114 protein-coding genes, 5 pseudogenes and 1 riboswitch (2 of these 120 only partly in view) are annotated in these 110111 nt (G+C 64.8%); of the genes and pseudogenes, 65 read left to right on the top strand and 54 right to left on the bottom strand.

What is annotated here, in order from left to right; all coding sequences use genetic code 11:
- A protein-coding gene (locus tag AYJ54_RS26100) for a helix-turn-helix domain-containing protein (protein WP_063703340.1) crosses the window boundary here: on the top strand, positions 1-48 show its 3' end. The gene continues 774 nt to the left of window position 1, outside the view; 48 of the gene's 822 nt are visible here — the last part of the coding sequence; its start codon lies off the left edge, out of view; the stop codon is at positions 46-48.
- Positions 49-118: 70 nt separating this feature from the next.
- Positions 119-784: a DsbA family oxidoreductase gene (locus AYJ54_RS26095; protein ID WP_063703338.1), complete on the top strand. Its 666-nt coding sequence runs from the start codon at positions 119-121 to the stop codon at positions 782-784.
- A 7-nt stretch (positions 785-791) separates the two neighbouring features.
- Here the strand turns inward: AYJ54_RS26095 and AYJ54_RS26090 are convergent, their stop codons facing one another.
- Positions 792-1958 (bottom strand): GNAT family N-acetyltransferase, encoded by a 1167-nt coding sequence (locus tag AYJ54_RS26090; RefSeq protein WP_063703336.1) that lies wholly within the window; start codon positions 1956-1958, stop codon positions 792-794.
- 190 nt (positions 1959-2148) lie between these two features.
- On the opposite strand from AYJ54_RS26090, the gene AYJ54_RS26085 reads away from it, so the two are divergent.
- Together AYJ54_RS26085 and AYJ54_RS26080 are read left to right on the top strand one after the other, a co-directional pair.
- The gene (locus AYJ54_RS26085) at positions 2149-2577 is read left to right on the top strand and encodes a YeeE/YedE family protein (RefSeq protein WP_063703407.1); all 429 of its coding nucleotides are present in this window, start codon (positions 2149-2151) and stop codon (positions 2575-2577) included.
- Positions 2578-2582: 5 nt separating this feature from the next.
- Complete coding sequence (locus tag AYJ54_RS26080; RefSeq protein ID WP_063703335.1) at positions 2583-3050, top strand: DUF6691 family protein; 468 nt, start codon at positions 2583-2585, stop codon at positions 3048-3050.
- Positions 3051-3142: 92 nt separating this feature from the next.
- Here the strand turns inward: AYJ54_RS26080 and AYJ54_RS26075 are convergent, their stop codons facing one another.
- From AYJ54_RS26075 to AYJ54_RS26065, 3 genes are all read right to left on the bottom strand, one after another.
- Positions 3143-3466 carry a hypothetical protein gene (locus tag AYJ54_RS26075; protein ID WP_063703333.1) on the bottom strand — a complete coding sequence of 108 codons (324 nt, stop codon included), beginning with the start codon at positions 3464-3466 and terminating at the stop codon, positions 3143-3145.
- Between the two features lie 195 nt (positions 3467-3661).
- Positions 3662-4159, bottom strand: a complete 498-nt coding sequence (locus tag AYJ54_RS26070; RefSeq protein WP_245329126.1) for a PaaI family thioesterase — start codon at positions 4157-4159, stop codon at positions 3662-3664.
- 216 nt (positions 4160-4375) lie between these two features.
- The gene (locus AYJ54_RS26065) at positions 4376-4780 is read right to left on the bottom strand and encodes a hypothetical protein (RefSeq protein ID WP_063703331.1); all 405 of its coding nucleotides are present in this window, start codon (positions 4778-4780) and stop codon (positions 4376-4378) included.
- Between the two features lie 152 nt (positions 4781-4932).
- Here AYJ54_RS26065 and AYJ54_RS26060 point away from each other — a divergent pair, with 152 nt between their 5' ends.
- Positions 4933-5163 carry a hypothetical protein gene (locus AYJ54_RS26060; protein WP_063703329.1) on the top strand — a complete coding sequence of 77 codons (231 nt, stop codon included), beginning with the start codon at positions 4933-4935 and terminating at the stop codon, positions 5161-5163.
- A gap of 55 nt (positions 5164-5218) precedes the next feature.
- A pseudogene (locus AYJ54_RS26055) lies at positions 5219-7212 on the top strand (pyrroloquinoline quinone-dependent dehydrogenase).
- Between the two features lie 47 nt (positions 7213-7259).
- Here AYJ54_RS26055 and AYJ54_RS26050 read toward each other — a convergent pair.
- Both AYJ54_RS26050 and AYJ54_RS26045 read right to left on the bottom strand, forming a co-directional pair.
- Complete coding sequence (locus tag AYJ54_RS26050; protein ID WP_063703327.1) at positions 7260-7502, bottom strand: PilZ domain-containing protein; 243 nt, start codon at positions 7500-7502, stop codon at positions 7260-7262.
- Between the two features lie 221 nt (positions 7503-7723).
- Positions 7724-8188 (bottom strand): PaaI family thioesterase, encoded by a 465-nt coding sequence (locus AYJ54_RS26045; RefSeq protein ID WP_063703324.1) that lies wholly within the window; start codon positions 8186-8188, stop codon positions 7724-7726.
- A 393-nt stretch (positions 8189-8581) separates the two neighbouring features.
- Here AYJ54_RS26045 and AYJ54_RS26040 point away from each other — a divergent pair, with 393 nt between their 5' ends.
- Both AYJ54_RS26040 and AYJ54_RS26035 read left to right on the top strand, forming a co-directional pair.
- A complete protein-coding gene (locus tag AYJ54_RS26040; RefSeq protein WP_063703321.1) occupies positions 8582-8875 on the top strand; it encodes a hypothetical protein in 294 nt (97 codons plus the stop codon).
- Positions 8876-8978: 103 nt separating this feature from the next.
- Positions 8979-9233 (top strand): hypothetical protein, encoded by a 255-nt coding sequence (locus AYJ54_RS26035; protein WP_063703319.1) that lies wholly within the window; start codon positions 8979-8981, stop codon positions 9231-9233.
- 38 nt (positions 9234-9271) lie between these two features.
- On the opposite strand, the gene AYJ54_RS26030 is transcribed toward AYJ54_RS26035, so the two are convergent.
- Positions 9272-9505, bottom strand: a complete 234-nt coding sequence (locus tag AYJ54_RS26030; RefSeq protein ID WP_063703317.1) for a DUF6894 family protein — start codon at positions 9503-9505, stop codon at positions 9272-9274.
- A 198-nt stretch (positions 9506-9703) separates the two neighbouring features.
- Entirely contained in the window at positions 9704-9892 is a 189-nt protein-coding gene (locus AYJ54_RS26025; protein ID WP_063703316.1) for a hypothetical protein, read from the bottom strand.
- A 275-nt stretch (positions 9893-10167) separates the two neighbouring features.
- Between AYJ54_RS26025 and AYJ54_RS54090 the strand changes: the two genes are divergently transcribed.
- The 3 genes from AYJ54_RS54090 to AYJ54_RS26015 all read left to right on the top strand — a co-directional run bounded on the left by AYJ54_RS54090 (position 10168) and on the right by AYJ54_RS26015 (position 11170).
- Entirely contained in the window at positions 10168-10449 is a 282-nt protein-coding gene (locus AYJ54_RS54090) for a Flp family type IVb pilin (RefSeq protein WP_430641445.1), read from the top strand.
- 113 nt (positions 10450-10562) lie between these two features.
- A complete protein-coding gene (locus AYJ54_RS51405) occupies positions 10563-10814 on the top strand; it encodes a hypothetical protein (protein ID WP_201724256.1) in 252 nt (83 codons plus the stop codon).
- 116 nt (positions 10815-10930) lie between these two features.
- Entirely contained in the window at positions 10931-11170 is a 240-nt protein-coding gene (locus tag AYJ54_RS26015) for a DUF2798 domain-containing protein (protein ID WP_063703312.1), read from the top strand.
- A gap of 684 nt (positions 11171-11854) precedes the next feature.
- Here the strand turns inward: AYJ54_RS26015 and AYJ54_RS47800 are convergent.
- The 3 genes from AYJ54_RS47800 to AYJ54_RS52760 all read right to left on the bottom strand — a co-directional run bounded on the left by AYJ54_RS47800 (position 11855) and on the right by AYJ54_RS52760 (position 14036).
- Positions 11855-12034: a hypothetical protein gene (locus tag AYJ54_RS47800; protein ID WP_082905858.1), complete on the bottom strand. Its 180-nt coding sequence runs from the start codon at positions 12032-12034 to the stop codon at positions 11855-11857.
- Positions 12035-12946: 912 nt separating this feature from the next.
- Entirely contained in the window at positions 12947-13132 is a 186-nt protein-coding gene (locus tag AYJ54_RS51715; RefSeq protein ID WP_063703310.1) for a hypothetical protein, read from the bottom strand.
- Between the two features lie 700 nt (positions 13133-13832).
- Positions 13833-14036 carry a GDCCVxC domain-containing (seleno)protein gene (locus tag AYJ54_RS52760; protein WP_082905857.1) on the bottom strand — a complete coding sequence of 68 codons (204 nt, stop codon included), beginning with the start codon at positions 14034-14036 and terminating at the stop codon, positions 13833-13835.
- A gap of 211 nt (positions 14037-14247) precedes the next feature.
- Between AYJ54_RS52760 and recA the strand changes: the two genes are divergently transcribed.
- Complete coding sequence (gene recA / locus AYJ54_RS26005) at positions 14248-15336, top strand: recombinase RecA (protein ID WP_063703308.1); 1089 nt, start codon at positions 14248-14250, stop codon at positions 15334-15336.
- A gap of 407 nt (positions 15337-15743) precedes the next feature.
- Here the strand turns inward: recA and gcvP are convergent, their stop codons facing one another.
- The 3 genes from gcvP to gcvT form a co-directional block, all read right to left on the bottom strand.
- Positions 15744-18623 carry an aminomethyl-transferring glycine dehydrogenase gene (gene gcvP / locus AYJ54_RS26000; RefSeq protein ID WP_063703403.1) on the bottom strand — a complete coding sequence of 960 codons (2880 nt, stop codon included), beginning with the start codon at positions 18621-18623 and terminating at the stop codon, positions 15744-15746.
- A 190-nt stretch (positions 18624-18813) separates the two neighbouring features.
- A complete protein-coding gene (gene gcvH / locus AYJ54_RS25995; RefSeq protein ID WP_063703306.1) occupies positions 18814-19182 on the bottom strand; it encodes a glycine cleavage system protein GcvH in 369 nt (122 codons plus the stop codon).
- 9 nt (positions 19183-19191) lie between these two features.
- Positions 19192-20340, bottom strand: a complete 1149-nt coding sequence (gcvT, locus tag AYJ54_RS25990) for a glycine cleavage system aminomethyltransferase GcvT (protein ID WP_063703304.1) — start codon at positions 20338-20340, stop codon at positions 19192-19194.
- Positions 20341-20484: 144 nt separating this feature from the next.
- Positions 20485-20573, bottom strand: a riboswitch (glycine riboswitch).
- Positions 20574-20796: 223 nt separating this feature from the next.
- Between gcvT and alaS the strand changes: the two genes are divergently transcribed.
- On the top strand, positions 20797-23475 hold the full coding sequence (gene alaS / locus AYJ54_RS25985; protein ID WP_063703401.1) for an alanine--tRNA ligase: 2679 nt from the start codon (positions 20797-20799) through the stop codon (positions 23473-23475).
- 6 nt (positions 23476-23481) lie between these two features.
- Positions 23482-24708, top strand: a complete 1227-nt coding sequence (locus AYJ54_RS25980) for a cyclic nucleotide-gated ion channel (RefSeq protein ID WP_063703302.1) — start codon at positions 23482-23484, stop codon at positions 24706-24708.
- Positions 24709-24712: 4 nt separating this feature from the next.
- Here the strand turns inward: AYJ54_RS25980 and AYJ54_RS25975 are convergent, their stop codons facing one another.
- Entirely contained in the window at positions 24713-25216 is a 504-nt protein-coding gene (locus AYJ54_RS25975; RefSeq protein WP_063703300.1) for a DUF3455 domain-containing protein, read from the bottom strand.
- A gap of 100 nt (positions 25217-25316) precedes the next feature.
- Positions 25317-26531: an NADP-dependent isocitrate dehydrogenase gene (locus tag AYJ54_RS25970; RefSeq protein ID WP_063703298.1), complete on the bottom strand. Its 1215-nt coding sequence runs from the start codon at positions 26529-26531 to the stop codon at positions 25317-25319.
- A gap of 341 nt (positions 26532-26872) precedes the next feature.
- On the opposite strand from AYJ54_RS25970, the gene AYJ54_RS25965 reads away from it, so the two are divergent.
- From AYJ54_RS25965 to cynS, 3 genes are all read left to right on the top strand, one after another.
- Complete coding sequence (locus AYJ54_RS25965; RefSeq protein ID WP_063703296.1) at positions 26873-28072, top strand: TrmJ/YjtD family RNA methyltransferase; 1200 nt, start codon at positions 26873-26875, stop codon at positions 28070-28072.
- A gap of 89 nt (positions 28073-28161) precedes the next feature.
- Entirely contained in the window at positions 28162-29421 is a 1260-nt protein-coding gene (locus AYJ54_RS25960) for a tetratricopeptide repeat protein (protein ID WP_063703294.1), read from the top strand.
- A gap of 118 nt (positions 29422-29539) precedes the next feature.
- The gene (gene cynS, locus AYJ54_RS25955) at positions 29540-30028 is read left to right on the top strand and encodes a cyanase (protein WP_063703292.1); all 489 of its coding nucleotides are present in this window, start codon (positions 29540-29542) and stop codon (positions 30026-30028) included.
- Positions 30029-30134: 106 nt separating this feature from the next.
- Here the strand turns inward: cynS and purB (AYJ54_RS25950) are convergent, their stop codons facing one another.
- Together purB (AYJ54_RS25950) and AYJ54_RS25945 are read right to left on the bottom strand one after the other, a co-directional pair.
- On the bottom strand, positions 30135-31565 hold the full coding sequence (gene purB, locus AYJ54_RS25950) for an adenylosuccinate lyase (RefSeq protein WP_082905854.1): 1431 nt from the start codon (positions 31563-31565) through the stop codon (positions 30135-30137).
- A 166-nt stretch (positions 31566-31731) separates the two neighbouring features.
- Entirely contained in the window at positions 31732-32055 is a 324-nt protein-coding gene (locus tag AYJ54_RS25945; RefSeq protein WP_063703290.1) for a DUF1476 domain-containing protein, read from the bottom strand.
- A 311-nt stretch (positions 32056-32366) separates the two neighbouring features.
- On the opposite strand from AYJ54_RS25945, the gene purC reads away from it, so the two are divergent.
- Both purC and purS read left to right on the top strand, forming a co-directional pair.
- Positions 32367-33134, top strand: a complete 768-nt coding sequence (gene purC, locus AYJ54_RS25940) for a phosphoribosylaminoimidazolesuccinocarboxamide synthase (protein ID WP_008974302.1) — start codon at positions 32367-32369, stop codon at positions 33132-33134.
- A 14-nt stretch (positions 33135-33148) separates the two neighbouring features.
- Positions 33149-33388, top strand: coding sequence for a phosphoribosylformylglycinamidine synthase subunit PurS (gene purS / locus AYJ54_RS25935; RefSeq protein WP_063703289.1), 240 nt, complete (start codon positions 33149-33151; stop codon positions 33386-33388).
- 22 nt (positions 33389-33410) lie between these two features.
- On the opposite strand, the pseudogene AYJ54_RS52755 reads toward purS, so the two are convergent.
- Both AYJ54_RS52755 and AYJ54_RS52750 read right to left on the bottom strand, forming a co-directional pair.
- Positions 33411-33728: pseudogene (locus tag AYJ54_RS52755) on the bottom strand (CorA family divalent cation transporter); the annotation flags it as partial.
- A gap of 22 nt (positions 33729-33750) precedes the next feature.
- Entirely contained in the window at positions 33751-33921 is a 171-nt protein-coding gene (locus AYJ54_RS52750) for a hypothetical protein (RefSeq protein WP_245329125.1), read from the bottom strand.
- Positions 33922-34086: 165 nt separating this feature from the next.
- Between AYJ54_RS52750 and purQ the strand changes: the two genes are divergently transcribed.
- Together purQ and AYJ54_RS25920 are read left to right on the top strand one after the other, a co-directional pair.
- Positions 34087-34788: a phosphoribosylformylglycinamidine synthase subunit PurQ gene (purQ, locus tag AYJ54_RS25925; protein ID WP_063703287.1), complete on the top strand. Its 702-nt coding sequence runs from the start codon at positions 34087-34089 to the stop codon at positions 34786-34788.
- The gene (locus tag AYJ54_RS25920; protein ID WP_063703285.1) at positions 34785-35759 is read left to right on the top strand and encodes a tripartite tricarboxylate transporter substrate binding protein BugD; all 975 of its coding nucleotides are present in this window, start codon (positions 34785-34787) and stop codon (positions 35757-35759) included. The genes purQ and AYJ54_RS25920 overlap by 4 nt, the downstream gene beginning before the upstream one ends.
- A 9-nt stretch (positions 35760-35768) precedes the next feature.
- Here the strand turns inward: AYJ54_RS25920 and AYJ54_RS25915 are convergent, their stop codons facing one another.
- Both AYJ54_RS25915 and AYJ54_RS25910 read right to left on the bottom strand, forming a co-directional pair.
- Positions 35769-36734: a DMT family transporter gene (locus AYJ54_RS25915; RefSeq protein ID WP_063703284.1), complete on the bottom strand. Its 966-nt coding sequence runs from the start codon at positions 36732-36734 to the stop codon at positions 35769-35771.
- A 75-nt stretch (positions 36735-36809) separates the two neighbouring features.
- Positions 36810-37289, bottom strand: a complete 480-nt coding sequence (locus AYJ54_RS25910) for a PaaI family thioesterase (RefSeq protein ID WP_063703282.1) — start codon at positions 37287-37289, stop codon at positions 36810-36812.
- A 182-nt stretch (positions 37290-37471) separates the two neighbouring features.
- Between AYJ54_RS25910 and purL the strand changes: the two genes are divergently transcribed.
- Positions 37472-39685, top strand: a complete 2214-nt coding sequence (purL, locus tag AYJ54_RS25905) for a phosphoribosylformylglycinamidine synthase subunit PurL (RefSeq protein WP_063703398.1) — start codon at positions 37472-37474, stop codon at positions 39683-39685.
- Positions 39686-39807: 122 nt separating this feature from the next.
- On the opposite strand, the gene AYJ54_RS25900 is transcribed toward purL, so the two are convergent.
- The gene (locus tag AYJ54_RS25900) at positions 39808-40998 is read right to left on the bottom strand and encodes an acyltransferase family protein (RefSeq protein WP_063703279.1); all 1191 of its coding nucleotides are present in this window, start codon (positions 40996-40998) and stop codon (positions 39808-39810) included.
- 183 nt (positions 40999-41181) lie between these two features.
- On the opposite strand from AYJ54_RS25900, the gene AYJ54_RS25895 reads away from it, so the two are divergent.
- The gene (locus AYJ54_RS25895) at positions 41182-41355 is read left to right on the top strand and encodes a DUF1328 domain-containing protein (protein ID WP_082905856.1); all 174 of its coding nucleotides are present in this window, start codon (positions 41182-41184) and stop codon (positions 41353-41355) included.
- A gap of 100 nt (positions 41356-41455) precedes the next feature.
- On the opposite strand, the gene AYJ54_RS25890 is transcribed toward AYJ54_RS25895, so the two are convergent.
- A complete protein-coding gene (locus AYJ54_RS25890; RefSeq protein WP_063703276.1) occupies positions 41456-41815 on the bottom strand; it encodes a DUF427 domain-containing protein in 360 nt (119 codons plus the stop codon).
- A 187-nt stretch (positions 41816-42002) separates the two neighbouring features.
- Between AYJ54_RS25890 and AYJ54_RS25885 the strand changes: the two genes are divergently transcribed.
- Genes AYJ54_RS25885 through AYJ54_RS25875 form a run of 3 tightly spaced genes read left to right on the top strand, consistent with a single transcriptional unit; the run spans position 42003 to position 43717 of the window.
- Entirely contained in the window at positions 42003-42239 is a 237-nt protein-coding gene (locus AYJ54_RS25885; protein ID WP_063703274.1) for a BolA family protein, read from the top strand.
- 34 nt (positions 42240-42273) lie between these two features.
- Positions 42274-43467, top strand: coding sequence for a low temperature requirement protein A (locus tag AYJ54_RS25880; protein WP_063703396.1), 1194 nt, complete (start codon positions 42274-42276; stop codon positions 43465-43467).
- A gap of 58 nt (positions 43468-43525) precedes the next feature.
- Positions 43526-43717, top strand: coding sequence for a hypothetical protein (locus AYJ54_RS25875; protein ID WP_063703272.1), 192 nt, complete (start codon positions 43526-43528; stop codon positions 43715-43717).
- Positions 43718-43740: 23 nt separating this feature from the next.
- Here AYJ54_RS25875 and egtD read toward each other — a convergent pair whose 3' ends face one another.
- Positions 43741-44712, bottom strand: a complete 972-nt coding sequence (gene egtD, locus AYJ54_RS25870; RefSeq protein WP_063703234.1) for an L-histidine N(alpha)-methyltransferase — start codon at positions 44710-44712, stop codon at positions 43741-43743.
- Between the two features lie 51 nt (positions 44713-44763).
- A complete protein-coding gene (gene egtB / locus AYJ54_RS25865; RefSeq protein ID WP_063703232.1) occupies positions 44764-46062 on the bottom strand; it encodes an ergothioneine biosynthesis protein EgtB in 1299 nt (432 codons plus the stop codon).
- 238 nt (positions 46063-46300) lie between these two features.
- Between egtB and grxD the strand changes: the two genes are divergently transcribed.
- The 4 genes from grxD to AYJ54_RS25845 are packed head-to-tail and all read left to right on the top strand — an operon-like array spanning position 46301 to position 49785.
- A complete protein-coding gene (gene grxD, locus AYJ54_RS25860) occupies positions 46301-46633 on the top strand; it encodes a Grx4 family monothiol glutaredoxin (protein ID WP_063703230.1) in 333 nt (110 codons plus the stop codon).
- A 3-nt stretch (positions 46634-46636) separates the two neighbouring features.
- On the top strand, positions 46637-47191 hold the full coding sequence (locus AYJ54_RS25855; RefSeq protein ID WP_063703228.1) for an O-acetyl-ADP-ribose deacetylase: 555 nt from the start codon (positions 46637-46639) through the stop codon (positions 47189-47191).
- 43 nt (positions 47192-47234) lie between these two features.
- On the top strand, positions 47235-48521 hold the full coding sequence (locus AYJ54_RS25850; RefSeq protein WP_063703226.1) for a serine hydrolase domain-containing protein: 1287 nt from the start codon (positions 47235-47237) through the stop codon (positions 48519-48521).
- Between the two features lies 1 nt (position 48522).
- A complete protein-coding gene (locus AYJ54_RS25845; RefSeq protein ID WP_063703224.1) occupies positions 48523-49785 on the top strand; it encodes a serine hydrolase domain-containing protein in 1263 nt (420 codons plus the stop codon).
- Here AYJ54_RS25845 and AYJ54_RS25840 read toward each other — a convergent pair whose 3' ends face one another.
- The 7 genes from AYJ54_RS25840 to murI form a co-directional block, all read right to left on the bottom strand.
- Entirely contained in the window at positions 49786-50853 is a 1068-nt protein-coding gene (locus AYJ54_RS25840) for a threonine aldolase family protein (RefSeq protein ID WP_063703394.1), read from the bottom strand. It lies immediately after the preceding gene.
- A 319-nt stretch (positions 50854-51172) separates the two neighbouring features.
- Positions 51173-51400, bottom strand: a complete 228-nt coding sequence (locus tag AYJ54_RS25835; RefSeq protein ID WP_063703222.1) for a hypothetical protein — start codon at positions 51398-51400, stop codon at positions 51173-51175.
- A 116-nt stretch (positions 51401-51516) separates the two neighbouring features.
- Positions 51517-52134 carry a 30S ribosomal protein S4 gene (gene rpsD, locus AYJ54_RS25830; protein WP_063703220.1) on the bottom strand — a complete coding sequence of 206 codons (618 nt, stop codon included), beginning with the start codon at positions 52132-52134 and terminating at the stop codon, positions 51517-51519.
- A gap of 274 nt (positions 52135-52408) precedes the next feature.
- On the bottom strand, positions 52409-53188 hold the full coding sequence (locus AYJ54_RS25825) for a hypothetical protein (protein WP_063703218.1): 780 nt from the start codon (positions 53186-53188) through the stop codon (positions 52409-52411).
- Positions 53189-53292: 104 nt separating this feature from the next.
- Positions 53293-53676: a cupin domain-containing protein gene (locus AYJ54_RS25820; RefSeq protein ID WP_063703216.1), complete on the bottom strand. Its 384-nt coding sequence runs from the start codon at positions 53674-53676 to the stop codon at positions 53293-53295.
- Positions 53677-53746: 70 nt separating this feature from the next.
- Positions 53747-54520, bottom strand: coding sequence for an HpcH/HpaI aldolase family protein (locus tag AYJ54_RS25815; RefSeq protein WP_063703214.1), 774 nt, complete (start codon positions 54518-54520; stop codon positions 53747-53749).
- A gap of 61 nt (positions 54521-54581) precedes the next feature.
- On the bottom strand, positions 54582-55379 hold the full coding sequence (murI, locus tag AYJ54_RS25810; RefSeq protein WP_063703213.1) for a glutamate racemase: 798 nt from the start codon (positions 55377-55379) through the stop codon (positions 54582-54584).
- 174 nt (positions 55380-55553) lie between these two features.
- Between murI and AYJ54_RS25805 the strand changes: the two genes are divergently transcribed.
- Positions 55554-56111, top strand: coding sequence for a cytochrome b (locus AYJ54_RS25805; protein ID WP_063703211.1), 558 nt, complete (start codon positions 55554-55556; stop codon positions 56109-56111).
- Between the two features lie 298 nt (positions 56112-56409).
- Positions 56410-57051, top strand: a complete 642-nt coding sequence (locus tag AYJ54_RS25800) for a glutathione S-transferase family protein (RefSeq protein WP_063703209.1) — start codon at positions 56410-56412, stop codon at positions 57049-57051.
- A 28-nt stretch (positions 57052-57079) separates the two neighbouring features.
- On the opposite strand, the gene AYJ54_RS25795 is transcribed toward AYJ54_RS25800, so the two are convergent.
- The gene (locus AYJ54_RS25795; protein WP_063703207.1) at positions 57080-57907 is read right to left on the bottom strand and encodes a Crp/Fnr family transcriptional regulator; all 828 of its coding nucleotides are present in this window, start codon (positions 57905-57907) and stop codon (positions 57080-57082) included.
- Between the two features lie 636 nt (positions 57908-58543).
- Here AYJ54_RS25795 and AYJ54_RS25790 point away from each other — a divergent pair.
- Positions 58544-60451, top strand: a complete 1908-nt coding sequence (locus AYJ54_RS25790; protein WP_063703205.1) for an acyl-CoA synthetase — start codon at positions 58544-58546, stop codon at positions 60449-60451.
- 80 nt (positions 60452-60531) lie between these two features.
- Here the strand turns inward: AYJ54_RS25790 and AYJ54_RS25785 are convergent, their stop codons facing one another.
- On the bottom strand, positions 60532-61905 hold the full coding sequence (locus tag AYJ54_RS25785; RefSeq protein ID WP_082905853.1) for an ABC transporter substrate-binding protein: 1374 nt from the start codon (positions 61903-61905) through the stop codon (positions 60532-60534).
- Positions 61906-62004: 99 nt separating this feature from the next.
- Between AYJ54_RS25785 and AYJ54_RS52740 the strand changes: the two are divergent.
- Positions 62005-62574: pseudogene (locus AYJ54_RS52740) on the top strand (CHASE3 domain-containing protein); the annotation flags it as partial.
- Between the two features lie 186 nt (positions 62575-62760).
- A pseudogene (locus tag AYJ54_RS25780) lies at positions 62761-63963 on the top strand (sensor histidine kinase); the annotation flags it as partial.
- Positions 63964-64103: 140 nt separating this feature from the next.
- On the opposite strand, the gene AYJ54_RS25775 reads toward AYJ54_RS25780, so the two are convergent.
- Positions 64104-65276, bottom strand: coding sequence for a M20 aminoacylase family protein (locus AYJ54_RS25775; RefSeq protein ID WP_063703202.1), 1173 nt, complete (start codon positions 65274-65276; stop codon positions 64104-64106).
- A 171-nt stretch (positions 65277-65447) separates the two neighbouring features.
- A complete protein-coding gene (purB, locus tag AYJ54_RS25770; RefSeq protein ID WP_063703200.1) occupies positions 65448-66755 on the bottom strand; it encodes an adenylosuccinate lyase in 1308 nt (435 codons plus the stop codon).
- A 540-nt stretch (positions 66756-67295) separates the two neighbouring features.
- Between purB (AYJ54_RS25770) and AYJ54_RS25765 the strand changes: the two genes are divergently transcribed.
- Complete coding sequence (locus tag AYJ54_RS25765) at positions 67296-67886, top strand: TetR/AcrR family transcriptional regulator (RefSeq protein WP_063703196.1); 591 nt, start codon at positions 67296-67298, stop codon at positions 67884-67886.
- Positions 67887-68372: 486 nt separating this feature from the next.
- On the opposite strand, the gene AYJ54_RS25755 is transcribed toward AYJ54_RS25765, so the two are convergent.
- Positions 68373-69026, bottom strand: a complete 654-nt coding sequence (locus AYJ54_RS25755; protein ID WP_063703193.1) for a response regulator — start codon at positions 69024-69026, stop codon at positions 68373-68375.
- Positions 69027-69033: 7 nt separating this feature from the next.
- Entirely contained in the window at positions 69034-70404 is a 1371-nt protein-coding gene (locus tag AYJ54_RS25750) for a sensor histidine kinase (RefSeq protein ID WP_063703191.1), read from the bottom strand.
- Positions 70405-70591: 187 nt separating this feature from the next.
- Between AYJ54_RS25750 and AYJ54_RS25745 the strand changes: the two genes are divergently transcribed.
- The 5 genes from AYJ54_RS25745 (at position 70592) to AYJ54_RS25725 (ending at position 74916) form a co-directional block, all read left to right on the top strand.
- Positions 70592-71353: a MotA/TolQ/ExbB proton channel family protein gene (locus tag AYJ54_RS25745; protein WP_063703189.1), complete on the top strand. Its 762-nt coding sequence runs from the start codon at positions 70592-70594 to the stop codon at positions 71351-71353.
- Positions 71343-72014 (top strand): DUF2135 domain-containing protein, encoded by a 672-nt coding sequence (locus AYJ54_RS25740; RefSeq protein WP_063703390.1) that lies wholly within the window; start codon positions 71343-71345, stop codon positions 72012-72014. Before AYJ54_RS25745 ends, AYJ54_RS25740 begins: the two co-directional genes overlap by 11 nt.
- On the top strand, positions 72007-72612 hold the full coding sequence (locus AYJ54_RS25735) for a hypothetical protein (RefSeq protein WP_063703188.1): 606 nt from the start codon (positions 72007-72009) through the stop codon (positions 72610-72612). Before AYJ54_RS25740 ends, AYJ54_RS25735 begins: the two co-directional genes overlap by 8 nt.
- Before the next feature lie 118 nt (positions 72613-72730).
- Positions 72731-73471: a metallophosphoesterase family protein gene (locus AYJ54_RS25730; RefSeq protein WP_063703187.1), complete on the top strand. Its 741-nt coding sequence runs from the start codon at positions 72731-72733 to the stop codon at positions 73469-73471.
- A gap of 5 nt (positions 73472-73476) precedes the next feature.
- On the top strand, positions 73477-74916 hold the full coding sequence (locus tag AYJ54_RS25725) for a serine/threonine protein kinase (protein WP_063703185.1): 1440 nt from the start codon (positions 73477-73479) through the stop codon (positions 74914-74916).
- A 21-nt stretch (positions 74917-74937) separates the two neighbouring features.
- On the opposite strand, the gene AYJ54_RS25720 is transcribed toward AYJ54_RS25725, so the two are convergent.
- Entirely contained in the window at positions 74938-75129 is a 192-nt protein-coding gene (locus AYJ54_RS25720) for a hypothetical protein (RefSeq protein WP_063703183.1), read from the bottom strand.
- 499 nt (positions 75130-75628) lie between these two features.
- Complete coding sequence (rpe, locus tag AYJ54_RS25710; RefSeq protein WP_063703178.1) at positions 75629-76330, bottom strand: ribulose-phosphate 3-epimerase; 702 nt, start codon at positions 76328-76330, stop codon at positions 75629-75631.
- A gap of 253 nt (positions 76331-76583) precedes the next feature.
- On the opposite strand from rpe, the gene AYJ54_RS25705 reads away from it, so the two are divergent.
- Positions 76584-77384, top strand: coding sequence for an EF-hand domain-containing protein (locus tag AYJ54_RS25705; protein ID WP_063703176.1), 801 nt, complete (start codon positions 76584-76586; stop codon positions 77382-77384).
- A 147-nt stretch (positions 77385-77531) separates the two neighbouring features.
- Here the strand turns inward: AYJ54_RS25705 and AYJ54_RS25700 are convergent, their stop codons facing one another.
- Together AYJ54_RS25700 and AYJ54_RS25695 are read right to left on the bottom strand one after the other, a co-directional pair.
- On the bottom strand, positions 77532-78530 hold the full coding sequence (locus AYJ54_RS25700) for a P1 family peptidase (RefSeq protein ID WP_063703388.1): 999 nt from the start codon (positions 78528-78530) through the stop codon (positions 77532-77534).
- 63 nt (positions 78531-78593) lie between these two features.
- Entirely contained in the window at positions 78594-81404 is a 2811-nt protein-coding gene (locus AYJ54_RS25695) for a PAS domain S-box protein (protein ID WP_063703174.1), read from the bottom strand.
- A gap of 237 nt (positions 81405-81641) precedes the next feature.
- Here AYJ54_RS25695 and AYJ54_RS25690 point away from each other — a divergent pair, with 237 nt between their 5' ends.
- A complete protein-coding gene (locus AYJ54_RS25690; protein ID WP_063703173.1) occupies positions 81642-82028 on the top strand; it encodes a response regulator in 387 nt (128 codons plus the stop codon).
- A gap of 103 nt (positions 82029-82131) precedes the next feature.
- On the opposite strand, the gene AYJ54_RS25685 is transcribed toward AYJ54_RS25690, so the two are convergent.
- The 5 genes from AYJ54_RS25685 to AYJ54_RS25665 form a co-directional block, all read right to left on the bottom strand.
- Entirely contained in the window at positions 82132-83250 is a 1119-nt protein-coding gene (locus tag AYJ54_RS25685) for a branched-chain amino acid ABC transporter substrate-binding protein (protein ID WP_063703171.1), read from the bottom strand.
- Positions 83251-83400: 150 nt separating this feature from the next.
- On the bottom strand, positions 83401-84135 hold the full coding sequence (locus AYJ54_RS25680) for an ABC transporter ATP-binding protein (RefSeq protein ID WP_063703170.1): 735 nt from the start codon (positions 84133-84135) through the stop codon (positions 83401-83403).
- Positions 84132-84965, bottom strand: coding sequence for an ABC transporter ATP-binding protein (locus AYJ54_RS25675; protein WP_063703168.1), 834 nt, complete (start codon positions 84963-84965; stop codon positions 84132-84134). The genes AYJ54_RS25680 and AYJ54_RS25675 overlap by 4 nt, the downstream gene beginning before the upstream one ends.
- The gene (gene livM / locus AYJ54_RS25670) at positions 84962-86263 is read right to left on the bottom strand and encodes a high-affinity branched-chain amino acid ABC transporter permease LivM (RefSeq protein ID WP_063703167.1); all 1302 of its coding nucleotides are present in this window, start codon (positions 86261-86263) and stop codon (positions 84962-84964) included. Before livM ends, AYJ54_RS25675 begins: the two co-directional genes overlap by 4 nt.
- 6 nt (positions 86264-86269) lie before the next feature.
- Entirely contained in the window at positions 86270-87187 is a 918-nt protein-coding gene (locus AYJ54_RS25665) for an ABC transporter permease subunit (protein WP_063703166.1), read from the bottom strand.
- Between the two features lie 273 nt (positions 87188-87460).
- Between AYJ54_RS25665 and AYJ54_RS51400 the strand changes: the two genes are divergently transcribed.
- Complete coding sequence (locus tag AYJ54_RS51400) at positions 87461-87628, top strand: hypothetical protein (RefSeq protein ID WP_201724255.1); 168 nt, start codon at positions 87461-87463, stop codon at positions 87626-87628.
- Between the two features lie 325 nt (positions 87629-87953).
- Positions 87954-88475, top strand: a complete 522-nt coding sequence (locus tag AYJ54_RS25660) for a hypothetical protein (RefSeq protein ID WP_063703165.1) — start codon at positions 87954-87956, stop codon at positions 88473-88475.
- On the opposite strand, the gene AYJ54_RS25655 is transcribed toward AYJ54_RS25660, so the two are convergent.
- The 3 genes from AYJ54_RS25655 to AYJ54_RS25645 form a co-directional block, all read right to left on the bottom strand.
- Positions 88437-88829 (bottom strand): carboxymuconolactone decarboxylase family protein, encoded by a 393-nt coding sequence (locus AYJ54_RS25655; protein WP_063703163.1) that lies wholly within the window; start codon positions 88827-88829, stop codon positions 88437-88439. The two genes, AYJ54_RS25660 and AYJ54_RS25655, sit on opposite strands and share 39 nt — an antisense overlap.
- 110 nt (positions 88830-88939) lie before the next feature.
- Positions 88940-89722, bottom strand: coding sequence for a 3-oxoadipate enol-lactonase (gene pcaD, locus AYJ54_RS25650; RefSeq protein ID WP_063703161.1), 783 nt, complete (start codon positions 89720-89722; stop codon positions 88940-88942).
- Between the two features lie 15 nt (positions 89723-89737).
- A complete protein-coding gene (locus tag AYJ54_RS25645) occupies positions 89738-91093 on the bottom strand; it encodes a 3-carboxy-cis,cis-muconate cycloisomerase (RefSeq protein WP_063703159.1) in 1356 nt (451 codons plus the stop codon).
- A 170-nt stretch (positions 91094-91263) separates the two neighbouring features.
- Here AYJ54_RS25645 and AYJ54_RS25640 point away from each other — a divergent pair, with 170 nt between their 5' ends.
- The 11 genes from AYJ54_RS25640 to adhP all read left to right on the top strand — a co-directional run bounded on the left by AYJ54_RS25640 (position 91264) and on the right by adhP (position 100484).
- A complete protein-coding gene (locus AYJ54_RS25640; protein ID WP_063703157.1) occupies positions 91264-91710 on the top strand; it encodes an SRPBCC family protein in 447 nt (148 codons plus the stop codon).
- Positions 91711-91845: 135 nt separating this feature from the next.
- The gene (locus tag AYJ54_RS25635) at positions 91846-92331 is read left to right on the top strand and encodes a (2Fe-2S)-binding protein (protein ID WP_063703155.1); all 486 of its coding nucleotides are present in this window, start codon (positions 91846-91848) and stop codon (positions 92329-92331) included.
- A 39-nt stretch (positions 92332-92370) separates the two neighbouring features.
- On the top strand, positions 92371-93177 hold the full coding sequence (locus tag AYJ54_RS25630; protein ID WP_063703153.1) for an FAD binding domain-containing protein: 807 nt from the start codon (positions 92371-92373) through the stop codon (positions 93175-93177).
- Between the two features lie 62 nt (positions 93178-93239).
- Positions 93240-94148 (top strand): AAA family ATPase, encoded by a 909-nt coding sequence (locus AYJ54_RS25625; RefSeq protein ID WP_063703151.1) that lies wholly within the window; start codon positions 93240-93242, stop codon positions 94146-94148.
- 210 nt (positions 94149-94358) lie between these two features.
- Positions 94359-95561, top strand: coding sequence for a vWA domain-containing protein (locus AYJ54_RS25620; protein WP_063703148.1), 1203 nt, complete (start codon positions 94359-94361; stop codon positions 95559-95561).
- Between the two features lie 10 nt (positions 95562-95571).
- Positions 95572-95895, top strand: coding sequence for an XdhC family protein (locus tag AYJ54_RS25615; RefSeq protein WP_008564652.1), 324 nt, complete (start codon positions 95572-95574; stop codon positions 95893-95895).
- Positions 95896-95897: 2 nt separating this feature from the next.
- Positions 95898-96599 (top strand): XdhC family protein, encoded by a 702-nt coding sequence (locus AYJ54_RS25610; RefSeq protein ID WP_063703146.1) that lies wholly within the window; start codon positions 95898-95900, stop codon positions 96597-96599.
- Positions 96596-98200 (top strand): NTP transferase domain-containing protein, encoded by a 1605-nt coding sequence (locus tag AYJ54_RS25605; RefSeq protein WP_063703144.1) that lies wholly within the window; start codon positions 96596-96598, stop codon positions 98198-98200. Before AYJ54_RS25610 ends, AYJ54_RS25605 begins: the two co-directional genes overlap by 4 nt.
- A gap of 201 nt (positions 98201-98401) precedes the next feature.
- Positions 98402-98791: a DUF4189 domain-containing protein gene (locus AYJ54_RS25600; RefSeq protein ID WP_063703142.1), complete on the top strand. Its 390-nt coding sequence runs from the start codon at positions 98402-98404 to the stop codon at positions 98789-98791.
- Between the two features lie 117 nt (positions 98792-98908).
- Complete coding sequence (locus AYJ54_RS25595; protein ID WP_063703141.1) at positions 98909-99319, top strand: DUF2000 family protein; 411 nt, start codon at positions 98909-98911, stop codon at positions 99317-99319.
- Between the two features lie 139 nt (positions 99320-99458).
- Entirely contained in the window at positions 99459-100484 is a 1026-nt protein-coding gene (gene adhP / locus AYJ54_RS25590) for an alcohol dehydrogenase AdhP (protein WP_063703139.1), read from the top strand.
- A 220-nt stretch (positions 100485-100704) separates the two neighbouring features.
- Here the strand turns inward: adhP and AYJ54_RS25585 are convergent, their stop codons facing one another.
- From AYJ54_RS25585 to AYJ54_RS25575, 3 genes are read right to left on the bottom strand one after another with little or no spacing between them, the layout of a single operon-like run.
- Positions 100705-101118, bottom strand: a complete 414-nt coding sequence (locus tag AYJ54_RS25585) for a GFA family protein (RefSeq protein WP_063703138.1) — start codon at positions 101116-101118, stop codon at positions 100705-100707.
- A gap of 15 nt (positions 101119-101133) precedes the next feature.
- Positions 101134-101595: an SRPBCC family protein gene (locus AYJ54_RS25580; RefSeq protein WP_063703136.1), complete on the bottom strand. Its 462-nt coding sequence runs from the start codon at positions 101593-101595 to the stop codon at positions 101134-101136.
- Entirely contained in the window at positions 101592-101927 is a 336-nt protein-coding gene (locus AYJ54_RS25575; RefSeq protein WP_063703135.1) for an ArsR/SmtB family transcription factor, read from the bottom strand. Before AYJ54_RS25575 ends, AYJ54_RS25580 begins: the two co-directional genes overlap by 4 nt.
- 110 nt (positions 101928-102037) lie before the next feature.
- Here AYJ54_RS25575 and AYJ54_RS25570 point away from each other — a divergent pair, with 110 nt between their 5' ends.
- The 9 genes and pseudogenes from AYJ54_RS25570 to AYJ54_RS25530 form a co-directional block, all read left to right on the top strand.
- Complete coding sequence (locus AYJ54_RS25570) at positions 102038-102736, top strand: TetR/AcrR family transcriptional regulator (protein ID WP_136623926.1); 699 nt, start codon at positions 102038-102040, stop codon at positions 102734-102736.
- Positions 102733-103521, top strand: coding sequence for an HlyD family secretion protein (locus AYJ54_RS25565; protein ID WP_063703133.1), 789 nt, complete (start codon positions 102733-102735; stop codon positions 103519-103521). The genes AYJ54_RS25570 and AYJ54_RS25565 overlap by 4 nt, the downstream gene beginning before the upstream one ends.
- Positions 103518-104456 carry an ABC transporter ATP-binding protein gene (locus tag AYJ54_RS25560; RefSeq protein WP_063703132.1) on the top strand — a complete coding sequence of 313 codons (939 nt, stop codon included), beginning with the start codon at positions 103518-103520 and terminating at the stop codon, positions 104454-104456. The genes AYJ54_RS25565 and AYJ54_RS25560 overlap by 4 nt, the downstream gene beginning before the upstream one ends.
- Positions 104453-105616 (top strand): ABC transporter permease, encoded by a 1164-nt coding sequence (locus AYJ54_RS25555; protein ID WP_063703131.1) that lies wholly within the window; start codon positions 104453-104455, stop codon positions 105614-105616. The genes AYJ54_RS25560 and AYJ54_RS25555 overlap by 4 nt, the downstream gene beginning before the upstream one ends.
- Positions 105617-105722: 106 nt before the next feature.
- Positions 105723-107029, top strand: a pseudogene (locus AYJ54_RS25550) (adenylate/guanylate cyclase domain-containing protein).
- Positions 107030-107161: 132 nt separating this feature from the next.
- Complete coding sequence (locus tag AYJ54_RS25545; protein ID WP_063703130.1) at positions 107162-107362, top strand: hypothetical protein; 201 nt, start codon at positions 107162-107164, stop codon at positions 107360-107362.
- Positions 107363-107474: 112 nt separating this feature from the next.
- Positions 107475-108206, top strand: a complete 732-nt coding sequence (locus AYJ54_RS25540) for a GntR family transcriptional regulator (RefSeq protein ID WP_063703128.1) — start codon at positions 107475-107477, stop codon at positions 108204-108206.
- A 49-nt stretch (positions 108207-108255) separates the two neighbouring features.
- A complete protein-coding gene (locus tag AYJ54_RS25535; RefSeq protein ID WP_063703127.1) occupies positions 108256-109497 on the top strand; it encodes an MFS transporter in 1242 nt (413 codons plus the stop codon).
- A gap of 22 nt (positions 109498-109519) precedes the next feature.
- On the top strand, positions 109520-110111 hold the 5' portion of the coding sequence (locus AYJ54_RS25530; protein WP_063703126.1) for an amidohydrolase family protein. Its footprint extends 308 nt past the window's final position; only the first 592 of its 900 coding nucleotides appear in the window; the start codon lies at positions 109520-109522; its stop codon lies off the right edge, out of view.

Genomic DNA, 110111 nt, shown 5'->3' with positions numbered 1-110111 from the left:
GAGCGCACCGCCGAGAGGCTCAAGCAGATGGCAGCAGGTATGACCTAGCGCCCTTGCCTCGGGGCGGGTTCGGCTTATCTTCGGGCAAACCCGTAAACGCCCGAAGGAGGCGCCTGATATGAGCACGCTGAAACCGCTCCAGATCGACGTCGTCTCCGACGTGGTGTGCCCGTGGTGCTACATCGGCAAGCATCGGATCGAGAGCGCGCTCGCGCTCGTTCCGGACGTGCCCGTCAAGCTCACGTTCCGTCCGTTCTTCCTCAATCCCTGGGTGCCGCGCGAGGGCATCAGCCGCGAGGATTATCTCACCACCAAGTTCGGCTCGGTGGAGGCCTACAAAGGCATTGCCGGCCGCGTCGTCGCGGCGGCAAGCGAAGAGGGTCTCATTTACCGGCCAGAACTGGTGCAGCGCCAGCCCAACACGATCGACTGCCATCGCCTGATCCTGTGGGCGGAGGCGGTCGGCAAGGCGCCGGAGATGAAGCAGCGCCTGATGGAGCTTTATTTCCGCGACGGCGGCGATCTCACTGATGTGAACGTGCTGGTGCAGGCCGCGGCCGATGTCGGGCTTGATGCCGATGACGTGCGCCGGCGCCTTGCCGCCGACGAGGACGTCGCGCGCGTCTCAGCGGACGCGCAGGAAGCCGCCGGCAAGGGCATCTCCGGGGTGCCGACCTACGTTTTCGCGCAGAAATACGCCGTCTCCGGCGCGCAGGATCCGAACCTGCTTGCGCGCGCCATCCGCCAGGTGTCGGCGGAGATCAACGCGCAGGCGGCGGAATAACTCTCGTTTATTTGCGCAGCAGGTGGATGGCGCGTCGGGCTGTCTCGCGCGCGAGACCAAGCGCGACCAGCGCAGCGTGAATGAGCGCAACGACCGGGTCGTTTCGCTTCAGTGGGATCAGAACATCACCGATGGCAAAACGGCCGCGCCAGATCGGGTTGATCATGGGATGGTCGGCGTTTGCGGTGGAATCGGCGCTCGCAATGGCGGGATCGGCGCAGAGGTGACGCGTGAGCTCGATCGTGAGCTGCACGCCCGGCGAATATTTCGCAAAGCGCTCGTCGACGCCCAGCTTGAAGAAGAAGGCGCGGTCCTGATGGCGCAGCACGATGCCGGCGGCGACCGGCGTTGTGCCGGCGCGCAGGCTGATGACCTCGCACTGCGCCGTCTCCGCGAGCGCCGGCACGGCGCGGCGAATGAAGGTCGCATCGCCCGCATCCTGGATCAGCGCGGTGCCGCGCTTGCCTTTCCAGCCGCTGGCTTCGAGTTGCAGGAAGGTTTCGAGCGCCGGCCCGATCTCGTCCGGTCCGCGTGCAACCTCGAAGGCGACGGGGCCGTGCTCTTCGAGGCGATGGCGCTGGCGGCGCAGCTCCTTGAGCTTTTTCGTGCCGAGCGCGTCGCGCAGCAGCGTCTCGCCGTCCTGAGTCGCATCGAGGGCGGCGCGGATGTAGGAGTTCAGCACGTGCGGCTTCAGACCGCTCCGGCCGAGAATTTCCCTCAGAGATGTCATCGCCGCCCCGTCGAGCGCGACGTCGCGCAGGACCAGCGCATGCGCTCCGGCCTCGCGCGCCTGCTCAATCAGACGCGCGGCAGCCTCGATCGAGGTGTCGCGGTCAATCAACGGGCTGCACAGCGTGCCATAGGGATGGGCGCTCACGAGCGCGGGCAGGGGAATCTTCCAAGCGCGCCCGAATGAGATGACCGGCATCAGCCCGATAAGCCGCTTCGACGAACCGTCGAATGCGCGCAAGGCCAGCGCATCGGTATCGCCCCGCGCCGTCGCGCTGACGGCGAGCTCCCAGCCCGGCAGATAGTAGCCATTCGGCTCGATCGCCTGCTGGGCGAGCGCGCGCCATTGGCCGAGGTCAATCGAGGTAAGCGGAACAAGCGCGCGCGCCACGGCCCCCTCTGCGGATGCCTGATTGATCGCAGCCTGATGCGCGATATCGACCACGTCCCGTCGTCCCCGTTCACGCGGGCAGTTCCGCGTCACGTGGTCGTGCTTAGCGCAAAGATTGGAAAATACCGTTGGGACGCCGGTTCAATTCGAGTGGTATTGTTAACGGCTCATTGAGCATCCGGGCGGCAGGCCGCCGAATGCTTCGATGGATGCGCAAAGGTTGCTCTCGATCCGGAGGATCAAAATGATCGCCACGCCCTTCACACCGATCGCTTCGCTCCTGGGTGGGGCGTTGATCGGGCTGTCCGCCGTGCTCTTGATGTGGGCGACGGGACGGATCGCCGGCGTCAGTGGCATCGCGTCGCGGCTGTTTCCCCCTTACGAGGACCGCGAATTCGCCGGCCGGCTCGCCTTCGTCGCAGGCCTCGTCACCGCACCTGTGCTGGTGCGGCTCGCCACCGGAAGCCTGCCGGCGCAGACGATCGAGGCGGGAACTTCGGTCCTGATCGTCGGCGGTTTGCTCACGGGCTTCGGCTCGGTGTGGGGCAGCGGCTGCACATCCGGCCATGGCGTCTGCGGTCTGTCGCGGCTCTCGATGCGTTCGCTGGTCGCGACCATCACCTTCATGGCGGCGGGCATGGCCACCGTCTTCGTGATGCGACACTGGAGCTGACGGCGATGACAATCCTCGTTCAATTCGCGATCGGCCTGATTTTTGGCCTCGGCCTCATCGTGTCCGGCATGTCGAACCCTGCAAAGGTGCTGAACTTCCTGGATGTCGGCGGCATTCCCGCAGGAACCTGGGACGCCAGCCTTGCCTTCGTGATGGCCGGTGCGGTGGCCGTGACCTTCATCGGCTTCAACCGTGTCTTGAAGCTCGCGCGGCCTTTCTTCGCCGATCGATTTTACGTTCCGACGCGAAACGACATCGATCTAAGAATTGTCGTCGGTCCCGCCATCTTCGGCGTCGGCTGGGGGTTGGTAGGCTTTTGTCCAGGACCGGCGCTGACCGCGCTTGGATTTGGCTCGGCCTCCGCCTTCATTTTCGTCGCCGCGATGTGTGCCGGCATGGTGCTGGCCCGCTACATCGCTCACCTCCCGTCGTCGACGCGCTTCGTCACGCCGGCCGATCCGCTCGAAACCTGAATAACCGCGGAAAGTTCAGTCATCCGACACCATGACATTGACGGGACCGGGCGAGCCATCTCGTCCGGTCCCGTCCGTCATGGTTCGATCGATTACCAGCGATCGACGCCCACGCCAACGCTCACGCCCGGGGCGCGGATGCCGACGCCACCCCGCGGGCCGTCATCCCAGTCGCGGTAGGTGCGGCGCTCGTAATAGCGATCGCGCGGCATTCTGGCGTAGGAGTCACGCACAATCACGCGTGCCCCGCCACGGGTGCGATAGCAATTGCCTGCATCGTCGCAGACCAGCCTGACCTCCTGAATGAGGTCAGGAGTGGTGTATTCGCTGGTCGTGTAGAAATCTGCAGCCTTTGCGCCGCCTGCTGCGGCCAGGGCTCCGACGCCCGCCAGCAGCGCGATTGTGAAGGTCCTCATCTTCTCCTCCTCCGATACTGCCCTCGGCGGTAACAAGAAAAGGAGGAGGCGTTCGTTCCGGCCGCAGTGCATGATTTTCCGGAACCCGATATGGAGGCGATTTGTTCCCCGGGATTATGCTGTCTGCTGAACACCGAGAGACCCGGCCGGTGCAGGGTGTCGTTCGATGCGGCTCGTCGGCAGGCTTCTTCGATCTCAGGCAGGGAAGATGAGGCAGGTTGTCGTGCCGTGGGCGAGCAACCGCCCCTTGGCGTCCGTGACTCGCCCATCGGCCGTTCCGATGCGACGGCCGCAATTCAAGACTTTGCCCTCGGCCCGGATCAGGCCGGTCTCCGGCGTGATGGGCCGCACGAGAGAAATCTTGAATTCAAGCGTCGTCTGGCTGATTCCCCTGTCGAGCGTCGATTGGATCGCCAGTCCCATGCTGCTGTCGAGCAGGGTGGCCGTGAGGCCGCCGTGGACTGTGCCAGCCGGATTGAGGTGAGCGGCCGTCGGCATGAGCGAGACAACGACGCGACCGCTCTCGGCCTCCACGACGTCGTAGCCGAGGGTTTGTGCGATCGTGTTGAGAGGCAGGGTCCTCATCGCAAGGCCCTGGACGAACTCAAGGCCGCTCATTTGCCGCTGTCGTTCGGGACTGACTGTCCCGTAGATCCTGGTGGTCATCGTGGTCTCCCTGTCGTGCTCGACCATTTTCGCACCTTGATGTTCTGTCACTTCTGCGGAATGCCGAAGGCGGACGACTGTAGGGCTTCGTATTCGAAGTCGAGCATGGAGCCGCTATAGCGGCCGCATTTTCGCGATGCGAGTCCGATGCGATGACCACGTCCGAAAATGACTGATGAGGTCACCGTCGCTGGTTCTCACTGCAACGTTGGCGCAACCGCAAGGCGACTCCTCAACAATCCGCTAGATCGGCTCGTAGGTCTCCGAGGTACAGATGTCGTCGGCCTCGGCGCGCCGCCGGTCGACGACGTTTCCGCCGGTGATCGTCACGATGTAGGTCTGCATGCCGAGCGCCGTACCGGTCGCGGAAGTGAGCTGCGCGCGGACACAGGCGGTCCAGCCCAGTCCACGCACTTCGTGATGGGGCGGGGCGACATGAACCTCGCGGGGATAGGACGTGGTGAGGAAGACCACGTCGAGCTGCTCGCGCACCACGCGTTTGACGTCCGGGGGTGGTTCGGGCGGCGCCTGCTCGGCTTCCTTCATGCGCATGAATTCGGGCACCGGCGCGCGGCTGTCGGCAAAGCCGCAGGCGCCGAGCGCAAGCGCGCCGGCGAGCAGCGCCACATGAGCAACATTCCGCAACATTCGTGAGGGTCCCCTGCCGGCCAACAGATAGGCACGAATGCGACCCGGCGAAGTCCTCGCCGATCAACATTTGCTGAAGCCGGGACGTCAGCGGGATTTGCTATTAGGGGATTGCGGGCTAGTTTGTACCCCAGATGAGGGGGATTGCATCAATGAGGATCTTGGTCATTGCGACCGCAGTGGTGGCGCTGACGGCCGCCTCGGCGCAGGCGCAGATGGGCGGCCGGCGTCAGCCCGGGAATGAAGCCCCCAAGGCGGACAACAAACCCAAGGTCGACGAAAAGGCCTACAAGGCCGCGCTTGAGCGTATTCCCGATCCCAAGGAGAAGTACGATCCGTGGAGCGGGGCCCGCCCGAGCGAACCCGCCAAGAAGCCGAAATAAAGCGGGGCGGGCGTTGCGGACCCGCCTGCGATATCCGGCCGGTTTCGTCGCGCTCCTGTTGCTCGCGGCGGGGCCGTGCTCCGGCTGGGAGAGCTGGGGTGGCGATCCCGGCGGCTCGCGCTTCTCGCCATTGCAACAAATCACGCCCGACAATGTCGGCAATCTCGTCCGGGCTTTCGAATTTCACACCGGCGATCTCGCCGCGCGGCCGCCCGAGGTGATGCGGCGAACCAAGTTCCAGGCGACGCCGCTGGTCGTCGAGGACAGCCTGATCTTCTGCTCGCCCTTCAACGAGGTGATCGCGCTCGATCCCGGCACGGGCGTGCAGAAGTGGCGCTACGATCCGAAGATCGCCACCAATCAACGTCCAGCCAATCGCTACGTCTGCCGCGGCGTCACCTACTGGATCGACGACAAGGCGCCTGGGGACGCCGCCTGTCGATCGCGCATCTTCATGGGCACGAACGATGTCCGCCTGATCGCGCTCGATGCGAAGACTGGAGTCCCCTGTGCCGATTTCGGCAATGGCGGCGAGGTCAGGCTCGATATCGGCATGGCGCTGGAATGGCCCGGCGAATTCCAGGTCACGTCGCCGCCGGCTGTTGGCCGCGGTGTGATCGTGGTCGGCTCCGCGATCGGCGATAACCGCCGCGTCGACGCGCCGAGCGGTGTGGTGCGCGCGTTCGATGCGCGCAGTGGTCGGATGCGCTGGACGTTCGAGCCGCTCAAGCGCGACGGCATTGCGGCCGGTCACGCCAATGTCTGGGCCCGATGTCGATCGACGAGGGGCACGGACTTGTCTTCCTGCCGACGTCCTCGCCGTCGCCGGACTTCTGGGGCGGCAGGCGCCCCGGCGACAACGAGCATGCCAATTCCGTCGTCGCACTGCGCATCGAAACCGGGGAGCTCGTATGGGCGTTCCAGACCGTGCATCACGACATCTGGGACTACGATCTCCCGGCGCAGCCGACCCTGACGCGGATCGACACCGGTGACGGTCAGCGCGACGTCGTGATCCAGCCGACCAAGCAGGGTTTCGTCTTCGTGCTCGACCGCGACACCGGCAAGCCGGTGTGGCCGGTCGAGGAGCGCGCGGTGCCGCAAGGCGGTGCCGAGGGCGAAAGGCTGTCGCCGACTCAGCCGTTCCCGACGCATGTGCCGGCGCTGACGTCGCAGACAATCTCGACCGAGGATGCGCTCTCGCTACTGCCCGGCCTGCGCCGCTCGCCTTGCGAGCGGCAGTTCGCGGAGGCGCGCAACGAGGGGCTGTACACGCCGCCTTCGGTGCAGGGCACGCTGGAGTTTCCGTTCACCGGCGGCGGCGTGAACTGGGGCAGCGCGGCCTTCGATCCGGTCCGCCAGATCCTCTACGCCAACACCGGCCGCGCCGTACATCTCATCAAGCTGATCCCGCGCGCGAAAGCCGCCGGGTTCAATCCGCCGCCCGGACATGACTTCGGCCAGCAGCGGGGCGCGCCGTTCGCGATGTCACGTGCGATGGTGACGTCGCCGCTCGGGCTGCTCTGCAACAAGCCGCCCTGGGGCGAGATGGTCGCTGTCGATCTGAAGGCCGGCAAAATCCTCTGGCGTTCGACGGTCGGCACCACCGAGGATCTGGCTCCGCTCGGCGTGCCGCTTCCGTGGGGCGCGCCGCTCGTCAACGGGCTTGCGGTCACCGCAGGTGGTCTCGTCTTCACCGGCGCGATGGACGCTTACTTGCGCGCCTTCGATGCGCGAAGCGGCAAGGAGTTGTGGCAGGGCCGGCTGCCGGTGCCTGGTGTCGCCAATCCCATGACCTATCTCTGGAAGGGCGAGCAGTATGTCGCGATCGGCGCCGGCGGCCACTCCGAAGCCGGTACCTCGATCGGCGACAGTGTCGTTGCCTTCCGCCTGGCGCGGCCCGGCGAGGCGCCGTCACTGTGGTCGCGCACGATCGATCGTCCCGGTGGACGATTCCTGGCGGCATCGTCGGCGATCGTGCTTGCGATCATCGCCCTCGTGATCGCGGGCCTACGCTGGCGTCGCACGCGTCGTATCAAGCGAGCTTGACGCTGCCTTGTGTATGAGATGCGAACAGTCGTTCACATCGCGCTGCGCTATTGCACGAAAGCGAGGCCGACGCGTCTGTCGTTGCGCCATACCGGGCGGCAATTCCGTACGAAATTGTCGCGTGAAATCGACAGTGTGAACGATTGCGGCAATGTAACAGGGTTTTCGAGATCGATCGCCGCGCCGCTCGCCGACACGTTTCGCACCGTGCATGCGATGCCGCTGCCTTCAAAGGTGATCGTGCCGCCCTTGAAAACACGATAGCGCTGCGCTGCCCGCTTCTCGATCACCGCGTCAATCCATAATGACGATTGTGAAGTAGTGTATAGAAATTACGTTGAACTAAACTCAATACTGGCGCTACTTGCACATCGCTTCAGACTTCGTTTACGAAACTGAAGCGGGGGCTCCTTCGCGCGGTTGCAATCGCGCTCCATTTCCTTCGACATGATCCACACCGAGAGCCGCGGCGCGCCTTGCGCTCACGCGGCTCTCCACCTCCGGATCATGCTTATCCCGGCAGCATCGCGAATGCGCTCGACACCATCGCCACCGGCTTGTTGTCGGCGGCGGAGAGCAGCGTGACGCGGCCGAAGCTCATGGTGCGCCCGAGCCGCACGACGCGCGCGTCCGCCAGCACGTCGGAGGATGCGACAGCGCGCATGAAATGCGTGGTCTGGTCGACCGTGGTCATCTGCCGGTAGCCGCGATTGGCGGCGAGGATGGCGATCACCATCGCGGTGTCGGCAAGCGCCATCAGCGCCTGGCCGCACACCACGCCGCCATGCCGGCACAGGCGCTCCGAAAAGGCCATGCGCAGAGTTGCGCCCGGTTGCCAGTCCGGCACATCTTGCGGCGCGACGTGGTCGATGCGCTCGACGGAGAGGCCGAGATCCTGAACCCATGGCGCAAAGACCTCGCCGAGCACCCGTCTGGCCTCAGTGATGCCGAACTCCGCTTCTGGCTGCGATTGCATTGCTGGCGTTTCCTCGTTTGTTGCCGTATGTTTCTGTCATTCTTCCCGCATTGGCGTGGCAAAGTCACCCGGTCCTGCGGCCGCGCGTCGGCTTGAAAATGTCCGGCTTCGCCCTCTAGAATGCCGCGCTTGGCAGTGGGTGAATGATGTTGCGTCGATTTGTCTTGGTCTTTTGCCTGGCCGCGTTTGGCCTCGCCCTGAACGGGTGCAACAAATGCGGTCCGGTCTGGGACGACTGGCTGCAATCGCCGAAATCGTGCAGATCGGATCGGCTCTGACGGATCGTGCGTCCTGCGCGGCGCGCAAGACCGTGATAAGGACCGTGACAAGACTGCGACACAGGAATGACGAGGCGCGGTGATCCGCCCTCAATCGATGATCGAGGAGTGAGTGATGAAGCTTTTCCGTATGGCGGCGGTACTGGCCGTGTTGGCGGGGCCGGCCTATGCGCAGGAAGCGCCCCATATCAATTTGCTGCAGGACGGTCCCGGCAAGAGCGAAGATGAGAAGGCCGCGGATGCCGAGCGCGACAAGGCCTACAAGGAAACCTTGAAGAAGATTCCCGACGCCAAGACGTCCAACGACCCCTGGGGCGGCATGCGCTCCGACCCACCGAAGCAGCCCGCACCGAAGGCGTCTGCTGCGAGCACGACCAAGAAGACCAAGACCGGCGCGGCCGCCAACTGACCGGACCCGGCCGGGCCGCACCTCGCTGAGGGTTCCCGGCAGGACTCCTCTTTGCCAGCTCCCTCCCTACATTTGTGCAAAGTGTCGCGTTGAGGAGGTGGACATGGCCGATCGTCCGCGGGATCTCGCCGAGCGGATGGCGCGCCGCCGCAGGGCGGCGGTCGGGTCGGCCGAAAAGCCGGGTGACGGCTATCTGCGCGAGACCTTCACCCTGCCGCGCGAGGCGGCACGTGCGAGGGCGCAGGCCTTCTTCGCCCGCTACCCCAAGGCCGGCTACATGAGCGAAGTCGAGAGCTGGCGCGAGCTGCCCGGCGGCGACATCGAATTCACCATGCGGCGGCTGCCCAGCGCCGATTAAGCGATTCGCCACGATCTGATCGCCGTTCAGCGCACAGGCTAGTCCAAGGATTCCGCGACAATCCGGATGCGGAATACCGGCTCCCTGGACTCGTCGAGGAGCTCCATGTGCCACTCGGAATTTTCCTGGAGCTTGCGGGCGATGCCGGATGCCATGTCAGCGCAGACGCTGGTCATCTCCTTCCAGGCCGCATCGCGATTGGCAAATTCCGCCGCCTGGTCCGCACAGCCTGAATAACGGCCATTCCGGATTCGAAAGAAATAGAGCGGCATGGCTGACACCGATCGCGAAAGGCCGCGCCCCCAATGCATCCAGCCGCCAGTGCAATCCCAAACCGCGGGCAGATCAATTCCGGACCGCTACGGAATACGTCCTGGCAGGACGGCTACGGACCGGCGGTCCCGGCATGAGCAATCATATTGCGGCGCGGCACGCGCCTGAAAACGCTGATCCCGGTCCGTCTGTCCGGCTCAGGCCGTCTTGCGCTCGATTGCCTTCAGCTCCCGATCGATGCGCAGCTGCACCCGCCTGATGGCCAGAAGATCAATCTTCGTCTCGGTCTTACCCGTCTTGATCTGGTCGCCGATCCGGAATTGCCACTGCCAGACACCCGGAATTGCCGTCTTGGCGACAGTGAACTCGACGCCCCTGTGATTCATGGCCGACCTCCACGATTCACCCTCCATGACGCCTAAACATGTCGGGCGTCGTAATATTCCGGCGACAAGTCAAATTTGCCGGCAAGTCATGGAGCGTAGTTCGGAGCCAGAAGGGCATGCCGTCTTCAGGTACGGGACAGGGAGGCTGACGCAGGAACTCTGTTCATGACCGGAGAACCACGGGCCATTCGATTGAGATTTGCAGAGAATTAGACGCTTCGGCAGAGGTTGCCGGACCGCGAACCGCCTCGGGAATCGCGTTCGCGGCACAATTGATGTGCCGATTTGATTTGATGATTCGGAGGCTGAACTTGAAACGATTGATTTATGCATTTCGCGGTGATGCCGCAGCTTCGACGGCGATCGAATATGCCCTGATAGCGGCCGGGCTCAGCATCGCCATCGTGACCGCCGTGAACGGGCTCGGTACTGGTCTGAAGACATCCTATGGTTCGGTGAGCACGTCGCGGCTCCAATCGGGGAGACGGCGAGGGCCCGGCGCAACACCCGGCCTTCGGTATTTCGGGAACCGTAACCGTACCGGTTCCACTGCGTGACCATTCGAAGCGAGTGGGCGTCTTCGACGCTTTTCCACTTTTGCGTGCGGCGCTTCTATGCTTCTCTTGCCACGGAAAGGTGGTGTGAGCCCGACGTCGCGGAAAGGAAAGGCGTGAATTGGCTTAGAGATATTGTGTTGCGCTGGGGTGCGCGGAAGCTCTCCCTGACGTGTCCGCATTGCCGTCATCCCGCCTCGCTCCTCGCGTTCAAGCGCGGACGCTTCATGCTCGGCGACGAGAAGCTCTGCTGCGAACGCTGCGGCGAGACCAGCGCCGTCACCCTCTGGCGCTTCGAAGGACTGTCGTGCCAATCCGACCGCGCGGAGATGAGGACGCACAAGCCGCTGGTGAATTCGCGATGCTGAGCTTGCGGGGGCGCGCGGCCGGGTCGGTACAATCGAATATCGAATCAAGTTGCGGGTCCGATCGGCGGCACGTGCCTTGCTTTGCCTGACAGCGGCACACAGCAAGGGCGCGCATCATGCTCGGCATTCCCCGCCGCTACAGTCATTTCGTCTTCGGCGTCATCCAGTCCGGCCTGACCTCTCTCATTGCGGCGGGCATTGCGAGCTTTCCGGCGGCGGGGGCATTGCCGTTCGTGCAGCACTGGCTGGCCTCGTGGCTGATCGCCTGGGCCGCGATGTTGCCCGTCGTGCTCCTGGCAGCCCCCGCGATCCGGTCGTTCTCGTTGCGGCTGACGCGGGAGGAGGGGCGCGTGTGATCTTGCCTGGTGGATGAAAAAACCCCGCCAGGGGAGAGCCGGGCGGGGCAGAAGTTATTGGAGGCTGAGGTGCTGGGCTGCAACACCATAGCGAGATAACCCTAGCCGGCTCAGCTTACGGCAGCCTGACAGGCCGGCGGCTCGAATGAGGATCGGCGGCCCGGCCGCGCCGTCGCTTGTACCCGCGAACAGAAAACCCCGCTCGGGGTGGAGCGGGGTTGACTAGGTATGGAGGCCCGGTGTTGGTCCACCGGGCAGCGCTACGCTAGAAGAGTCGGCTTACACGCGCCTTACAGAGAGGCAGCCCCGATGGTGCTCAATCATCATCGGCTCACTTCGAGTTGCACAGGCGAACCCGTGATTCGCGGCTTGCAAAGCAAAGGCTCTCAGCAGCCTGGTGTCGTCCCAATTAGGACACCCCATCGCACAACTAAGGCCACACCCGTCGACGATACTCTAGGCTCACGGCAAAGCCATGGGGGAAACGTGGCTCGCCGATAACGGGGTGGCATCATGGATAACGTAGAGCGGTCATTCGCCGCGGCGACGGCGGCTGGCTTTGTGGTGCTGATTGTCGGCATCATCCTATTGGCGCTGATGTAGGGCGCACGGGTGTGGGCTTGGTTGGGGAATCGTCGATGGGCAAGGCGACTTCGAACGAGTGGGCCGCCTGCTGAGGCGGCCTTATTTTCCCTTTGCTTCGTCTCGCGTGAGTGCGGCAAGTCTATCCAATTGCGTAGCAAGGCCCGTGAAGCTCCGCGCGATGTTCTTCAACAGGAAAGCCCGCTCCACGGAATTGCTGGATGCTTGAGAAAGGGCTTTGTACTGATTTGCGAGTTCTTGGCATCCGGCGGCAGTAATCATGCTGTGCTCCAATGAGTGCAAGTAATCGAGGCGCAAAGAAGGTCGACAGACCAGCCCCAATACGGTTCCGGGAACGACCTAAGGACAGAGCCTCAGCCGGTGCAGGGCATCGCGCAAGGTCGAGACGGTTCGGGGCCCTCTCGAAAATTTCGCAAAACAACCCCATGCAAAGTAGGGAAGCGGTCGGGCTCGCTCCCTTTTGGCGATGACCATCGGCGCTGGCCCAAATCCACCAGCACACTGTCCCCCCGCATCTGGCTGCTGTTCCAATTGGGACCCGCAAATCCGCAAATTTAGACACTGTTGATTCACATATGTGTTCGCCGGAACTGGTCTAGCCGGGAAAAATAGGAAATCCGGGGAGGCTGAGCGATTTCAATTTCGAATATGTTGAAACCCGGAGAGCCGCTGGTTTTAAGCCAGCGGCTATTGATTTTTGTGGTTGGAACGTTCGATCGATTGCCAAGTTTTCCCGTCGCCCTTCCCCAAGGGCACTACACGGTTGGCCCCAGCTCGTCCCCATTGCCCCCCAAGGAGCTGGGGCCTTTTTTTCGTTCCGCACAGTGATCGCGGTGACTTCCTGCGCCGCTTTCAGTTTGATCGAGTTGCTTTGGCTGATCGCGGCGCGATGAGGGGCAGCATGCCTCAAGCAGACCGAGCGGCATACGTTGCTGTGGTCGCGTCTCTACTTAAGCTTTGACGAGAGAGCCATCAGGAGGCAGCGAGGCATCGCGCGCTTACCTTTTGAGACGCCTGCGCTCCAGCGCTGCCCGGGTCTCGAACAGGGCAACGATTGATCCCACCAGGGCGACGCCGACCGCCGACATTATGAGAATCATTTCACTCATGGTTTGATTCTAACACCACCACCGGACAATGCATCCGCAATCTGGCGGCTGGGGCACACCTACGTTACGTTCCCGGGGCCTTCTGTCTCTCGATCATCGCAAGTTCAACTTGGTCCGCAAGCACGGTCAGATGATTGGCGAGACGGTCAAACTGCTCGCGCTTGGCTTTGTCGGTCGCCAGATCGCGGATCAGAGCGCACTCGGCCGCATCCTTCCGCAGCTTCTCTATCTGGGCTTGGTAGTCCTTCATCGCGCCATCCCGGTGCTGTTTTTTCCCGGATCATTCGACGGCCAAATTGCAGAGTCAATCCAGCTTGAAGAGGAGGCGTCGCGGCGGTGCGGGACCGACTAGGTCCGCTTCAGGATTCACATGCGCTAATGCGCGGCGCCCCGGGCTGTGCTGGTTTAGACACTTGGTGCTCTTGCCAGCCCCGGAGTGCCTGAAGCTGGGAATAAAAACGCCGCCTGCTTAAATGATCGCAGGCGGCGGTGTTCCAGCCCCGGGTGGGGACGATGCAAAATCCCGGTGAGCATTAGTCTGCACAACCGATATCAAGGTTCATCGGCTCATGACGCCCGGAGCGGCAGACTTGGACCCCTTAAGTTTTCGGATTTGGGCCGGCGCCGATCGTCATCGGTCGAGGCAATCGAACCCGGCCGCTACCTGTTTTGCACGGGGTTGTTTTTCGGGGATGTTCGAGGGGCCCGGTACCCCACTTCTGGGGCAGGTGGCCTGATCCGCCTCTGCGGGACGAAAAGAGGCCCCAGCTCCTTGCAGGTGGGGGTAGGGGCGAGCTGGGGCCAACACTACGCCCTTGGGGAAGGGCGTCGGGAAAACTTGGCAATGTCGTTTTGGTTCCCGCGATCACCTATGCGTCCCAAATTCATTTTTCGGGCGCCCTATCAGGACAGTACCCACGGAATGAAAGAGGCCGCCAACTGCGGCGGCCTTACTTAGAGCAGCTCGTGCCCGTCTGGATGGGAGGGCACGGTACCGTCCCATACGAGCAAAAGACACAGCAGTCCCCGGCCTTGGGCTTGAGCCGCGTTCCGCAGCCCTTCCAGTCATAGAAGAACTGGCAGGCGTCAGTCGGCATGATCACGGTGGCCTGATGGTGGCAGGCGGGGCAGGTAAGGGTCGATTGAAGCTGCATTGACCCCATATAGGCCAAGACCAGCCGGAACGGAATCAGGACACTCCCAAAAGCAACATAGGACACCGACGGTCAAATACGGATAGTACCCCAGTCCGCAAAAGAACATATTGCGAACCGGGAACAAATAGGGTACATTGCTTCTATCGCCGGCCCGCTTCGCCAACCGTTTGTCCATCTCGCGAATCCCCGCCATAAGGAGCACGACCCAATGTCCGCCACTGCCCTGCGTATCGTTGAAGGATCTTCCATGGACAAGAGTAAAGCCCTGGCCGCCGCGCTGTCCCAGATCGAGCGCCAGTTCGGCAAGGGCTCGGTGATGAAGCTCGGCAAGAGCGACCGTTCGATGGACATCGAGGCGGTGTCCTCCGGCTCGCTCGGGCTCGATATCGCGCTCGGCATCGGCGGCCTGCCCAAGGGACGCATCGTCGAGATCTACGGGCCGGAATCCTCGGGCAAGACCACCCTGGCGCTGCATACGGTGGCGGAAGCGCAGAAGAAGGGCGGGATTTGTGCCTTCATCGACGCCGAGCACGCGCTCGATCCGGTCTATGCCCGCAAGCTCGGCGTCAATATCGACGAGCTCCTGATCTCCCAGCCCGACACCGGCGAGCAGGCGCTGGAAATCTGCGACACGCTGGTGCGTTCGGGTGCGGTGGACGTGCTGGTGGTCGATTCGGTCGCGGCGCTCGTGCCGAAGGCCGAGCTCGAGGGCGAGATGGGGGATGCGCTGCCTGGTCTCCAGGCGCGTCTGATGAGCCAGGCGCTGCGCAAGCTGACGGCCTCCATCAACAAGTCCAACACCATGGTGATCTTCATCAACCAGATCCGCATGAAGATCGGCGTGATGTACGGTTCGCCGGAGACCACGACCGGCGGCAACGCGCTGAAGTTCTACGCCTCCGTCCGCCTCGACATCCGCCGCATCGGCGCGATCAAGGAGCGCGACGAAGTCGTCGGCAACACCACGCGCGTGAAGGTGGTGAAGAACAAGCTGGCGCCGCCCTTCAAGCAGGTCGAGTTCGACATCATGTACGGCGAAGGCGTCTCCAAGATGGGCGAGATCCTCGACCTCGGCGTCAAGGCCGGCATTGTGGAAAAGTCCGGCGCCTGGTTCTCCTATGACAGCCAGCGCCTCGGCCAGGGCCGCGAGAACGCGAAAGCGTTCCTGAAGGCCAATCCCGACATCACCGCCAAGATCGAGACCTCGATCCGCCAGAACTCGGGTCTGATCGCCGAGCAGATTTTGGCTGGCGCCCCAGAGCGCGACGCTGACGGCGAGGAGCCGGCGGAGGAGTAAGCCCTAACGCGTAGAGTTTTCGCGAGGAGCGGGCGCTGAGGACGTTGAGTTGCCGACGTCTTCGGCGCCCGTTTCGTTTTGGCATGGTTGTGATCGGGGGGCGCGATGAAGCGTCTGATCTTGACCAGTTCGTCCGCCACAACACGATCCAGCGCTGGTGGGGCGGTACTGAACTGACCAGCGAACGGCTCTGGCGGTGGGACCGCGAGACCCGTTCGCTGGTCAAACCTTGATACGAGTTGAGATGTAGGATGGGTAGAGCGCAGCGAAACCCATCGCTTTCTTCACCGCCGAAATGAGGGGTGGTGGGTTCGCTTGACCTTGCGCCGGGATGCTCTCCCCAAAAAGAAGTAAAATATCGAACCAGGGACGAAGCTGTGCTTCGCTCCCGGCCTTCGATACGCGCCTTACTCCGCCGCCTCCGCGTAATCGCTCACCGGCGGGCAGGAGCACACCAAATTGCGGTCGCCATAGACATTGTCGACGCGTCCCACCGGACACCAGTATTTGTCGGTGCGCGAGGTGCCGGCGGGGAAGCAGCCCTCGGCGCGGGTATAGGCGCGAGTCCAGTTGTCGTCGGCGATGTCGTGCACGGTGTGTGGGGCATGGCGCAGCGGTGAGGCCTCGATCTTGAAGCGTCCGCTCTCGACCTCGGCGATCTCCTTGCGGATCGCGATCATCGCATCACAAAAACGATCCAGCTCCGCCTTCGATTCCGACTCGGTCGGCTCGATCATCAGCGTGCCCGGCACCGGGAAGCTCATGGTCGGAGCGTGGAAGCCGTAGTCGATCAGGCGCTTTGCGATGTCGTCGACAGTGACGCCGCTCGTCGTCTTGAGCTGCCGCGGGTCGACGATGCATTCATGCGCCACGCGCCCTTTGGCGTTCTTGTAGAGCACCGGGAAATGCGGCTCCAGGCGCGCGGCGACATAATTGGCGTTGAGGATTGCGATCTCGGTCGCACGCTTCAAGCCTTCGCCGCCCATCATCAGGATGTAGATGTAGGAGATGGTGAGGATCGAAGCCGAGCCGAACGGTGCGGCCGAGACCGGTCCGACCGGCGCATCCGCGTTCGTCGCGGGATGGCGATTTTCAGGATGACTTGGCAGGAACGGAGCGAGATGCGCTTTGACGCCGATCGGGCCCATGCCCGGGCCGCCGCCGCCATGCGGGATGCAGAAGGTCTTGTGCAGGTTGAGATGACTGACGTCGGCGCCGTAGTCGCCGGGCCGCGACAGGCCGACCTGCGCGTTCAGATTGGCGCCGTCGAGATAGACCTGGCCGCCATGGTCGTGGACGATGTCGCAGATCTCGCGGATGTGCTCCTCGAACACGCCATGCGTCGAGGGATAGGTGATCATGACCGCGGCGAGATCGTTCGAATGCTTCTCGGCTTTGGCGCGGAGATCATTGACGTCGACGTCGCCATTCTTCTCGCAGGCGACCACCACCACGTCCATGCCGACCATCGCGGCGGACGCCGGGTTGGTACCGTGGGCGGAAGAAGGGATCAGGCAGATCTTGCGGTGGCTTTCACCGCGCGAGGAATGGTAGCCGCGGATCGCGAGCAGGCCGGCATATTCGCCCTGCGCGCCCGAATTCGGCTGCAGCGAGATCGCGTCATAGCCGGTGATGTCGCACAGCCACTTTTCAAGTCGGGCGAATAACGCGTGGTAACCAGCCGCCTGCTCGCGCGGGGCAAACGGGTGCAGCGTCGCGAACTCCGGCCAGGTCAGCGGCATCATCTCGGTGGTCGCGTTCAGCTTCATGGTGCAGGATCCCAGCGGGATCATCGCGCGGTCGAGCGCGAGGTCGCGATCGCTGAGCTTGCGCATGTAGCGCAGCATCTCGGTTTCCGAGCGATGCGCGTGGAATACCGGATGGGTGAGGAAGCCGGTCGTGCGCTTCAATGCGTCCGGTAGCGTCTCCCGCGTCGCGGCGTCGATCTCGGCATAGGACAAGGTGCCGCCGAAGGCGCGCCAGACCGCCTCAATGGTTGCCGGCGTGGTGGTCTCGTCCAGCGCGATGCGCAGACCCGCGCCGCCGAGGCCGAGATTGATCCGCTCAGACGTCGCGCGCGCGACGATCGCGTTGCGGTGTGCGCCGGCATCCACCGTCACCGTATCGAAGAAGCTTTCGGATTGCGGTGCGAAGCCGAGCTTGCGCAGGCCGGCAGCCAGCACGGCGGTGCGCCGATGCACGGTGCGCGCGATCTGCGCGAGCCCTTCGGGCCCGTGATAGACCGCGTACATCGAAGCGATCACGGCGAGGAGCACCTGTGCGGTGCAGATGTTGGAAGTCGCCTTCTCGCGGCGGATATGCTGCTCACGGGTCTGGAGCGCGAGGCGATAGGCCGGTGCGCCGCGCGAGTCGACGGAGAGCCCGACGATACGGCCCGGCAGCGAGCGCTTGAGCGCATCGCGCACCGCCATATAGGCCGCGTGCGGCCCGCCATAGCCCATCGGCACGCCGAACCGCTGCGCCGAGCCGATCGCGATGTCTGCGCCGAGCTCGCCGGGCGAGGCGAGCAGTGTCAGCGCCAGCAGATCGGCGGCAACGATCGCGAGTGCGCCCTTGGCGCGCAGCGTCGCAATTGCCTGCCGCAGGTCACGCACCGCACCCGAAGTGCCCGGATATTGCAGCAGCGCACCAAGCACGTCTGCCTTATCGAGATCAGCGAGGGGATCGCCGACGATCAGGTTCCAGCCCAACGGTTCTGCGCGGGTGCGCATCACCGCGAGTGTCTGCGGATGCACGTCCTTGTCGACCAAGAAGGCTTTCGCTTTCACCTGCGAGTGCCGTTCTGCGAGCGCCATCGCCTCGGCCGCCGCGGTCGCCTCATCGAGCAGCGAGGCGTTGGCGACGTCGAGCCCGGTAAGGTCGCAGATCATCGTCTGGAAATTGAACAGCGCCTCCAGCCGGCCCTGGCTGATCTCGGGCTGATAGGGCGTGTAGGCGGTGTACCAGGCAGGATTTTCGAGAATGTTGCGCTGGATAACGGCGGGCAGGATCGTGCCGGAATAGCCCTGGCCGATCAGCGAGGTGAAGACCTGGTTCTGGGCTGCGAGCTCGCCCATATGCGCGATCGCCTCGGTTTCGCTCAGCGGCTTGCCGAGATCGAGCGGGGCGACCTGCCGGATCGAGGCGGGCAGCGTCTCCCCCATCAGCGCATCGACGCTCTTTGCGCCGACGGTCTCCAGCATCGCGGCGACATCGGGCGCCGACGGGCCGATATGACGGCGAACGAAGGTGGCGGTGTCGCCGTTGGATTTGCGGTGCGCGGTCATCATGGGTCCTTGCCTTAGATTTCGTCGTCATGCCCCGCCACCGGGTCGGCGCAAAGCGCCGCCCGATGACAGTCCGGCGGGGCATCCAGTAAACGCAACCCTTCGAGCTCGAGCTGAGAGGCCGCGGCGTACTGGATCGTCCGCCTTCGCGGACGATGACATTGAGTATGGGGTGACTGCTCGCTTCATCTCACGCCGTGTGCGCCTTGTAGGCGGCTTCATCCATGAGGCCGCCGAGCTCGCTCTTGTCGGCAATCTTGATCTTGAAGAACCAGGCCTGACCTTGCGCATCCGAGTTGATCAGCGCCGGTTCGCCCGCGAGAGCCTCGTTCACCTCGAGCACCTCGCCGGAGACCGGCGCGTAGACGTCGGAGGCGGCCTTCACGGATTCGACCACCGCCGCAGCTTCCGCCTTCTTGAGGGTGCGGCCAATCTTGGGCAGTTCGACAAACACGACGTCGCCGAGCTGCTGCTGCGCGTAGTCGGTGATGCCGACGGTGGCGACATCGCCGTCGATGGCCAGCCATTCATGGTCGGAGGTGTACAGCGTCATGGTCATTCTCGATCCTCAGCGTTTGTAGGTGTTTTTCACGAAAGGCATGGCGGCGACTTGCAGGGCCAGGCGCTGGCCGCGCACCTCCGCGAAGAGTTGTGTGCCGAGCGCGCTCTGCGCGGTGGGCACGTAGCCCATCGCCACCGGCGCATTCAGGCTCGGGCCAAAACCGCCCGACGTGACCTTTCCGATCGGCTCGCCCGACGTCGCATCCGCAAACAGCGGCGCGCCCTCGCGCACCGGCGCGCGGCCCTCGGCGCGCAGGCCGACGCGGCGGCGGCTCGCGCCCTGGTCGAACTGCGAAAGAATCTTCTCGGCGCCGGGAAAACCTCCGGCGCGGGCGCCGCCGGTGCGGCGGCTCTTCTGCACCGACCATTCCAGCGCGGCTTCGACCGGCGTGGTCGTGGTGTCGATGTCGTGGCCGTAGAGGCAAAGGCCGGCCTCGAGCCGCAGGCTGTCGCGGGCCCCGAGGCCGATCGGCAGCACGTCGGAGTTCTCCAGCAGCGCCTTGGCGAGCCGCTCGGCATCGCCTGCGGGAACCGAGATCTCGAACCCGTCCTCGCCGGTGTAGCCTGAGCGCGACACGAAGCACTCGATTCCGTCGACCTTGTGCGGGCCGGCATCCATGAACTTCATGGACGGCGCCTCTGCACAGAATTTCGCCAGCACGAATTCCGCCTTCGGCCCCTGCAGCGCGATTAAGGCGCGATCCGCGAGCGAATCGATGGTGCAGTCATCCGACAGATGCGCGCGCAGGTGCGCCTCGTCCTCGGCCTTGCAGGCGGCGTTGACGACCAGGAACAGGTGATCGCCGAAATTGGCGACCATCAGGTCGTCCAGAATGCCGCCGTCCTCATTGGTAAACTGGGCATAGCGCTGCCGGCCAGGAGCAAGCGCCATAATGTCCTGCGGCACCAGCCGCTCCAGCGCCTTTGCCGCATCCTCGACCCTGCCGGATTTCGGCCGCAGCGCGATCTGGCCCATATGGGACACGTCAAACAGGCCGGCTGCAGTGCGGGTGTGAAGATGCTCCTTCAGGACGCCCGCAGGGTACTGGACCGGCATCTCATAGCCCGCGAACGGCACCATTTTGCCGCCAAGGGACACGTGCAGCCCGTAGAGAGGGGTACGTCTGAGGGAGTTTTGGTCGTTGCGTGCAAGCATCACAGGGGCCCTCGCGGTTCCCGGGGAGGATTCCCCGATGGAAACCAGTCGAAGCCCCATCTGTCGCTTTGCCTGAGAGTATTATCCCGTCGGCGGGTGCCACCCGGGCATCAAGCCCGTCGGCGCCTCTTTCCAGATGCTGTCAAAGCCACGCGGTCCTTTTGCCTGAGAGTTTCCGGGGCGGTTGCTCCTTCGGCGCCGGCACCAAAGCCGGTCTCTCCCGACGTGGCCGTACGATACAGGTAGGTACAGAACACGGCCGGGCCAAGCCTGTCAACGCGGCTCCAGCGTCTATCAACGGTCGATTGCGCGCCTGCGGCAACCCTCTGATCTGTCTGCACAGTTTCTGGACAGCGAAGCTGGCCTTGTCTAAAAGCGCTTTGGCCCGCAGATATCAGCCCAAATCCCAGGTTTGGATGGCGTGAGGCGGGTCCAAGCACACCCGATTGGATGAACATGAGCGGCGTCAACGAGATCAGGTCGACCTTTCTGAACTTCTTTGCCAAGAACGGCCACGAGATCGTGCCGTCCTCGCCATTGGTGCCGCGCAACGACCCGACGTTGATGTTCACCAATGCCGGCATGGTGCAGTTCAAGAACGTCTTCACGGGGATGGAGAAGCGGCCCTACCAGCGCGCCACCACCTCGCAGAAATGCGTGCGCGCCGGCGGCAAGCACAACGACCTCGACAATGTCGGCTACACCGCGCGCCATCTCACCTTCTTCGAGATGCTCGGCAACTTTTCCTTCGGCGACTATTTCAAGGAGCGCGCGATCGAGCTCGCATGGAATCTGATCACCAAGGATTTCGGGCTGAAGAAGGACAAGCTGCTCGTCACCGTCTATCACACCGATGACGATGCCGCCGCGCTCTGGAAGAAGATCGCGGGCTTCTCGGACGACCGCATCATCCGCATCCCGACCTCGGACAACTTCTGGGCGATGGGCGATACCGGCCCGTGCGGTCCGTGCTCGGAGATCTTCATCGATCGCGGCGAGCACATCTGGGGCGGCCCTCCGGGCAGCCCGGAAGAGGACGGCGATCGCTTCCTCGAATTCTGGAACCTCGTCTTCATGCAGTTCGAGCAGGTGACGAAGGAGGAGCGCTTGCCGCTGCCGCGCCCCTCGATCGACACCGGCATGGGGCTCGAGCGCATGGCCTGCATCCTGCAGGGCGTCGACAGCGTCTTCGAGACCGATCTTTTCCGTCAGCTGATCGATGCGACCGCGTCCGCGCTTGGCAGCGGACCGAATGAGCAGTCCGTCGCCTCGTTCAGGGTCATCGCCGATCACCTGCGCTCCTCGGCCTTCCTCGTCTCCGACGGCGTGCTGCCCTCGAACGAAGGCCGCGGCTATGTGCTGCGCCGGATCATGCGCCGCGCGATGCGCCATGCGCAGCTCCTGGGCGCGAAAGAGCCGCTGATGCATCGCCTCGTCTGGGCGCTGGTGCGTGAGATGGGCCAGGCCTATCCAGAGCTGGTACGCGCGGAAAAGCTGATCGAGGAAACGCTGCGGCTGGAGGAGACCCGCTTCCGCAAGACGCTGGTGCGCGGCCTTGCCATCCTCGACGAGAAGAGCTCCGGCTTGCAGAAGGGCGACATGTTCGACGGCGACGTCGCCTTCACGCTCTACGACACCTATGGCTTCCCGCTCGATTTGACGCAGGACGCGCTGAAGTCGCGCGGCATCGGCGTCGATCAGGCCGCCTTCAGCGACGCGATGGAGCGTCAGCGCGAGAAGGCGCGCGCGTCCTGGGCCGGCTCGGGAGAGGCGGCGAGCGAAGCGATCTGGTTCCCGCTGCGCGAACGGCTAGGGGCCACCGAATTCCTCGGCTATGAGACCGAGAGCGCCGAAGGCGTCGTCGCGGCGCTGGTCAAGGACGGCAAGGAAACCGACGGCCTCAAGGCCGGCGAGACCGGCTCGATCGTGCTGAACCAGACGCCGTTCTATGCGGAGTCCGGCGGCCAGGTCGGCGATACCGGCGTCATGGTCGGCGAGGGCGGCATCAAGTTCCGCGTCACCGAGACGCAGAAGAAGGTGGGCGATCTCTTCGTTCATACCGGCACGGTGGAGCAGGGCACGCTGAAGGCCGGCACCGCGCTGCAGCTCGAGGTCGATCACGCGCGGCGCTCCTCGATCCGCGCCAATCACTCGGCGACGCATCTTCTCCACGAGGCGCTGCGCCAGGTGCTCGGCGACCACATCGCCCAGCGCGGCTCGCTGGTCGCGCCCGACCGCCTGCGCTTCGACTTCGTGCATCCGAAGCCGATCACGCCGGAGGAGCTCGCCCGCGTCGAGGACATCGCCAACGACGTGGTGCTGGAGAATGACGAGGTCACGACCCGCATCATGGGCGTCGACGAGGCCCGCGAGGCCGGCGCCCGCGCGCTGTTCGGCGAGAAATATGGCGACGAGGTCCGTGTCGTCTCGATGGGCAGGACCGCGCGCGAGCACGGCGCCAACGCGCTCGGCTGGTCGGTCGAGCTCTGCGGCGGCACCCATGTCAAGCGCACTGGCGACATCGGCCTGATCACGCTCACGGGCGAGAGCGCGGTTGCTTCCGGCGTTCGCCGCATCGAGGCGCTCACCGGACGCTACGCGCGCAAGCACGCCAACGACACCATCACGCTGGCGAAGACCGCGGCGGCCGAGCTGCGCACCTCGATCGAGGACGTCCCGGCGCGCATCACCGCGCTGATGGACGAGCGCAAGAAGCTCGAGCGCGAGCTGTCGGACGCGCGCAAGAAGCTTGCGATGGGTGGCGGCGCGTCGGCCGGCAATGGCGCGGCCGCGGGCGTGCGCGAGGTCGGCGACGTCAAGCTGATGGCGCGTGCGGTCGAGGGCATCGAGATGAAGGATCTCAAGAGCCTCGCCGATGACGGCAAGAAGCAGATCGGCTCCGGTGTGGTCGCGATCGTCGGCGTCACCGAGGACGGCAAGGCCGGCGTCGTGGTCGGCGTCACGCCCGACCTCACCTCGCGCTTCAACGCCGTCAATCTCGTTCGCATCGCCTCCGAAGCGCTCGGCGGCAAGGGCGGCGGCGGCCGGCCCGACATGGCGCAGGCCGGCGGTCCCGACGGCGCCAATGCGGCGGCGGCGCTCTCGGCGATCGAAAAAGCGATGGCGGACGCTTAAAGTCCCATGCGCCTCGTTCCGCGAGGACGTGGCTTGCGCGATCCCAACCTGAGGGATCGCCTTTACGAATTGTTGGAGCACGATCCATTGGCCTATTCGGCCGGATCGCGCTTCATCCAGATCATCATCGGCGTCATCGTGCTCGATGTGGTCGCGATGACGCTGGCCTCGGTGCCGGATCTGGACGCGCAATTCGGCGTGCTGTTCTCGGCGATCACCATCCTGTGCGTGATCGTGTTCGCGCTGGAATATGCTGCGCGGCTGTGGACGGTTGCAGGCCACACGCCGCGCGGGGGCCCGGCGCTCGCCGACCGGCTCGGCTATGCCTTCTCCGCGCTCGGCATCATCGACCTCATGGCGTTCCTCCCCGCAGCGATCGTGCTGGCCACCGGCCGGCACGCGACGCTCGCCGCACTCGGCGTGCTGCCGTTCTTCAAGCTGATCCGCTATTCGCCGGCGATGCGCTCGCTGCTCGCGGCCGTGCATGCCGAGCGGCGGGCGCTGATCGGATGCATCGTCATCCTGTTCGGCGTGGTGCTCACCTTCGCCTCGCTGCTCTACGCCATCGAGCGCGACGTGCAGCCGGACAAGCTAGGCACCATCCCGCAGGCGATGTGGTGGGCGATCGTGACGCTCGGCACCGTCGGCTATGGCGACGTCGTGCCGGTGACGGCGCTCGGCAAATTCGTCTCCGTCTTCGCCATCGTCAGCGGCTTCGCCATGATCGCGCTGCCGGTCGCGATCATCTCCACCGCCTTTGCCGAGGAGGTGAAGCGGCGCGACTTCGTCGTCACTTGGGGCATGCTGGCGCGGGTGCCGCTGTTCGCGCATCTTTCAGCATCCGAGATCGCCGACATCATGCGGCTGCTCCGGGCGCGCACCATCGAGCAGGGCGAGATCCTGGTGCGCCGTGGCGACGCCGCCTCGTCGATGTACTTCATCACCGCCGGCGAGGTCGAGATTGCGCTGCCGAGCCAGCACGTGCTCCTTTCCGACGGCACCTTCTTCGGCGAGATCGCGCTCCTGCACAGGACCAAGCGCAGCGGCACGGTGACCGCCACGCGCAAGACCCGTCTCCTGGTACTCGATGCGCAGGACTTTCACGCCTTGATCGAGCGCATGCCGACGCTCGCCGCCCACGTCCGTAAGACCGCGGAGGCGCGGCTGGAAGAGATCGGTGATCTCGCGGGAGCGGAGCTAGCCCAGGCGGAGCGCGGAAGCACCGATACCTGAGCGATCAGCCCTTGCGCAGGAAGACGTACTCGGCCGAGTAGGGCGCGCTTCTGAACTCGCCGGCCTTGTCGCAAGGACCCTCGAGCTTGCCGCCATGAGTGTTGATGCGCTGGACGGTGGTGACGGGCGTCAGGACGCCGCTGCCGCGGCGGGAGGTGACCTCCAGCTTCAGCCAGGGAATATCGGCAGCCGTTGCACCGGGTACGTTGCCGACGGTCTTGCCGACCACGGCGCTGCCGTCGGCGTGCTCCCAGTTCGGACCGGCATAGTGCCGCCCCACCGTCTTGCCCTCGGCGAGCAGGGTGGCGATCGGCTCGCGGAAGGACCAGGCGAGCTTGCCGTCGGTGCCCGCCTTGCACTCATAGACCTGCGCGCCCTCGGCGTGGACGCTCAAGACGACAGTCTCGCCGGGCGCGGCGATGGCTTCGGGAAGCGCCTCCGCGGCAGCGGCCGGCCCAACCATGGCCGGGAGCAGCAACAGGCAGGAGACGGCGAGCTTGATGGACATGGTCAGACTCCGCGCAAAGGTCTCAATAAACGAACGGGCCGCGTTTTGGCGCGGCCCGTGATGATGTCCGACCCAGTCGGGCGGAAATGCGGATGGCAGCTTATGCCGCCAGCGCCTTCGTCAGGTTCTCGGCGACCTTGTCGAGGAAGCCGGTGGTCGAGAGCCAGCGCTGGTCGGCACCGACGAGGAGCGCGAGGTCCTTGGTCATGTAGCCGTCTTCGACAGTGTCGACGCAGACCTTCTCCAGGGTGGAGGCGAACTTCGCGAGCTCCGGATTGTTGTCGAGCTTGGCGCGGTGGGCGAGACCACGGGTCCAGGCGAAGATCGACGCGATCGAGTTGGTCGAGGTCTCCTTGCCCTTCTGGTGCTCGCGGTAGTGGCGGGTCACCGTGCCGTGGGCGGCTTCGGCTTCCACTGTCTTGCCGTCGGGCGTGAGCAGCACCGAGGTCATCAGGCCGAGCGAGCCGTAGCCCTGCGCGACCGTGTCGGACTGCACGTCGCCGTCGTAGTTCTTACAGGCCCAGACGTAGCCGCCGGACCACTTCAGCGCCGAGGCCACCATGTCGTCGATCAGGCGGTGCTCGTAGGTCAGGCCCTTGGCGTCGAATTCCTTCTTGAACTCGCGGTCGAAGATGTCCTGGAAGATGTCCTTGAAGCGGCCGTCATAGACCTTGAGGATGGTGTTCTTGGTCGAGAGATAGACCGGGTAGTTGCGCATCAGGCCGTAGTTGAACGATGCGCGGGCGAAGTCGATGATGGAGTCGTCGAGATTGTACATCTCCATGGCGACGCCGGCGCCGGGGGCCTTGAACACTTCCTTCTCGATCACGGTGCCGTCCTCGCCGACGAACTTCAGCGAGAGGGTGCCCTTGCCCGGGAACTTGATGTCGGTGGCGCGGTACTGGTCGCCATAGGCGTGGCGGCCGATGATGATCGGCTTGGTCCAGCCGGGAACGAGGCGCGGTACGTTCTTGCAGATGATCGGCTCGCGGAAGATCACGCCGCCGAGGATGTTGCGGATGGTGCCGTTCGGCGACTTCCACATCTGCTTGAGGTTGAACTCCTTCACCCGGGCCTCGTCCGGGGTAATGGTGGCGCACTTGACGCCAACACCGACCTTCTTGACGGCTTCGGCGGCGTCGATGGTCACCTGATCATTGGTCTTGTCGCGGTACTCCATCCCCAGGTCGAAATAGAGCAGTTGGACATCGAGGAACGGGTTGATCAGCTTGTCCTTGATGTACTGCCAGATGATCCGGGTCATCTCGTCGCCATCGAGTTCGACGACGGGGTTGGTCACCTTGATTTTTGCCATGATCGGGGAAGCCTCTTGGGAACGGCGCTTTCGGCGCGCCAGCTGGAATGTCCGGGGCCTCATAGCATCGGGACGCGGCGGGCGAAAGCCAAGTGATTATGCACTTTTAGCTCATCCAGCTTCCGCAGATGGGGAGCCGCGGCCCGCCGTCCGGCCGGGCCGGCGGTAAAGTTTCAGGCGAGATTCAAAAGCCGATTCTAACCCCGTTATTTCCCTTGAGAATTTTGTCAGGACAGGCAAACGACGGACGGACGGGACGGAGCCGGCCGCGGAGGCCTGCTTGATCAATTCCTTGGAGTGCCTGCGCAAGGCCTTGAGAACCAGCGTGAAAGCAAAACGAGATGTCGGGGACTGACAAGAGCAAGCCGGGACTCGCCCTCGAGGGTCCCATCGTGATCCTGGTCGAGCCGCAGCTCGGCGAGAATATCGGCATGGCGGCCCGCGCCATGGGCAACTTCGCCCTGAGCCGCTTGCGCATCGTCAACCCGCGCGACGGCTGGCCCAACATCGCAGCCCAGCGTGCCGCGGCCGGCGCTGACCACATCCTGGAGCGGGTCGAGCTGTTCGACACGGTCGAGCAGGCGGTGGCCGATCTCGACCTGCTGTTCGCCACCTCCGCCCGGGCCCATGACCAGGCGAAGCCCGTCGTCGGCCCGGAAGCGGCGACGACCGAGATCGCCGGCCATCTCGCCATCGGCGGAAAGGCCGGCATCCTCTTTGGCCGCGAGCGCTGGGGACTGACCAACGAGGAGGTCGCGCTCGCCAACCGGATCATCACCTTCCCGGTCAATCCGGGCTTTGCCTCGCTGAATCTCGCGCAGGCGGTGCTGCTCGTCGGCTACGAATGGTTCAAGCTGATGACAGCGGGCACGCTGCCGCACGGCATGCCCGAGCGCTCGGAGCGCGCCTCGCAGCATCAGATGCAGGCCTTCTTCGAGAACCTCGTGCGCGAGCTCGACCGGGTCGAGTTCTTACGTCCCGCCGAGAAGCGCGACACCATGCTGGTCAACCTGCGCAACATCTTCACCCGTATGGAGCCGACCAAGCAGGACATGCACACCCTGCACGGCGTGGTGATGGCGATCGCCGAGGGACGCAAGGGCCCGGCCAAGGGCGGCGTGCTCGACGGCGACCAGGCAACGCGGCTGCGCGCGCTTCTGGCCGAGCACGGGCAGGGCGGCGGGGTGCCCGACAGCGGCTCTACCGTGCGCGGGCTCGCGCGCCTGCTCCGCCGCAACCCGACCGATGCCGAGCGCCTGCTCTGGCAGGCGCTCACGCGCGACCGCCGCTTCGCCGGCCAGTTCAAGCGCCAGACCCCGGTCGGCCGCCACATCCCGGACTTCGTCTCCTTTCCGCACCGGATCGCGATCGAGCTGGTGAATCCGGGCGAGAGCGAGACCGTCGTCGCCGACCGCGCGGCGCGGCGGGCGTGGCTGGAGGCGCGGGATTATCGCGTGCTGGAGATTCGCGCCGCGGACGTGGAGCGCGGTCTGGAAGCCGAGCTGGTGCGGCTGCAGGGGATGATGTCGCAGGCGACCTGACCCCGATCTGTCCGGTAGCCGACAACCAAGGGCTGTGCAAGGGCGCTTCCGGTTGCTATGACGAGGCGTTTGAAATCACCGGGGGCTCCATGATCGGAAGGGTAGGCCGCACGCTTTCGAGCGCGGCAGCGACGCTGGCGATGATCACGCTTATTTCGCCTGCTGCCGCAAACTCTGCTGACGAACGGAAGTGCAGTGCCCTGACCCAAGTCTCACCCGACGAGCGAATTGCGGCCTGCACTTCGCTACTCCAGCCGGGCAAGTACGGCCGGCAGAGTACTGCTCGAGTGTACTTCAACCGCGGCAGTGCGAACCACGCCAAAGGCGAGTACGGGCTTGCCATCGCAGACTACAGCGCGGCGATCGAAATCGATCCGACGAACAAACTCGCCTACTACTGCCGAGCGGTCGCGTATTATCATCTCGGCAATCTTGACCGCGCCCATGCTGACTTTGATCGCGCTATTCAGTTGAACCCAAGGAATCGGATTGCCTACTACGCTCGGGGTCTCATCTATTCAAGAAAGGGAGACTACGACAGGGCGATTGGCGACTACACGCGGGCGGTGCAACTCGGATCTCAGGCTGAGGCGATTCAGAAGAATCACAATAAGCCAAATCGCAAGGGCGGCGATCTTGTCGCTCGTGCCGCCGGAGACGACGTAGCGAGCGAGTTGGACGCAATCGACGGGCGTATATTTCTGGCGCGCGGCGCCACGTACAATGAAAAGGGGGATATAGACCACGCAATTGATGACTACGATGAGGCGATTCGGATCAACGCGAAAGATAAGGACGCGTTCGACTACCGGGCCAGCGCATACAACGCGAAAGGCGATTTCGCCCGCGCAATTGTCGACTCCGATCGGGCGATCCAATTGGACCCGGAAGATGCGCGCGCCTATCGGTCGCGGGCGATTGCCCACTTTCAGAGCGGTTCACTTGCCAAAGCTCTTGCGGATATTGATCGATCAACTTCGCTCGACCCCAAGGATGCTTACGCTGCGTTGTGGCGCGAGATCGTCAGCAAGCGCAGCGGAACGCCGGGCGAACTCGATGAGGCCGCGAAACTGCTCGACACGTCGCGTTGGCCCGCGCCCATCGTTCGGTTCTTCCTAGGAGAGATGACTTTCGAGGCTTTGCGCAAATCAGCGCAAGACGACTCCGCGCGGAAAACGAAAGGTCAGGTCTGCGAGGCGAATTTCTATTCTGCTGAGCTCGCCTTGCAGCGCGGCTCCAAGGAAGACGCGCTGCGGTTGCTTGAGCTGGCAGCGGCCGATTGTCCGAAGACCTTCGTTGAAAGCCGGGCCGCGGACGTCGAACTGAAAGCGCTGAGGGCGAATCCCTGACCGCTGGCTGGCACGTTTCGTGCAATCCAACGCGACACGAAACGACGTTGCTTCTATCCTGCTTCCCGGAGGGGAACGGACTGACGCGACACAATGGTTAGCCAAGGGAGACCCTGACATGAAACGCGAAGACCTCACCGAAAAGCTGCTCGACATCAAGCGCGAGAAGGGCTGGAGCTGGAAATACATCTGCGAGAAGATCGGTGGCTATTCCGAGGTGCTGATCGTCGGTGCCATCCTCGGCCAGATGAAGCTGACCAAGCCGCAGGCTGCCAACGCCGGCGAGCTGTTCGGCCTGTCGAAGGCCGAGACCGCCATGCTCAACGAGGTGCCGATGCGCGGCACCGGCACGCCGATGCCGCCGACGGATCCGCTGATCTACCGCTTCTATGAAATGGTGATGGTCAACGGTCCGGCCTGGAAGGCGCTGATCGAGGAGGAGTTCGGCGACGGCATCATGTCGGCGATCGACTTCGACATGGGGATCGAGCGTGTTGCCAATCCGAAGGGCGACCGCGTCAAGATCACCATGAGCGGCAAGTTCCTGCCGTACAAATATTACGGCGCCAGCGGCAACGTGCCGGACTACGGCTTCAAGGAGGAGTGAGGGGAGGTCGAATGGCGCGTAGCGAATGGAATCATCCTCATTCGCTGCTCACTGTTCGCTCCAGTGAATGCTTCACGCCGTGGGCCCCTTCGGGCTCGCCTCGACATCACAGGATCGCGCCTGGCGTGTAGCTGGCCGCTTCAGGCTTGGCCTGGACCAGAGCGTCGACTTGCTCGGCGAAGTGATCGACCTGAGCGCCGGCGTCGCCGGAATTGGCGCGACCGTGATCGAGCACGCGCTGCAGGTCGGCTTCGCTCAAGCCAAGACGCTGGTCGGCGGCGAGACGCTGCAGCAGATCGTTCTGCACGATCTTGCCGGTGCGCAGGTCGCGAATGGCAGTGACGGCATGTTCCTTGATCGCCTCGTGTGCGCCTTCACGGCCGGCACCCTTCTTCACCGCTTCCATCATGACCGTGGTGGTCAGCAGGAAGGGCAGGTAACGGTTGAGTTCGGTCGCAACGACGGCTTCGAACACTTCCATCTGATCGAGCACGGAGAGCAAGGTTTCGAGCAGGCCATCCATCGCGAGAAAGGCGTCCGGCAGCATCACGCGGCGGACAACGGAGCAGGAGACGTCACCTTCGTTCCACTGATCACCGGCGAGTCCGGAGGCCATCGCGAGATAGCCCTTCAACACCACATGCAGGCCGTTGATGCGCTCGCAGGAGCGGCTGTTCATCTTGTGCGGCATGGCGGAGGAGCCAACCTGGCCTTTGGCGAAGCCTTCGCTGGCGAGTTCATGGCCCGCCATCAGACGCATGGTCTTGGCGAAGCTGCCGGGACCGCTGGCGAGCTCGGTGAGCAAGCTGACCGCACGGAAGTCGAGGCTGCGCGGATACACCTGGCCAACGGCATCAAGGGCCTTCGGCAGGCCGAGGTGAACGAGAATGCGTTGTTCAAGCGCGCGTGCCTTGCCGGCATCGCCATTGAACAGGGTGATCTGATCGAGACGCGTGCCCACTGCGCCCTTCAAGCCGCGAGCGGGATAGGTTTGCAGCACGTTGACCAGGCTCTGATGCGCCAACAGCATCTCTTCACCAAACATGGCGATGCGCTTGCCAAGCGTCGTGACCTGCGCGGCCACGTTGTGCGTGCGCGCAGTGAACGGGATGTCGCGCAATTGCCGAGCGTGCTTCGCAAAACGGATGAGCGCGGCAATGCTCTTGGTCTCGATGAGCTGCAGCCCGCGGTAGACCTGTAGTTGCTCCACGTTCTCGGTGAGGTCGCGGCTGGTCATGCCCTTGTGCAGGTGCTCATGACCGGCAAGATCGCAAAACTCCTCGATGCGCGCCTTCACGTCGTGGCGGGTGACGCGCTCGCGCCGCATGATGGACTCCAGGTTGATCTGGTCCTTCACGCGCTCGTAGCTTTCGATCACGCCATCGGGCACCGGGATACCGAGATCGCGCTGGCCCTTCAGTACGGCGATCCAGTAGTCGCGTTCGAGGCGAACCTTGCCTTCGCCGCTCCAGATGGCGCGCATGGCGGGTGAAGCGTAGCGTTCGGCGAGAACGTTGGAGATGTGATCCTGGGGCATGGTCCCGCTCTCTTGGCATTGCCTGAGGCTGGCTGCAAGTCCGGGAGCTGTTATGGATCGGCGAGAGTGATTACCCCCCGTCCGTGGGACTTCAAGGGCGCGAATAGCGAGATAGCGCGGAGCGAATGGAGCAAACCTCCATCCGCCACTCGCTATTCGCCAGGCCTCAAGTGCCGGCCTTCACCTGGGCCACCGCCTGCGCCAGCAGTTCGTCCATCTTGGTGCGGACGTCGCGCTCGGTGACGGCATTGCCCTTGGCGGTGAGGTCCCGCAAGACTTTGTGCAGCACGTCGTTGTCCCCGGCTTCCTCGAAGTCGGCGGCGACCACCTCCTTGGCATAGGCGGTGGCCGCATCCCCGGTGATACCGAGCTTTTCGGCCGCCCACAGGCCGAGCAGCCGGTTGCGGCGGGCTTCGGCCTTGAATTTCTGCTCCTCATCAAGGGCGAATTTCTTCTCGAAACCTTCCTCGCGCTTGTCGAACGTGTTCATGCCTCTCTTCCAATTCCCTGCTGAATCGACGTCCGGGCCCTCGTTGCGGCGGCCCCGGCGGATGCCTAGATAGAGGGCACGAATCGGCAAAACAACGAGCCGTTAAGCCGCAGGCAAGACGGTATAAGTTGGCGCCGGACGGTCGGATCGATTGTGCTGGGACAGCCAATCGGATAGGTTGCCTAAAGGCTTGGTTCCCGTTCTGTTTCCACGGGTTCCATGCCGTTCACGGCAGCTCCGCTGTGGGTCGTAATCCTAATCAACCGGAGCACACCAAATTCATGGATTTCAACAAAACACGGTACATCCCCATGAGCCGTCGGCGTCGCATTTATGAAGGCAAGGCAAAGGTCCTCTACGAAGGTCCGGAGCCGGGCACCCTGATCCAGCACTTCAAGGATGACGCCACCGCGTTCAATGCAAAGAAGCATCAGGTGATCGAGGGCAAGGGCGTCCTCAATAACCGGATCTCGGAGTACCTGTTTCAGCACCTCAACGACATCGGGGTGCCGACCCATTTCATCCGCCGCCTCAACATGCGCGAGCAGCTGATTCGCGAGGTCGAGATCGTGCCGCTGGAAGTGGTGGTGCGGAACGTCGCCGCCGGCTCGCTGTCGCAGCGCCTCGGCATCGAGGAGGGCACGCAGCTGCCGCGCTCGATCATCGAATTCTACTACAAGAACGACCAGCTCAACGACCCCATGGTGTCGGAAGAGCACATCACCGCCTTCGGCTGGGCGACGCCGCAGGAGATCGACGACATCATGGCGCTCGCCATCCGCGTCAACGACTTCCTCACCGGCCTCTTCCTCGGCATCGGCATCCGCCTCGTCGACTTCAAGATGGAGTGCGGGCGGCTGTTCGAGAACGAAATGATGCGGATCATCGTCGCCGACGAGATATCGCCGGACTCCTGCCGTCTCTGGGACATCAAGTCGAACGAGAAGCTCGACAAGGATCGCTTCCGCCGCGACCTCGGCGGCCTGCTCGAGGCCTATACCGAAGTCGCAAAACGCCTCGGCATCCTGATGGAAAACGAGCGTCCGGCGGGCTCCGGCCCGGTGCTGGTGAAGAGCTGAGAGAGGATTTCGACGTGAAGGCACGAGTTACCGTTACCTTGAAGACGGGCATCCTCGATCCGCAGGGCAAGGCCATCGAAGGCGCGCTGAAATCGCTTGGCGTCGACGCCGTCGCCAGCGTCCGCCAGGGCAAGGTGTTCGACATCGAGCTCGCCGGCGCGGACAAGGCCAAGGCGGAGGCCGTGTTGAAAGAGGCTGCTGACAAGCTGCTCGCCAACACCGTGATCGAGAACTATCGCGTCGAGATCGTGTAGCTTTCGCGCCGCCGCCCGGGTGTCACAGCCACCCGGCGCGGCGGAAGCGCAAATAGAGCGCGATGCATGAGATCGCCATTACGCTCAGCAGCAGGTAATAGCCGTACTCCCACTGCAGCTCCGGCATGTTCTTGAAGTTCATGCCGTAGATGCCGGCCAGCGCGGTCGGGATGGCGAGGATCGCAAGCCACGAGGCGAGCTTCTTCGAGACTGCGGTCTCCTGCGCCTGGCCGACCAGCAGGCTCGCCTCGAACGCGAAGGCGAGCACTTCGCGCATGGAATCGATGCGCTCCTGGATATTGCGGACGTGATCGGTGACGTCGCGGAACAGCGGCTGCATGGTCGGGCGCACCATCGAGAGCTCATCGTGCCAGGCCGATCCAGACGACGTGCCCGGGCTTTGCCCGCCAGCTCGAGGCCTCGCTGATGGCGATATTGGCGACGCGACGGCCGTCGACATAGGCGCCAGCCGCGACGACGCCCTCAGTGGAGACCGGTTCAGCTGGGGAAGTTGGCGAGGACGGGACATTCATGGCTGCAATCCCGGGCAGATCGTTCGGCCAAGTGGCCGGTTATGGCCTGTGCACAAAGCCGTCTGCTGAGGCTAGCACTGGTAAAATCCCCGTCAAATGGTTATGTCTGCTGGCGATTTGGCCGTCGCGCCAGCCCGATTCCAATTCTCGCCCGGAACTTAAGCCATGAAAGCCGCCATCCTCGTCTTTCCCGGAATCAATCGCGACCGCGATATGGCGCGTGCGCTGAAGCTGATCTCGGGACACGAGCCCGCGATGGTGTGGCATGCCGAGACTTCGCTGCCGGCTGGAACTGATCTCGTGGTGGTGCCCGGCGGCTTCTCTTATGGCGACTATTTGCGTTGTGGTGCCATCGCAGCGCGCGCGCCGGTGATGGATGCGGTGCGCGATTACGCGGCCAAGGGTGGCCTCGTGCTCGGCGTGTGCAACGGCTTCCAGATCCTTTGCGAGTCCGGCCTGTTGCCGGGCGTCTTGATGCGCAATGCGCGGCTGAAATTCATCTGCCATGACGTGCATCTGCGCGTCGAACGCTCCGACACGCCGTTCACCCGCGGCTACAATGCGGGGCAGGTGATCCGCGTGCCGGTCGCCCATGGCGAAGGCAACTACGAGGCGGATGAGGAGACCATCAAGCGCCTCGAAGGCGAGGGCCGGGTGCTCTATCGCTACTGCTCGGCCGACGGCGTGGTGGATGAAGCCCACAATATCAACGGCGCCGCGCAATCGATTGCCGGCATCGTCAACGACAAGGGCAACGTGCTCGGCATGATGCCTCACCCCGAAAATCACGTCGAGGACATCATGGGCTGCACCGATGGTCGCGGCCTGTTCGCCGGCCTGGTCCAGCACCTGGAAAAGGCCGCGTGATTTCATTCATGTTGAAGCGGCTGTCGGCTGCGATCGCGGTCGCTCTCCTCGCGAGCGCGGCGCACGCGCAGGATTTCCCCAAGCGTCCGATCACGATGATCGTGCCGTTCGCGGCCGGCGGCACGTCGGACGTGATCGCGCGCACCGTTGCCGAGCAGATGGGAATCGCGCTCGGCCAGACCATCGTGATCGAGAACGTCGCGGGCGCCGGCGGATCGACCGCGCTGGCGCGCGCCTCCCGCGCCGAGCCGGACGGCTATACGATCGCGATCGGCAACGCCGGCACGAACGCCGCCACCTACACGATCTATCCAAAACTCCCGTTCACGCCGGACTCCTTCGTGCCGATCGCCATGGTGGCGAAGACCTTCGGCATCATCGCCCTGCGCAAGGATTTTCCGGCGAAGGACCTGAAGGAGTTCATCGCTTACGCCAAGGCCAATCCCGGCAAGATCAACCTCGGCCATGCCGGCGTCGGGTCTTCGAACTACCTGATCTGCAAGAGCTTCGTGACCGCGGCCGGGATCGACGCGACGCTGGTCGGCTATCGTGGCGCCGCGCCCGCGCTCACCGACGCGATCGGCGGCCAGATCGACGGCGTCTGCGATGCCGCCGCGTCCGTCTCGCAGTCGATCAACGAGAAGCTGGTGAAGGGACTGGTGGTCGGTTCGACCGTGCGGCTGGCCACGCTGCCCGATCTGCCGACATCGGCGGAGGCGGGCCGGCCCGAATTCGAGGCGCAGGGCTGGAACGGCCTGTTCGCGCCGAAAGGCACGCCGCCGGCGGTGACCGCCAAGCTCAATGCGGCTGCGCGCACCGCGGTGGAGACCGACGCGGTGAAGAAGCGCTTTGTCGATCTGTCGACCGTTGCGCCTGACGCCGACGAGCACACACCGGAGGTGCTCCAGCAGCTCGTGACGCGCGACGTCGAGAAGTACCGGAAATTGCTCGTGGACGACGCCAAGCAGTAGCGCTTCGCGCTACCGCAGCTTCAGCCGCTCGGCCGGCACCGTCATGGCGGCAACGCCGGCCATGACCAGCAGCAGTCCCAGCGCCAGGTTCGACGGCACGCTCTCGCCGAGCAGCACCACCGACAACCCGACGCCGATCGGAATGCGCAGATAGCCCTGTGCATTCGTGGTCAGCGTGCCGAGCCGGCTTAGGCACATGTAGAACAGCATCAGCCCCAGGGCACTGGAGACGATCCCCATCACGATGGTGGCGACGATCGCCTGCGGCGTCGGATGCAGCGTCCAGGGCTGGTCGATGATGAGCGAGGGCGGCAGCAGCACGAGCCCGCCGAACAGGAGCGACCCGGCCGCCACCACCATCGGATCGTAGTCGGACAGCCGCAGCCCGAAGATCGTCGCGCAGGCGAAGGAGATGGTGGCGAGCAGGATCGCGATCTCTGCCACGATCTCGCTGCCGAAGCCGCGCAGCGCGTCGAGGCCGACGATCGCGACGGTGCCGGCGAGGCCCAGGATCGCCCCCGCGAGCTTCAGCAGCGTTGCCGGCTCATGCCGCGTGATCAGCGACGTGATCAGGAAGGCGAAGATCGGCGTCGTCGAGGCCAGCACCACCGTGTTGGACGCCGGCACATATTGCTGCGACCAGGTGATGATCAGGAACGGGAAGGTCGAGTTGATCAATTGCTGGGTCGCGAACAGCTTCCGGGCTTTTGCGTCCGTCGGGATCCTGACGCCGCGCATCCGCAAGATGGCGAACAGGAAGGCGGCGGCGATCAGCGAGCGCGCCGAGATGAAGGTGATCGGCGGGATCGTGTCGAGCGCGAGCTTGGCCAGGGGATAGGTGGAGCTCCAGCAGCAGGCGAGCGCGAGCAGCAGCGCATAGTCGCGCCAGTCGCGCGCGGCACCCGCTGCGATGGTCGGTAAAGGCGTTGGCGCAGGTGCCGCGGTGCGACCCGTCCCCGATGTGCTCTGCGGCACCTTTTGCTTGCTCCCCGGCGCGAAAGCGCCCCGCCCAAGTCTGGGCGAGGGCGCGCCAAAAGGGAAGGCGCGGAGCTATGCGTTTGGCTGTGGTGGCGGCTTCCGCTTCACCCGCTTGATCGTGCCGGAGAAGGTGAACAGCGGTCGCTCGCCGGACGTCATCTTGCCACGCAGGAAGATCAGCGAGCCGCCGGCGCGGGAGACTTCCCCCGTGCATTCGATCAGCTCGCCCTCGCGTGCCGCGTCGAGGAATTCGCAGGCGAAATTGGTCGTCACCGCCGGCCCGTCCAGCTCATGGGTGGCGATCGCGAACAGGCAGTAGTCGGCAAACGCCATGAAGCATCCGCCATGGACGTTCCTGGCGCCATTGAGGTGCTTTTTCTCGACCCGGAAGGCACAGCGGACGCTGCCGTCCTCCTCGATCTTGTGCCAGAACGGGCCGATATGGCTCTCAAAACTGTCGCGAATCCAGGTCCGCCAGCCCTTGAATTCCCCCTCCGTCGCGATGTGCAGGTCGGGCCGACGGGGCGGGGTCGCTTTGGTCAGTTCGTGCAAGGAAATGGGCCTTCAATTACGAGTGTTTTGCCCTTAAATCCGATCCGTCAGCGCCTTGCAATTGCCGTTCCCGCGGACCCCGGCTGCAAAACTTGGGACAGCGGTAAAATGCGCCATAAAGGGCTTTTCGCAGGCTCCTGATGTTCCTAAGAACGGCCAACCTCGCCGAAAGCCCCGAATCCATGTCGAAGAACGAACCCAAGATCACCCCCGAACTGGTTGCCGCCCACGGGCTCAAGCCCGACGAGTATGAGCACATCCTGAAGCTGATCGGGCGGGAGCCGACCTTCACCGAGCTCGGCATCTTCTCGGCGATGTGGAACGAGCACTGCTCGTACAAGTCCTCGCGCATCCACCTGCGCGGACTGCCGACCAACGCGCCCTGGGTGATCCAGGGGCCCGGCGAGAACGCCGGCGTGATCGACATCGGCGACGGCCAGGCCGTGGTCTTCAAGATGGAGAGCCACAACCACCCGAGCTACATCGAGCCCTACCAGGGCGCGACCACCGGCGTCGGCGGCATCCTGCGTGACGTCTTCACCATGGGCGCCCGGCCGATCGCCTGCCTCAACGCGCTCAGCTTCGGCGCGCCCGAACATGCCAGGACCCGGCATCTCGTCTCCGGCGTCGTCGCCGGCATTGGCGGCTACGGCAATTCCTTCGGCGTGCCGACGGTCGGCGGCCAGGTGCGCTTCCACACCCGCTATGACGGCAACATCCTCGTCAATGCGATGGCCGTGGGCCTCGCCGACGCCGACAAGATTTTCTATGCGGCCGCCTCCGGCGTGAACATGCCGATCGTCTATCTCGGCTCCAAGACCGGCCGCGACGGCATCCATGGCGCCTCGATGGCCTCGGCCGAGTTCGACGACAATTCCGAAGAGAAGCGCCCGACCGTGCAGGTCGGCGATCCCTTCGCCGAGAAGCTGCTGCTCGAGGCCTGCCTCGAGATCATGGAGAAGGGCTGCGTCATCGCGATCCAGGACATGGGCGCGGCGGGCCTGACCTGCTCGGCGGTCGAGATGGGCGCCAAGGGCGATCTCGGCGTCGATCTCGATCTCGACGCGGTGCCAACTCGCGAGACCGGCATGAGCGCCTACGAGATGATGCTCTCGGAGAGCCAGGAGCGCATGCTCATGGTGCTCAAGCCCGAGAAGGAGAAGGAAGCCGAGGCGATCTTCAAGAAATGGGGGCTCGATTTCGCCGTGGTCGGCTACACCACGCCGAGCAAGCGCTTCGTGGTCAAGCATGGCGGCGACGTGATGGCCGATCTGCCGATCAAGGAGCTCGGCGACGAGGCGCCGGTCTATGACCGGCCGCATGTCGCGTCCGCGGCCCTGCCGGTCGTGCACGCCCGCGACGTGCCGGCGCCGATGGGCCTCGGTGCCGCGCTGGAGAAGCTGATCGGTACGCCCGACCTGTGCAGCAAGCGCTGGGTCTGGGAGCAGTACGACCACGTCATCCTCGGCAACACCGTTCAGCGTCCCGGCGGCGATGCCGCCGTCGTGCGCGTGCAGGACGGGCCGAAGGGGCTCGCGCTGACCGTCGACGTCACACCGCGCTACTGCGAGGCCGATCCGTTCGAGGGCGGCAAGCAGGCGGTGGCGGAAGCCTGGCGCAACATCACCGCCGTCGGCGGCAAGCCGCTCGCGATCACCGACAATCTCAACTTCGGCAATCCGGAGCGGCCCGAGATCATGGGCCAGTTCGTCGGCTGCCTGAAGGGCATCTCGGAGGCTTGCCGCACGCTCGACTTCCCGGTCGTGTCCGGCAACGTCTCGCTCTACAACGAGACCAACGGCCGCGCGATCCTGCCGACGCCCTCGATCGGCGGCGTCGGCCTGCTCGACGACTTCACCAAGTCGGCTTCGCTCGCCTTCAAGGCCGAGGGCGAGGCGATCCTCCTGATCGGGGAAACACACGGCTGGCTCGGCCAGTCCGTGTACCTGCGCGACATCTGCGGTCGCGAGGAGGGCGCGCCGCCGCCGGTCGATCTCGCCGCCGAGAAGCGCAACGGTGACGTCGTGCGCGGCATGATCCATGCGGGCACCGCGACCGCGGCGCACGACCTCTCCGACGGCGGCCTGCTGGTCGCGCTTGCGGAGATGGCGATGGCGAGCGGCATCGGCGCGCGGCTCTTGGCGGCACCGGCCGCGCTCATCTCGCAGGCGTACTGGTTTGGCGAGGATCAGGCGCGCTATCTCGTCACCGTGCCGGAGGCGGAAGCCGGTCGCGTGCTCGCCAAGATGCGCGGCTGCGAGGTGCCTTGCGCCCGGATCGGCACCACCGGCGGCGATGCGATTGCGATCGCAGGCGAAGCACCGGTTTCAATCGACGCGCTGCGCAAGTCGTTCGAGCGCTGGCTGCCGGAGTACATGAGCGGCAAGGCGGCGTAAGCAGCTTCCACATTCTCAGACCCGTAGCCCGGATGGAGCGCAGCGTAATCCGGGACTGTACTAACGGCGAGAGACCCCGGATTTCGCTGCGCTCCATCCGGGCTACGGATCAACTTGTCGCGTCACAGCACCTTCGTTGCCCCGGGGATCTGGCGCAAGGCGCGCGTTAGCGCCCAACTGAACGCGACTGTCAGCACGAACCCGATCGTCGCCTTGACGATCGCTGGCAGGTCATAGTCGAACAGCCAGTATTGCAGCCAAAGCGCGATCGGGTAGTGCACCAAAAACATGCCGTAGGCGTCCGCCTGCATCGGATCGAGTAGCTTGGCTGAGCCTGATTGTCTGAACCTCTGGAAAAAGGCCAGGATCAGAAACATGATGGCCACGCTGAAGACAGCGAAGCAGAGGGCATAGAGCCCCTCATACCAGTTCGGCAGCGGCGACGGATTTCCCAGTATTTCGCGCTTGATGAAGATCAGCACCCAGAGCAGGCAATACGGAACGATCGCCAAGACCATCCAGTCCCAGCTGACCTTCGCCATCCGGCCGTCTGCCGCGAGCAGGCCGCGATCCAGATTCGCGACGCCGATGCCGGCACCGAAAAAGAAGTAGCTCGCATAGAGCATCACGCGCCCGTGCTGCACCGAGAACGGCCCGAATTCGAACCAGCTGCTTGGTCCATAACGCATCAGCCCGGGGACATAGAACGCTGCGGTGACGGCAAGCATGACCGCGAAGAACACGGCGGGCCGGCGGCGACCGTGCAGCGAGAGGCGGTTGATCGGATCGAGTAGGTTGGGTGACAGCCGATGCAATATGCAAGCCACCACGTCGAAGCCGAGCAGGACCCAAAGGAACCAGATCGGCCCGCTCGGCCACGGGCCCTTCGTGACCATATTCCACCAGTATTCCGAAAAGCCGATCTCGGGATGCTGCCGGAGCGAGATGGCGTAGTAGGCGAGCGGAATGATCGTGAATGCGCAGATCACGAACGGCAGGCCAAGCCGAAGCAGGCGATCTGTCAAATAGTTCAGCGGTCCCTTGCGGGCGATGCCCGACCACGCAAACAAGCCCGACAGGAAGAAGAACATCGCCATGAAGAAGCTGTCGGTGGCCAGGACGATCATGTCGAAGCCGAAGAAGAATTTCGGGTCGGTATGACCGAAGTAAGTATAGGGGATGACGGCATGGTGCAGCAGCACCACCAGCGTCAGGAAGGTGCGGGCGCGGTCGAGCGACAGGTTGCGCGCCCTGCTCTTTGGTGCAGCGTGAACGTCCGCGCCGACCGTTGCTGAATGTGAGATCGTGATCATGGTCGCCCCGGTTGCGTCCCTGTCCCAGCCAAACTGTGCCGCCGGGAACCGGATTCAGCAAGGGCAGTTTACGCCACCGCATCGCTCTCAGGGAGGCTCAGGAACCAGTCCCGTGTCGCGAAGTTAGGGTTCACGGAATGGTTGAGGGCCGTCAAGGGCGGCACTGAGGTGTCGGAGCTGGCGATGACAATCCTGAAATGGGCGCTGATCTTCCTGCTGATCTCGATCGTGGCCGGCGTGCTCGGCTTTACCGGCATCTCGGCCACCTCCGCCGACATCGCCCGCTTCCTGTTCTACATCTTCGTCGCGATCTTCCTGGTGCTTCTGGTGCTGGGACTCACGATATTCAGGGCGTAGCTCCATGTGTCATTCCGGGATGGTGCGTCAGCACCAGACCCGGAATCTCGAGATTCCGGGTTCGGTCCTGCGGACCGCCCCGGAATGACGTACTCTCCAGCTACCCCACTTCCTCGATCTTCACCTTGTCCGGATAGAAGGCGAGATGGCCGGAGATCTCCGCCATCGCGGGGAAGGGCGTTTCGTAGGTCCAGATCGCATTGTCGAGCGTCTTGCCGTCGGCCTTGACGCTGTAATAGCTCGCGTCGCCCTTGTAGGGGCAATGGGTGACGCGGTCGGTGCGCTCGAGCAGCGCCATGTTGGTGTCCTCCCGCGGTACGTATTGCACCGCCGGATATTTCGCCTCCTTCAGCGTCAGCGCCTTGGTGGTATCCGCGATCACGATGTCGCCGGCCGTCACGCGGACGCGCCGGGGGTTTTGGGTGATGGTGATGGGATGGTCGGGGCCCGGAAGCTTCATGATTTCACGCCTTTTCGATCAATCTGCCGCGCGCGGCACTATGTCGTGCCTTTATCCTGGTCGGATCAGGGATATAGTGCCTCAAAGCGTGACCTAGAAGACCGTTCACGCTAAGTTTCGCCCAGCCGGTACCGGGGACCCCGGCAGTGATTCGAAGCCGAACGAGACCAGAAGGAGCGAGACTCGAATGCCAATGGACGCCCGCGATATCGAGGCGATGATCAAGGCAGCGATCCCCGACGCCGAGGTAACCATCCGTGACCTCGCCGGCGACGGCGACCACTATGCCGCGACCGTGATCTCGGAATCCTTCCGCGGCAAGTCCCGCGTCCAGCAGCACCAGATCGTCTATCAGTCGCTGCGCGGCCAGATGGGCGGCGTGCTGCATGCCCTGGCGCTGCAGACCGGGGTGCCAGGAAGCTGACGACGGGCTGAGCTTTCTCGCGCAGGGGATGAAGATGGCTGCGGACAATCCTCGCGGCGCGATGTTTCGTGTCATCGTGCCGAACCAGCACAGCCGCGTCACCTATGCCGAGCTGTTCTTCGACCTCGTCTTCGTCTTCGCGGTCACGCAAATCTCGCACACGCTCCTGCACCACTTCACACCGCCCGGGGCGGTGCACGTCACGCTGCTGTTTCTCGCGGTGTGGTGGGTGTGGGTCTACACCACCTGGGTCACCAACTGGCTCAATCCCGAGCTGACGCCGGTCCGGATCCTGCTCTTTGTGATGATGTTGGGCGGACTCGTGCTGTCGACGACGATCCCGACGGCATTCGAAGGGCGCGGCCTGTGGTTTGCGATCGCCTATGCGACCATGCAGGTCGGACGCACGGCGTTCTGGCTGCTCGCAACTCCGCCACACCGTGTCGCGGTGCGGCACAACGCCATCCGGATTCTGGTCTGGCTGTCCGGCTCCGCGATCTTCTGGATCCTCGGAGGCTTCGCGGAAGGGGAGACCAGGCTGTGGCTCTGGATCGTCGCGCTGACGATCGAATACCTGTCGCCCGCGGTTCGCTTCTGGGTCCCGAAGCTGGGTTTCTCGTCGGTCGAGGCCTGGGCCGTCGAAGGCGGTCACATGGCCGAACGTTGCGCCGGCTTCATCATCATCGCGCTCGGGGAGGCCGTCGTCGTCAACGGCGCGACCTTCGCCGAGCTGGACTGGACCGCGGACAACATTCTCGCCTTCGTCTCGGCGCTCGTCGGCAGTATCGCGATGTGGTGGGTCTATTTCCACAAGGGCGCGGAGGCCGGCTCCGAGCTGATCTCGAAGGCTGCCGAATCCGGCCGCCTGGCGCGGCTCGCCTACACCTATCTTCACATGCCGATCGTCGCCGGCATCATCCTGACCGCGGTCTCGGACGAATTGGTGCTGAAGCACCCGACCGGCCACTCCGACATCCGGACCATCGTGAGCACGATCGGCGGGCCGCTGGTGTTCCTGGTCGGCACGATCCTGTTCAAGCATTCGATCCGCGGCTTCCTCCAGCTCTCGCACGGCATCGGCATCATCCTGCTGCTCGTGCTGAGCTGGTTTGCAGCGGATCTCTCCCCGTTATGGCTGTCGATCGCGACGAGCGCGATCATGATCGTGGTCGCGGTGTGGGAGTCAGTGTCGCTGGGGTCGACGCCGAAAGAGGCCGAGGAACATTGAACCGCCGGCTGCGGTAGGGCGTCTAACGACGGAGCTCCAGGACTTTGCGATCAAGACTGTGAGCCAGAAGCCGGATGCCGCCGTCCTCGCCGTGAAGCTCAGCTATCGCAAGCTCTACCACCGGCCGGGACCGCCGGCCGTCGTGACCTACGACTTCGTTCGCGAGGAGGAGGGCTGGCGGATCGACAATATCCGCACCAAGGAATGGTCGGTGCGGGACATGCTGACGCAATGGCTGAAGGACACCTGATGGCCCGTTCGGCCGCAGGGAGCTTACGCCGCGGCTTCCAATGCGTGAACCGAGAACATCCTCGCTTCATCCGTCCAGGTCTCGCGCACCCGCCAGCCGGCACCCTGCGCCAGCGCCGCGAAGCGTTCGAGGCTGTATTTGTAGCTGTTCTCGGTGTGGATGCTTTCGCCGGGGCGGAACGAGAAGCTCGTCCCCAGCATGCGCACGGTCTGGCTCTTCTTACTGATCAGGTGCATCTCGATGCGGTGCCGCTCGCGATCGTAAATTGCGCGATGAGTGAAGGCGGAGAGGTCGAAATTGCCGCCGAGTTCGCGGTTGATGCGCACCAGCACATTGAGGTTGAAGCGTGCGGTGACGCCAGCGGCATCGTTATAGGCGTCGTGGAGCACCCGCTCGTCCTTCTCGAGATCGGCGCCGATGATCATCAGCGCGCCGTCGCCCAGAATCTCGCGCGCGCTCTTAAGGAAGGCCCGAGCTTCGTGCGGCTCGAAATTGCCGATGGTCGAGCCGGGGAAGAAGCCGACCTTGGGCATTGATGCGACGGCCTTGGGCAGCTCGAACGGCGTGGTGAAATCGGCTGCTACCGGATAGATGCCGAGCGAAGGGAAGTCTCGCTTCAGACCATTCGCCTGCGCCTTGAGGAAGTCGCCGGAGATGTCGACCGGCACATAGGCTGCGAACTTGCAGTGGTTGAGCAGCAGGCGGACTTTCGTCGTCGCGCCCGCACCGAACTCGACCAGCGCCGCAAGCTCGGGAATGATCGCCGCGATCTCGCGGCCGCGCTCCCTCAGGATCGCAAGCTCGGTCCGCGTCGGATAGTATTCCGGCAGGCGTGTGATGGCTTCGAACAGTTCAGATCCGGTCGCGTCGTAGAAATATTTCGGCGATAGCCGTTTGGGCTGCTGCGACAGATCCTCGATGGCCTCGCGGGCAAAGGCGGTGGTCTGATCGTCGGGCAGATGGGCTTCGGCCAAGGCGCTGCCGTGCACATTCATGATACTCTCCTGAACGCGCTGTCCGGCGCGCGGTTGTCGTCGGATGAGAACTCAGTCGTAGTCGGCGAGCCGCAATCCCGTGAATTGCCAGCGATGGTGGGGATAGAAGAAGTTGCGATAGGTGATACGGCTGTGCCCGCTTGGGGTTGCAAGCGAGGAGCCGCGCAGCACGAGCTGGTTGACCATGAACTTGCCGTTGTACTCGCCGAGCGCGCCTTCGATCGCGCGATAGCCTGGGTAGGGCGAATATGAGCTGCGGGTCCATTGCCAGACGATGCCGAAGGCGTCGTTGAGCTGGCCGGCGCGGGCGGCGACCTCCCACTCCATCTCGGTCGGCAGATGTTTTCCCGCCCAGCGCGCGAACGCATCCGCCTCGTAGTAGCTGACGTGGCAGACGGGTGCGTCGGGATCGACCGGCTTGAGGCCGGCCAGGGTCATGACATGCCATTGACCACCGACCTCGCGCCAATGACCCGGCGCGTCCCAGCCCTCATTATTGACGGTAGCAAACCCGTCCATCAGCCACAGCGTTGCGGTCCGATAGCTGCCGTCGCGCATGAAGGCGAGCCATTCGCCATTGGTGACGAGGTTGCGCGCGATCCTGACCGGGCCGACGAGCGCGCGATGCGCGGGCTTCTCGTTGTCGAAGTGGAAGCTGTCGCTGGCGTGCCCGATGCTGTGGATGCCCTCGTTGAGCGTCAGCCAATCCTCGCCCGTCCGCGTCGAGGCCGGGAAGCGCCAGTCCGGATCGTAGGCCGGAAGGACCGGATTTTGCGCAAACGCGTGCAGGATGTCCGTGAACATCAATTCCTGATGCTGCTGCTCATGATTGAGCCCGACCTCGACCAGCGGCGCGATTGCGCGCAGCTTATCCGCATCGGCTTCGCGGAAGAATTTCACGACGGCCGCATCGACGTATTTGCGATAGGCGCCGACCTGATCGGCGCTCGGCCGCGTGATGTCGCCACGGCGGTGCCGGGCGTGACGAGGCCCGGCGCTGACGTAATAAGAATTGAACAGAAACGCGAAGTCGGGATGGAAGGGCCGGTAGTCCGGACAGTGCTCGCTGAGCAGAAACTGCTCGAAGAACCAGGTAGTATGCGCCCGGTGCCATTTCGCGGGGCTGGCGTCCGGCATGGACTGGATCTGCTGGTCCTCCGGCGAGAGGGGCGCGGCTCGGCGCTCCGTCTCGTTGCGCACGGTGAGAAAAGCATCTTCCAGCGCCCGGGCGAGGCCGCCCGAGCCGGACACCAGTGACGAAAGCGGGTCGGTGGCCGTGGCGGAGGCTTGTTTCGTCACGTTTTTCTCCAGACAGGACAAGAGAACGTTGTTGGCGTAGCCCGGTTCCAAAATTCAGGTTCGTCCTAGATAGGGCCTCCGTTACGGGATAAAAGTCCTCCCCGGCGATGATATTAGCGTCATCAGCCCATCGCCCGGACGGGCTCCGGAGGGGGGCCTGGAGCCTCGTCGCCGCCATTTTACTTTGGATGCACAATAGTTTGGGCTACATATATAGGCAGGTATCGGGTTAAATCGGCTGAGCCGCCCGAAGCGATTATTGAGGGCTCCGCCCCAGAAGGACACGGATATGAGCATCGAGGAATTCATCGACAACGAAGTGAAGTCGAACGACGTGGTTCTGTTCATGAAGGGCACGCCGCAGTTTCCGCAGTGCGGTTTTTCCGGCCAGGTCGTCCAGATCCTCGACCATCTCGGGGTTGGCTATAAGGGCCTCAACGTCCTCGAATCCGCCGAGCTGCGCAACGGCATCAAGGTCTACTCGAACTGGCCGACCATCCCGCAGCTCTATGTGAAGGGCGAATTCGTCGGTGGCTGCGACATCGTCCGCGAGATGTTCCAGGCCGGCGAATTGCAGCAGCTCTTCTCCGACAAGGGCGTCGCGGTCAACGCCGCGGCCTGACGCGTGACCACGCTGACGCGCCGGATCGGGGGCGCGCAGCTCGACGTCATTGTTGCCGACATAACCACGCTCGGCGTTGACGCCATCGTCAACGCCGCCAACACGTCGCTCCTCGGCGGGGGCGGCGTGGATGGGGCGATCCATCGGGCCGCTGGGCCCGAGCTCGTCGCCGAATGCCGCATGCTTCACGGCTGCAAGACGGGCGACGCCAAGATCACCAAGGGTTATCGGCTTAAGGCCGCCCATGTGATCCATACCGTTGGACCGGTCTGGAACGGCGGCACGCGCGGCGAGGACGACCTGCTTGCCTCCTGCTATCGCCGATCTCTGGAGCTGTGCCGGAAGCATCAACTGACTTCGGTGGCATTCCCCGCGATTTCGACCGGAGTCTACCGCTTCCCCGCCGACCGCGCCGCCGACATTGCCGTCCGCACCACGATCGAAGCACTGCCCGGGGCACCGTCTGTCACGCATGTGGTGTTTTGCTGCTTCTCGGAGCCGAGCGCCCGCCTCCATGCCGAGGCGCTTGCGCGGCACGGCGGCTCTTGTGCCGATTGAGCCGGTCAGTACACTCCGCCGGGCCATGTTCCGGGGAGGGGATATGATTTCACATTTTGGTCTGCGCGCGCTTGTCTGCGGCGCTTTGATGTCGTTGGGAGCAATATCGCTGGCGCAGGCGGAAGGGACCTACGAGATCCCGGCCGGCGCGCATTTCAATCAGGACAAGCTCGCCAGGGTCAGCGAGTTCTTCAAGAACGAGGTCGCAACCGGCAAGATCGCTGGCGCGACTGTGCTGATCCAGCAGCACGGCAGGCCGGTCTATCACGAAGCCTTCGGCGTGCAGGACGTGGTCGGCAAGGCGCCGATCACCGACAAGACGATCTTCCGCCTGTCGTCGCTAACCAAGGTGATCACCTCCGTTGTGGCGATGCAATTGATCCAGGACGGAAAGATTAAGCTCGACGATCCCGTCTCGAAATACATTCCCTCCTTTGCAAATATGAAGGTCGGTGAGGAGAAGAAGGCCGAGGACGGCACCAAGACGCTCGAGCTGGTACCGCTGGCCCGGTCCATTACCATTCTCGACCTGATGCGCCATACCTCCGGCATCACCTACGGCTTCTACGGCGACAGTCTGGTGCGCAAGGCCTACAAGGAGGCCAATATCTACGCGGGCGAGTTCGACCTCGCCGAGTTCGCCGAGCGGATCGCCAAGCTGCCGCTGCACAATCAACCCGGCGCGCTCTGGCAGTACGGCCATTCCACCGACATTCTGGCGCGGATCATGGAGATCGTGTCCGGAAAGTCATTGCTCGAGCTCGAGAAGGAAAAACTGCTCGATTCGCTCGGTATGACCGATACGGGCTTCTTCGTCACCGAACCGGAAAGGCTGAAACGGCTCGCCCAGCCGCTGCCGAACGACAGCAATTTCCGGGTCGGCCGCGAGTACAGGACTGAGGTTCGCCAGAAGTGGGAATCCGCCAGCGGCGGCATGGTTTCGACCATGGCGGACTTTTCGCGCTTTGCGCAGATGCTGGTCAATGGAGGAACGTTCGAGGGCAAGACCTATCTCGGCCCGAAGACGTTCGAGCTGATGGCATCGGACCATGCCGGCAAGGACTCCGGCGTTGCGCGGGACTACTTCTATTTTCCCGGTGACGGTTTTGGCATGGGACTTGGGTTTGCCGTGCGCACCGATCCCGGTAACGCCAAGCCGCCGCCACCCGGCGATCTCGGCGAATTGAAATGGGACGGCGCCTCCGGCTGCTATTTGGTGGTCGACCGCAAGCAGGACATGTTCTTCGTCCTGCTGGAGCAGACCCCGAGCGAGCGCCAGCGCGTGCAGCGGACGCTGAAGCAGTTGATCTATGAGGCGATGGAGAAGTGACATGTGCGGGCGCCACGCGCTCATCGCGGCGCTCGTCCTCCTGTTCGGTGCAATCGGTGCCAAGGCGGGCTCCGGGGGACGCGTCGCACGCACGTTCTCGCCCGAAGGGCTGGCAAAGGTCTCCGACTACATCAGGAACGAGATCGCGATCGGCAAGATTCCCGGTGCCATTCTGCTGCTGCAGCAGCACGGCAAGCCGGTCTATTACGAGAATTTCGGCGTCCGCGATGTCGCGACCGAGATCTCGATGAGCGCGGACACGATCTTCCGCCTCTATTCGATGTCCAAGCCGATCACCTCTGTCATGGCGATGATGCTGGTCGAGGAGGGCAAGCTCGCGCTCGACGATCCCGTCTCGAAATACATTCCGGCCTTTGCCGGTATGAAGGTCGGTGTCGAGAAGAAGGCCGAGGACGGCAAGGTCGGGCTGGCGCTGGAGCCGCTCAATCGTCCGGTCACGATCAAGGACCTGCTGCGCCACACCTCCGGGCTGCCTTACGGCTATTATGGCGGCGGCGCAGTGCGCGAGCTCTATGCTGCGGCCAACCTCTTCGATAGCGACCTCACCAATGCCGACTTCGTCGCGAAGATTGCCACGCTGCCGCTGGTCGAGCAGCCGGGCACGGTTTGGGACTACGGCCATTCCACCGACGTGCTCGGCCGCGTCGTCGAGGTAATCTCCGGGAAGACGCTGCTGCAGTTCGAGAAGGAACGGCTGCTCGATCCGCTCGGCATGAGCGAGACTGCGTTCTACGTCGCCGATCCCGCCAAATTCCCTCGCATTGCCGAGCCGATGCCGGACGACCGCGACATCAATTCGACGACGCAGGTGCGCGATCCCCGGCGGCCGCTGAAATGGCAATCGGGCGGCGGCGGCATGGTCGGCACGGTCGGCGACTATGCCCGTTTCGCGCAGATGCTGCTGAATGGCGGCACCTATGCGGGCCGGCGTTTTCTGAAGCCGGAGACCATCGCGCTGATGGCGTCAGATCACATCGGAGCCGAGACCAAGATCGCGCGCGATCAGAACTATTATCCGGGCGCGAATTCGGGCTTTGGCCTCGGCTTCGCGGTGCGCACCTCGGTGCCGCCGACCACCTCGTGGCCGCTCGGCGAATATCGCTGGGACGGCGTGGGCGGCACCTTCTTCTTCATCGATCCCGACGACGATCTGTTCGGGATCTTCATGGTGCAGACCCCGTCGCAGCGGGGCCGGATTCAACTGGCGCTGAAGACGCTGATCTATCAAGCGATGGGGCGCTGATTACACCCCGCGCACGATCTCGCGCACGTGGCCGATCGTCTCCTCGATCTGGCTTGCCGTCACGTCGAGATGCGTGCAGGCGCGGATGCGGCCGTCCATCATCGCAAGCATCACGCCGCGGTGGCGGAGTGCGGCGACCATCTTGTCGCCGGCGATACCGGTGCCGTCGGGCTTGAAGAACACGAGATTGGTTTCGGGCTCCTGCACCTCGATGCCTGCGATCTGCGACAGCCCGCGGGCGAGCGCCCGCGCATTGGCGTGGTCGTCGGCAAGCCGCTCGACGTGATGGTCGAGCGCATAGATGCAGGCCGCCGCACAGATGCCGGCCTGCCGCATCGAGCCGCCGAGGCGCTGCTTCCACTGCCAGACCGCGTCGATGAAGGCGCGGGAGCCCGCCAGCACGCCGCCGATCGGTGCACCCAGGCCCTTGGAGAAGTCAATCCAGGCCGAATCCCAGCCGGCGGTCATGTCGCGCGGGGAGATTCCGGTGGCAACAGTGGCGTTCAAAAGGCGCGCGCCGTCCATGTGGGTGACGAGGCCGTGTTGCTTCGCGATCGCGACGATCTCGTCGAGCGCCGCCTTTTTCCAGATCGTACCGCCGCCGATATTGGCCGTCTGCTCGACGCTGACCACCGTCTGCGGCGGCTGGTAGCGCGTGCGCGGGTGCAGCGCCTTGCGGAACGTCTCCGGCGTGAACTGACCGTCGGGGCCTTTCAGTTGCGTCACCTGGAAGCCGCCGATCGCGGCATGCGCGCCGCCTTCGCGGGCGATGATGTGGGCGGTCTCATGCGCGAGGATCTCGTCGCCCGGACGGCAATGCACCAACGTTGCCGTGACGTTGCACATCGTGCCTGAGGGCATGAACACAGCGGCCTCCTTGCCAAGGAGATCGGCGACGCGTTCGCAGAGTGCGTTCACGGTCGGATCGTCGCCGACCTGCTCGTCGCCGACCTCCGCCCGCGCCATCGCCTCGCGCATTGCAGGCGTCGGCCGCGTCTGCGTGTCCGAGAGCAAATTGACGCGCACCGGCGGCGCCTTGGGATCGACGGGGGGAGGGGTGTAGAGCATGAGCATTGCTCCCTGCGCAGTTACATTGACTCGCGGTCAGCGAGTCCTGGGTGGACGACGGGCGGCGTGACGAAATCGCATAATAACGATTTCTGTCGCGGTCACACGATAATCGATCAGATAGGGGGTAAGGATTGACCGGCAGGCGACGGACGTATGCGCGCGTCGTCTGGCGCCCCGCATAGGGATGATCCTGGAGCAGTGCGATGAGAGCGACAATGCGGTCGCGCACTTGGGCTGCTCCCCCGGGGGGATCGCGACTCGATGTAGGTCAGTACTTCATCGATCTGGGCGAGAGCCCGCCGTGTGTAGCGGACATTCACAGCCCGTGCTTTGCCCACATCGCGCGAACTTCGTCATTGGTGGCGAGTTCGCCGCGGGCGATCTCGGCCTCCGCCTCGGCCAGATCCGCCTCTTCTAGCGCAGTCAGCTGGATCGGCGGTTGATCGACGCCGGCGAGTTCGAGCAGCGTTCGCGCCAGTTCGTCCTGCTCGGAGTCGGGCAGGGCGGAAACCTTGCTAAAGGCCTCTTCCAGCAGACGCGTCATGATCAAGCTCCACCATGTGCAATCATAGCACAGCTGGATCGAGACATGGGAGTGGCAGCCTCAAACGACAAGGCCCCGGTTTTGCCGGGGCCTTTGAACGGTGATTTGCTGGGTTATCAGCGCGAATAGAATTCGACGACCAGGTGCGGCTCCATCTGCACCGGGAACGGCACGTCGGAGAGGCCGGGGATACGCGCATATTTCGCGGTCATCTTGCCATGGTCGACTTCGAGATAGTCGGGAATGTCGCGCTCGGGGAGCTGGCTGGCTTCGAGCACGTGGGCGAGCTGCTTGGAGGCTTCCTTGACCTCGATCACGTCGCCGACCTTGAGCTGATAGCTCGAGATGTTGACCTTGCGGCCGTTCACCTTGATGTGGCCGTGGTTGATGAACTGGCGCGCGGCGAAGATCGTGGAGACGAACTTGGCGCGGTACACGACCGTGTCGAGACGACGCTCGAGCAGGCCGATCAGGTTCTCGCCGGTGTCACCCTTGAGGCGGCTCGCCTCGACATAGATGCCATGGAACTGGCGCTCGGAGATGTTGGCGTAGTAGCCCTTCAGCTTCTGCTTGGCGCGGAGCTGCACGCCGAAGTCGGAGAGCTTGCCCTTGCGGCGCTGGCCGTGCTGGCCGGGGCCGTACTCGCGGCGGTTCACGGGGCTCTTCGGGCGGCCCCAGATGTTCTGGCCCATACGGCGATCGATCTTGTACTTCGCCTCACTGCGCTTAGTCATCGCGTCCTCTTCAGGTTCATGGTTTGAGGAAACGCGCCCTCCTGTGTGACGGGCTAGCCCGGCACCGACAGGTCCGATCCCCAAAGCTTGAAGGGACAGGGACCACGGGTCGCGAAACGCTTCGCGGGCCGAAATCGGCCCGCGAGCAGGCGGCTTTTAGGGGAGTTTGGGGCGTCCTGTCAACGTTGCTCCGGTCGTTCCGGGGCGATGCGACTAGCATCGAATCTCGAGGTTCCGGGTTCGGTTCTGCGAGCCGCCCCGGAGCGACGGTAGTTTACGTCCGGACCGCCCGGATCGGCTTCGGCTCGACCGCCTGCCGGGCCATCCGTAATTCGGCAGCGATTTCAGTGTTCAGCACCTGTTCCAGCCGGGTCAGGACCCGGGCGATCGGGGCGGCGTCGGTGACCCGGTGGTCCCAGCGGATCACGACATGGATGGTCTGGTCCGGCTCGACCACCCCATAGCTAACGATGAAGGGGCCCGGCGTGATGGCGTGGAGCTCGCCGCCGCCATAGGCCGCCACCGACGTCACCGAGAAACTGCCGAACCAGTTGCCGCGCTGCCGGCCGAAATTGAGCCCCACCGCCCAGGACAGCCGCCGCAGCGGCAGCGGCAGGCGGGTCGCCCGCATGATCTTGCGGAACATCGGCACATCCTCGATCGGCGCCGCCTTGGCGTGCCGGATCTGGGCGTCGACCTCGCCGAGCGGCATGGCCTCCGGGGCCGCGATCCGCTGCGGCAGAACGCATTCCTCGCCGTCCTCGACCCGCGCGATCGCCACCAGCGCCACGCTCTTGGGTAGCTCGTAGAGCGCCGGCCAAGGCCACTTGGCGTAGACCGTGCGCAGGATCGGCTCGTCCCCGGCGACGATGGCGAAGGCCTTGACGAACGTCGCAGCCCAGCCGGCCGGCGCCATCGCGCCGGCGCGCGCTTCGAGCAGGGGCCGGATCTGGAGCGGACGGGACAGCGAGACGAAGGGCACGCCCATCGAGGCGTGCATGAGGTCGCAAATCAGACGGCGCGGCAGCGAAATGTTCTTTGGCGTCCCGCGCATCGTTCTCCGGTTTCCGCGGACTGAAATTGGGTGCGGCGAGCGGGGGTCCGCTCGCCGCATGCTCTAGCATGAACCAGCCGGCTTGGGGTCGGTCGGTTCGACGCTCAGGGCGCGGGCGTGGCCAGCGGCTTGGTCTTGTCGAAAATATAAATACCGATGATTTTCAACGGCTTATCGCCGTGGGTCTTGGCGTCATGCACGACGCCGGCCGGGATCACGTAGGAATCACCCGCTTTCAGATGCTTGTCCGGCTGCCCCTCGATGAGAAGGTCCGCCTCGCCCTCCAGAACGTAGCCGGTCTCCACCCCCGGATGGGTGTGGCGGCCGGCGGCGCCGCCAGGGGGGACTTCGGCGGCGGCAGTCACGGTCGTGTAGCCTTCCGGAAAGTCGATCTTCTGGAGCGGGGTGCGCTTGATGCCGGGCTGTTGGGCCGAGGCCGCAAAGGCAAGGCCTGCGAAGGTCAGAGCGAGCAAAGTCTTTTTGAGCATGGTTGTTTTTCTCCCTGGAACAGCCGACCCTAGCAGCGCCGCGGTTCCCGGCAAGGCCGGCCTCGACCGCTCAGCGCTTGATTCCCGCGAACGCCGCCATGATGCCGCGCTGGAACAGCGACCAGTCGAAGCCGAGCGCTATCGCGCGGTAGCCGCGGTCGATCAGCTGGTTGGCCTGCTCGGCGGTGCGGGCCACGCCGCCGATCGGCACGCCGCTTTTGAGGATGCCGGCCTCGGCGCGGGCGATCAGTTCGAGCAGCTCCGGATCGTCCATCTGTCCGCGCTTGTTGATGGAGGTGGCGAGATCGCCGGGGCCGATCACCGCGACGTCGATGCCGGGCGTGGCCATGATCTCGTCAATGCGGTTGACGGCATCGACATGCTCGATCGTGATCATGCAGATCATCTCGTCGTCCGCGCCCGCCATGTAGTCCGGCATCGACTGGCCCCAGCGGAACGGCGCGTGGAACGGACCCCAGAGCCGATCGCCGCGCGGCGGGTAGCGCACGCTGCGCACCGCCTTCTCGGCGTCGGCGCGGCTGGTGATCATCGGGAAGTTGATGCCGAAGGCGCCGATGTCCATCGGCGCCTTTGCAAGCCACGGCTCGTTCGCCGCGATCCGCACCAGCGGCGTGCATGGCGTGCCTGTCGTGGCGGCGATCATCGCATGCGCTTCGGAAAGGCCGATCGGTCCATGTTCGAGATCGACAATGATCCAGTCGAGCGAGCGCGCCATGATCTGCACGGTCTGCACGCTCGGGATCGTCGCGATCGCGCCGAAGGCGGGACGGCCTTCGCGCCACAATTGGCGGAGGCGGTTGAGCGGCGCTGATGGGACCGACATGGGGAAACCTGCGGGAGGATGACGACGGCGGAGCCTAGCAGCGCCCCGCGCGAGCCGGAAGTCAGGCCAGCAGGCGGCCGCCGAAGAACGGCGTCAGCGCGGGCCCAAGCCCATGCGCGCGGTTCGAGGTGAAGATCATCTCGGCACCGGTCTGAACGAGGTCGCCAGCTTTCGGGCCGAGCAGATCCGAGACGCGGCGGGCGATCGCGGGTGCCGGATCGATCCAGTCGACCGGCCAGGGCGCGAGCTTCCTGAGGCGGTCCAGCAGCAGCGGATAATGCGTGCAGGCGAGCACCACCGTGTCGGTGCGCGCGCCTGCGTCCTCGGGATCGCCGACGAAGCAGGGCTTCAGCTCGGTGAGGATATCGCCGTCGCTGACCGGATTGCCGCCGAGCGCGGCTTCGGCGAGCGAGGCAAGCTCCGGCGAGCCGACCAGCGTCACCTCGCAGCCTTGCGCGAAGTCGCGGATCAGCGCGCGGGTGTATTCGCGCTTCACCGTGCCCTTGGTGCCAAGCACCGAGACGCGGCGCGTCTTCGACTGAGCGCAGGCCGGCTTGATCGCCGGCACCGTGCCGACGAACGGTACGGAATAAGCGGCGCGCAAATGCGATAGGACCAAGGTGGAGGCGGTGTTGCAGGCGATGACGACGAGGTCAGGATCGTGCGTGCCGATCAGTTCGCCCATCAGGGGTACCACGCGGGCGATGATCTCATCCTCGCTGTGGTGGCCGTAGGGGAAGAAGGCGTCGTCGGCGACGTAGACGTAACGCGCGTCGGAGCGCGCGGCGACGACCTCGCGCAGAACCGTAAGCCCGCCGAGGCCGGAATCGAATACCAGGATGGTCGGAGTGTCGGTCACGTGGTTACCCTAGCCGTCGCATGGTTACCATTCGGTTTTTGGGGCGGTTTTGCGGCCGGAGGCCAGCAGTACCAATTTGGAACGATTCCATTTCGCAACTGCCGCATAGTCCCGCTATCAGCAGCCGTGCTGCAGCGCGGGTAGGGACATATCCGCAAAACTCCGGGAGCCGACATGATCAGAAACACGAATGCCGGCTGGGGCAACGTCGCCCGGTGGCTGCACTGGATTTTGGCGCTGGCGATCATCGGCATGATCGCCTTCGGCTGGTGGATGAACCACATACCGGCGCGCCCCGACCGCTTCTTCTACCGCTCGATCCACGCCGATATCGGCTATGTGATCCTGCTGCTCACCGTGCTGCGCCTGGTCTGGCGCACCGTCAACCCGACGCCGGCGCTGCCGGCCGACAGCCGCCCCTGGCAGAAGCTCGCCGCCCGCATCAGCCATGGCGCGCTCTACCTCGTCGTCATCGTGGTCATCATGCTCGGCTGGGCGCATTCCGGTGCGCATATCCCCGACTATTCCGACTTCTTCGGCCTGGTTCACGTGCCGCAATTCACCTCTCCCGACCGCGCGGCGGCAGGCGCCTATGAAGACCGTCACATCTTCTTTGCCTATGTCCTGCTCGCGCTGATCGCGGTTCACCTGATCGCCGCCCTCTGGCACCAGTTCATCCGCCGCGACCGCGTCGTGGCGCGGATGGTGACGGGTGAGGCCGAGGCGGGGTAGGAGGCAACTTTACGAACGAGGCGAAGGCTCCAGCCAGGCAATCGGTGTCGTCCTGGCGAAAGCCAGGACCCATAATCCCGAATGCAAGTTGTCGCGGTGAACTGGGGCCACGACGACGGCCGGTGGGCTTTCGCCAGGACGACGTTGGGAGGCATGTTGCGCGCGTCCCAATCTCGTCATTGCGAGCGCAGCGAAGCAATCCAGTATCCCTCCGCGGAAAGACTTTGGATTGCTTCGCTGCGCTCGCAATGACGGAGTAAGGTGCAGCGTCACGAGTAGTCCTGTCGCAGGAGGCCCCATGCTCACCGTGCACCACCTCGGCAAGTCGCAATCCGAGCGCATCGTCTGGCTCTGCGAGGAGCTGGACATCCCCTACGAGCTGAAGCGCTACACGCGCGATGCCGTCACCATGCTGGCGCCGGCCGAGTACAAGGCGCTGCATCCGGTCGGATCGGCGCCAGTGATCACCGACGGCGATCTTCTGCTCGCCGAATCCGGCGCAATCGTCGAGTACATCATTGCCAGGCATGGCAACGGCCGCCTCGTGCTCCGCGCTGACGATCCCGACTTCGCGCAATTCCTGTACTGGTTTCACTTCGCCAACGGCACGCTGCAGGCCGCTATGGGCCGGCTGATGATCCTGAACCGGCTCAACCTCGCCGAGGACAATCCGATGCTGCTGGCGACCAGGGCGCGCGTCGATCGCGCCTTCGATGTCGTGGACGCGCGCCTGCGCGCGGCGGATTATCTCGCGGGCAGCGCCTTCACCACGGCCGACATCATGATCGGCTTCTCGCTCACCACGATGCGCTATTTCCAGCCCTATGATCTTGCGCGCTGCCCGAACATCGTCCGATATCTCGACCGCATCGGCGCCCGCCCGGCCTACCGACGGGCGATGGAGAAGGGCGATCCGGGCATGGCGCTGCTGCTCAGCTGAGAGCAAAGCGCTGGATCCGCGGAGGGAATCACGCGATCCTGTTCGTGGTCGCAGCCCCAGCCGCAGCCCCAGCCGCCCGTTCGGCCGCCAGCTGGTCCTGCAAGCGCTGGATGTTTTGCAGGAGACGCTGGCTGGTCAGCACCAGGAAATAGTAGCCGAACTGCGGATCCTGGAAGTAGATCTCGAGCAGCCGTTCATAGGTGATCGTCAGCACCTGTCCGTCCTCGATGCACTCGACCGTTCCGGTCCGCCGGTTGTCGGGCGTGAGGAAGCCAAGCTCGCCCATGAGCGCTCCGGGCAGGATCTCGACGTTGATTTCCTTGACCAGGAATTTTCCGGTGACCGTGAGGAACATCTCCTTTGCCGGATCGCGCAGCTCGAAGAGGGTGTCGCCGCGGCGATATTTGCGCTCGGTCATGAACGGCTTCAGCCATTCGATCGACATGTCCCCTTCCGCCGCATGGCGCGCCTTCTTGACCAGCTTAAGCATCTGCCGCAGGCGCACGGCGTTGATGGGAAGCAGCAGCAAATAGAGGAGAAACGTCGAGACGTTCGCGGAGAGCGCGCCGAAGGCGGCGAAGAACACGCAGCCGACCATGTTCGCGACGCGCAACGGCACCATCGTCCGCATCAGCAGGGTGGCGACGAAGAAGCCGGCGCCAATGGCGGCGAGCAGATTGGCCAGCGTAATGTTGTGCAGGAGGATCTCCAGCAGCCGATTGAAGATCGCGTCATAGGTAACGTTGTTGGGATCGAGGCCCATCTGGACCAAAATCTTCGCGATCCTGAGGTTGTCCGTTGCCGCATCGAGAATGCGGTCGAGAATCGTCGAAATGTCTGCGCTGCCGGACGCCATGATATGTTCCCGCGTAAGGTCTTCAGTCCTGGTCGCTGTTGTCGCTACGTATAGCCGAAATCGAATGACGACCGCTTGAATGGAGGTTCCGGCCGTCTTGCCGCAAGGGGCAAATTTTAGCCCGAACGGGCGTTTCGGCAATTGCCCCTTCGTTGCGCATATGATCCGAACCGGCCGCGATTCGGACCGGTCGCCGGGGCGTTCGCATGGGTACGCTTGCAGGGGCCCGTCATGCCCCGGCTTGTCCCGGGCATCCACGTTCTTTGTATCGCGCGGCGAGGCGTGGATGACCGGGACGAGCGCGGCCATGACGCGACAGGTCGATCATGCGGAAGCTGACCCGCACTTTCCTGGCGAAGATCGTGGTCACGCGTCGTCGCGCAGGTCCGTGACGACAGCCTCGCACAGGCCATCCGCAAAACCAGTGCCAGACCTTGGTCCCTGAGTGTGCCGGCCCGGCACTCGATTCTCGGTCCGACGTCAGGCGGTCTTATCGCCGCAGCGCCGAAGGAATGGACGAACGCCAATTCATCCATCATTCTGTCCGCGCACGACCGACAATCGGTCGGAGCCTCGCCTGAACCAAAATGTCAACGACAAGGGGCGGGGAATGAACATGAGGGAGGACGGAATTTCATGGCGGGCATTCACGCGCTCGATCGGCTCATCGGCAACGACTATCCGGACCTTTTGACGGACGAGGAGGTCCGAGCCTTCGAGCAGGTCCCCTATGCGGATCGCGTCGCGGCCGAGAGCACCTATGACGCCATCAGGCTTGGCGCGGCGCGCAACCCCGATGGGCCCGCGATTCAGTTCCTGCAAAATGCCGATCCGGCCGACACGCCGCTCGTCGTCAGCTACCGCGACTTCATTGCCCGCGTCACGCAAGCCGCCAACGTGTTTCACGCGCTCGGCGCGGAGAAGGACGACGTCATCAGCTTCATGCTGCCGCTGGTGCCCGACGCGTTCGTGACGTTGTTCGGCGTGGAGGCGGCGGGCATCGCCAATCCGGTCAATCCGCTGCTGGAGCCGCACCAGATCGCGGAAATCCTGGAGGCCGCGAACACCAAGATCCTGGTGGCGCTCGGGCCGATGCCGGGCACCGACATCTGGCAGAAGGTCGAGCAGATCCGTCCGCAGCTGAAGCACCTCAAGGCCATCGTGCAGGTGTTCGGCGGCGGCGATCCCGACAAGGGCATCTACGCGTTCAGCGACCTGATCAAGCAGCAGCCATCCGACCGGCTCGTCAGCGGCCGCAAGATTCTTGGCAGCGACATCGCCGCCTATTTCCACACCGGCGGCACCACCGGCACGCCAAAACTGGTGCGGCACACCCATGCCAACCAGGTCTATCAGGCCTGGGCGCTCAACCTGCTGCTGAAGTCGAAGCCCGGTGCCAACATGCTGTTCGGCATGCCGCTGTTTCACGTCGGGGGATCGCTGACGCAGGTGCTGCTGACGCTCTCGAGCGGTGGATCGCTCGTCGTGCTGTCGCCGAGCGGATGGCGCAATCCGAATGCGGTGAAGAACATCTGGGGACTGGTCGAGCGCTTCAGGCCCGAGGCGCTGTCGAGCGTGCCGACGGTGCTTGCCGCAGCGCTCGCGGTGCCGCCGGGCAATGCCGACATATCGAGCCTGAAATATGCCGCAGGCGGCGGCTCGGCGATTCCCGTCGCCGTCGGCTCCGCGATCCAGGACAAGCTCAAGCTGCCGGTGGTCGAGGTCTACGGCATGACCGAGACCTCGAGCGCGCACACGCTCGCCTATCCCGGGCGGCCGATCCGGCTCGGCTCGGTCGGCCTGCCGATGCCTTACGCGCGTGTCCGCATCGTGCAGCTCGATGCCGATGGCTGGCTGATCCGCGATTGCGCGCCTGACGAGATCGGCGTCGTGATCATGGCCGGGCCCGGCGTATTCGGCGGCTCTCTCAATGACGAGCACAACAAGGGCGCCTTCGTCGACGAGGTCTGGGTCAATTCCGGCGATCTCGGCCGGCTGGATGCCGACGGCTATCTCTGGATCACCGGCCGCGCCAAGGATCTCGTGATCCGCGGCGGCCACAACATCGATCCGGCGCCGATCGAGGAGATCATGTTCCGCCATCCCGCCGTCGGCTTCGCCGCGGTGGTCGGCCAGCCTGACGCATATGCCGGCGAACTGCCGGTCGGCTATGTGCAGCTCAAGCCGGGTACCAAGGTCGAGCCGGGCGAGCTGGAGACGTGGGTGCGCGAGCGCACGCCGGAGCGCGCCGCCGTTCCCGTGCAGGTCATCCCGATCGATCCAATGCCGGTGACCGGCGTCGGCAAGGTGTTCAAGCCGCAGCTGCGCTGGGACGCGGCGCAACGCGTGTTCAGCAAGGTGCTGGCGCCGATCGCCGAGCGCGGCATCGACTGCAAGGTGAAGGTCGGTGCCCATGGCAGCCATGGCTCGATCGCCACGGTGACGCTCGCTGGGCTCCCGGCGGACCAGCGCGAGGTGGTCGCCGGCGAGGTGCACATGCTGCTCGCGCCGTTCGTGATGCGGCACGAGGTGGCTTTCGCCTAACCGGCATTGCCGAGCGGGTCGGCGCGATGGAGCCGCGCACAGCGTGGCTCCATCTCTTCCGATTGGGTGATGCCTCGCCGCTACCCGCGGATCGCCGCATTGGCCTGCTCGGCCGCGCCAATCATCGCATCCTTTGCCGATTTCGCGCCGTTGACCACTTCATTGACGCCGATCATGAAGGCGTCGAGGATCAGGTTCGATTTCGGGTGGAAAAGAATGGCCTTGGCGCGGTCGACATCGGCATCTTGCAGGTTCGTCAGCGCCGCCTCGGCGGCCTCCGCGCCGAACGCACGCTTGAAGCCTTCGCTGGACCACGCCGACACGCGTGTCGTGGCGAGCCCCGCTGCAGCAGTCCGCAGCGATGTCGGCTTGCTCGTCGCCCAGAGCAGGAACAGGAAAGCTGGCCGCTTGTTTCGTGATTTGGAATTGATGCAGGCCTGCCAGTGCGACATGAAGGGGACGGGGGCGCGACCTTCGAGATGCGGGAAAGTTGCGAACCCGGCTTGTCCAGCCACACGGCTCTTTGCGGGATTGGAGATGTCGGTCGCGAAGTTGCTGCTGTCGATGGCCATTGCGGTCCTGCCCTGCAGGAAATCATCCAGCACGTGGTACCATTCATAGCTGCCGGCGCCGAAAGGTCCGGCCTGGCTCAGCAGCTGTCCGTACATCTCGACGGCCGCGATCGCCTCGGGGCTGGCGAAAGCGGCCTTGTTGTCCTTGATCATGGCTCCGCCGTACGAGAACACGAAGCCCAACGCCGGCGGGCAGGAGTTGAAGCTGGCCTGGGCCCGCATGGCGATGCCCGACATCTCGCTGGTCTTGACCGCCTTGGCCGTTGCAAGCAGCTCGTCGAATGTCTGGGGAACCGGCAGGTTCCTGGCTGCCAGAGCATCCTTGTTAATGAACAGGGTCATGGCCTCCGAGGTGATCGGAACGGCGTAGCGTTCGCCGTCCGACCACAGCGGGAAGGCCCTCGCCGTCTTGAGCAGGTCGTTCTCGTCATACCAGCCGAGATCGGTCAGCGACCTCTGGGAATAATAGTGGTTCAACGGCTCGAGCCATCCTGCCGAGATGCCTTGACCATAGGTCGTGAACATGAAGACGTCGGGCGTGTTGCTGCCGCGTGCGAGCCTGATCGGCAGAGCGCCCATGAAGGTGGTTTCCAACTGGAATTCGGCGTCGACCGTGATGCCTGTAAGTTTCGTGAATTCCGGCAGCAGCGGCGTGATCGCATTCGACCAGGGATGGATCGCACCTGCGAGCGCGATCGTCTGTCCCGCAAACTGCTTCCAGTCGATCGACGCGTTTGCGTAAGCCGCAGCGGCATCCTCGGCAAAGCTCCAGCGCGGCAGCGCGGTGAGAGCCGGAAGGATTGCGGCTGCCCCCAGTCCCTTGACGAAACTGCGCCGGCTCGCCGCATTTCGACGGCTCAACGAGTTTTCACGCTGCGCCATGTTGATGCTCCCTGAACCAACCAAGAGCATCCATTCATAGCACGCGCGCGGGGGGCCGCACCCCTGCGACATCGCGGCCCTCACCACTGACGTGGTCCGATGAATGTCGGGTTCCCGACCCACCTATCCGTGCTATTGTCCTATCGTGCTCTGGCGTTGGCACCAGACCTCGCCGGTCACAGGAGCGTCGAAGACCCACGGCCAATGTCCGTCCCTGTTCGGGCACTGTCTTTGCGATGGCTTGCTCGTCCGCTGATTCTGGCGGTCGTGGCGCTCTTGATGCTGTTTGCCGCAACCGCAGTTCTTGGCCTGCAATATTGGCAGGAGCGGCAGTCGACGCATCGCGTGATCGGGCATAGCCGCCAGGTTCTCGAAACGCTCGATCGGCTGCGGGCGATCATCGCGGAACTGGAGACCGAACGGCGCGGGTATCTGATGACCCTCGACCCGGCCTATCTCAAGGCCTACGGCGTCTCCGACGAAGGTGTGCGGCGAGAGGCGCGGGCGCTGCAGGCGCTGGTCGCGGGCGATCCGCTGCAGAGTCCGCGCGCTCAACATCTGGCGCTGACCGTCTCAGCAAAGCTGCGAGAGATCGACGAGATGGTGAAGACGGCCGGCACGTCCGGGCTGGCGGCGCTGGCGATGATCCGCAGCATGGACGAGATCCGCTCGCAGATCGATCTGATGGTGGATCAGGAGCGCTTTCGGCTCGCCGACCGGGAAGCGCGCGCCGAAGCCTTCGAGCAGCGCTGGACCTGGCTGATCGTCGGCGCCGTCGTCCTCGTCGTCGCGCTGGCCGGAGCGGCGCTGGCGCTCGCCCGGTTAGAGGCGAAACGCCGGCGAAAGGCGACCGAGGAGAACATCCAGCTCCAGAGTGATCTGGCGGCGCGAGATATCAAGATCCGGCGCCTGTTCGATGCCAACATCATCGGCATCATCATCTGGGAAGTCGAGGGGCGCATTCTCGAGGCCAATGATGCATTCCTGCGCATCGTGGGATACGACCGGGAGGATCTCGCCTCGGGGCGCGTGCATCGGACCGACCTCACGCCGCCGGAATGGCGCGACCGCGACCTGCAGACCGTGGCGGAGTTGAAGCGGGGCGGGACGGCCCAGCCATTCGAGAAGGAGTATGTGCGGAAGGACGGAAGCCGTGTGCCCGTGCTGATCGGCGGGACCATGTTTGGAGAGGGTACGGATCAAGGGGTCGGCTTTGTCCTCGATCTGACGCCTCTCAAGCGGGCGGAAGCCGATGCCCGCGAAAACGAGCGGCGCTACCGGGAAGCCCTGATGGAGCTCGCGCACGCCAATCGCGTCACCACGATGGGACAGTTGACCGCTTCGATTGCCCATGAAGTCAACCAGCCGATCGCCGCGATCGTGGCGAACGCCGAGGCCGGGCTGAATTGGCTGCAGGCCCAACCGCCAAATCTGGAGCGGGTCCGGCAGACGTTCGACTGGATCACCGCTGACGGCATGCGCGCCGGTGACGTCATCGGGCGGATCCGGGCGCTCATCAGAAAGGCGCCCCCGCAAAAGGAGGATATGGATATCAACCAGGCGGTGCTCGAGGTCATTGCGCTGACTCGTAGCGAAGCGTTCAAGAACGGCGTCTCTGTGCGAACGCAACTTGCCGAAGGCTTGCCGCCCATTCAGGCAGATCGGGTTCAACTTCAGCAAGTGATGCTCAACCTGATCGTCAACGCGATCGAGGCGATGGCCGCGGTCGGCGAGGGAGGACGCGAGTTGCTGATCAGCACCGGCAGGGATGCATCGAACGGCGTGCACGTCACCTTGCGGGATTCCGGTCCGGGACTGGATCCGAAGAACGTGGAGCAACTGTTCGAAGCCTTCTACACCACCAAGCCCACAGGCATGGGGATGGGCCTCGCCATCTGCCGATCAATCATCGAGGCGCATGGCGGGCGGATGTGGGCCGGCGCAAACGAGCCTCGGGGCGCCGTCTTTCAGTTCACCCTGCCTCTCTCGTCAGACGAGACTGCATCCCGCCTGCAGAGGGCGGGTGAGCCGGCGGCTCTACGTTCTGCGGCCCGATGACGGGCTGTGCGTAACCTGTCCCTTTTGCAGGAATGAAGCCCGGATGAGCGCAGCGATATCCGGGACCTTGCTGCAATCTGGTGAGAGCTGTCCCGGGTGTCGCTTCGCTCACCCGGGCTACAAGCGCAGCGAATGCGGTCCTAACCCGCCGGCATCGTCGTCTCGATCAGGCGCACCCAGTAGGAGGCGCCGTGGCCGAGGATGTTGTCGTTGAAGATGTAGGCCGGGTGGTGGCACTCGTTGCCGTCGCCCATGTCGACCAGGATCATCGCACCGGGGCGCGCTTCCAGCATGAACGAGAAATCCTCGGCGCCCATCATCGGGATGAACTTCTCGTCGACGCGCTCGGCGCCGACGATGTCGCGGGCCACCTCGGCGGCAACGCCGGCCTCGCGCGGATGGTTCATCGTCACCGGATACATGCGCGTGTACTTCGTCTCGGCCGAGCCGCCGTAGGCGCGCGCGACGCTGTCGGCGACCTCGCCGATGCGGCGCTCGACGAGATCGCGGACTTCAGGGTCGAGCGTGCGCACGGTGCCGCTGAGCTCGGCGACCTCAGGGATGATGTTGAACGCCGTACCGGAGTGGAATTGGGTGATCGAGATCACCGCCGATTTCAGCGGATCGACGTTGCGCGCGACGATCGACTGCAGCGCATTGACGATCTGCGAGCCGATCAGCACGCTGTCGACCGCCTTGTGCGGACCTGCACCGGCGTGGCCGCCCTTGCCGTGGACGGTGATCTGGATGTTGTCGGAGGAGGCGAGCATCGGCCCGGGCGTGGTCGCGAAATGGCCTTCGGCGAGGCCCGGCATGTTGTGCATGCCGTAGACCTCCTGGATGTTCCAGCGCGTCATCAGCCCGTCCTCGACCATGGCCTTGCCGCCGCCGCCGCCTTCTTCCGCCGGCTGGAAGATCACGACCGCGGTGCCGTCGAAATTGCGCGTCTCGGCGAGATATTTGGCGGCGCCGAGCAGCATCGCGGTGTGGCCGTCATGGCCGCAGGCGTGCATCTTGCCGGGGACCTTCGAGGCGTAGGGCACGCCCGATGTCTCCATGATCGGCAGCGCGTCCATGTCGGCGCGCAGGCCAATGGTCTTGCCGGAGCCGGACTTGCGGCCGCGGATCACGCCGACCACGCCCGTGCGGCCGATGCCGGGCACCACCTCGTCGCAGCCGAATTCGCGCAAGCGGTCGGCGACGATGCCGGCGGTGCGGTGGACTTCGTAGAGCAGCTCGGGATTCTCGTGGAAGTCATGGCGCCAGGCGGCCATTTCGTCTGACAGGGCGGCGATGCGGTTGACGATGGGCATGAGGGTGCGTTCCGTTTTGTGTTGTTGTAGCCCGGAAGAGCGAAGCGACATCCGGGATTTTGCTACCGTATCGTCATTCCGGGGCGACGCGCCAGCGTCGACCCCGAAATCCAGAGGTTGTGGGGCAAGATTCCACATTGCGCAATTGCGCGATGTGGAATGATGAGGGAATTACGATTCGCCGAACACGCGCCTGAAGATCGTGTCGACGTGCTTGAGGTGATAGCCGAGGTCGAACTGCTCCTCGATCTCGGCGTCGGTGAGATACTTCTTCACCTCGGCGTCCTTCTTGAGCAGTTGCAGGAAGTCGCCTTCGCCGCGCCAGACCGGCATGGCGTTGCGCTGCACGAGCTTGTAGGCATCCTCGCGGCTCGCTCCTTTCTGGGTCAGCGCCAAGAGCACGCGCTGCGAATGCACGAGGCCGCCGAGGCGATCGAGGTTCTTCTGCATGTTGGCGGGATAGACCAAGAGCTTGTCGATCAGGCCGGCGAGGCGGATCAGCGCGAAGTCGAGCGTCACCGTCGCGTCCGGGCCCATCATGCGTTCGGCGGAGGAGTGCGAGATGTCGCGCTCGTGCCAGAGCACGACGTTCTCCAGCGCCGGCGTCACATAGGCGCGCACCATGCGGGAGAGGCCGGTGAGGTTTTCCGACAGCACCGGGTTGCGCTTGTGCGGCATGGCCGACGAGCCCTTCTGCCCTTCGGAGAAGAACTCTTCGGCTTCCAGCACCTCGGTGCGCTGGAGATGGCGGATCTCGACCGCGAGACGTTCGACGGAGGAGGCGATCACGCCGAGGGTTGAAAAATACATCGCGTGGCGGTCGCGCGGGATCACCTGCGTCGAGATCGGCTCCGGCGTCAGCCCCATGGCCTTTGCGACATGCTCTTCGACGCGCGGATCGATCTGCGCGAAGGTGCCGACCGCGCCGGAGATCGCGCAGGTCGCGACCTCTTTCCGCGCCGCGATCAGGCGCTCGTTGGCGCGCGAGAATTCGGCATAGGCATAGGCGAGCTTGAGGCCGAACGTCATGGGTTCGGCGTGAATGCCGTGGGAGCGGCCGATGGTCGGCGTCATCTTGTGCTCGAAGGCGCGCTTCTTCAGCGCTGCCAGCACCTTGTCGAGGTCGGCGAGCAGGAGGTCAGCGGCGCGGGTAAGCTGGACGTTGAGGCAGGTGTCGAGCACGTCGGAGGAGGTCATGCCCTGGTGCACGAAGCGCGCCTCGGGGCCGACGATCTCGGCGAGGTGGGTGAGGAAGGCGATGACGTCGTGCTTGGTCTCGCGCTCGATCTCGTCGATGCGGGCGACGTCGAAGGTGGCGTTCTTCGCCTTCTCCCAGACTGTCTTGGCGGCCTGTTTCGGGATCGTCCCGAGCTCGGCCAGCGCATCCGCCGCATGCGCCTCGATTTCGAACCAGATCCTGAACCGCGTCTGTGGCTCCCAGATCGAGGCCATTTCCGGGCGGGTATAACGGGGGATCATCTGACGGCTCCGGAAGGTGGGGCGGGGGCGCCCAGGGGGCGCGGCTCCGGCCAAGATGCTTTTTACGCCGCGATTTAGCAGAGCGGGAGGGCGAAACAAACGACTCGGCCAAGGTGGTGGGAACGATCGGGGGCGGATCCGGCCGGTCCGGCCCCAGAAACTAACTGTCAATCACGGATCATTGACTGACAGATATTGAAATCTGTCAGCGAGACGTGTATATCCATTCGCGGGCGCTCCGATTGGGCGTCTCGCGGTTACCTCCCGGGGAGCCCGACATCCGAAACAAGTGCGGATCGAGGGACGTAATTGATGGGCGAGGGCCGCGGACGAGTGGAGAATAAGAAAATGACGACCGAAATCATCAACTTCACCGGGACGATTGGGCATTGGCTCAATTTGCTGGTGGCGCGCCAGATCGCGGCGCAGGCTGCAAAACTGCCTCATTAAGGCGAGAGCTTTCCGAACGACCGGCAGGGGCGCTTCGGAAGCAGCTCCTTCGCCGGATGAATGAACCCAGAGCGGGAACGTGGTGCTGGCATGAATGAAGCCGTTATCTTGACGCCGGAGCGGATCCTCGAAGTCACCGAGGACGTGCTCAGGCGCTACGGACTTGCCAAGGCCACCGTAGTCGACGTTGCCCGTGCGCTCGATGTGAGCCACGGCAGCGTCTACCGGCATTTCCCGAGCAAGGCCTCGCTGCGCGAGGCCGTTGCCAAACGCTGGCTCGAACGTATCGATGGGCCGCTGCGCCAGATCGCCGAGGACAGCGCCGGCCCCGCGCCGGCGCGGCTCGACCGCTGGCTGCGCACGCTGTTCGCCGCCAAGCGCGAACGCGTGTGCGACGATCCCGAGATGTTCCAGACCTATCTGACGCTGGCGCGCGAAGCCTGCGCCGCGGTGAAGTGCCACAAGGACGGCCTGATCGACCAGATGTCGGCGATCCTGTCCGACGGTGTGAAGCAGGGCGTCTTCTACGTCACCGACACCAAGGCCACCGCCCGCGCGATCTTCGATGCGACCTGCCGCTTCCACCATCCGGCCCATGCCGACGAGTGGAAGGATGCCGACCTGCCCGCGCGCGTCGACGCGACGCTGGTGCTGCTGCTGCGCGGGTTGCAGGCGGCGTAGGCGGACAACACTCTCGCCCCGAAGCACTTGGCGGCTAGTTCACCCTCTCGCCTTGTGAAGAAGGTTCCCGTTGCGAAGGGACGGCGAGTGAGCCGACTGTCTGCGCGCGTGCAAAGTGGCGTCGGACGATGGCACGACCGGCGGGCTTTCCGGGTATGCATTGACTTCGATTTCGACAAGGTCCTTTGACCGCTTTCGAAAGCGGTAGAATGTGAGCTCCTGATCGAGCATGGGGCAGTGGAAGTGGACGACGGCCGTATCCGGCAAGCGGCAAAGTTCGTCGATGAGCTCGCCTACTGTGATGATCGGGGGATGGGCGACTGCCTTGTGACTACCCTTATGATTACCCTTACTCATGGCGTTTACTCCTTCCGCTCTGCTACTAACCGGAGCTCAATGGTCTCTGTTCCGTTCCGCGCAGCAATCGGCTGGCGCGAGGGACTTGAAAAGTAATTACGTCATTCAAAGAATCCGGCAGCACTGCTGCTAGATTTTCGTCAGGCCGCAAGTCGCTGCCAGCCGCACGAGCTGCGCGTCCGTGCGCGCGCCGGTCTTGGCCTTGATCAGGTAGTGGTAATTCTGGACGGTCTTCACACTGAGATTGAGATGCGATGCGATCTGCTCGGTCGTGGCGCCGCCGGCGAACTGGCGCAGGATTTCGATCTCGCGCTCGCCGAGTTGGTCCAGCACCGAGCCGCTCGGCGACAGGCTGTCCTCGGCGAGCACATGGGCGATGTCATCGCTCATGGCGCGCTCGCCACGGTTGACGCTGCGGATCGCCTTCACGACCGCGGACGGCTCGCTGCTCTTGGTGACGAAGCCGCTGGCGCCGGCGCCGAAGGCGGCTTTCACCAGCACGGCCTCGTTGTGCATGGTGAAGACGAGAATGCGCGCGCGCGGGTTGCGGGCGCGGATGTTGCGGATCGCTTCCAGCCCGCTCGCGCCGGGCATCGAGATGTCCATCACGACGACGTCGGGATCATGCGCCTTGAAGGCGCTATAGGCGTCCGCGGCGTTGTCGGCTTCCGCCACGACATGGAGGTCGCCCTGGCTTTCCAGCACGCGCCGATACCCCTGCCGGACGATCGGGTGATCGTCGACCAGCAGCACGGAGACGCCTTTTGCCGCCACCTCGGTCATGCCGGCCTCACGCCGCAAGCGGGATCGTGGCGGCCACGCTGAGGCCGCGTGTTGCCGGCAGGATAGACAGCGAGCCACCGGCGGCCGCGACGCGCTCGCGAATGCCGGTGAGGCCGAAGCCGGCTGATTGCGCGACGCGCGTCGCATCGCCGCCGCCGTCATCCTCGACACTGATCAGCAGCGCATCGTCCTCGCCGGAACGGCGCTCGATGCGCAGCGAGATCTCACGCGCCGCGCTGTGGCGCAGCGCATTGGTCAGGCACTCCTGGGCGACGCGATAGGCGGTGGTGGCGGCCTGGCTGCTGATGTCGGCGAGATCCCCCTTGAGATCGAGCTGGATCGTCGGCTGCGTCGTGCTCTGCGAACGCCAGCGGTCGACGAGATTAACGAGGCTCGCCTCGAGCCCGAGCTCCTCGGGCAGGGGATTGCGCAGCCGCTTCAGCGTGTCGCGCAGCGAGGTCATAATGCGGTGGGTCGCCTGCGAGATCATCCGCGCATCCTGCGCGATCCCGTTCACTTTAGTTTCCTTCGCGCTCGCGGTCTCGATCGTGTTGGCGAAAGCCAGAATGGCAGAGAGATTCTGCCCGAACTCATCGTGCAGCTCGCGGGCGAGGGCGCGACGCTCGTCTTCGCGGATCTCGATCAGGCGCCGCGTCAGCGTAGCGCGCTGCTCGGTGGCCTCTTCCAGCCGGCCGCCGAGCTCGCCTACGGCCTCGCCGATCATCGCAAGCTCCATGGAGCGGAAGCGCGGCAACGGCGTGCGATACTGGCCGCGCGCCATGCGCTGTAGCGCGGTGACGATCGTGCGCGCCGGCGCCAGCGTATGCGCGATCGCCAGTGAGGCGAGCAACGCGATCGCCGCCGACATCAGCAGCGCGACGTCGATCACGTTGAGGATGTACTCCCAGGCGAGCGAGATCGCGGCCGCTTCATCCGGTGTCGCGACGACCGTGCCGGCTGCCGCGGCGCGGGGACTGACGGGCCGCACCACCTCGGCATGGCTGCCGAGGAAGGTCGGTACGATGGATGCGAACCAGCGCGGCGCCGTCTTGCCGATGCCCTGGTTCTGGCCGCAGAGCGGCTTTTCGAATGCGGCCGCCGGCTGGAACTGGACGCAGACGCCGGGCGAGATCAGCTTCATCGTCTCCAGCGTGCGCCAGTCGGGAACCGGCAGGAGGTGTTCGCGCATCCTGCTGCTGCGCAGCAACAGCTCGCGCCAGTACAGCGCCTCCAGTGCCTGCGCGACCCGCTGCGCGGACGCGGCAGTTGCGCGGTCCACGCTGCGATAGGCATCAAATGTGGCCCACACCGTCGCCGCCCCCAGGCAGAGCGCGACGATGAGAAGCAGGCGGGCGACGAGCTGAAGCACGAGACGCATGCGATCACCCCCAACGTTTGCTAAGCTCACAGTAACAACGCCGCCGCGCCTTGCCAATTGCGGGGAAGGGCAGGGGGGCGGCTCGGGCAAATTTCCCAAGCCGGATTGGGCATGGCTCTTTGGACCGGGCGCTGCGGTTTTGATCTAATCCGCAACGAATGATCGTTGCAGGCCGGAGCGATGCAGCATGAGCTCGATAACGATTGGACCGACCGTGCGGCAACCGGCCGACCCGTCCGAGCGGAGCGCGCTCCTGTTCTGGATGATTTTCACCGGGCTTTCGATCTTTGCCGTCGTCCTGTTATGGCGGTTCGGGCTGATCCATCTGATGCTGACCTCGGACCGGACCTACATTTCGAGCGTGATCGCGGTGCTCTATATCGTCACCTGTGGGCACTGCTTCCTGCGGACGCGCGCAATCGCGCGTGAGGGGGCGGCGGCGCGGCGCTGCCGCGCGGTGCTGTCGGCTGCCGAGGGGAGCAAGGCGCTCGACAAGAGCGGAACCGCGCTGCCGCGCGGGCTGGTGCGGGATCACATCGAAAGCCTGGTGACCAAGGCGGCCGCGCAGGACTACCGGCCGGTCGACCAGACGCTGCTACTGCGGACGCTCGCCGACCGGCTGCGCGGCTCCAACGGCTTTGGTGCTTTCGTCTCTGATACGCTGATGAAGCTCGGCCTGCTCGGGACCATCATCGGCTTCATCATCATGCTGGCGCCGATCGCGGGGCTGGATGCCGCCGACAAGGTCGCGATGCGTTCCTCGATGGGGATGATGAGCGACGGCATGGCGGTCGCGATGTACACGACGCTCGCGGGCCTCGTCGGCTCGATCCTGGTCCGCATCCAGTACTACATGCTCGATGCCGCGACCCAGCGGGTGTTCTCGGACGCGGTGATGTTGACCGAGACCTATGTCACGCCGGCTCTGGAACGCCGTCATGATGGATGATTTCGGTCTCTATCCGCGCGAGGAGCCGTTCGATCCGCTGGGCGTGATGCTGTTCAAGGCGCTCCAGGTGGTCGCCTTCCTGTTCTTCCTCGCCCTGCTTGCGGTCTCCCCGGATGCCAAGGACGGCAAGATCGACTCCAAGGCCGAGTTCATGATTACGCTGGACTGGCCGGACAATCACCCTGACGATCTCGACCTGTTCGTGCAGGATCCCGCCGGTAACATCGCCTGGTACCGGCACCGCGAGGCCGGCTTCCTCACCCTCGACCGCGACGACCGGGGCGGCGCCAACGACTTCATCATGGTCAACGGCAAGAAGATCGCCTCGCCAATCCGCGAGGAGATCGTCACCGTGCGCGGCATCGTCGCGGGCGAATACACCGTCAACATCTCGCACTTCGTGGCGACGACCGGCGAGCCGGTCCAGGCGAATGTGAAGGTGCAAAAGCTCAATCCGACCGCGCAGGTCATCTTTGACAACAAGCTGACGCTCGACCACACCGGCGACGAGAAGACGGCGGTGCGGTTCCGGCTCGATGCCGAGGGCAAGGTGGTCACCGTCGACCAGCGGCCGAAATCGCTGCTGGAGACCTTCCGCAGCAGTTGGCGCAACGGCGGCGACGTCGATCCGAAGACCGGTGTGAGGGTGCGCCGTGAGTGATCTGCAACTGGTCATCTTCACGTTGTCGGTTGCCTACGCCGTCATCGGCGCATTGCTGCTGGTCGTGCTGGTCTATGCGCGCCTGCACTGGTCGCTGAAGGCGATCGCGGTGGTCGTGACCAGCGCGTTCTATGTCGTCAGCTTCGGCGGCATGCGCGGGTTGCTCGGCTGGGCCAGCACGGAGCGCATGCCGACCTCGTTCAAGCTGCTCCATGCCCGCATCGTCGAGCCGCATTCGCTGGAGGGCGATCCCGGCTCGATCTATTTCTGGGTCGAGGAGCTCGGCGAGGACAACCGCCCGAGCGGCATCCCGCGGGCTTTTCGCGTGCCCTACAACGATAGGCTGGCTGACAAGACCCACGCGGCGCAGAACGAGATCGCGGCCGGGCATCCGCAAGGCGGGCGCGCGGCGGACTTTGGCGGCGGCGAGGGCAGCCTCATTGACATGGTCCGGGAATATGTGACGCCCAAGACCATCCTCGAGACGTCCGGTGGCGACTCCTCAACCGGTGAGTTCAACGCTCCGCCTGCCGGCGCGCAAGGTGCCGTGTTCACGCCGCTGCCGCCGCCCCGGATGCCGCCGAAGGACGAGCAATAACCTCTTCATCATCGCGACAGCGGCGCGCTGGAAAATCATCCCGCGCTGGCGCATCTTGTTGACGTCCCTCAAATTGGCTTTATCGGCTTCCAGATTACCTTTCGAGGGTGGAGGGTGCGTGCTTCTAGCTGTCTTCTCGGATATCCACGGCAACCGGCAGGCGTTCGAAGCGTGCCTGAAGGCCGCACAGGCGCGCGGCGCTGAGCGGATCGTGCTGCTCGGCGATCTCGTTGGCTATGGCGCTGATCCCGAATGGGTGGTGGATATGGCGATGGAGCTGGTCGGCCGTGGCGCCGTCGCCGTGCGCGGCAATCACGACCAGGCGGTGAATTCCTCGGCCGAGACCATGAACGCCGAGGCGCAGATCGCGATCGAATGGACCCGCGGGCGGCTCGATACCGCGCAGCGCCGGTTCCTCGCCGAGCTGCCGATGCTTGTCGAGGATGGCGATCGTCTGTTCGTGCACTCGGAAGCCTCTCACCCGCAGCGCTGGCACTATGTCCGCTCGACGGTGGACGCCGCCAGAAGCCTGATATCGACGCCCGCACATGTCACCTTTTGCGGCCACATCCACCGTCCCGCGCTCTATTCGATGTCGGTGACGGCGAAGATGACGAGCCTCGTGCCCAAGACCGATGTCTCCGTGCCGCTCCTGCGCGGGCGGCAATGGCTCGCCGTGCTCGGCGCGGTCGGCCAGCCGCGCGACGGCGATCCGTCCGCAGCGTTCGTGCTGTTCGACACGGTCTCGTGCCAGATCACCTATTGCCGCGCGCCCTATGACATCGCCAGCGCGGCGAACCGGATCCGCGAGAACGGTCTGCCGCACTGGCTCGCCGACCGGCTGTCGCAGGGACGCTGACGGCGATGCCGATACCCCTGGTCAGGCCCGGCGCGGAAATCGACGGCTACACGATCGGCGAAAGCGTCCATGCCGGCGGCATGGCGACGCTGTGGACCGTCACCCATCCCGGCATCGATGTGCCGCTGCTGATGAAGATCCCGCGGGTGTCGGAGGGCGAGGACCCGGCGGCGATCGTCTCCTTCGAGATGGAGATGATGATCCTGCCGCGCCTCGCAGGGCCCCACGTGCCCGCCTGTTTCGGCACCGGCGATTTCGCCCACCAGGCCTATGTCGTGATCGAGCGCGTTCCCGGCACCACGCTCTACAAGCGGCTGCCGGACCTGCCGCTGCCTTATGACGAGGCGCGCCTGCTGGTTGCGAAGATCGCGACCGCGCTAGCCGACGTGCACCGCCAGAACGTGATCCACCACGACATCAAGCCGAGCAGCATCATGTTTCGCGACAGTGGTGAGGCAGTGCTGATCGACTATGGACTTTCGCATCACGACCATCTGCCCGACCTGTTACAGGAGGAGTTCCGGCTGCCTTACGGCACCGCGCCCTACATGGCGCCGGAACGGCTGCTCGGGGTGCGCGACGATCCGCGCAGCGACCTGTTTTCGCTCGGCGTGCTGCTCTATTTCTTCACCACCGGCGAGCGGCCATTCGGTGAGGGCGAGACGCTGCGCGCGATGCGGCGCCGGCTGTGGCGTGATCCGGATCCGCCACGCGGGCTGCGGGCGGACTATCCGCCCTGGCTTCAGGAGGTTGTGCTGCGCTGCCTCGAGATCGAGCCGGTCTGGCGCTATCCGACCGCCGCGCAGCTCGCCTTCGATCTTACCCATCCGGACCAGGTCAAGCTCACGGCGCGCTCGGAGCGGTTGAAGCGCGATCCGCTCAGCGTTGCCTGGCGGCGCCGCTTCAACCAGGACGTCGCGCAGCCGCGCGCGAAATCGGATGTCGCGGCGCAAATCGCATCGAGCCCGATCCTCGCGGTCGCGCTCGATACCGCGGAAGGCGCGCCGGAACTGAACGAGGCGTTGCGCGTCACCACCGAGCGCATCCTCGCCACGCTGCCGTCAGCGCGGCTCGCCTGCGTCAACGTGCTCAAGCTCAACCGCATCGCCATCGACCGGACGCTGGACGAGCAGGGCTCCAACAAGCACATCGATCGCCTGGTGGCGCTGCGGCACTGGGCTACCCCGCTCAAGCTGGATGAGAGCCGGCTGTCGGTTCATGTGCTGGAGTCGGTCGATCCGGCGGCGGCGCTCCTGGAGTTCGCCGAGGTCAACCAGGTCGACCACGTCATCATTGGCGCGCGGCAGAGCTCGTTCAGGCGCAGGCTGCTCGGCAGCGTCTCGTCCAAGGTGGCCTCGGAAGCGACCTGCACCGTCACGGTGGTGCGGCCGCCGCGGATGGCCGCGGATGCGGCTGAGCCGGATGCGGGCGAAGCGGCGGGATAAGGCTTCGCGTCGAAGGCCGGATCAGGCTGCGTGGGCCGTGTGAGCGACGCGCTTGCGGCGGATGGGCCAGGAGAAGCGCGGACCGGCTTCGCCGTGATCCGCGCTGCCGCCGAAGTACTGGATGATCTCGCGGCAGGCTTCGCAATTGAACAGGTTGCGCGACGCGGCTGCCTTGGTCATTTCCTTCAGGCAGTTCGGGCAGTGCGGTTTCATCAGTCTTAGTCCAAAAAGCTTCAATGCCGGTGCGGTGACCGGAACGGGTGATCCGGGTCCGCCATCTCGGCCCCGGCGTCGTCGCGCCTCTCGCCTTCGGTGCGTTCAAGACGACCGAAGAAGTAGTCGAGGTTCGGGTGCGGGCGCCGTGGGATGCGGCACCTGCGCTTCGGCTGACACTTCACGATCGCGATCCGCATGGCGTCAGGCCCTGTCGCGGCGGATGATACGTGCGGAACGTGCCGGGACGTTCACCGGTCCGGCCGATGGGCCGAACACAACGAATGCACTGAAACCAAGCCACAACGCCACGCCAGTCCAAACCAGGGTCGTCGTCATGATGTGCTCCCGCCAAAACAGGCAGGACTCACTTGCAGTGATTTGCGCGAATCAGGGAAGTCCGGATGAGTACGGATTTAGGTTGCAATTGTAAGGATTGCACGCCGCACAGCAGCAAGAGCTGCAGCTCATGCATCGCACATGCCGAGCCTGATGCGGCTCAGATCGCTTCGCCGCGCGCCCCGAGCGCTGCGTTGCGGATCGCGGCGATGTTGGTCTTGTAGGCCTCCAGCGTGCCGCCCCTGAACACCGAGGTGCCGGCGACGAAAGCGTTGGCGCCGGCCGCGGCCAGCGCGCCCGCAACGTCAGGGCCGACGCCGCCATCGACCTCGATGTCGATCGGGCGGCCCGCCGTCATCGCGCGGATGTCACCGATCTTGCCGATCGCGGAGGGGATGAAGGCCTGGCCGCCGAAGCCGGGATTCACCGACATCACCAGCACGAGGTCGATCAGGTCGAGGACGTATTCGAGCGCGCTGATCGGCGTCGCCGGATTGAGCGAGACGCCGGCCTTCTTGCCGAGCGCGCGGATCGCCTGGAGCGAGCGGTGCAGGTGCGGGCCGGCCTCGGCATGCACGGTGATGTGGTCGCAGCCGGCTTTCGCGAAGGCCTCGAGATAGGGATCGCAGGGCGAGATCATCAGATGGGCGTCGAAGATCTTCTTCGTGTGCGGGCGCATCGCCTTGATGACGTCGGGGCCGTAGGAGATGTTGGGAACGAAGTGCCCGTCCATCACGTCGAGGTGGATCCAGTCGGCGCCGGCGGCGTCCACCGCGCGGACCTCTTCGCCGAGCCTGGAGAAATCCGAGGCCAGGATCGAGGGCGCGATCGCCAGGGGGCGGGGGCTGAAAGCTTGGGTCATGGGTGCTGTTTCCCGTGGCGGCCGTAAGAGGTGAGGCCTCGCCTAACATGGGCGTTTGCGCCGGGCAATGCAGGGGAGGGGTGCTTCCTGTGGGCGGAAAATTCTGCCGCCTGCGGCATGAATTGCCGATGTTCCCGGGTTTCGCAAGGCGCGGCCGAGCCGGATTTCATTGAGCTTTTCGTGCTGGCACGTCGCTTGCTGACTTATTCGGAGAACATTGGCCGCGGCATGCCGCATCGGTTGGAGTTGTGCAATGTTGTTCGCCCTCGGTGCCGTTTCGACTGCGCTCGACGCGCTCCAGTTGCTGACGAGCTCGAAATCGTCATCGTCGACCCAGAAGTCGGGCTCCTCGCAGGGCGCGACCAATCCGTTCGCGATCGACAGCGGGAGCAGCACGACCAGCGGCGCGACCTCGTCGGTCAACTCGGGCAATTGCGCGCAGATCTCGCCGGAGACGATGAGCGCGCTGATCTTCGCGCAAAGCCAGTCGTCGGACAGCGCAAGCAGCGCGACCAGCTCGAATTCGTCGAGCGCGACGTCCTCGACGTCGACGAGCCGCGATGCTGCGCTGAAGGACCTGTTCTCGCAGATCGATGCGGACGGCGACGGCAAGATCACCAAGTCCGAATTCGAGAACGCGCTTGGAGCGGGCGGCACCAATCTGGCGCAGGCGGACGATGTGTTCTCGAAGCTGGACGCGAATTCCGACGGCAGCGTCAGCCTCGATGAGATGTCGAAGGCGCTGAAGGGCGGCCATCACGGCCACCACCACGCCCAGGGCGCGAGCGGCTCGGGCGATGCGTCCGGCAGCGGCTCGGATTCGTCGTCGCAATCGGGCGGCGGGTCGACCTCGACCACGACGACCAACGCCGACGGCTCGACCACCACCACCGTCACCTATGCCGACGGCTTCAAGATGTCGACGACGGTCCCTGGCGCCTCCAGCGCGTCAGGCGTCGGCAATTCGCCCTATAACTGGTTCGAGCAGATGATGCAGCGCCAGGCGCAGGCTTCCGCGGGGTCCACGGCCTCTTCGATGTCAATGAGCGTGTGAGCGTAGGGCGCCCTCTACGCCAATTGATGGTGTCATGCCGGCATCCGGTACGCCGCGGCTTCTCGGTTCAATTACCGCTGTCTCTGGAATACTGGATCGCCCGGTCTTCGCCGGGCGATGACGCGTGACGGGAGAGGCGCGTTCTTGCTACGCGCCAAACCGATCCTTCCACGCCGGCAGCGCACCCGCGAACGGCAGCGCGGTTGCGCTGTGGACGCCGCGCGCGATTGCGCGCGCGACCACGTTGGCGGCGACCATGCCGAGCTCGGTGAGCTCGACCAGCGGCTCGATCGGCTTCTCGCAAGTGGCTGCCGCGAACAGCACGTCGCCGTCGAGCGGGGCATGCACCGGATAGATGGCACGGGCAAATCCGGTCTGCGCGATCATCGCGAGCCGCTTGGCCTGCGCCTTGGTCAGGATGGCATCGGTGACGATGAGGCCGATCGTGGTGTTCTCGCGCGCGCTTGCGGCCGGGCCGCCCTTGATGCGCATCGCCAGCATGTCGGGCGTAAATTTTGGCGGCAGGCCGCGTCCGCCGAATTCGCCGTCCTCCTCGAAGGGCGCGGCCCAGAACCAGGGTCCGTCGCCGACGGTGGCGCTGCCGACCGCATTGACCACCATGATCGCCGCGACCTTGACGCCGTTCGCGGTCACGGCCGACGCCGAGCCGATCCCGCCCTTGAAGGTGGCCGTGGTGGCACCGAGGCCGGCGCCGACGCTGCCGAGCGCGAAGTCGGTGCCGGCGGAAGCGGCCGCGGCGTAGCCGAGGTCGCGATAGGGCGAAAAGCGGCCCCAGGCCTTGTCGCCGCCATTGAGCAGATCGAACACGATCGCGCCGGGCACGACGGGGATCACGGCCTCGCGGATCCGAAAACCCCGGCCCTGTTCGGCGAGCCAGGCCTGGACGCCGCCGCCGGCATCGAGCCCGAAGGCGGAGCCGCCGGACAGCGCGATCGCGTCGACGCGCTCGACCGTGTTGGCGACATCGAGCAGCGAGACTTCGCGCGTGCCGGGTCCTCCACCGCGGACGTCGATCGCCGCCACCGCCGGGGAATCGAAGATGATCGCGGTCGTACCCGAGGCGAGCCTGGCGTCGTCGGCATGACCGACGCGAACGCCGGCGATATCGGTGAGAAGGTTTTTCAAGGACGGCACTCCATGCGCTGCAGGCGACCGGTCCGAAAGCGATAGCGCACGCGTAACCCGCGCTCAACTGGCGAGCGCCGTCCGGATCATCTTGGCGAGCTCGGTCTTGCGGTAGGGCTTGGCCAGCAGCAGCACGCCGGAATCGAGCCGGCCGTGATGAACGATGGCGTTCTCGGTGTAGCCCGAGGTGAACAGCGTCTTCAGGTCCGGACGCCGGCGGGCTGCCTCATCGGCAAGCTGACGGCCGTTCATGGCGCCCGGCATGATGATGTCAGTGAAGAGCAGGTCGATGCCGCCGTCGGCATCGATGATGGTGAGCGCCTCGGCCGCATTGGCGGCTTCGAGCGCGGCATAGCCGAGGCTCTTGATCTGGGTCACGACATACTGTCGTACCAGGGCGTCGTCCTCGACGATCAGGATCTTCTCGTCGCCGCCGGCGATGGGCACGTTCTGGAGCGCCTCGTACTCGCTCTCCTGCACGCCGCTCGAGCGCGGGAGGTAGATCTTCACGCTCGTGCCGTGACCTTCCTCGCTGTAGATCTTGATGTGACCGCCGGATTGCTTGACGAAGCCGAACACCATGCTGAGACCGAGGCCAGTGCCCTTGCCGACCTCCTTGGTGGTGAAGAACGGATCGAACACCCGATCGATCAGTTCCGCGGGAATTCCGCTGCCGGTGTCGCTGATCGCGATCATCACGTAGCTGCCGGCCGCGACGTCGGCATTCATGCTGGCATAGCCGTCGTCGAGGAAGACGTTGCGGGTCTCCAGCACCAGCGTGCCGCCGTCGGGCATGGCGTCGCGCGCATTCAAGGCCAGATTGAGGATCGCCGTGGTGAGCTGGTTCGGATCGACCAGCGCCGGCCAGGCATCCTCGGTGAGCTGAGGTGTGATGGTGATCTGCTCGCCGAGTGTCGGATGCAGGAGCTTGGCGGCCTCGAGTGCCAGCGCGTTGACGTCGATCTCGCGCGGCTGGAGCGGCTGCTTGCGGGCGAAGGCGAGCAGATGCTTGGTCAGCTGTGCGCCGCGCTCGGCGGCGTCGTCGATCAGCTTGGTGATGGCGGCAAGCTCGGGACGGTCGGCCACGGCATCCGAGAGGATGCCGATCGTGCCGGTGATGACGGTCAGCACGTTGTTGAAGTCATGGGCGACGCCGCCGGTCAACTGGCCGATCGCGTCCATCTTTTGCGCCTGCCTGAACTGGGCCTCGGCGGCCTGCTTCTCGGTCAGGTCGCGTCCGATGAAGAAATGGCGCTTCACGGGCTCCGACCAGGTGCCCATCCAGTTCAGCGTGACCTCGTGACCGTCGTCGTGGTAGTAGCGCGCCTCGAAGCTGCGCTTGATCTGGCCGCGGCGGGCCGCGCGCATCTCGTTGCGCGTCTTCTCGAGATCGTCGGGATGAATGAACTCGGTCGCGCTGTGCCCGATCAGGTCCTCCGGCTTGAAGCCGAGGATGTCGGTGACGCTCGGGCTGACCTGGACGAAATTGCCGTAGCCGTCGGTGACGAGGATCAGGTCCTGCGAGGTCTCGAAGATGCGCTGACGCTCCTCGATCTCGCGGTTGAGGGCTGTCTCCGTCCGCTTCCGTTCGGTGATGTCGCGGGCGACCTTCGAGGCGCCGATGATCTTGCCGTCGGTCGATCGCAGCGGGAACTGGCTGAGCATGACATCGACCTGCTGGCCGTTCTTGTTCATCCGCACCGCTTCCTGCTGGTCGATGACCTCGCCGTTGCGGGTGCGAGCCAGGAGTTCCTTGATCTCGTCGTGCAGTTCCCCCGGGACGATGATGTCGATGGGACGCCCGACCGCCTCGTTCGCCGAGTAGCCGAAGACGCGCTCGGCAGCGTGGTTCCAGGTCGTGATGGTGCCGTCGAGCGACTTGGTGATGATGGCGTCGTTGGAGGATTCGACGACGGCGGTAAAGAGCCGTTCGCGCTCGGCGTGATAGTCCCGCTCCGAGTTCGACTGCCGACGCAGCTTGCCGACCACCCCCGCCATCTGGGCCTGGAGGCGGACGTTCTCCACCAGCAGCACCGCGAGCACAAAGATTGCGGCGCAGAGGCCGTAGAGGCGGCCGGCGTAGAAGCCGAGATCGAAGCGGGCACTGTTGAAGATCCCCGAGAGGGCGATATCGAACAGCCAGGCGCACATCACTGCCATAAGCCAGACGTCGAGCACCGTATGCGGCCGCCTGAACCACAAACCGATCAGGGCGGCAAAGCTCAAAGACCACACGAACGAGATCACGCCCACCTGCGCCGTCGTGAAGCCGCCGCCTTCCTTCAACAGTGCCGGAAGCAGACCGTGCCACGCGGTGACGATCCAGGTGAGGGCCGTCACTGCTGCGCCGACACCGAGCAAGCTGCCGATGATCGCGTTTCGCGTCGAACCCGAGACTTCTATCCCGCCGTTCACCCCCTTCCACCAGACATAGGCCAGCACGAACAGTGGAAAGCCGCCGTGCCAGATCATATAGAGCCAGGCGGTTGTCTGCGGGCCGGACCCAAATAGCCCATTCGGCGCGAAAAGGCCGGGAAAGCTGAGCGCGTGGACCACGGCGGCTGTCGCTGTGAACAGATAGCCGCTCGAAAGCCACAGCAGTGCGCGGGTCCGCAACGCCGCAAATTGCGAGAACAACAGGACTGCAGTGATGACGTCGCAGACAGCGAGAGCGGATTGGTAGCTGGCGATGAAGGCCGGCATGCGTTCAAGCGGCACGCCGGCAAACGGCACGGCCAGCGCGAACAGAACCGCGGAAATACCGACGATCACCAATGCTGCGGTGCGGTCGCGCGGTGTCGCCGGCAGCGTCGAAAGAAATGTGCTTCGATCGATCGCAGGCACGTTCACCTCGTGCAGACCGGTTTTGACCATTCCCGCCAATTCCGCTTGACCCGGCAGCTTTACATCCATGGTAGCCGGTTCTGGGCGCGTATCCGAACGGATGCGACCGCGACTCAACCGAAGGTTACAGCTTACTTAATTCTGGCGGGAACTCGGAACGGGACCAGGTAAGATGCGCTTTACTGAGCGGTGTCATAATGCCCTCCCGCTGCGTCCGGTTCCAGATTTGAATCAGGCGATCTTTGATTTCAGGATACGGGAGTTCCCATGCCCCGCGTTCTCGTCATCGACGACCAGAAGAACGTGCGCGCGATGGTCGCGATCGTGCTCCGGGTCAATCGGTTTGAGGTCGTGGAGGCCGATAGCGGTGCGGCCGGCATGAAAGCCTTCGCCGAAGCCCCCTTCGACGCGGCGATCGTGGACATTTTCCTCGGCGATACGAGCGGCGTCGACGTCATTGCGACCCTTCGCGAGCGCGCGCCGGAGATGCCGATCGTCGCGGTATCCGGAATGACGGCGCTCGATTTCATGGAGCAGTCGCCCCATCTCGCCGATGTGGTCTGCCTGCAGAAGCCGTTCCGGCCGAACGACCTGTTGCAGGCGCTTCGGATGGCCCAGGCCGCCGCGAGCGGCGAGGAGCAGGCGGCGGTTTGATTGCACTGCAAAAAGAAACGCCCCGGCAAGCCGGGGCGCTGTCTTGATTGCAGGGGCTTGAAGGGCGGCCAATCCGGGATTGGCAGCCCGTTTCACGCGGGCCTCAGGTGCCGCCGCCGACGATCTCGGCGTAGCCGCCCTTGGCATCCCATTTGTAGACAACGTAGTCGATCTGCTTGATGTCGCCCTTGGCGTCATACTCGATCGGGCCGATCACCGTGTCCCACTTGCCGCCCTTCATCGCCGCCATGACCTTCTTGGCGTCGGTGGTGCCGGCCTTCTTGGCCGCCTGCGACCAGACCTGCATCGCGGCATAGGTGTAGAGGGTGTAGCCCTCGGGATCGATGCCCTTGGCCTTGAAGGCCTCGACGATCTTCTTCGCGGTCGGCTTGTTGCGCGGGTCGGGGCCGAAGGTGAACAGCGTGCCTTCACCGGCCGGGCCGGTGATGGAGGCGTACTCCTTGTCGGCGAGCGCGTCGCCGGCCATCAGGATCGTCTTGAGGCCCTGGTCGCGCATCTGGCGCAGGATCAGGCCGCTCTCCTGGTGGTAGCCGCCGACATAGACGAGATCGATGTTGTCGCGCTTCAGGCGCGAGACGATCGCGTTAAAGTCCTTGTCGCCCTTGTTGTAGGACTCGTACATCTTCTCGGTGATGCCGGCCTTGTTGAGCGCCTTCTTGGTCTCGTCGGCAAGACCCTTGCCGTAGGTGGTCTTGTCGTTGAGGATTGCGATGTTCTTGCCCTTGAAGTTCTTGGCGATGTACTGCGCCGCGATCAGGCCCTGCTGATCGTCACGGCCGCAGACACGCGCCACGTTCCACAGTTTGCGCTCGGTGAACAGCGGGTTGGTCGAGGCCGGCGTGATCTGGAGGACGTTACCGTCGGCATAGGCCTCCGAGGCCGGGATCGAGGACGAGGAGCAGTAGTGCCCGGCGACGAACGGCATCTTCGCGCCGGCGATCTTTTCGGCGACCGAGCGTGCCTGCTTCGGATCGCAGGCGTCGTCCTCGACATCGAGCGCGAGCTTCTTGCCGTTGACGCCGCCTGCGGCGTTGATGTCGGTCACGGCCATCTCGGCGCCGTTCTTCATCTGGCGGCCGAAGGCGGACTCGCCGCCGGTCATCGGGCCTGCGACTGCGATTGTGACGTCCTGCGCGAACGCCGCGCTCGATAGCGCGATCGAAGCGCCGAATGCCAGACCGATCAGCTTCAGTGTTTTCATGAGATACCTCGTGGGTGCTCGCTTGGGGGAAGTTGCCGGGTAGGCCCGGCGCAAGCCGGTGACATTCTCGAATGAATTTGCCGAGAAGTCACCGGCAAAATACGGGCAGGGGCGACGATATCTCGCCGCATTCGGCCGCCCTTGAAGGCGTCAGCCATGCCGGCCGCCCTCCAGATAGGCGGCGCGAATCTCGGCGCGCTGCAGCAACTCCGCGCCGGTTCCGGCCAGCGTGATCAGGCCGTTGACCATGACGTAGCCGCGATGGGCGAGCTTGAGCGCGTGGTTGGCGTTCTGCTCGACGATCAGCACTGTCAGGCCGTCCTGCCGGTTCAGGGTGCGGATCGCGTCGAAAATCTGGCGCGCGATCAGCGGCGCGAGCCCGAGCGAGGGCTCGTCCAGCAGGAGCAGGCGCGGGCGGCTCATCAGGGCGCGGCCGATCGCCAGCATCTGCTGCTCGCCGCCGGACAGTGTGCCGCCGCGCTGCGCGTAGCGTTCCTTCAGCCGCGGAAACAGCGTGAACACGCGCTCGAGCGTCGCGTCCCGCTCCGCCTCCGTGCATCCGGTGGCGTCGGCCCCCATCTGGAGGTTTTCGGCGACGCTCATGCGCGGGAAGATGCGCCGCCCCTCAGGCGATTGCGCAATGCGCAAATGCGCGATCGCGTGGGTAGGGACGTCGGTGATGTCGCGGCCCTCGTAGAGGATCTGGCCGGCGCGGGCGCGCGGCTTGCCGAAGATCGTCATCATCAGCGTCGACTTGCCGGCACCGTTGGCGCCGATCAGCGCGACGATCTCGCCGGCATTGATCTCGACATCGACGCCCTTCAGCGCCTCGATCTTGCCGTAGGCGGCGCGCAGGCTGCGGATCGCGAGCAGGGGAGAGGTCACGACCCGCTCTCCATCACGGCCATCGCCTCCTCCTCGTCGGTGCCGAGATAGGCGGCGATCACCTTGGGATCGTCGCGGACCTCGCGGGGTGAGCCTTCCGCGATCTTGACGCCGTGGTCCATCACCACGATGTGGTCGGAGATCTCCATCACCACCGACATGTCGTGCTCGATCAGGAGGATCGAGGTGCCCTTTTCGTCGCGGATGGACAGCAGCAGTTCGCTCAAGGCGGCGCTCTCGCGCGCATTGAGACCGGCGGCGGGCTCGTCGAGGCACAGCAGCGCGGGCTCGGTGCACATCGCGCGCGCGATCTCGAGCCGGCGCTGGTCGCCATAGGCAAGGTTGCCGGCGGCATCGTCGGCGCGGTCGAGCAGGTTGACCCGTCTCAGCCATTCGGTGGCGAGCTCGATGGCGTGAACTTCCGCGCTGCGGTAGGTGGGCACGCCGATCAGGCCGAGGAAGGTGAAGCCGGAGGCGCGCATAAGTGCGTTGTGCTGCGCCACCATCAGGTTTTCCAGCGCCGTCATGCCGGGAAACAGGCGGATGTTCTGGAAGGTGCGCGCGACCTTGGCTTGCTTGGCGATGCGGAAATCGTTCAGCCGTTCCAGCGCAATTTGCTTGCCGTCGTCGTGGGTGAGACGGATGGCGCCGCCGGTCGGCCTGTAGAAGCCGGTGATGCAGTTGAACACGGTGGTCTTGCCGGCGCCGTTGGGCCCGATCAGCGCCGTGATCTTGCGCCGCTCCGCCGCGAAGGACAGATCGTGCACGGCGACGATGCCGCCGAAGCGCATCGTGAGCTGGTCGACCCCTAGGATCTTCTCGCCGCTCATCCGTGCCCTTCCTTGACGAGGTCGGAGGAGATCGCCTTCGCCTTGGTCAGATACACCGTCGGCGCGCGGTGGCCGATCAGGCCGCGTGGCCGCCAGATCATGATAAGCACCATCGCCATGCCGAACACCAGCATGCGATAGGTCTCGAGCCCACGGAACAGCTCGAAGCCGCCGATCATCGTGAGCGCGGCGAGCGCGACGCCAAGTTGGGAGCCCATGCCGCCGAGCACGACGATGGCGAGCACCAGTGCCGATTCCTGGAAGGTGAAGGATTCCGGGCTGATGAAGCCCTGGCGCGTGGCGAAGAACGCCCCCGCCAAGCCGCCGAACATCGCGCCCGTCGCGAACGCCGTGAGCTTCGTGGTCGTGGTATTGATGCCGAGCGCGCGGCAGGCGACCTCGTCCTCGCGCAGCGCCTCCCAGGCGCGTCCGATCGGCAGGCGGCGCAGGCGGATCGTCACCCAGTTGGTGAGCAGGGCCAGCGCCAGGATCAGGTAGAACAGGAAGACGATGCGGTGCGTCGGCGAGTATTCGATGCCGAGCCTGGCGGCGAGCCCGTCGTCGCTGTTGTCGAGCGGGATGCCGAACAGCGTGGGACGCGGGATGCCGGGGACGCCGTTCGGCCCGCCCGTCAGCTCCTGCCAGTTGATGATGACGAGGCGGATGATCTCGCCGAAGGCGAGCGTGACGATGGCGAGATAGTCGCCGCGTAGCCGCAGCACCGGGAAGCCGAGCATCACGCCCCAGAGGGCGGCGAGAATGCCGGCGAGCGGCAGGCAGATCCAGAACGACCAGTCAAAATTGGTGGCGAGCAGCGCATAGGAATAGGCGCCCACCGCATAGAAGGCGACGTAGCCGAGATCGAGCAGGCCGGCGAGCCCGACCACCACGTTCAGCCCCCAGCCCAGCATCACATAGGTGAGGACGAGGATCGCGAGGTCGAGGATGTAGCGCTGGTTATAGAAGATCACCGGCACCAGCAGGGCGAATATCAGGAGCGCCGGCGCGAGGAAGCGGCCGACGAACGCCATTCCGCTCTGCACCGCCGGCGGCACGAGCTTCTCGGTGCCGCTCGGACCGATCCACTGCCGCAGGAGCTCGATCACGATCGAGCCGCCGAACACGACGGCGACGAGGGATGCGAGCTCGCCGAAGCGCATCCAGTAGGTGAGCTGGCCGTCGGAGCCGGCCTCGGTGCGGATGCCGACCATCAGCGAGAACAGCACCAGCGCGATCAGTGCGTTGACGACGGCGGTTTTCAGGATGGAGAGGATGCCCGTTGTGGGTTTGGCCGGCATGGTCCGTCAGACTTTTTCGACTTCGGGACGACCGAGCAGGCCGGTCGGCATGAAGATCAGCACGACGATCAGGATCGAGAACGCCGCGACGTCCTTGTACTCCACGGAGAAATAGGCCGACCAGAACGTCTCGATCAGGCCGATCGCAAGGCCGCCCAGCATCGCGCCCGGCAGCGAGCCGATGCCGCCGAGCACGGCTGCCGTGAACGCCTTGATGCCGGCGACGAAGCCCATGAAGAAATCGACCAGGCCGTAGTAGAGCAGGTACATCAGCCCGGCGACGGCGGCGAGCGCTGCCCCGATCACGAAGGTCATGGAGATGGTGCGGTCGACGTCGACGCCGAGCAGCGCGGCCATGGTCTGGTCCTGCTCGCAGGCGCGCATGTCGCGCCCGAGCCGGGTGCGCGAGACCAGCCAGGTGAAGATCGCCAGCAGCACGATGGTGGTGAGCACCACCATGATCTGGATGTTGGAGAGCTGGATCACGAAGCCGTCCGGGCTCTCATGCAGCGTGTAGCCGCCGGTGATGAAGGGCGGGATCGGCTTGACGCGCGCACCTTGCGCCACTTGCGAATAGTTGGTCAGCACGAACGACATGCCGATCGCCGACAGCATCGGCGCGAGACGGAAGGAGTGGCGCAGCGGCCGGTAGGCGATGCGCTCGATGGTCCAGCCATAGAGCGCCGTGATCGCCATCGAGACCAGCAGCACCACGAGCAGGATCACCGGGATCGCCGTCAGGCCGAGCGAGATCAGTATCAGGAAGGTGATGAGGGCGATGAAGCCGCCGATCATGAAGATGTCGCCATGGGCGAAATTGATCATGCCGACGATGCCGTAGACCATCGTGTAGCCGATCGCGATCAGGCCGTAGATCGAGCCGAGCACGAGGCCGTTGATGAGCTGCTGCGCGAAATAATCCATGGACTGCCGTACCAAAGCTGACGCGGCTCAAAGGGAGCTCTTTCACGAGAGTTCTTGGGCCCCGGCAGCCCTTGAGCGTTCGTTTGGTTTTTCTAACAGGAGGGAACTGGCCGCCGCAACAGGCCAGGCCTTGGCAGAAAGGCTTGTACAGAGTCATTTCGTTACGGATGTCGCGTCCTGGTTCCGCTCGTGGGAGGAACCCGGTTCCGCGGGCAACCAAGATAGGTGCCGGGCGTTGTCTCGCCTCTGACGTCCAACAAGGGAGTTCCCTGAATGACGAAGCAGCAGAACCAGAATCCGGGCCAGCAGAGTCAGAACCCCAGCCAGAAACCCGGACAGCAGCAGCAGGGCGGCGGCCAGAAACCCGGACAGCAGCAGCAGGATCCGATGCGCCAGGGCGAGCGGCCCGGCCAGCAGGGCGGCCAGCAGGACAACAGGTAGACTGGGAGCCCGGTAGAATGGAGAGTAGGAGAGGTCCCGCCGAAAGGCGGGGTCTTTCTTTGGTGTGTCGGCTTCGCGAACTTCGTGATCCCTTCACGTCGCCATTCCAGGATGGTGCGTCAGAACCAGACCCGGAATCTCGGGATTCTCAGGTGCGCAATTGCGCACCATCGTTCAGTCCTGCGGACCGCCGCGGATTGACGAGCGCGGCGGCGGTTAAGGTAAATAAAGGGTTTAAATTGCCGCCACAGTCTGATGCGAGTTAGCTCCCGGCAAGATCGCCGCCGTCCGTCGCGGACCTGCGGCAAACGAAGCGGGAAGCGGCATGTTCAGGAATTGGCGGATCGGCTCAGTCAACGGCGCGCTGCTGGCGGCCTATTTCATCCCGGCCTGGACGCTCGTCGCCTTCAACATCATGGTGGCGCCGGTGCACGGGCTCTACGAGCGGCCGAGCGTGGCGGTCGCGCTGTTCCTCAGCGACCATCTCCAGATGGCCGGGACGAGCACCGTGCGCGCCGCCTGGCTGCTGGCGCTCGGCCGGCTGACCGTGGTGGCTTTCCTTGCGATTTTCCTCGCGCTGCTCAGCATTCCTCGCGTCCGCAAAAGCGGCGGCAGCGATGAGGCGCTCGGCATCGCGCTCGCGATCGGCAGCCTGATCTCGTTTGCCAGCATGGTGATGGCGTCGAAGGTCGGCGAGATGGCCGCCCTCCGGCTGCATGCCACCGAGCTGCTGCTGCTGCTCGGTGCTGCGATCGTGATGGTGATCGAACGGCCGGAGGCGCCGCGGGCCGTTGAGGCCGTCGCGCCGCTAGCTCTTGGGCAGGCCGAGCTCCTGCACAATCGCTGAGGCTTCCTTCACGGCGTGGTTCGCCGCCGGTACGCCGCAATAGATCGCCTGCTGCAGCAGGATTTCCTTGATGTCGTCGGGGGTGAAGCCGCCCTCGGCGAGCGCTGCGCGCACGTGCAGGCGGAATTCGTCCCATTGCCCGAGCGCCACCATGGTGCCGATCACCAGCACCCGCCTTGTGCGCTCGTCGAAATGCGGCCGGGTCCAGATCTCGCCCCAGGCATAGCGGGTGATCAGGTCCTGGAAGTCGGTGTTGAACGCGTTGCGGTTCGCGATCGACTTGTCGACCCAGGCATTGCCGAGCACCTTGCGGCGCACATTCATGCCGGCATCGCGGCGCTTCTGGTCGTCCATCTTCTTTCCTCCTCTCCGTCATTGCGAGCGCAGCGAAGCAATCCAGAGATGTGTCCGCGGAGACAGTCTGGATTGCTTCGTCGCTACGCTCCTCGCAATGACGGTTGTTGCTAGCGTTGCGTCAAGAAGCCGACCACCGCGTCGGTGAAGGCGTGGGGCTGCTCGACGTTGGAAATGTGGGCGGCGTCGATGATGGTCATGCTCGCGCCGGGAATGTTTGAGCGGATCAGCTCGCCGGCCGAGATCGGCGTCGCCATGTCGTGGCGGCCGGCGATCACCAGCGTCGGGCTCTTGATCTTCGGCAACAGCGCGCGCTGGTCGAGCGTCGACAGCGCCTCGCAGCAGGCGAGATAGCCTTCGACCGGGGAAGCGAGCAGCATCGATTTCATGTTCGCGGTGATCTGCGGCTCGCGCTCGCGGAAATCGGCCGTCAGCCAGCCGGCGAGCACGGCATCGGCGACCGCCGCTATGCCGCCTTCCTTCACCGCCTGGATGCGCTCCAGCCATTTGGTCGGCTCGGCATAGTAACAGGAGGTGTTGGCAAGGACGATCTTGCCGAGGCGTTCCGGTGCGTTGGCCCCCAGCCACTGGCCGACCATTCCGCCCATCGACAGGCCGCACCAATGCACCTTCTCGATATTGAGATCGTCGAGGATCGCGAGCACGTCGCGGCCGAAGCGCTCCATCGAATAGGGGCCCGGCGGCACGTTGGACTTGCCGTGGCCGCGGCGGTCGTAGCGGATGACGCGGAACACCTGCGTCAGCGCCTTCATCTGCGGCTCCCACATCTGCAGCGTGCAGCCGAGCGAATTGGAGAGCATCAGGGTCGGCCCGCCGTCGCGGCCTTCGACGGAGACGTTGATCAGGCAACCGTCGGCATCGATCATGGGCATGGCGGCGTCTCCGTTCTATTCGCGGTCGAGGCTGTCGAGCAGGCGGTCGATCAGGGCCTGCGACGCCCCTTGATAGGCCATCGGCTCGAACAATGCCGCAATTTTTTCCGGCGAAAGCTGCGCGGTGACCTGTGGATCGGCTGCGAGCACCTCGCGCAGGTGTTTCCTCTCGGCGACCGCGCGCCTGCTCGCGGCCTCGACGAGATGATGCGCGTCGCTCTTGCCGACTTTCTCGGCCAGCGCCATCGAGACGGCCTCCGCCATGATCAGGCCATGCGTCGCATCGAGATTGCTGCGCATGCGCACCGTGTCGACATCGAGCCCCTCGGCGATGTCGACGATCGCCGCGAGCGCGCCCGAGGCGACTAGCATCAATTGCGGCAGCGTCGGCCATTCCGCGTGCCAGGGGCCCGCGCTGCGCTCGTGGTCCTGCACCTGCGCGGCAAAGATTGTCGCTGCGAGCTGCGGCGCCATGGTCGCGGCTCCCAGCGCGCTTGCGGCCGCGACCGGGTTGCGCTTGTGCGGCATGGTGGAGGAGCCGCCGCGGCCTTCGCCGGCGGGCTCGAAGGCTTCGGCGACATCGGTCTGCATCATCAGCGAGACGTCGCGGGCGATCTTGCCGCAGCTTCCCGCGAGAATCGCAAAACTCGATGCAGCCTCCGCGATCCGGTCGCGATGGGTGTGCCAGGGGGCTTCGGGCAGAGGAAGATCGAGCTCCTGCGCGAGCCATTCGGCAACGGCGAGGCCCTTGTCGCCGAGGGCTGCCAGCGTGCCGGCGGCGCCGCCGAATTGCAGCGCGAGACCCTCGCGGCGAAGGCGCCGCAGGCGGCAGCGCGCGCGGGCGAGGCTTGCGGCATACTCGGCGGCTTTCAGTCCGAACGGCATGGGCAGCGCGTGCTGGAGCCAGGTCCGCGCCACCATGGCGGTGTTGCGATGGGCCCGCGCCAGCGCGGCAAAACCCTTGATGGCGCGGCTGAGGTCGATGTCCAGCGCATCGATGCCGGCGCGAAGCGTAAGCATTGTGGCGGTGTCGATGACGTCCTGGCTGGTCGCGCCCCAATGCACGTAGCGCGCGGCTTCGCTGTCCGCCCTGGCGACATTGGCGGTCAGCGTCTTGACCAGGGGAATCGCCAGATTCCCGGACCTTGTCGCGGCCTCCGCCAGCGCCGCGAGGTCGAAGGAATCAGCCTTGCAGGCGGCTTCGATCGAGGCCACGGCGGCCTCGGGAATCACGCCCGTGGCGGCTTCGGCGCGCGCCAGAGCTGCCTCGAAATCGAGCATGTTCTGCAGGGTAGACCGATCGTCGCAGGCGGCGCGCATGGCGGCGCTCGACAGCATCGGCGCGAGCAGGGGGGAGAGGGATGTGCTCATGTTGCGCGGGACCTAACCACCATGGCCCGCGTCTGCCAATCCAAAACCGTTCGCGCAAGCTTTTTGCGGTTGCTAATATGCATTGCACGTGACCGGGCGCCGCCCTTTCCTTTGCGGCCTCCGTGCGTTACTTGAACAGCGTTACAATTCGCGATCCCGGGAGGCGCCCCATGGCCATGACAATGAACGGCGAAGTCCAGCTTGCGGCATCGCGCGATGCCGTGTGGGCCAAGCTCAACGATCCCGAGGTGCTGAAGGCCTGCATCCCCGGCTGCGAGGAGATGGAGAAAACCGACGACGGCGGTTTTCGTGCGGTGGCCAAGATGAAGGTCGGCCCGGTGTCGGCGCGCTTCAAGGGCAAGGTCATGCTCAGCGATCTCGACCCGCCGAACGGATACAAGATCTCCGGCGAGGGTGAGGGCGGGGTGGCCGGCTTCGCCAAGGGCGGCGCAGCGGTCAAGCTCTCCGAGAAGGACGGTGGCACGCTGCTGTCTTATGACGTCGAGGCGCAGATCGGCGGCAAGTTGGCGCAGCTCGGCCAGCGCCTGATCAACGGCGCCGCCAAGAAACTGGCCGACGAATTTTTCGCGAATTTCGCCAAGGCGGTACAGGGCTAAAGGCCCTCGCGTTTCGTCATGGCGCCTTGCGTCCCGGGTGATGTTGCCCCGGGGCATAATGGCCCATATGATGGGTTGGAATAATTATAAGAACCGCTTCGACGGGACCCGTCGGGGCGCTGATAGAGAGTGCTTATGGCGAAAATCTCCCTCATCGTGAACGGCAATCCTGTAACGGCCAACGTCGATCCGCGTACGCTGCTGGTGCAGTTCCTGCGCGAGAATCTGCGGCTGACCGGGACCCATGTCGGCTGCGACACCTCGCAGTGCGGCGCCTGCGTCGTGCATCTCGACGGCAAGGCCGTGAAGTCCTGCACCACGCTTGCCGTGATGGCCGACGGCCATGAGGTCAAGACGATCGAGGGGCTGGCTGCCGACGGCGCGCCGCTGCATCCGATGCAGGAGGCCTTCCGCGAGCACCATGGCCTGCAGTGCGGCTTCTGCACCCCGGGCATGATCATGACCGCGATCGACATCGTCCATCGCAAGGGCCACGAGCTCGACGACCACACCATTCGCGAGGAGCTGGAGGGCAATCTCTGCCGCTGCACCGGCTACCAGAACATCGTCGCCTCGATCGCCGCCGGCGCCAAGGCGATGGCGAAATCCGATCTCGCCTAGCACCGATTCTCCCGCGTATTTCGCGATCAGGACATTCAGATGTACGAATTCAAATATCATCGTCCCGGCACCGTGCGGCAGGCGGCCAATCTCCTGGTGAAGAACGAAGACGCCAAGTTGATCGCCGGCGGCCACACCCTGATTCCCGTCATGAAGCAGCGGCTCGCGAGCCCGCCGCATCTGGTCGATCTTTCCCACATCGAGGGGCTCGACACGATCGAGATGAAGGGCCGCTCGCTTGTGATCGGCGCCACCGCCAAGCATGCCGACGTCGCGAGCTCCCCCATTGTCGGCGAGGCGATCCCGGCGCTTGCGAGCCTTGCCGGCGGAATCGGCGATCCGGCCGTGCGACACAAGGGCACGATCGGCGGCTCGCTCGCCAACAACGACCCGACCGCGGACTATCCGGCCGCGGTGCTCGCGCTCGGCGCGACCATCGTCACCAACAAGCGCCGCCTCAAGGCGGAAGAGTATTTCCAGGGCCTGTTCTCGACCGCGCTGGAAGCCGACGAGATCATCACAAAGGTGATGTTCCCGGTGCCGAAGAAGGCGGCCTACGTCAAATTCCGCAACCAGGCCTCGCGCTATGCGTTGGTGGGCGTGTTCGTCGCCCGCCGTCCGTCGGACGTGCGGGTCGCCGTGACCGGCGCAGGCTCCGAAGGCGTGTTCCGCGTCACCGCGTTCGAGGAGGCCCTGAAGAAGCGCTTCTCCTCGAAGGTGCTGGACGGCATCGACGTGCCGGCGGAAGGCCTGAACAGCGACATCCACGGCAGCGCCGAATACCGCGCGCATCTCATCGGGGTGCTGACGCGGCGCGCCGTCGACGCCGCCAACGCCAAGGAGTGAGGCTTCCTCACTCCTCGGCCCAAACTTGTCCCCGGTGAGGGCATAGCGAGACTGGCTCTTTCATGACTTCAGCGGCCCTGCCGGCATCGGTCGATGCGATGCTCGAACTTCTGACTTCGCGCGGTTACCTCGCGGAGCGGTCGCTCGCCACCGTGACCTATCTCTCGCTGCGCCTCGGCCGGCCGCTGTTCCTCGAAGGCGAGGCTGGCGTCGGCAAGACCGAGATCGCAAAAGTGCTGTCGGCGGCACTGGGGCGGAAGCTGATCCGCCTGCAATGCTATGAAGGCCTCGACGTATCGTCGGCGGTCTACGAGTGGAACAGCGCCGCGCAGATGATCGCGATCCGGATGGCGGAAGCCGCCGGTGACACCGATCGCGAGCAGCTCTCTTCCGACATCTTCGCCGACCGCTATCTGATCAAGCGGCCGCTGCTCCAGGCTCTGGAGCCCGATGTCGCCGGCCCACCGGTGCTGCTGATCGATGAGCTCGACCGCGCCGACGAGGCGTTCGAGGCTTACCTGCTCGAAATCCTCAGCGACTTCCAGGTGACGATCCCCGAATTCGGCACCGTGAAGGCGCCGTATCCGCCGATCGTCATCATCACCTCCAACCGCACCCGCGAGATCCACGACGCGCTGAAGCGGCGCTGTCTCTATCACTGGGTCGATTACCCTGCTGCCGAGCGCGAGCTCGCGATCGTCAAGACCCGCGTGCCCGGCATCTCCGCCAAACTGTCGCAGCAGGTCGTGCGCTTCGTCCAGGCGCTGCGCAACCAGGATTTCTACAAGTCGCCGGGCGTCGCCGAGACCATCGACTGGGCCACCGCTTTGTCCGAGCTCGACGCCCGCTCGCTGACCCCGCAGGTGGTCGGCGACACGCTGGGCGCGCTGCTCAAGTACCAGGATGACATCGTGCGGATGCAGGGCGACACCCTGCAGAAGGTGCTGAAGGACGCGACGAGCGAGAATTGATTGTCCGTCATTCCGGGGCGATGCGAAGCATCGAACCCGGAATCTCGCGCCACTGGGAGCTCGTCATTCCGGGGCGCGACGAAGTCGCGAGCCCGGAATCTATCGGGCCACAGGGACTGCGGATGAGTGGATTCCGGGCTCGCCGCTCCGGGTCGCGCTTCACGCGATCCCGTCGCGGCGCCCCGGAATGACGAGTGAGAGTGCTGAGCGATGGCCATCAACCACCTTGCGCCTGAGAAGACCGAGCAGTTCGCCGACAACATCGTCGGCTTCGCCCGCGCGCTGCGCGCGGCGGGCATGCCGGTCGGGCCGGGGGCGGTGATCGACGCCGTGAACGCGCTCCAGGTGATCGACATCGGCAGCCGCGCCGACGTCTTCACCACGCTGGAGGCGATCTTCGTCAAGCGCCACGAGCATGCGCTGATCTTCAAACAGGCCTTCAACCTGTTCTTCCGTGCCTCGGAAGAGTGGAAGCACATGCTGGATTCGGTGCCGCTGCCGGATCATGCGAAAAAGAAGCCGCCGCCGGCCTCGCGCCGGGTGCAGGAAGCGTTATCGCAGCCGCACATGACGGAGACGCCGCAGCACCAGGAGCAGGATCTGCGCCTGTCGGTCTCCGACAAGGAAATCCTTCAGAAGAAGGATTTTGCGCAGATGAGCGCGGCGGAGATCACCGAGGCGCTACGTGCCATCGAGAAGATGCGGCTGCCGCAGGCCGAGCTCTTGACGCGCCGGCAGCGGCCGGATCCGCGGGGCTTGCGCCTCGACCTGCGTCGCACGCTGCGCGCATCTTTACGCACCGGCGGCGATATCATCGACCTCCACCACCTCGGGCGGATCGAGAAGCCTGCGCCGATCGTGGCGCTGCTCGATATCTCGGGCTCGATGAGCGAATACACCCGCCTGTTCCTGCATTTCCTCCATGCCATCACCGACGCGCGCAAGCGCGTCTCGGTGTTCCTGTTCGGCACCCGCCTCACCAACGTCACCCGCGCGCTGCGCCAGCGCGATCCCGATGAGGCGCTGGCGAGCTGCTCGGCCGCGGTCGAGGATTGGGCCGGCGGCACCCGGATCGCGACCTCGCTGCACAACTTCAACAAATTGTGGGCGCGGCGCGTGCTGAGCCAGGGCGCCGTCGTGCTCCTGATCTCGGACGGGCTGGAGCGGGAGGCCGATTCCAAACTCGCCTTCGAGATGGACCGGCTGCACCGCTCCTGCCGGCGGCTGATCTGGCTGAACCCACTGCTGCGGTTCGGCGGCTTCGAGGCCAAGGCGCAGGGCATCAAAATGATGCTCCCGCACGTTGACGAATTCCGCCCCGTGCATAATTTGAGTTCGATCCAGGAGCTGATCAAAACGCTCTCCCAGCCGCTGCCGCCGCATCACCGCAGCCTGATCCGCTCCGCAGCTTGAGAGGCCAACCATGCTCGATCGCGACGAGGATATCCTGAAGGCGGCGGAGGACTGGCAGAAGGCCGGCCGTGGCGTCGCGCTCGCCACCGTGGTGGAGACCTGGGGCTCGGCGCCGCGACCCGCGGGCTCGAGCCTCGTCATCAACGATGAAGGCACGTTTCTGGGCTCGGTCTCCGGCGGCTGCGTCGAGGGCGCCGTGGTCACCGAGGCCATGGACGTGATCGAGAGCGGCAAGCCGAAGATGCTGGAGTTCGGCGTGGCGGACGAGACCGCCTGGAATGTCGGACTGTCCTGCGGCGGCACCATCCGCGTCTTCGTCGAGAAGGTCGGCTAGCCGTGAAGCTCGAGATCCTCCACGAACTCAACGCCGAGCGCGCCGCGCGCCGGCCGGTGATCCTGGTGACGGACACCGAGAGCGGCGAGCAGCGCCTGGTGAAGGCGAAGGATTTTGCCACGGATCCGCTGCGTGCCGAGCTTGAAAAACAGCTTCGCATGGGCAGGAGCGCCAATGTCGAGGCCGGCGGCAAGAAGCTGTTCCTCAATGTCTACGCGCCGACCGCAAAGCTCGTCATCGTCGGCGCCGTTCATATCAGCCAGGCGCTCGCGCCGCTGGCGCGCTCGCTCGGCTACGACGTCACCGTGGTCGATCCGCGCACGGCGTTTGCGAGCCCCGAGCGCTTCCCTGACGTTCCGCTGGTCGCGGAGTGGCCGGACACGGCGCTGCCGCCGCTCAATGTCGATCCCTACACGGCGTTCGTCGCGGTGACGCACGATCCGAAGATCGACGATCCCGCGCTGCTGCACGCCTTCGAGCGCAATTGCTTCTACATCGGTGCGCTCGGCTCGCGGAAGACACACGCCAAGCGTGGCGACCGGTTGCGGGCGCAGGGCGCGAGGGAGAGCGACATCGCGCGCATCCATGCGCCCATCGGCCTTGCGATCGGCGCGGTGTCGCCGTCCGAGATCGCGGTCGCGATCATGGCTGAGATCACGGCGGTGCTCCGCCTGCCTCCAAAAGAAAAAGAAGAAGCGGCATGAAGTTCGGTCCGGCGAGCCCCAAGGATGCGATCGGCGGGGTGACCGTCCACACCCTGCGCCAGGGCCCGCTGGTGCTTAAGAAAGGCACGACGATTGGCCCTGCCGAGGTCGAGGCGCTGACGAGCGCCGGCATCAAGGACATCGTCGTGGTGCGCATGGAGGAGGGCGACGTCTCCGAGGACGTCGCGGCCGCCAGCATCGCGCTCGCCGTCGGCGGCGATGGCATTCACGTCGAGCGCGCCTTCACCGGCCGCGCGAATTTGTTCGCCGCGCGCCCTGGCGTGCTGGTGATCGACCGCGCCGCGGTCGACCGCATCAACAACATCGACGAGGCAATCACTTTTGCGACCCTCTCCGCCTTCAAGCCGGTGGTGGAGGGCGAGATGGTCGGTACCGTCAAGATCATCCCGTTTGGCGTCGAAGGAGGCTTGCGCGATGCCGCGGTGAATGCCGCCGGCAAGGACGTGCTGAAAGTCGCGCCCTACGTGATCAAGCGCGTCGGCGTGGTTTCGACGCTGCTGCCTGGCCTCTCCTCCAAGGTGGTCGACAAGACGCTGCGCGTCACCGCCGAGCGGCTCGCGCCGGCGGGCGCCAGCATCATCGCCGAACGGCGGGTCCAGCATGAGGAGCGGGCGCTGTCGGCTGCGATCAAGGAGCTGCTCGGGCTCGGCGCCGAGCTCGTGATCGTGTTCGGGGCGTCCGCGATCGCCGACCGCCGCGACGTGATCCCGGCCGCCGTCACGGGAATCGGCGGTGACATCGAGCATTTCGGCATGCCGGTCGATCCCGGCAACCTGCTTTTGATCGCGCGGGCTGGCGGCGTGCCGGTGCTGGGTGCGCCGGGCTGCGCGCGCTCGCCGGTCGAGAACGGTTTTGACTGGGTGCTGATGCGGCTGCTGGCCGGCATCAACGTGACGCGGTCCGAGCTGATGGGCATGGGTGTCGGCGGTCTGTTGATGGAGATCGTCACGCGGCCGCAGCCGCGCGCAAAACCGGAGACCGAGGGCAACAGCCAGGTCGCGGCCATCGTGCTCGCGGCGGGACGCTCGACCCGGATGGGCGGGCCGAACAAGCTGCTCGCCGAACTCGACGGCAAGAAGCTGGTGCGCCTCGCGACCGAGCAGGCCCTCGCCTCCAAGGCATCGGAGGTGATCGTCGTCACCGGCCATCAGGCCGAGCTGGTCGAGCAAGCGCTGAATGGTCTCAAGGTGAAGTTCGTCCGCAATCCGGATTTCGCCGGCGGCATCGCGAGCTCGGTCAAGGCCGGCATCGCGGCTGTGCCGGAGGCTTGCGACGGCGCCCTGGTCTGCCTCGGCGACATGCCGCTGATCGATGCGGGCCTGATCGACCGTCTCATCGACGGTTTCGCGCCGGACCGCGGCAATCTCATCGTCGTGCCTGTCAGCGAAGGCCGTCGCGGCAATCCCGTGCTGTGGTCGCGCCGCTTCTTCAGGGAGTTGATGACGCTCGACGGCGACATCGGCGCACGCCACCTGATCGCGAAGCATGCCGAGGCGGTCGCGGAAGTGCCCGTCGACGGCGAGAGCGCCTTCCTCGACATCGACACGCCGCAGGCGCTGGAAGCGGCAAGGCGCGGATAGCGGTGTGGTAGGGTGGGTTAGCCGAAGGCGTAACCCACCACTTTGCTCTCCGCGTCGCGAGAAGCGGTGGGTTGCTTCGCTAACCCACCCTACGAATCCGTATGCACTTCCTGACCGTCCGTTTTCAACCTCCCGTTCACCATCTGGAAACGACCGCCGCTTACAGTCGCCGCCACCTGCCTTGGGGGGAGGGGTTTTTCCATGGCTTCGAATGTCGTCGCGCGCCGTTGCGCGATGTTTTGCTTTGTCTTGTCGGTTGTTGTCACCGGCGCCCGCTACATCACAGAAGCCCACGCCGCCGGTGCGTTCGCAGTCGGCAAGTGCGGCGCCTACGGCCAGGCTTATGACTATGCCGCCGAGCACGAGGCGCGGGCGGCGGCGCAGAAGCAGTGCAAGGGTGAGTGCACGACGGTGACGATGAAGCGCGCCTGCGCCGCGATGTCGGTCGACCTCGCCAACCCCTGCGGCGCTTATGGCTATGCCGTGAAGCCGAAGATCTCCGCCTCGCTCAATGCCGCGACGCGCGAATGCTACAAGTACGGCGGCAAGGAATGCGTGATCCGCGCCTGGGCCTGCGACGCGAAGGGGTGATTCTCTCCTCCGTCATTCCGTGGGCGCGTAGCGCGAACCCGGAATCTCGTGCAACAATCTCCAGATTCCGGGTTCGCACCTGCGGTGCGCCGCGGAATGACGTCATTGGGGAAGCACATGCAGTTCGACACCAAGATCGCGGTCGTGATCCGGACCGATCTTCAGGCCTGGCAGAAGCTCAACGTCGCATCCTTTCTCACCAGCGGCATCGCGGCGGCGTTTCCCGCATGCATCGGCGAGCCGTATGAAGACGCCTCGGGAACGAAGTATCTGTCGCTGATCGGCCAGCCGATCCTGATCTATGGTGCCGACGGTCCCGCTTTGTCGCGTGCGCTCGATCGCGCGCTGTCGCGTGGCGTCACGCCGGCGGTCTACACCGAGGACATGTTCAAGACCACGCATGATGCCGCCAACCGCGAGGCGGTGAGGGCAGTGGGACGCTCCGAGCTCAATCTCGTCGGCATTGCCATGCGTGCCGAGCGCAAGGTGGTCGATAAAATTGTCGATGGATTGAAGTTCCATAGCTGACGTCGGCGCCGCGCGCGGCGCGTTGTCACTTGATTGTCAACGCGTCGCTTGCGCAAACATTGTGCTGCTTTGACTCCGATCAAGGACGCACCCTGCGTGGCCGTTAGTCTGCCTCCCGCACATCCAAAGGAGCAGACCGATGCCGACCATGAAAGCTGCCCTCGTCAAGCAATTTTGCAAGCCGCTGGTGATTGAGGATGTCCCGGTGCCGCAGCCCGGCCCCGGCGAGGTTCTGGTCAAGGTGAAGGCGTGCGGCGTCTGTCATACCGATCTGCACGCCGCATCCGGCGACTGGCCGGTGAAGCCGGTTCCACCCTTCATCCCCGGCCATGAGGCGGCCGGCATCGTCGCGGCACTCGGGCCCAGCGTGAAAAATCTGAAAGTCGGTGATGCCGTCGGCGTGGCCTGGCTGCACGATGCCTGTCTGCATTGCGAATACTGCGAGACCGGCTGGGAGACTCTGTGCGAGCATCAGCACAACACCGGCTACAGCGTGAACGGCGGCTTCGCCGAATATGTCATCGCCTCTGCCGCCTTCGCGGCAAAACTGCCGGCGACGATCGATTTCGCCTCGGTGGCGCCGATCCTTTGCGCCGGCGTCACCACCTATAAGGGATTGAAGGAGACGGACGCGCGCCCCGGCGAGTGGGTTGCGATCTCCGGCGTCGGCGGGCTCGGCCATGTCGCGGTCCAATATGCCAAGGCGATGGGGTTCAAGGTCGCGGCCGTCGACATCGCCGAGGATAAGCTTGCGCTCGCACGCACGACCGGCGCGGATCTCGCGGTCAACGCGCTCGCAGCCGATGCCGTGGATGAAGTGCTGGCGGCCACCGGCGGCGGAGCCCATGGCGTGCTGGTGACGGCGGTGTCGACCGCAGCGTTTGCGCAGGCGCTGAAGATGGTGCGCCGGAAGGGCACCATCAGCCTCGTCGGCCTGCCGCCGGGCGAATTCCCGACGCCGATCTTCGATGTCGTGCTCAAGCGCATCACGGTGCGCGGCTCGATTGTCGGCACCCGCCGGGATCTCGACGAAGCCATCGCGTTTGCCGCGGACGGCAAGGTCAAGGCCGAAGTGACCAAGGTGCCGCTCGCAGCGATCAACGACGTGTTCGACCGGATGAAGGCCGGCAAGATCGACGGCCGCATGGTGCTGGATTTTGCCTAGCGCGTCGTGAGGCGAGGTTTGAGCGTTGCCACGAAAGAGGTGCGCTCCCTCTCCCGCTTGCGGGGGAGGGTTGGGGGTGGGGGTGCTTCGGCAATCAACAATCTCGACGTGGAGAGAGCCCCCACCCGGCGCTTCGCGCCGACCTCCCCCGCAAGCGGGAGAGGTGAACCGAACTCCTGGGCAAGCTGCTCCACCAAAGACGTGCGCCAGACGCCGTGCCTCACGCCGGCGGCATGGTCTCGAACTTCGGCAGACCCGGATCGAGGTGATCCCAGCCATGCCCGCGCGCGGCGTAAGTGACCACCTGCGGCTTGTAGCGGGCGGGCTCGTCGAGGCTCGCGGCGCGGATGGTGAAGATGTCGGGCATCGCGGCGAAGGTCATGTAGACGGGCAAGCCGCACACGGAGCAGAACGCGCGGGTCTTCACGTTGCCGCTGTCAGCGACCATGTCCCATTGCTTGGCCTCACCTGTCACGGTGACGCCGGCGCGCGCGAAGGTGAGGTACGAGCCGTGACCGCTGCCGCTTTCCCGCTGGCAGTCCCGGCACTGGCAGTGATTGCTGAACAAAGGTTCGCCGGAAATCGAATAGCGGATCGCGCCGCAGGCGCAGCCGCCGGTATAGGGCTTGTCCATCGTGATATCTCCCACTCACTCTTCGCCGCTGATCTCGTCGAGCTGTCGGACCACCTTCGCCCAGCCGCTGCTCATGCTCTTGTAGGCGGTGTCGTTTCTGGGCGTGACGAAGCCCGAATGAACCAGGCGGATCCGAGTGCCGGCTTCGACCGGGGTGAGGGACCAGGTCACGACGGTGTCGAGCGGTGCGCCGTAGCCGGTGTTGCGCTCATCGCCGCCCTTCCAGGCGTATGCGAGGCGCCGGTTCGGCACGACCTCCAGAACCCGGCAATGAATGACGCCATCCCAGGCGCCGCCCGGGGTGGTTTGGAATGTGAAGGTGTTGCCTTCGATCGCCTCGAATCCGGTCGGCGGCATCAACCAGCGCCCGATCAACTGGGCGCTCGTCAGCGCCTTCCAGACCGTCTCGGTGGCGTGCGGGAAGACCTCGTCGATGACGATGTCCTGTGTCTCGGTTTTCAACTCGGCAGCACTCACGGATCGATCTCCTTCAACAGGGTACGCAGGTTTTGGAAGCGCTCGCGCCAGAAGACGCCGTAATGATCCATCCATTCGACCAGCGGCTCGAGCCCTTGGGGCGCGGCGCGGTAGTAGACGTTGCGGCCCTCGGCACGCTCGGCGACGAGGCCGGCCTGCTTGAGGGATTTCAGGTGCTGCGAGATCGCGCCCTGGGTCACACCGCTGCCGCGCGTCAGCTCAGCGACGCTGATCTCCTTGCTCTCGAAGACACGCTCGAACACGGCACGGCGAGTCGGATCGGCCAGCGCGCGCATGACGGTCGTAACGGGATTTTGGACGGCATCGATCATGGTCAATCAATTAGTTCAAGCTAATGAATTAGTCAAGGCTAATGCGTTTGTCGATTGAATCGTGATTCCGAGGATTTGACTTTGACTGACCAGTCAGTCATAATGTGAGCATGACAAAGAAGCCCACCACGAGCGCCTCGCCGAACGTCCGCACGACCGCAAAAGGCCCCGCGGCCGCGGCCGGCGGAGAGGTCACTGCAATCGCCTCGAACCGCGCCGCGCGCGCAGCGGAGCGCCGCGCAGCCATCGTGGAGGCGGCGCTGGAGGAATTCATCGCGCGCGGCTTCGCGGCGACGCGGCTCGACGACATCGCCAAGCGCGCGGGCGTCGCCAAGGGCACGATCTACCTGCACTTCAAGGACAAGGAATCGATGTTCGAGGAGCTGGTCCGCATCGTGATCGTCCCGGTGGTGGAGCGGCTCACGACGTTGCCGCCGCCGACCGGCTCGGTGCGCGAACGCGTCGAGGCCTTCGCCAGCAACTTCCTCAAGGAAGTCGCGAACACGAGGCGCGGCGATCTCGTGCGCCTGATCGTGGCGGAGGGGCCGCGCTTCCCGGCAGTGGCCGATTTCTACTATCGCGAGGTCGTCTCGCGCGGGATCGCCGGCATGCGCGCGCTGATCGAGCTCGGCATCGCCCGCGGCGAGATCCAGCAGAAGAACCTCGCGCGCTTCCCCCAGATCCTGGTCGCGCCGGCGATGATCGCGGTGATCTGGCAAAGCCTGTTCGCGCGGCACGCGCCGCTTGATGCGCAGGAGATGCTGCGCGTCCATCTCGATTTGATTTTTGGCGAACGGAGGACGACATGAGGTCGTCGCAAGCAATTTTCAGCTTTGCGTTGGTTATCGCGCTCGCAACCGGACTTGCCGGCTGCAACGACAAGCGTGATCCCGGATTCCAGGGCTGGGTCGAGGCCGACATGATTTATGTCAGCCCCGACGAGGCCGGCCGGGTGACGAAGCTCAACGTCCGCGAGGGCGACGAGGTCAAGGTCGGCGATCACCTTTATTCCGTCGACGACGATCTCCAGCTTGCCGATCTCAACCAGAACAAGGCGACGCTGGCGAACGCGCAGCAGACCTATGATCGCGCGGCCTCGCTCAGCAAGTCGGGTTCGGGCACGCAGGCCAATCTCGATTCCGCGGTCTCGGCCTTGCGCGTTGCGGAAGCACGCGTGGCCACCTCGGAGACGCGGATGGCGCGGCGCAGGGGGTTTGCGCCGGTCGCCGGCACGATCCAGCAGATCTATTTCCGCGAAGGTGAGATGGTCGCGGCGCAGCGGCCGGTGCTCTCGATCATGCCGCCCGGCAACATGAAGCTGCGCTTCTTCGTGCCGGAGACCGAGCTGCCGAAGCTCGCGATCGGTGACCAGGTCCGCGTGTCCTGCGACAATTGCGCGGCCGATCTCTCCGCGAAAATCTATTTCATCGCGACCTCGGCCGAATACACCCCGCCGGTGATCTATAGCCTCGATGAGCGCAACAAGCTCGTCTACCTGATCCAGGCGCGGCCCTCGCGTCCGGATGCCTTGCGCGTGGGCCAGCCGATCAGCGTCTATCTCAACCCCAAGACTCCGGTGGCGGACCAGCGATGAACGGCACAACCGGAAATGGCATCGCGATCGACGTCAAGGGCCTGACGAAATCGTTCGGCGGCCGCGAGGTCGTGCACGATCTGTCGATGCAGGTGAAGCGCGGCTCGATCTACGGCTTCCTGGGGCCGAACGGCTCGGGCAAGACGACGACCATCCGCATGCTTTGCGGCTTGCTCACACCGGACAGCGGCGAGGGTACTTGCCTCGGCTACGACATCCGCCGCGATGCTGAACGCATCAAGCGCCAGGTCGGCTACATGACCCAGCGCTTCAGTCTTTATCAGGATCTCTCGGTGCGCGAGAACCTGGAGTTCGTGGCGCGGCTCTACGGCCTGCGCGATGCCCGCGCCGCGGCGCGCGACATGATCAGCCGGCTCGGGCTTTCGGGCCGCGAGGAGCAGCTCGCGGGCGAGCTTTCCGGCGGCTGGAAGCAGCGGCTCGCGCTCGGGGCCTGCACCTTGCCCAATCCGCAACTCCTGCTGCTGGACGAGCCGACTGCCGGCGTCGACCCCAAGGCGCGGCGCGATTTCTGGAACGAGATTCATGCGCTCGCCGCCGATGGCCTCACCGTGCTGGTCTCCACCCACTACATGGACGAAGCCGAGCGCTGTCACGAGATTGCCTACATCGCCTATGGGCATCTGCTGGCCCATGGCACAGTCGACGAGGTGATCGCGAAATCCGCGCTGACCACCTACACCGTGACTGGCGAGGATCTGAACGGGCTTGCGGCCGAGCTCGCCGGCAAGCCGGGTATCGACATGGTGGCGCCGTTCGGCACCTCGCTGCATGTCTCGGGGCGCGATGTCGCGGCGCTGGAGGCAACCATCGCGCCGTGGCGCGAGAAAAGCGGCCTGCACTGGCAGAAATCGTCGCCTTCGCTGGAGGACGTGTTCATCGAACTGATGAGCCGGTCCAGGGACAATTTCCAATGAGCACTGTCGATCAGCCTTTCCCAACGCACGAAATCCGCGAGCGCTTCGGCTTCTGGAAGCGCTCCTATGCGATGCTGTTGAAGGAGTTCATCCAGCTCAGGCGCGATCGCGTGTCGTTCGCGATGATCATCATCATTCCGGTGATGCAGCTCCTGCTGTTCGGCTACGCCATCAACACCACGCCGCACAATCTGCCGAGCGCGGTGCTGATCCAGGAGGACAGCGATCTCGCCCGCTCGGTGCTGAAAGCGCTGGAGAACACGGCCTATTTCCGCTTCCTCTACGAGGTGCACGATGTCGACGATTTCGACAATCTCCTGAAATCCGGCAAGGTGCTGTTCGGCGTCGAGATCCCGCGCGGCTTCGAGCGCGCGGTGCGGCGCGGCGACAAGCCGGCGCTGCTGGTCGCAGCCGATGCGACCGATCCGGTTGCGGCCAGTGCCGCGCTCGGCTCGCTCGGCATGGTGGTGCAAACCGCGCTTAAGCACGATCTCTACATCGGCGCTCCCCCGGAGATGCCGTTCGAGATCCGAGCGCATGCGCGCTACAATCCGGCGGCGTCCTCGAGCCTCAACATTGTCCCGGGCCTCGTCGGCACCATCCTGACCATGACCATGCTGATCTTCACCGCGCTCTCGGTCACGCGCGAGGTCGAGCGCGGCACGATGGAGAGCCTGCTGTCGATGCCGATCAAGCCGGTGGAGGTGATGTTCGGCAAGATCATCCCCTACGTGCTGGTCGGCTTCGTCCAGGCCTTCCTCATCATCGGCATCGGCGTCGGCCTGTTCGGCGTGCCCGTGCTCGGCAATCTGGTCCTGCTGGCGCTGCTCTCGACGCTGTTCATCACCACCAACCTGTCCATCGGCTACACGATCTCGACGGTCGTGCAGAACCAGCTCCAGGCGATGCAGATGTCGATGATGTTCTTCCTGCCGAGCATCCTGCTGTCCGGCTTCATGTTCCCGTTCGCGGGCATGCCGGCCTGGGCGCAATATCTCGGCGAGGGCCTGCCGCTGACGCATTACCTGCGCATCGTCCGTGCCATCATGCTGAAGGGCGCGACCATGCAGAACCTGCGCTACGACGCGCTGGCGCTTGCCGTCCTGATGCTGATCGCCATGACCATCGCCGTGACGCGCTTCCGCCGCACGCTGGATTGAGGCAAGCTACCCTCGATGTCATTCCGGGGCACGCGCAGCGTGAACCCGGAATCTCGAGATTCCGGGTTCGCGACTTCGTCGCGCCCCGGAATGACCAGGGGGTGGAATGACCAGCTTTGCGAGCAGGAAAGCCCGGCAGCACGCCGTCCTGTCGGAGGAATTCGAGCGCGAACTGACGCGGGAAGTGCTGCGCACCGAACTGTTGCGGGTGAGGGCGCTGATCATGACCGGATGCGTCATGATGGTTTTCCTCACCGCGATCTCCTTGACTGCTCCTGTCGTCGTGGACCGGGTCTGGCGCGGGACCGGCGGGCTGGTCGAGGTCTATGGCCTTCTGATCGGCTTCATCCTGCTCGAGGTCTGGATCCATACCCAGATCCGGCGGAACCTCAGGCTCGGTCGCGATGTGCCGGCGGTCCGGCGCTATATCGGCGCGCTGATCGAGACGTCGCTGCCTACGGTGATCCTCCTTCTGCAGATCCGGACCATGGGCGCGAGCCAGGCGCTCGGCTTCGCCGAGCCGCTGATGTACTTCATCTTCATTATTCTCTCGACCCTGCGGCTCGATTTCTGGCTATCAACCTTCACCGGTTTCGTCGCGGCGGCCGGGCTGTTCGTCGTCGCGCTGATCTACGATTCGGCCAGCGGCATCGGCGAGCCCCAGACCTACTTTCACGCGGTGCGCAGCACCATCATCCTGATCTGCGGCGTGCTCGCAGGCTCTGTCGGCGCGCAGTTGCGGCGGCAATTTGCCGCGAGCATCGCGGCGGCCACCGCACGCGATCGCGTGACCAACCTGTTCGGCCAGCACGTCTCCCCGCAGGTGGTGGAGCGGCTGATGGCGGAGGGGACGAGCGCTGCCGGCGACGTCCGCCGCGTCGCGGTGATGTCGTCGATTTCCGCGGCTTCACTGCCGGCGCGCAGTCGCGCTCGCCGCAGGAGGTCGTCGACCGGCTCGACGGCGCGTTCGCGGTGCTGGTCGAGATTCTCGACCGCCAGGGCGGGATCGTGAACAAGTTTCTCGGTGACGGCTTCCTGGCGCTGTTCGGCGCGCCCCTGGAGGCCTCCGACGCCGCGCATCGCGCGGTCGCCGCAGGCCGCGAGATGCTGACCGCGATGGACCGCATCAACGCGCAGACGAGCTGGCCGCTCAGGATCGGCATCGGCATCCATTTGGGCGAGGTCATCGCCGGCAATATCGGCTCGCCCCGGCGCAAGGAATACACGGTGATCGGTGACACCGTGAATTTCGCCTCGCGACTGGAGGCCCTGAACAAGGAGTTCGGCTCGCAGCTGCTGATCTCGGCGTCCGTGCGCGAAGCGCTCGGTGACGACGGCGACGATGCGGTGGCGCTCGGCAAGGTCACGGTGCGCGGCTATGAGCAGCCGGTGGCGGTGTTTCAACTGGGGTAGGTGCCTTCAACGGCCTCAGATGCAGCTCGCGTTTCGTTGATGGCGCGTGATGAAATTTCTCGCCGAGCTTTCCGCTCTTGCACTCTGGAAGTCGAAACGTCTCGCCTTCCGTTTGTCACGCGGAGAAAGCCAATGACCCGATTGACCTTTGTCTCGGCCGCCCTGATTGCCGCAGCCGTCTATCAAGTTCAGACCGCAGCCGCCCGCGACGTCGCCGCCGCGCGGCGCGCCACGCCCCACGCGACTGCGGATTGCGTGAGGGCTCCAGCAGTGGGCGCGTTTGCCTCTGCACCCTACAAGGAGCCGCCCTGCATGCCGAAGACGACGAACTGACGATCGAGACAGACGAGGTCGGGTTGGCGAGGTCCGCCGGCCCGACTTCGCGTCGGGTGCGGTATCAATGTAGTGCTTGACTCGCCTCTCATCTAGTCATCTATATGACTAGATGAATTCGGCGCCTCTCGACGACCGCCTGCCACGCTACCAGCGCTTGCGCGACGATCTCGCCGCGCGGATCAACCGCAATGAGTGGCGGCCGGGCGAGCCGATCCCGTCGGAAGCCGAGCTTGGCGCCCATTACGGCGTTGCGATCGGCACGGTGCGCAAGGCGATCGACCAGCTCGTCAGCGACGCCGTGCTTGAGCGCCAGCAGGGCCGCGGCACTTTCGTGCGGCGCGCGCGCTTCAACTCCTCGCTGTTCCGCTTCTTCCGTTTCCAGTCCGAGAGCGGCGAGCGGCGCGTGCCGAAGAGCCGCATTCTCCGTCGCAAGAGCGTGCCGGCAACATCGGCGGTCGCATCCGCGCTGCGCGTTCCCGTCGGCGAGCCCGTGATCAGCCTGTCGCGCCTGCGCCTGATCGACGACGTGCCGCTGCTTGCCGAGGAGATCTGGCTGCAGCAGTCGCGCTTCGCGCCGATCCTTCAGATCGACACCTCCGAGTTCGGCGACCTGCTTTACCCGCTCTACGAGGAGCGTTGCGGCGAGGTGGTGGTCTCGGCCGAGGAAATTTTGACGGTCGAGACGGCCAACGAGATGCAGGCGCGGCTGTTGCGGCTGGAGGCCCACGCGCCGCTGATCGTCATCGAGCGTCTCGCGCTCGATCTGGAGCGACGACCGATCGAATGGCGGCGGTCGCGCGGACCGGCCGACCGCTTCCGCTACCACGCCGAGATCCGGTGAGCGCGGTCTTCAACGACATCAAGCAATAACGAGTACAGGGGTAGGAAGAATGTCGAACTGGTACAGCGAAAGCTCGCCGCTTGAGCGGCGCACGTTCTGGGCAAGCTTTGGCGGCTGGGCTCTGGATGCGCTCGACGTCCAGATGTTCGGCCTCGCCATCCCCGCGCTGATCGCGGCCTTCGGCATCAGCAAGGCCGATGCCGGCCTGCTCGGCTCGGTCACCCTGTTCTTCGGCGCGTTCGGCGGCTGGCTCGGTGGTGCGCTCGGCGATCGCTTCGGCCGCGTCAGGGCGCTCCAGATCACAGTCGCGACCTTTGCGCTGGCGACCTTCGCCTGCGCGTTCGCGATGAGCTTCACTCAGCTTCTGGTGCTCAAGGCGATCCAGGGCCTCGGCTTTGGTGCCGAATGGGCCTGCGGCGCGGTGCTGATGGCCGAGATCATCCGTCCCGAGCATCGCGGCAAGGCGCTCGGCTCGGTCCAGAGCGCCTGGGCGGTGGGTTGGGGCGCGGCCGTACTGCTGTCGGCGCTGGTCTTCACCTATGCGCCCGCCGATATCGCCTGGCGGCTGCTGTTCGCGCTGGGGCTGTTGCCCGCGCTCCTCATCATCTTCATCCGCCGCGGACTGAAGGAGCCGGCACGCGCCGTTGCGAGCGAGAAGACGCCGTTCTTCGCGACGCTGTCCGGCATCTTTCATCGCGACGTGCTGCGCTCGACCTTGATCGGCGGTCTGTTCGGCATCGGCGCGCATGGCGGCTACGCGGCGCTGACCACCTTCCTGCCGACTTACCTGCGCGAGGTGCGGCACCTCTCGGTGCTGGGCTCCAGCGGCTATCTCGCCGTCATCATCGTCGCCTTCTTCTGCGGCTGCGTGGCGAGCGGCATCGTCAGCGACCGCATCGGCCGCAGGGCCAACGTCGCGTTCTTCGCCAGCGCCTGCATCGCCACCGTGCTGGTCTATATCTTCGCGCCGCTGACGAATGGCGAGATGCTGGTGCTCGGCTTTCCCCTTGGCTTCTTCTCCGCCGGCATTCCCGCCAGCATGGCGGCACTGTTCAGCGAGCTCTATCCCGCGGGCGTGCGCGGCACCGGCGTCGGCTTCTGCTACAATTTCGGCCGCGTGGTCTCCGCGGCGTTTCCCTTCCTGGTCGGCTTCCTCAGCGATCACATCGGCCTCGGGCCGGCGATCGGCATCGATGCGGCATTCGCCTATTCGCTGGTGCTGATCGCGGTGCTGCTCCTGCCCGAAACCCGCGGCAAGGTCTTTGAGCAGGCCGCCGCGACGCGCGCCTGAGACAGGATGGGACGCAATGACCATGACATTTTGTCGAAGTGGCCTGACACGCCGCCAGTTTGGCGCGGGCGTCGCGCTCCTCGTGTCGGCTGCGACGAGTGCGGGCAGAGCGATGAGTGAGACAGCCTTGCCGACGATCGATACCCATGCCCACGTCTTCCATCGCGGGCTCAAACTCGCACCGGGCCGGCGCTATGCGCCGGACTACGACGCGCCGCTCGCTCTCTACCTGGAGCAGCTCGACCGCAACGGCATGACCAACGGCGTGCTGGTGCAGCCGAGCTTTCTCGGCATCGACAATTCTTATCTGGTCGAGAGCCTGAAGGCGGCAGCGGGCCGCCTGCGCGGCATCGCCGTTGTCGATCCCGCGGTGTCCGCCGACGAACTGCGCGCGCTCGACCGCGCCGGCGTGATCGGCATTCGCCTCAACCTCGTCGGCCAGCCTTTGCCCGATCTCGGCGCGGCCGAATGGAAGGCGCTGCTGGCGGAAGTGAAGTCAATGGGCTGGCAGGTCGAGGTCCAGCGCAACGCGTCCGATCTCGCGATGCTCGCACCGAAACTCCTCGATCACGGCGTCACCGTCGTGCTCGATCACTACGCGCTGCCCGATCCTA

The sequence above is a fragment of the Bradyrhizobium centrolobii genome (assembly GCF_001641635.1).
GTDB lineage: Bacteria > Pseudomonadota > Alphaproteobacteria > Rhizobiales > Xanthobacteraceae > Bradyrhizobium > Bradyrhizobium centrolobii.
This window is presented reverse-complemented; position numbering and strand designations above follow the sequence as displayed.

Excerpts from the sequence above, each read along its gene's own strand:
- AYJ54_RS26095 (WP_063703338.1), top strand. The coding sequence starts at position 119 with ATGAGCACGCTGAAACCGCTCCAGATCGACGTCGTCTCCGACGTGGTG.
- AYJ54_RS26085 (WP_063703407.1), top strand. The coding sequence starts at position 2,149 with ATGATCGCCACGCCCTTCACACCGATCGCTTCGCTCCTGGGTGGGGCG.
- AYJ54_RS26080 (WP_063703335.1), top strand. The coding sequence starts at position 2,583 with ATGACAATCCTCGTTCAATTCGCGATCGGCCTGATTTTTGGCCTCGGC.
- AYJ54_RS26075 (WP_063703333.1), bottom strand. The coding sequence starts at position 3,466 with ATGAGGACCTTCACAATCGCGCTGCTGGCGGGCGTCGGAGCCCTGGCC.
- AYJ54_RS26070 (WP_245329126.1), bottom strand. The coding sequence starts at position 4,159 with ATGGTCGAGCACGACAGGGAGACCACGATGACCACCAGGATCTACGGG.
- AYJ54_RS26065 (WP_063703331.1), bottom strand. The coding sequence starts at position 4,780 with ATGTTGCGGAATGTTGCTCATGTGGCGCTGCTCGCCGGCGCGCTTGCG.
- AYJ54_RS26060 (WP_063703329.1), top strand. The coding sequence starts at position 4,933 with ATGAGGATCTTGGTCATTGCGACCGCAGTGGTGGCGCTGACGGCCGCC.
- AYJ54_RS26045 (WP_063703324.1), bottom strand. The coding sequence starts at position 8,188 with ATGCAATCGCAGCCAGAAGCGGAGTTCGGCATCACTGAGGCCAGACGG.
- AYJ54_RS26040 (WP_063703321.1), top strand. The coding sequence starts at position 8,582 with ATGAAGCTTTTCCGTATGGCGGCGGTACTGGCCGTGTTGGCGGGGCCG.
- AYJ54_RS26035 (WP_063703319.1), top strand. The coding sequence starts at position 8,979 with ATGGCCGATCGTCCGCGGGATCTCGCCGAGCGGATGGCGCGCCGCCGC.
- AYJ54_RS26030 (WP_063703317.1), bottom strand. The coding sequence starts at position 9,505 with ATGCCGCTCTATTTCTTTCGAATCCGGAATGGCCGTTATTCAGGCTGT.
- AYJ54_RS26025 (WP_063703316.1), bottom strand. The coding sequence starts at position 9,892 with ATGAATCACAGGGGCGTCGAGTTCACTGTCGCCAAGACGGCAATTCCG.
- AYJ54_RS54090 (WP_430641445.1), top strand. The coding sequence starts at position 10,168 with ATGTGCCGATTTGATTTGATGATTCGGAGGCTGAACTTGAAACGATTG.
- AYJ54_RS26015 (WP_063703312.1), top strand. The coding sequence starts at position 10,931 with ATGCTCGGCATTCCCCGCCGCTACAGTCATTTCGTCTTCGGCGTCATC.
- AYJ54_RS47800 (WP_082905858.1), bottom strand. The coding sequence starts at position 12,034 with ATGATTACTGCCGCCGGATGCCAAGAACTCGCAAATCAGTACAAAGCC.
- AYJ54_RS51715 (WP_063703310.1), bottom strand. The coding sequence starts at position 13,132 with ATGAAGGACTACCAAGCCCAGATAGAGAAGCTGCGGAAGGATGCGGCC.
- AYJ54_RS52760 (WP_082905857.1), bottom strand. The coding sequence starts at position 14,036 with ATGCAGCTTCAATCGACCCTTACCTGCCCCGCCTGCCACCATCAGGCC.
- recA (WP_063703308.1), top strand. The coding sequence starts at position 14,248 with ATGTCCGCCACTGCCCTGCGTATCGTTGAAGGATCTTCCATGGACAAG.
- gcvP (WP_063703403.1), bottom strand. The coding sequence starts at position 18,623 with ATGACCGCGCACCGCAAATCCAACGGCGACACCGCCACCTTCGTTCGC.
- gcvH (WP_063703306.1), bottom strand. The coding sequence starts at position 19,182 with ATGACCATGACGCTGTACACCTCCGACCATGAATGGCTGGCCATCGAC.
- gcvT (WP_063703304.1), bottom strand. The coding sequence starts at position 20,340 with ATGCTTGCACGCAACGACCAAAACTCCCTCAGACGTACCCCTCTCTAC.
- alaS (WP_063703401.1), top strand. The coding sequence starts at position 20,797 with ATGAGCGGCGTCAACGAGATCAGGTCGACCTTTCTGAACTTCTTTGCC.
- AYJ54_RS25980 (WP_063703302.1), top strand. The coding sequence starts at position 23,482 with ATGCGCCTCGTTCCGCGAGGACGTGGCTTGCGCGATCCCAACCTGAGG.
- AYJ54_RS25975 (WP_063703300.1), bottom strand. The coding sequence starts at position 25,216 with ATGTCCATCAAGCTCGCCGTCTCCTGCCTGTTGCTGCTCCCGGCCATG.
- AYJ54_RS25970 (WP_063703298.1), bottom strand. The coding sequence starts at position 26,531 with ATGGCAAAAATCAAGGTGACCAACCCCGTCGTCGAACTCGATGGCGAC.
- AYJ54_RS25965 (WP_063703296.1), top strand. The coding sequence starts at position 26,873 with ATGTCGGGGACTGACAAGAGCAAGCCGGGACTCGCCCTCGAGGGTCCC.
- AYJ54_RS25960 (WP_063703294.1), top strand. The coding sequence starts at position 28,162 with ATGATCGGAAGGGTAGGCCGCACGCTTTCGAGCGCGGCAGCGACGCTG.
- cynS (WP_063703292.1), top strand. The coding sequence starts at position 29,540 with ATGAAACGCGAAGACCTCACCGAAAAGCTGCTCGACATCAAGCGCGAG.
- purB (WP_082905854.1), bottom strand. The coding sequence starts at position 31,565 with ATGCCCCAGGATCACATCTCCAACGTTCTCGCCGAACGCTACGCTTCA.
- AYJ54_RS25945 (WP_063703290.1), bottom strand. The coding sequence starts at position 32,055 with ATGAACACGTTCGACAAGCGCGAGGAAGGTTTCGAGAAGAAATTCGCC.
- purC (WP_008974302.1), top strand. The coding sequence starts at position 32,367 with ATGAGCCGTCGGCGTCGCATTTATGAAGGCAAGGCAAAGGTCCTCTAC.
- AYJ54_RS52750 (WP_245329125.1), bottom strand. The coding sequence starts at position 33,921 with ATGAATGTCCCGTCCTCGCCAACTTCCCCAGCTGAACCGGTCTCCACT.
- purQ (WP_063703287.1), top strand. The coding sequence starts at position 34,087 with ATGAAAGCCGCCATCCTCGTCTTTCCCGGAATCAATCGCGACCGCGAT.
- purL (WP_063703398.1), top strand. The coding sequence starts at position 37,472 with ATGTCGAAGAACGAACCCAAGATCACCCCCGAACTGGTTGCCGCCCAC.
- AYJ54_RS25900 (WP_063703279.1), bottom strand. The coding sequence starts at position 40,998 with ATGATCACGATCTCACATTCAGCAACGGTCGGCGCGGACGTTCACGCT.
- AYJ54_RS25895 (WP_082905856.1), top strand. The coding sequence starts at position 41,182 with ATGACAATCCTGAAATGGGCGCTGATCTTCCTGCTGATCTCGATCGTG.
- AYJ54_RS25890 (WP_063703276.1), bottom strand. The coding sequence starts at position 41,815 with ATGAAGCTTCCGGGCCCCGACCATCCCATCACCATCACCCAAAACCCC.
- AYJ54_RS25885 (WP_063703274.1), top strand. The coding sequence starts at position 42,003 with ATGCCAATGGACGCCCGCGATATCGAGGCGATGATCAAGGCAGCGATC.
- AYJ54_RS25880 (WP_063703396.1), top strand. The coding sequence starts at position 42,274 with ATGGCTGCGGACAATCCTCGCGGCGCGATGTTTCGTGTCATCGTGCCG.
- egtD (WP_063703234.1), bottom strand. The coding sequence starts at position 44,712 with ATGAATGTGCACGGCAGCGCCTTGGCCGAAGCCCATCTGCCCGACGAT.
- grxD (WP_063703230.1), top strand. The coding sequence starts at position 46,301 with ATGAGCATCGAGGAATTCATCGACAACGAAGTGAAGTCGAACGACGTG.
- AYJ54_RS25850 (WP_063703226.1), top strand. The coding sequence starts at position 47,235 with ATGATTTCACATTTTGGTCTGCGCGCGCTTGTCTGCGGCGCTTTGATG.
- AYJ54_RS25845 (WP_063703224.1), top strand. The coding sequence starts at position 48,523 with ATGTGCGGGCGCCACGCGCTCATCGCGGCGCTCGTCCTCCTGTTCGGT.
- AYJ54_RS25840 (WP_063703394.1), bottom strand. The coding sequence starts at position 50,853 with ATGCTCTACACCCCTCCCCCCGTCGATCCCAAGGCGCCGCCGGTGCGC.
- AYJ54_RS25835 (WP_063703222.1), bottom strand. The coding sequence starts at position 51,400 with ATGACGCGTCTGCTGGAAGAGGCCTTTAGCAAGGTTTCCGCCCTGCCC.
- rpsD (WP_063703220.1), bottom strand. The coding sequence starts at position 52,134 with ATGACTAAGCGCAGTGAGGCGAAGTACAAGATCGATCGCCGTATGGGC.
- AYJ54_RS25825 (WP_063703218.1), bottom strand. The coding sequence starts at position 53,188 with ATGCGCGGGACGCCAAAGAACATTTCGCTGCCGCGCCGTCTGATTTGC.
- AYJ54_RS25820 (WP_063703216.1), bottom strand. The coding sequence starts at position 53,676 with ATGCTCAAAAAGACTTTGCTCGCTCTGACCTTCGCAGGCCTTGCCTTT.
- AYJ54_RS25815 (WP_063703214.1), bottom strand. The coding sequence starts at position 54,520 with ATGTCGGTCCCATCAGCGCCGCTCAACCGCCTCCGCCAATTGTGGCGC.
- AYJ54_RS25805 (WP_063703211.1), top strand. The coding sequence starts at position 55,554 with ATGATCAGAAACACGAATGCCGGCTGGGGCAACGTCGCCCGGTGGCTG.
- AYJ54_RS25800 (WP_063703209.1), top strand. The coding sequence starts at position 56,410 with ATGCTCACCGTGCACCACCTCGGCAAGTCGCAATCCGAGCGCATCGTC.
- AYJ54_RS25795 (WP_063703207.1), bottom strand. The coding sequence starts at position 57,907 with ATGGCGTCCGGCAGCGCAGACATTTCGACGATTCTCGACCGCATTCTC.
- AYJ54_RS25790 (WP_063703205.1), top strand. The coding sequence starts at position 58,544 with ATGGCGGGCATTCACGCGCTCGATCGGCTCATCGGCAACGACTATCCG.
- AYJ54_RS25785 (WP_082905853.1), bottom strand. The coding sequence starts at position 61,905 with ATGGCGCAGCGTGAAAACTCGTTGAGCCGTCGAAATGCGGCGAGCCGG.
- AYJ54_RS25775 (WP_063703202.1), bottom strand. The coding sequence starts at position 65,276 with ATGCCCATCGTCAACCGCATCGCCGCCCTGTCAGACGAAATGGCCGCC.
- purB (WP_063703200.1), bottom strand. The coding sequence starts at position 66,755 with ATGATCCCCCGTTATACCCGCCCGGAAATGGCCTCGATCTGGGAGCCA.
- AYJ54_RS25765 (WP_063703196.1), top strand. The coding sequence starts at position 67,296 with ATGAATGAAGCCGTTATCTTGACGCCGGAGCGGATCCTCGAAGTCACC.
- AYJ54_RS25755 (WP_063703193.1), bottom strand. The coding sequence starts at position 69,026 with ATGACCGAGGTGGCGGCAAAAGGCGTCTCCGTGCTGCTGGTCGACGAT.
- AYJ54_RS25750 (WP_063703191.1), bottom strand. The coding sequence starts at position 70,404 with ATGCGTCTCGTGCTTCAGCTCGTCGCCCGCCTGCTTCTCATCGTCGCG.
- AYJ54_RS25745 (WP_063703189.1), top strand. The coding sequence starts at position 70,592 with ATGAGCTCGATAACGATTGGACCGACCGTGCGGCAACCGGCCGACCCG.
- AYJ54_RS25740 (WP_063703390.1), top strand. The coding sequence starts at position 71,343 with ATGATGGATGATTTCGGTCTCTATCCGCGCGAGGAGCCGTTCGATCCG.
- AYJ54_RS25725 (WP_063703185.1), top strand. The coding sequence starts at position 73,477 with ATGCCGATACCCCTGGTCAGGCCCGGCGCGGAAATCGACGGCTACACG.
- AYJ54_RS25720 (WP_063703183.1), bottom strand. The coding sequence starts at position 75,129 with ATGAAACCGCACTGCCCGAACTGCCTGAAGGAAATGACCAAGGCAGCC.
- rpe (WP_063703178.1), bottom strand. The coding sequence starts at position 76,330 with ATGACCCAAGCTTTCAGCCCCCGCCCCCTGGCGATCGCGCCCTCGATC.
- AYJ54_RS25705 (WP_063703176.1), top strand. The coding sequence starts at position 76,584 with ATGTTGTTCGCCCTCGGTGCCGTTTCGACTGCGCTCGACGCGCTCCAG.
- AYJ54_RS25695 (WP_063703174.1), bottom strand. The coding sequence starts at position 81,404 with ATGGTCAAAACCGGTCTGCACGAGGTGAACGTGCCTGCGATCGATCGA.
- AYJ54_RS25690 (WP_063703173.1), top strand. The coding sequence starts at position 81,642 with ATGCCCCGCGTTCTCGTCATCGACGACCAGAAGAACGTGCGCGCGATG.
- AYJ54_RS25685 (WP_063703171.1), bottom strand. The coding sequence starts at position 83,250 with ATGAAAACACTGAAGCTGATCGGTCTGGCATTCGGCGCTTCGATCGCG.
- AYJ54_RS25675 (WP_063703168.1), bottom strand. The coding sequence starts at position 84,965 with ATGAGCGGCGAGAAGATCCTAGGGGTCGACCAGCTCACGATGCGCTTC.
- livM (WP_063703167.1), bottom strand. The coding sequence starts at position 86,263 with ATGCCGGCCAAACCCACAACGGGCATCCTCTCCATCCTGAAAACCGCC.
- AYJ54_RS25665 (WP_063703166.1), bottom strand. The coding sequence starts at position 87,187 with ATGGATTATTTCGCGCAGCAGCTCATCAACGGCCTCGTGCTCGGCTCG.
- AYJ54_RS51400 (WP_201724255.1), top strand. The coding sequence starts at position 87,461 with ATGACGAAGCAGCAGAACCAGAATCCGGGCCAGCAGAGTCAGAACCCC.
- AYJ54_RS25660 (WP_063703165.1), top strand. The coding sequence starts at position 87,954 with ATGTTCAGGAATTGGCGGATCGGCTCAGTCAACGGCGCGCTGCTGGCG.
- AYJ54_RS25655 (WP_063703163.1), bottom strand. The coding sequence starts at position 88,829 with ATGGACGACCAGAAGCGCCGCGATGCCGGCATGAATGTGCGCCGCAAG.
- pcaD (WP_063703161.1), bottom strand. The coding sequence starts at position 89,722 with ATGCCCATGATCGATGCCGACGGTTGCCTGATCAACGTCTCCGTCGAA.
- AYJ54_RS25645 (WP_063703159.1), bottom strand. The coding sequence starts at position 91,093 with ATGAGCACATCCCTCTCCCCCCTGCTCGCGCCGATGCTGTCGAGCGCC.
- AYJ54_RS25640 (WP_063703157.1), top strand. The coding sequence starts at position 91,264 with ATGGCCATGACAATGAACGGCGAAGTCCAGCTTGCGGCATCGCGCGAT.
- AYJ54_RS25635 (WP_063703155.1), top strand. The coding sequence starts at position 91,846 with ATGGCGAAAATCTCCCTCATCGTGAACGGCAATCCTGTAACGGCCAAC.
- AYJ54_RS25630 (WP_063703153.1), top strand. The coding sequence starts at position 92,371 with ATGTACGAATTCAAATATCATCGTCCCGGCACCGTGCGGCAGGCGGCC.
- AYJ54_RS25625 (WP_063703151.1), top strand. The coding sequence starts at position 93,240 with ATGACTTCAGCGGCCCTGCCGGCATCGGTCGATGCGATGCTCGAACTT.
- AYJ54_RS25620 (WP_063703148.1), top strand. The coding sequence starts at position 94,359 with ATGGCCATCAACCACCTTGCGCCTGAGAAGACCGAGCAGTTCGCCGAC.
- AYJ54_RS25615 (WP_008564652.1), top strand. The coding sequence starts at position 95,572 with ATGCTCGATCGCGACGAGGATATCCTGAAGGCGGCGGAGGACTGGCAG.
- AYJ54_RS25605 (WP_063703144.1), top strand. The coding sequence starts at position 96,596 with ATGAAGTTCGGTCCGGCGAGCCCCAAGGATGCGATCGGCGGGGTGACC.
- AYJ54_RS25600 (WP_063703142.1), top strand. The coding sequence starts at position 98,402 with ATGGCTTCGAATGTCGTCGCGCGCCGTTGCGCGATGTTTTGCTTTGTC.
- AYJ54_RS25595 (WP_063703141.1), top strand. The coding sequence starts at position 98,909 with ATGCAGTTCGACACCAAGATCGCGGTCGTGATCCGGACCGATCTTCAG.
- adhP (WP_063703139.1), top strand. The coding sequence starts at position 99,459 with ATGCCGACCATGAAAGCTGCCCTCGTCAAGCAATTTTGCAAGCCGCTG.
- AYJ54_RS25585 (WP_063703138.1), bottom strand. The coding sequence starts at position 101,118 with ATGGACAAGCCCTATACCGGCGGCTGCGCCTGCGGCGCGATCCGCTAT.
- AYJ54_RS25575 (WP_063703135.1), bottom strand. The coding sequence starts at position 101,927 with ATGATCGATGCCGTCCAAAATCCCGTTACGACCGTCATGCGCGCGCTG.
- AYJ54_RS25570 (WP_136623926.1), top strand. The coding sequence starts at position 102,038 with ATGACAAAGAAGCCCACCACGAGCGCCTCGCCGAACGTCCGCACGACC.
- AYJ54_RS25565 (WP_063703133.1), top strand. The coding sequence starts at position 102,733 with ATGAGGTCGTCGCAAGCAATTTTCAGCTTTGCGTTGGTTATCGCGCTC.
- AYJ54_RS25560 (WP_063703132.1), top strand. The coding sequence starts at position 103,518 with ATGAACGGCACAACCGGAAATGGCATCGCGATCGACGTCAAGGGCCTG.
- AYJ54_RS25555 (WP_063703131.1), top strand. The coding sequence starts at position 104,453 with ATGAGCACTGTCGATCAGCCTTTCCCAACGCACGAAATCCGCGAGCGC.
- AYJ54_RS25545 (WP_063703130.1), top strand. The coding sequence starts at position 107,162 with ATGACCCGATTGACCTTTGTCTCGGCCGCCCTGATTGCCGCAGCCGTC.
- AYJ54_RS25540 (WP_063703128.1), top strand. The coding sequence starts at position 107,475 with ATGAATTCGGCGCCTCTCGACGACCGCCTGCCACGCTACCAGCGCTTG.
- AYJ54_RS25535 (WP_063703127.1), top strand. The coding sequence starts at position 108,256 with ATGTCGAACTGGTACAGCGAAAGCTCGCCGCTTGAGCGGCGCACGTTC.